Here is a 100,868-nt window from a genome sequence, read left to right as displayed (position 1 = left end):
CTTTGGCCGAATTTTGAGGTGGGAGTATTACTGCCCACGAATAGCGGGATAAATAAAAAATGTATTCAAACACATCATCGAACTTTTTACATTTCACGACTTATATACAAGCTAGAGTAGAAAAAGCATTGTATGTTTTGTGCCGCTATTCATGTTCGGTAAGACTCTAATTTCTAAAAACTAAGTAATTCCACTTTATTTTGAAAGAATTTTTTTCTTTTGAAGGAAATCTGTTTTTAAAATCGAAAATCAAAACATATTAATACGTTAAAAGACTTTTGCGTATATTTTGATGAAGAAACAATAATAGTGGTAAGACATGTTGTCAAGAGACTGATTCAGAATAAATACATAACAAAAAAATCAACTTTTAAAATCAGCTTAAATAGTAGGGGGAGAAACTAGCATGTCCAATTTAATGGTTGAAAACCAAACGCAGCAAGTAACTGTTTTTTTGGGAGAAGTAATTGAAGTGATCACAAAATATGTAAACTATCATACGTTACCTTTATTATTAGAAGAAGCACCATCGGGCGATGAACAATATTTTGCTGGATTGTTAGCTTCAATTCGGCGCTTGCTTGTATTTTGTGAAGAAGGTTTAGATGCTTGCAGCGTATTATTGAATAATACGCCGTTTCGAAAAAATGCGGCGGAACGAACGTTATATAAAATCTATCATCAAGTAATTGCAGAGTTTTTTTCACCCAAAAATGATCATTGGTATGAAAATAGTCGATCAGCTTATACAGGAAAGAATTCAATTGCGTTTCAAAAGCAACCTCCCTTTTCTATTGAACAAATGATGAAAGAACTAGAAGGGAAATTTCAAATGTTGCGTGAAGAACTAGAATACTATGAGACAGACTATCAAACGAAAATGATACAAAAATATTAATGACTGTAAGAAGCTAGGGAATTCCTAGCTTCTTTTGCTTTTCAAACCGTCATATACGCCTGTAATTATGAATACATTTAAAGAGGATATATTGATGGAGGTGTCATATGAGTCAGCAAGAAGTGTTTACTGATTACTTTCATGAAGTTGAAAATTGGTGCGAGAGTGTTCTCCACGTATTAGATAGCCGGGCAACAGAAGTATATGATGTTCATATGCTTGCATATAAAATTCAAATGCTACTAGATCGGATAAAAGAAAATGAATATGACTACGATGCTGAATTTGTTTATGAAATTAGTGATGATGTTGAACATATTCAACACTACTTACAAGAAGCGTTAATGCCTGACTCAGAAGAATACATTTTATATGAAAGAAATTATGCAGAAGCTTCTGTACCAATTGGCGGACATACCTTGCCGCCGCTTCCGTATCCGTATAATGCGCTAGAGCCTTATATCTCACGGGAAATTATGATGCTGCACCACGATAAGCACCATCGTAGTTATGTAGAAGGATTGAATAAAGCGGAGAAGATGATGGCAGAAGCAAGAAAAACAAATCAATTTGATTTAATAAAGCATTGGGAGAGAGAAGCTGCCTTCCATGGTTCAGGACATTATTTACACACTATTTTTTGGAACAATATGAAAAAAGGTGGTGGTGGTAGCCCGCACGGAGACTTATCAAGACAAATTGAAAAAGATTTTGGGAGTTATTTACGTTTTCAAAAACATTTTACAGAAGCAGCAGCGAAGGTGGAAGGTTCAGGCTGGGCCATTCTGGTTTGGGCACCTCGTTCCGGACGATTAGAAATTTTACAAAGTACACTTCATCAATTATTTACGCAGTGGGATACAATTCCCCTATTAGTACTGGATGTATGGGAGCATGCATATTATTTACAGTATCAAAACCGAAAAGAAGAATATATTAAAAATTGGTGGAATATTGTAAATTGGGGAGATGTAGAAAAAAGATTTGAAAGTGTAAAAAATTTACAGTGGATACCATATTAGACGCATCACAATGCGTCTTTTTTAGTTGTCTTTCTATATTTATCCCGCATTACTGTCCGTAAAAGCCCGATTGGTGAGGGCTAATAATCAGTGAGGGATGAAGAAAACCCCCACTGATTAAAGTTTCACTTTATGCAGTTAGTCACTCTATCAACTTCCATTCATATTTTAAAGGTCCAAGCATACACTTGTACAAAAAGTTCCAAAAAGGACGTGAATATATGCGAAGAAGATGGATCGTGATTGTACTTATTCTAATATGTGCAAGTATGTTGCCACATGATACATATGCGCAAATGAAAAATGTTAGTGCACGTAATGCTGTGTTGATGGAGCAACATTCGGGGCGTGTATTATATGGAAAGTTAGAGCATGAATCTGAAAAAATCGCAAGTATTACAAAAATTATGACGGCACTTTTAGCGGCCGAATCAGGAAAAATGAAAGAAAAGGTATCTATTAGTAATACAGCAGTTCGGGTGGAAGGTTCAGCGATTTACTTAAAACCAGGACAGAAAGTACCGTTAGAAGATTTAGTATATGGCTTAATGCTGCGCTCAGGAAATGATGCAGCTCAGGCAATTGCAGAATATGTTGGTGGAAGTATAGATGGATTCGTTTATTTAATGAATGAAAAAGCAGCACAAATTGGAATGAAGGATACACACTTTTCTAATCCACATGGTTTAGACGGAGATGGAACACATTATTCTTCAGCATATGATATGGCGTTGTTAACAAGGTATGCCATGGAAAATGAGGCATTTCGTAAAATTTTTGGAACGAAAACGTATCAGTCTAAAGTATGGGACTATCCATGGAAAAATAAACATAAGCTTGTTACTTCTATGTACGAGTATGCAACAGGAGGGAAAACTGGATTTACGAAAAAGGCAGGGCGAACACTTGTAACAACTGCATCAAAGGATGGACTAGATTTGATTGTTGTAACATTGCAAGCTTCGAGTGATTGGGATGATCATATGTACTTATTTAATGAAGGATTTAAACAATATGCAGCAACTACCGTAGTAGCGAAGGGGCCCCTTACTGAACTGCAAGACAAAAAGTATACAAATCATATATATACGAAAAATGATTTATTAGTGCCACTAACGGAAGATGAAGCTCAAAAGGTTACATTGAAAATTGAATTTGATAAATCGGCTAAGCTGATAGATGGAGAAAAAGTAGGGCGTGCCGTTGCTTATTTAAATGATGAAGAAGTTGGAGAGCGTAACCTTTTTTATAGTAAACGAAAACTTATTGTGACTACAGGTTTGTTTTGGAAAGATTTTAAAGAAGTATTTTCTCACATGTTAGGCGTGGAAATAGATGGTTAATATTATATGGGTTGCGATGGCGGTAATTGGTATTGTATATGCAATGTTTAATGGAACGATGGAAGAAGTGAATAAGGCGGTTTTCGAAGGTTCAAAAAATGCTGTAACCATTTGTATCGGACTGATTAGTGTTCTTGTTTTTTGGCTTGGTTTAATGAAAATCGCCGAGGAAGCGGGCTTGCTAAAAAAACTTGTTGCACTGTTTATGCCACTTGCAAAAAAATTATTTCCAGAAGTGCCGAAGAATCATCCTGCACTTGGTTTTATTTTATCTAATATGATGGCAAATTTTTTTGGATTAGGCAATGCAGCCACACCGCTTGGAATTAAAGCAATGGAACATTTAAAAGAGCTAAATGGAGGAAAAGACTTTGCGAGCCGCTCAATGATAACATTTCTTGCTTTAAATACATCAGCTATTACACTGATTCCCACTACAGTTATTTCAATTCGGATGACGTATCATTCTGCAAATCCAACTGAAATTGTAGGCGTAACGTTTATCGCTCAGGTTTTATCTATGATTGGAGCGATTTGGATTGACCGTTATTTTTACCGAAGAAGAAGTAGAAAGGAGAAGAAAAAATGAGCGTTGTCAATACAATTTCTTTATGGGTTATTCCATGTGTGATTGGATTTATTCTATTATATGGAACGATAAAAAAAGTGCCGACGTATGAATCATTTGTAGAAGGCGGAAAAGAAGGAATCCAAATTGCTGTATCTATTTTACCGTTTATGGTCGGTATGCTCGTGTCTATTTCAATTTTTCGAGCTTCCGGCGCGTTAGATGCAATGATACATGTAATGAAACCAATGTTAGATGCTATCCATGTGCCAGCAGAAATTGTTCCTCTTGCCCTTATTCGCCCCATTTCTGGATCAGCAGGGCTAAGTATTACGACAGATTTAATTGCCACATATGGACCAGATTCGTTTATTGGGAGACTTGCGTCTACGATGCAAGGAAGTACAGATACAACCTTTTATATTTTAACAGTTTATTTTGGAGCGGTTGGGATCCGGAAAATGGGTGATGCTTTAAAGGTAGGTTTATTTGCTGATTTAATTGGGATTGTGTGCTCAATTGTCTTTGTTTCACTCATGTTTCAGTAATAGAGGTTCATTTTTCATTCGAATTAGACTATAATACGGATACAGCCGCTATTAAGAATGTGCTTAATAGTGGCTTTTTTATGGGTTGTTTTTGACAAAATCGTGAACAATTGTTGTAAGCAAATAGTAGGAAGAAAATCTTAATAAAGAAGAAAAATGTATTTCATTCCTTTATTAGCTTATAAAGTTGACAATGTTGTTAATAGTAAGTGAGAGTAATTACTATCAAGGTTAGACAGTTGCCAAGTCCTTCTAATGAAGGTAAGATGAATTTGAGGTGAAGAAACGAAATGGAACGACTACAAAAGGTAATAGCACAAGCAGGTATTGCATCGAGAAGAAAAGCAGAAGAACTTATTCAACAAGGGAAAGTTAAGGTTAACGGAAAAGTCATGACCGAACTAGGAACGAAAGTGAGTGTGCAAGATAAAGTTGAAGTAAACAACATTCCTCTTGAAAAAGAAACACCTGCTTACTTTTTATTATATAAACCAACTGGTGTTATTTCGAGTGTAACAGATGATAAGGGAAGAAAAGTGGTGACAGATTTCTTTCCAGAAATTCCGCAGCGTCTGTTTCCAATTGGCCGATTAGACTATGATACATCTGGTTTAATATTGATGACAAATGACGGAGAGTTTGCGAACATTTTAATGCATCCAAAGTATAAGGTTGAAAAAACATACGTAGCAAAGGTAAAGGGTCCTCTAACTGGTGAAAAAATCCGAATGCTAGAAAGAGGCGTTATGCTAGAAGAAGGAAAGACGGCGCCTGCACGTGTGAAAATCCTTTCTTGGGATAAACGTAAAGAGATTGCAATTGTTCAATTGACAATTCATGAGGGTAGAAATCGCCAAGTGCGTAGAATGTTTGAAGCAGTTGGATGTAAAGTGATGAAATTAAAGCGCGAGAGCTATGGCTGCCTAGAGTTAGGGAATTTGCGCCCGGGGGATGCAAGAGAACTATCTCCTCATGAAGTAAAACAACTTCGTGCTCTTGCTTCAACAAAACCAAGATAGTACAGAATAGAAAAGCTTCTATCAGTAAAGAAACCTTTGCTGATAGAAGTGAATACATAGAAAAGTTTAGTATGTGCTAAACTTCTTTATTCAGTTAAGGAAGGAGAGACACCATGAAGAAAAATAGACTATTATTTCGCGTAATTATTTTGCTTCTATTAGGAGGGGCGTTAGGGTTTACGTTATATCAAAACTTTTTTGTTGATAAAGAGAAAGTGCAAGTAGGAAAAGAAGCACCAAACTTCGTTGCTACAGATTTAGAAGGTAAAAAGATTACGTTAAAAGAATTGAAAGGAAAAGGTGTATTTTTAAATTTCTGGGGAACATGGTGTAAACCTTGCGAGAAAGAAATGCCATATATGAATGAATTGTATCCAAAATATAAGGAAAAAGGTGTTGAAATATTGGCATTAGATGCAGACGAAACTGAACTCGCAGTGAAAAATTTTGTGAGTGGGTACGGGTTGAAATTTCCTGTAGCCGTTGATAAAGGACAAGAAATTTTAAATACATATGGTGTAGGGCCACTACCGACAACGTTTTTAATTGATAAGGATGGCAAGATTATCGAAAAAATTACAGGTACACAATCGAAAGAACAAATGGAAGAATATTTAAAGAAAATTACTCCTTAAATGAGAGGAGTATAGAAAATCTATTAGAGCTCTTCGTCAGCCGAGGTGCTGTACATGGATTTTCAGTACCTATCATGAGATTTCTGAGTATTCCGTTAATTAATCTGAAAAACAGAGATACATAGAAATAAGAAAAAAGGCGGTGGGAAATTTGGGACAAGTAAAATGTGATTGTGGTCATGTAAACCCAATCGGTACAGTTTTTTGTGAAGCTTGCGGAAAGCCTTTTGAAAATGAGCAGGATACAAAATTACTAGATATGCGATATGAAGGGAGCGCGCGGCGTTCTATTACGAAAACAAAAACAGTGGTAGATAAAATTTGGAGTTTTTTTTCTTCAGTAAAAGTTGGAATATGGCTTATTGTTATTACACTTATCGCGTCTGGGATTGGAACGATTTTTCCGCAAGAAATGTATATTCCACCAACTGTTACGCCAGGAGAATATTATGAACAGCAGTATGGTTTCCTTGGGAAATTGTATTATCAATTAGGGTTTAATAATCTATATAGTTCCTGGTGGTATATGATTTTGATAGCATCTATTGGGATTTCTCTTGTTATATGTAGTTTAGATCGTGTTGTTCCTTTATATAAAGCGCTCAAAAAACAAAGGGTAACAAGACATCCGAGTTTTTTAAAAAGACAGCGCTTATATGGAACAGCACTTGCGACAAAAGAAGAGATTGAGTGTGTGAAAGAGAACTTGAAAAAGAGAAGATATAATATTCAAGTGGAAGAGGATAATATTTTAGCAGAAAAAGGTCGTTTTTCACGCTGGGGTCCATATGTAAATCATATTGGTCTTATTATTTTCTTATTTGGAACGATGCTTCGGTTTGTCCCTGGAATGTATGTAGATGCAACGCTTTGGCTTCGTGAAGGTGAAACGAAAGAAATTCCTGGAACAGACGGAAAGTATTATTTGAAAAATGAAAAGTTTATTAAAGAAGTTTATGATAAAAGTAAAGAAAATGAAGTGTTTAATGCAGCAATTGATCGAGTTGGCAATAAGATGATTGCGAAAAACTATCAAACAAATGCTGTGTTGTATAAAGTGGTGGGGGAAAATGTTGCTGGTGAAGAGCCGAAGCTTGAGAAAGTGAAAGACTATAACATTCGAGTAAATGACCCTCTTAAATTTGATGACTATGCCCTGTACCAAGTTGATTTTAAAGAAGGAGAATTTAGTAAAATGTCTTTCTTTTTACAAAAAAAAGAGGGTGGTCAAAAATGGGGTCCGATTACAGTTGATCTAGCAAATCCAAAAGAATCATACGATTTAGGAAATGGATATTCTCTGCATTTGTTAAGTTATTTTCCTGATTTTTACTTTGATGAAAGCGGAAAGCCAAATACAAAAACGAAGCTTCCTAACAATCCTGCTTTTGTTTTTAAAATGTTTACGCCTGAAACGCCAAATGGAGAAGTAAGTTTTGTTGGAATTCAACAAAATATCGAGCCTGAAGGAAACAACTTATACAAAATGTCTTTTGCAGGTGTAGAAATGCGTAACGTGACAGCACTTACTGTTCGGAAAGATTTAACACTTTGGATGATTGCTTTAGGAGGCTTTATTTTCATGGTAGGCGTTATCCAGGGGATGTATTGGAATCATCGTCGTATTTGGGTGCAACGTGTTGAAAATGAATGGTGGATTGCGGGCCATACAAATAAAAATTGGTATGGTCTGCGAAAAGAGATTGAAAAAGTGCTAGAAGGGACAAATATTCCGCAGCCAAATGATAAAGTAAATGAGAAAAAAATTAGTTAAGGTGGGGAGAGAGTATGGTCGAAATAAGTAGTAATTTCTTATTTACTGCTTTCATATTGTATTTAGTTGCAACATTGTTCTTTGGGGGAGCGATTAAAGAAAAAGGGCGAAAGTGGGCAAACATTGGGATAACCATCACAATTTTAGGCTTTGCTGCTCAGTCAGTATATTTTGTTACGAGATGGATTGCATCAGGGCATGCACCGGTTAGTAATTTTTTTGAGTTCGGTACATTTTTCGGTATGATGATGGTCGGCGCGTTTATTATTATTTATTTTATGTATCGGACAAGTATACTTGGCTTATTTGCACTTCCAGTTGCTATTTTACTAATAGCCTATGCAAGTATGTTTCCAAGAGAAATTAATCCGCTTATTCCATCGTTAAAAAGTAACTGGCTTCATATTCATGTAACAACAGCAGCGGCTGGACAAGCTATTTTATCGATTAGTTTTATTACAGGAGTTATATATTTACTAAAAAATGTGGACCAGTCAAAAAAAAGCAAGCAAAGATTTTGGCTCGAAGCAGTTATTTTTTCGCTTGTTTGTGTAATTGGGTTTATAGTAGCGACAACTGCTTTTTCAAGTGTAAAGTATGAAGCGAAGTTCCAATGGATGAATAAAAATGAGCAACAAGCAGAGATGGTATATAATTTACCTGCTTTAGTTGGTCCTCACGAAGGAAAGTTGGTTACAGATGAAAAATTTGAGCCTGTAATAGAAACTCCGGCTATTATCAATGCGAAAAAATTAAACACTGTGATTTGGTCAGTATTTGTAGGAACGGGGCTCTATGTTCTCTTAAGATTAATTTTACGAAAACGAGTAGCGGCAGCGATTCAACCTGCACTGCGGAAAGTTGATAGTGAGTTACTTGATGAAATTGGATATCGTTCCGTTGCAATTGGATTCCCGGTCTTTACGTTAGGTGCATTAATCTTTGCGATGATATGGGCACAAATTGCATGGACGCGTTTTTGGGGATGGGATCCAAAAGAGGTTTGGGCACTTATTACTTGGCTCTTCTATGCAGCGTTTTTACATTTACGCTTATCGAAGGGGTGGCACGGTGAAAAATCTGCTTGGCTTGCAGTAATAGGCTTTGCGATTATTATGTTTAATTTTGTAGCAGTGAACTTAGTGATTGCAGGTTTGCATTCGTATGCATAACAAGTATTGGAGTTCAACGAATTCTATTGTGTAGTTCATTATTGCGGTATAAAATAGGAAGGTGACTGTCACTTTCCTATTTTAATTTTGTTAAATTCTTTTCTTTTTTGAGAAAAACATGACAAAGTATAGAGTGATTTTGTAAAATAATGTCGAGGACAAATTGTATAGTTCAGAGAAAATACATATTTTTTGAAAAAACATGAACATATTTTGTTATTTATGTGAAATATGATACAAGGGTGAACTTTCTGCTCATGGCGAGGTTTGTCTGTAGAAAATTATTTCATTTTAACGGGAAATTACGGCTAACATGTGTCCTATTAATTTAACTAATTCTCATAAGGGAAGTTTGACTGTATTGAAGAAAGGTAGGTGTGAACCGTTGTGACGTGTATGTGTACAACGGATAGCTATGGAAAATGAATTAAAGATTTTAATTGTAGATGATGAAGATCGTATTCGTCGTTTGTTAAAAATGTATTTAGAGAGAGAGCAGTACAGCATTGATGAAGCTGATAACGGAGAAACAGCTTTAGAAAAAGCTTTGCAAAATGATTATGATCTTATCCTTTTAGATATTATGATGCCTGGAATAGACGGTATTGAAGTTTGTAAAGGGATTCGTGAGAAAAAGGCAACGCCAATTATTATGCTAACGGCAAAAGGAGAAGAAATAAATAGAGTGCAAGGATTTGAAGTGGGCACAGATGATTATATCGTAAAACCGTTTAGTCCGCGTGAAGTTGTGTTGCGTGTAAAAGCTGTACTCCGTCGTTCCGTTACAACAACATTCTTTACGCAAGATACAACAACAAAAGATGTTATCGTATTCCCACACTTAACAATTGATAATGATGCACATCGTGTTACGGCAGATGGAGAAGAAGTGAATTTAACACCAAAAGAATATGAATTATTACTATTTTTAGCGAAGGCACCGGATAAAGTGTTTGACCGTGAACAATTATTAAAAGAAGTATGGCAGTATGAATTTTTCGGTGATTTACGTACGGTTGATACGCACGTAAAGCGTTTGCGTGAGAAATTAAGTAAAAAATCAGCAAATGCAGCGAAAATGATTGTAACAGTATGGGGTGTTGGTTATAAGTTTGAGGTTGTGAACGATTGATGCTTTGGAAAAGTGTTGTTGGAAAACTATGGATGACCATTTTACTCCTCGTTTCTTTCGTCTTGGGCTTTGTCGCTATTTTACTTTCTCAGTTTTTCGACAATTATTATGTGACGATGGGAGAAACGAGGCTGACAAATGTTGCAACGAGCGTTTCTGAATTAATAGAAGAGGGGGCGGATGAGAAGACGATAGAACATATCGCATATAAATTCGCTGACCCTCTTTCGCGTATTATCATTATTAAAGAGGATGATAAAGTATCTGCTTCTCCGACTCAACAAGGATTGGTAACATTAACATTAGATGATTTAAAGCATGACAAAGAGTTGCAAACTGTATTTACAGAGCGTAAAAAGGTGCAAAAAATAAAAAGCGTCCCAGATAAAAAAAACAAGAAGAATCATGAAAATGATATTATGGTCGTTGGTGTTCCGTTAAAGTCATCAAAAGATGGTGCAGTTTTTGTATACCAATCGTTACAAGTACCAAAACAGGGAATAGAAAAATCGACAGATTTTATCTTTTTATCTGCCGGGATTGCAATTATTTTAACAACATTCTTTGCGTTTTTCTTATCAACCCGGATTACAGCGCCGCTTCGTAAAATGCGTGAAGTAGCTTTTGAAGTAGCGCGTGGGAAATTTGATGCGAAGGTACCGACGGTTTCACAAGATGAAATCGGTGAATTGGCAACAGCTTTAAATCAAATGGGGAAACAATTGAAGTTTAATATGAATGCCCTGCAGCAAGAAAAAGAACAGCTTTCTAGCATTTTAAGTAGTATGGCCGATGGTGTTATTACGTTAAATCAAGAAGGAGAAGTTGTTGTAATTAATCCGCCAGCAGAGCGTTTCTTACAAGTATGGCATGAAGAAAAAGAGATAGAGGTAAGTGTAAGTTTGCCATCTGAGCTTGTTGAATTGTTCCATTCAGTTGTAGAAAGTGAACAAGAGCAAGTTGTGGAAATTAATTTAGAAAAAGGGAATTATGTTGTATTGATGACACCGCTATACAATCAGACGAAAATTCGAGGGGCTGTTGCAGTACTTCGTGATATGACAGAAGAGCGCCGTCTAGAAAAAATGCGGAAAGATTTTATTGCAAATGTCTCGCATGAATTACGTACACCGATGGTTATGCTTCAAGGATACAGTGAAGCAATTTTAGATGATATTGTTCAAACGAAAGAAGAAGTGAATGAATTTGTGCAAATCATTTATGATGAATCTGTCCGATTAGGGCGTCTTGTGAATGAGTTATTAGATTTAGCTCGAATGGAGAGCGGTCATGTAGAATTACATATATCAGAGGTAGATGTCGTTCCATTTGTTGAAAAGATTGCACGGAAGTTTCAAGGAATAGCAAAGGAAAAAGAGGTTCAATTACTCGTTGATTTTCGAACTTCCATAAAACAACATTCTTTTGATCCTGATCGAATTGAACAAGTGTTAACAAATTTAATTGATAATGCGTTGAGGCATACAAATACCGGTGGTAAAGTATCGCTTATTATTGATGAAAAAAATAACGGAATTGTATTTGAAGTTTCAGATTCTGGGGTTGGTATTCCAGAAGAGGATATTCCGTTCTTATTTGAGCGTTTTTATAAAGCAGATAAAGCTCGTACACGCGGGAAAACAGGTGGTACAGGCTTAGGGCTTGCAATTGCCAAAAACATTGTACGAGGACATGAGGGTAAAATAACAGTGTCGAGTGTGGTAGGTGAGGGTACAACATTCTCTGTATATTTACCATCAGAAGTATGATGAAAGCTTATCTTTTTGATAAGCTTTTTTTATAAAATGAAACAATGAACTGTGTAAGCTGTATTCTTTAATAAGTACCAATTGAATTTTTATTGGTAAGAATCTCTAGTCTATCTTCTTTATTTTCTCTATATCTTGGTTAGAAACAGAAATATTCGTATAGTAAAAATACAAAAGAGAAGGGAGAAAAGTATGAAGCTCTATACAAAAACAGGAGATAAGGGCAGAACAAGTCTTATTGGGGGACGCGTAGATAAGGATGATTTGCGTGTGGAGGCATACGGAACACTTGATGAGGCCAATTCGTTTATTGGGCATGCAATGACACTTTTACAAGGTGAATTGTTTCAAGATATTTATCAAGAACTTGAAAAGATTCAGCATGAGTTGTTTGATTGCGGCGGGGATTTAGCGATTGTGAAGAAAAAAATTTCGTATAAAGTAACGGAGGATATCATTACTTTTCTAGAGAAAAGGATTGATGTATATGTAAAAGAAGCACCGCTGCTGGAACGGTTTATTTTGCCAGGAGGAAGTGAAGGAGCAGCTATTATTCATATCGCTCGCACTGTTACAAGAAGAGCAGAACGGAGCATTGTTTCTTTAAAGAAACAAGATGAGATAAATGAACATGTTTTACAATACGTAAATCGATTATCGGATTATTTATTTGCAGTTGCAAGGGTTGTAAATGCTCGCTCTCATGTAAACGATGTAGAATATAAAAGAAGTGCCATCGTGTTTCGAGATGAAGTAGAAAAGAAAGAGAAATAGACTCTTTCTTTTTTTTGTATACTTTTTTCTATAATTAACCACAATAGAAAAAGTGTGATTGATTATAGAAAACGGAGGATTTACAATGAAAGCTTTAAAGAGTATATTGTTTTTCTTTTGTATTTTTTTTATCGGACAAGCAGAAAGTATTGCTGAAGAAAAACAGTGGACGTGGCCAGTAGAGGGACGGATAAGTGATTATTTTGGAACGAGAAATGGAAAGCATTTTGGCATTGATATTGCTGCACCAATAGGTACTTCAATTGTAGCTATGCATGATGGCGTTGTAACAAGATCTTATTTTTCTGATAGTTATGGTCATGTTGTATTTATTAAACATAGAGATTATGAAGCTGTATATGCACATATGAATAAACGCCTTGTGAGGGAGGGCGCAGAGATTTTGCAAGGGCAAATAATTGGACAAGTAGGGAATACAGGACATTCTAATGGAGCGCATTTACATTTAGAAACACATAAAGGGTCTTGGACAATAGCGAAAACATATGCGGTGAATCCGCTGCAAATACTTGGGGAAAAACAAAATACGGTAGCATCTGCTTCGGTGTATGTTGTACAAACAGGGGATACACTATTGAGTATTGCTAGGAAGTTTGGTACAACTGTTGGAGAATTGAAAGTGAAAAACCGCTTACAAAAAGATAACATTTATCCGTCGCAAAAATTACATATTAATTGAAAAAAGAGCTAGGAAGACTAGCTCTTTCGTTTGTTACCAGAAAATAAACAGGCAGATAAATCCGGCAATTGCTAAATAGCTATAATAATAAAATACTTTCGCCCTTGTTTTTTCTTTTGTTCTAAATAGGACAATAGTAGGTTCAATAAGGCCGATAATTAAACAAAGTAGACCGAGAAACATACAGCCAAGGGATAGTGAATACAAGGCGATTTGGACGACTTGAAATGGAACAATAAATTTTAATACAAACGCAATTAGTGCAGTGTAGCAGATTGTTCCAATATACATATTTAATGTTGTGTTGGAACGATAACCTGGCAGTTTTTTTAAAAATGGCCTAGAAACAATCTCTATTTCTAAAGGTGTATTAGTTTGAATAATTTTCTCTGCCTTCTTTCCTTGGTGAAACAAAGAAAGGATCCAATTCCGTTCCCCCTGAAAGACGAATTGGGTTTTGGTTAAATAATGATCGATTTTGACTTTTCTCCAGCTTTTCCAGGGGTGTCGTTCACAAAGCTTTAGTTTACTGTCTGAGTTTTTGTCATATTGGTATATGCTAATTCCATGTTCATCAAAGGCAGCATAATATGTATCTCTTGAGAATTTTCCTGAGTCAATAGGACAATAGAACAGTAATTCTTTTTTTAAATAAAAATATTCTTTGCGAAGATTTTTTTTCATAACTTCTTGAATTGATTGTTTTTTTTCTTTACTCATGACATTTCCTCCATTGTAAGAAAATGCTGTTTTCTTAACAATATCATATCTTACCACTTTCGCATATGAATGACTAGAGAATTGCCAACAATAAGGGGCAAACACGAAAAAATGTTCTTTTTTGTCATATTATTTACTAGTCATTAGAATGTCATGCAATTATGAAGGTTTGGTAAAAATTATATAAATAAAAATTTTAACTACTCAGTTACTTTATGAAAAACTGACAGGAAAACATTTTTTAAAATAGGCGAGAGGGACTGGCGATGCATAGGAGCGGTCATCTTTTGTTCTATGTGGAAGCGAAAGGTGCCATGCAATGTGAAGGAAAAAGGAGTATTTTCATTCACATTGTTTAAAAGTTGTTGTATAATGATGAGGAAAATAAAATATCGGTCTATCTTCGGGGCAGGGTGAAAATCCCGACCGGCGGTGATGAACACATGTATTTGTTCTAAGCCCGCGAGCCGTTAAGGCAGGATTTGGTGCGATTCCAAAGCCGACAGTACAGTCTGGATGGGAGAAGATGGAGGTTCAAGCGTTCAAAAAAGATAAGTATTTGAACGTCTGTTTGATGTGCCTGAAATTTCTCCCTTTGCGTTTTTGATGCAAAGGGTTTTTTCATGCTAGAATAAAAGGGCATAGCAGAACCTTTCCACTTTCCATGAGACGATCGATGGAAAAGGAGAGAGAAACATGAAACAACAGAAGAGTGTAGTAAAAATGATGAGTATTGCGGTGCTAAGCAGCATTGCGTATTTGTTAATGATGCTGGATTTTCCATTTCCAGGATTACCGCCGTTTTTGAAAATTGATTTTAGTGATGTCCCAGCATTAATTGTAGCAATTATTTTTGGGCCGCTTTCTGGTGTAATTGTAGAGGCGATTAAAAACGTTCTTTATTATGTCATCCATGGAAATTTAACGGGAGTGCCAGTAGGGGAAGTGGCGAATTTTATCGCTGGATGTCTTTTTATTCTTCCGGCAGCTATTTTGTTCCGTAAACATCGCACAGTTAAAAGTTTAACAACTGGACTGATGTTAGGAGCAATTTGTATGACACTGATTATGAGTGTACTAAATTATTTCATCATTTTACCAGCATACACTTGGTTCTTAGGTCAACCTGCTATGTCTAGCGGTGCAATGCGTCAAATGATTGTCGCGGCAATTTTACCGTTTAACTTAATTAAAGGAATTATTGTAACAATTGTGTTTGTTCCTTTATTTTCTCGATTAAAAGTATGGATGTTTGCAAAAATGAAAAATGCATAAATAGAAGATTTTGCATCAGTGGATATTTTTCTGCTGATGCTTTTTTATTCTGTAACAGCCTAATTGCCGACAAGTTTCTATTCGTTTAGAATGGGTATTATTTATATATAAATACAAGTTGCTTTTTTAACATATAAGTCGCTTCTATGCAGAACAAAACATGGCGCTACTTGCTTTCTCCCTTTGTTTTAAACTTTGCCCGTGGCAGGAAAAGGAACTGACCGCTTCTATGCCTGGCCAGTTGCTCTCGACCTCCCCTAAAAAAGTGGTTTTTATGTCATTTTTTCAATTTGTATTTATATAGAATAAAAAATAACCCTCATCATTTAAGGGTTATTTTTGGAGGCTATTCAAATTTTAATGCGTCACCGTCGAATGTTTCATCTGCCACTTTAATAGAATCTGTTGGACAACCTTCAAATGCATCCATCATATCATCGATTAATACATCTGGAATTTCAACGATACCTTGGTTATCGTCTAATGTTACGAATGCAATACCTTCATCATCGTAATCATAAATATCTGGTGCAGCAGCTCCGCAAGCTCCACATGCGATACAAGTATCTTTATCAACAATTGTATATTTTGCCATCTTTGAATTACCTCCTTGAGAATATGTATAAAAAACACTGATAAAAATTCTAATCTTATTGTAAAACGGTTTTTATAACTTTTCAATATAAAATTATAATGATAATGCTTATCAATTAGATCTGTCAACTAATTTCTTTAGTCATTCATGATGTTTTTTAAAATATCTAAATAAGTTGCATTTTGTTACAATGGTAGTAGAAGTAGAGTGAAAGGATGGAAGCGGCATTGCAGCTACAATATACTGTACTATACTGTTTAAAGCAATTAAAAGGTGAACGAACAGTTTCTTCCATTTATCACCTTTTAAAAGGAAAGCGTTCTTCACAAACATTTCAGGATGGGAATATGTTTCATCTTTCCTTTTTATTTGGTGTATATAAATCTTTAAGACGTCATAATTATGATAAGCAGATTGAAACATTATTAAACGCACAACTTATTACATGTGTACATGAAAATACTTACATTTTATCTGATGTAGGAGAGAAACAATTAAATGAATGGGAGAAAATATGTTACTTCCCAAAACATTTACAGGGTCTGCATTACGGTGAACTTGGAGAGAGTTTTTGGAAAAGATTATCCTTAATTATACAAACCGTATCAAATTTAAAGCAGCAAAATGTGAAATTTATTCCGATTCAACAAGATAAAGAAATCACGATTTGGGTAAAACGATTTATTATGAATTCTTCTGTTTCAAGAGAATATTTAGCGGAACAGTTATATAAAGAAATAAATGTAATATTAATGAATGTGACTTCATTAGAAGCAACTATTTTGGTGTACCGTCTCACGGGATACCATCGTATTGGTTATACAACAGACCAGCTTGGCGATATGATGAGGCAAGATACACTTCGCGTATATCTTTTGTTTTGGGGAACAATTCATTTTATCATTCAACAAGTACAACAGCAGAAACAGCAATTTCCATTGTTAACAGAAATCATTGCGTATCCAAACGAAAAAGCAGATTTATTTAGTATATCCACACAAAAAACGTATCAATTATGGAAACAAGGAAGAACTATAGATGAAATTGCGCGGATAAGGAAATTAAAGGTTGCGACAATTGAAGATCACATTGTAGAAATTGCATTACGTGAGAAAGAATTTCAGGTGGAGCATTTTATAGAAAAAGAAAAAATGAAGCAAATACAGAACATAATTGAGAAGTTACAGACACGGAAGCTGCGAATATTAAAACAAGCTGCTGGAGAGCATGTTTCCTATTTTGAGATTCGTCTTGTATTAGCTCGAATAGGGGGATTATATGAGACTTGAAGATATTTTATATCAGTGGTTTGGCTACCGAACGTTTCGATCCGGGCAAAAGGAAGTCGTTGCAGATTTATTAAAGGGAAACTCTGTTGTAGCGATGCTGCCAACTGGAGGCGGAAAATCACTTTGTTATCAGCTGCCGGGTCTTATACAAGATGGAACAGTACTGATTGTTTCACCATTATTGTCTTTAATGGAAGATCAAGTTACACAATTAAAATACATAGTGAAAAATCAAGTTATTGCTCTTAATAGCTTTCGGACAATAATAGAAAAAAAAGAAGCGATGCGGCGGTTGCATTCCTATAAATTTGTTTTTGTATCTCCTGAAATGTTGCAATCAGATGTGTTGCTAAAAGAACTAAGGGAAATCCATATTTCTTTATTTGTTGTGGATGAAGCACATTGTATTTCTCAATGGGGATATGATTTTCGAACAGATTATAAAAAGCTAGATCAAGTTATTGCATTAATGGGTAACCCGCCGGTTCTTGCTTTAACAGCTACAGCTACGAAAGAAGTATTACAAGATATTATTGAAAGCTTACATTTGAAAGATGTGAAGCAGCACTTATATTCGATTGATCGTCCTAATATTGCTATGAAAATCGAGTTTGTACAAACGATTCAAGAGAAAAAAGAAGCATTATTATCTTATGTGAAATATTTACAAGGACCTGGGATCGTTTATTGTTCAAGTCGGGCTTGGACTGAACGTCTTGCAGCATACTTAAGAGATGAAGGTATTGATGATGTTGCATATTATCACGGGGGAATGGAACATGAAGAACGGATGCTAATTCAGCAACAATTTATGAACGATCAACTGCAGATTGTTGTCTGTACAAGTGCGTTTGGTATGGGAGTAAATAAGCAAAATACACGGTATATTATCCATTTCCATTATCCAATCAATATAGAATCTTATTTACAAGAAATTGGACGAGCAGGCCGCGATGGAGAGCCGAGCATTGCTATTTTGTTATGTAGCCCGCTTGATCATGATTTGCCTCTCTCCATTATTGAAGAAGAATTACCAAATGAACAACAAATTCGTTTTTTATTTTCTTTATTGCGAGAAACAACCCTGCAAACGAAAGTGTTATCGTTAGAAGATATAGAAGAAATTTGCTATAATGCAGCGGGGTTAAATGAACAATACTGGAGATTTATTCGATATCATTTCGAAAAGATGAAAATCATACAATATAGACAATTGATGACTGAATTCTTGTCAGATGAGGCTGAGCAGAAATTAATTACAGAAGTAAGAACGCGGCTTTATAATAAATATGGTCAACTAGAAACGATGAAAGAATGGATATGGCGAACAGATTGTAAAAGAGAAGCAATTCTTTCCCAATTTGGATATGTAAAGGAAATACATCCGAAAAATTGTTGTAATTGTTGTGGGATTCATATGGAAGATTATAAAAAAAAGCAAGCGAGACAACCTGTTTTCGACTATAATTGGGAAACAGAGTTACAATTGCTCTTCGGATTTAGAGGGAAGGAATGATGGATATACGTAAGAAAAGTATTGAAGACATGAGCCCAAAAGAAATCCGACTGAATTTATATATTACACAAGCAATTGTTATATGTGTGGGAATACTATTAGCGTATACATTCTTTCCGAGTATGGATACATTTTTGAATTTATGGTCCTGGGATTTTTTATCTATTTTTTTTATAGGTGGAGGAGTAGCTTGTAGTATTGTTTTGTTGGATTATATTTCAATGAACCTTTTTCCTGAATCGTGGTTTGATGATGGTGGAATTAATGATCGCATGTTTCAAGGCATGTCTGTTTTTCAAGTGTTGGCTGTTACTGTTTTAATTGGAACAGCAGAGGAGTTTTTATTTCGTGGTGTGATACAAACATATTTTGGTTTAATTTTCGCGAGTGTGATATTTGCTGTTTTACATATTCGCTATATTACCAAGCCTTTTTTATTTTGTTTTGTATTGCTGATTAGCATCGTATTTGGTTATGTGTTTCAATATACAGGGAATTTATTAATTACAATTTTTGCGCATTTTTTAGTCGATTTCATAATGGGATTACAATTAAGAAATCAAACGAAAGATGGTGGCGACCGAGATGACGACGAGACAGACAACAGAGTTTGAGGAGAATTTAGAAGAGTCAACGCAAACAGAAAAAGAGGGTTTACCACCGCGTAGTGAAGTTCATAAAGACAAAAAAAATAAAAAATCAAAATTTAAAATAAAGCATTTTTTTGTTCGAATTTTAACAGTATTATTTATCTTGCTCCCAATTGGGATTTTATGGTATACAGAGCGTTACATTGCGGAGAAAAATGGGAAATCTAGTGCTGATTCTGAACATAGTGCATTTGAAGTTATTTTTTATGATTCAAAAAAGAAAACAAATCATGAATCAAAATCATCCTCATCAGAGACATTTCAGTTTCATACAGTAAAAAAAGGCGAAACCTTGGAAGAGGTTGCAAAGAAATATTTTCCGGACGAAGATGGAATAGCGATTATAAAGAAATACAATGAGGTAGCAGGAGAATTAGAGCCAGGACAGGTGTTGAAAATTCCGAAGAAGACAGGGCCAGAACAGAAAAAATAAAAAGAAAATTTTATCCTGCTATTTGAGGACAGTAAGCCCCCATCTCATGATTATGTAAAATTTGAAGAAGAGAGGTGGGGGCTTACTGCTCAGTCGTAACAATCTTATTTTTACAGGAAATTATTCTTCTCTCTTCATAAGTTGATGTGGTCATATTCTGTTAAGAAGAAAGATGGGGAAAGTGTATGACATGGATAGTGTTAGGTTGTTTCATTTTATGTATTGTAATTGTTTGTTTTATTATGATGTATAAAGAAGCGATGCGTGATACATTGTTAGAGCACAGCATATCATTTCCGAATTTCCCAATAAGTTTTGGAGAAGTTCGCATTTTTTTTATTTCAGATATTCACAGAAGAACGGTATCTCAATCTTTAATACAGAAAGTAAAAGGAAAAGTAGATTTTGTTATTATAGGTGGAGATCTAGCGGAACGAGGAGTACCTCTATCACGAGTGGCTGATAATATTAAACGGTTAAATGAACTTGGACAAGTATATTTTGTTTGGGGAAATAATGATTATGAAATTGATTTTCACGAATTAGACGCGTTACTTCTTCAAAATGGCGTAAAAATTTTAGATAATACAGGGACTTTATTTGAATCGGAGCTTGGAGAAAAAATATGGTTAATAGGTGTCGATGATGTAGGTTTGAAGCGTGATCGATTAGATTTAGCGTTAGCGGATTGCGAAGAAGAGGGCTTTCGTATCCTTGTGAGCCACAATCCTGATATTTTATATAAATTAAATGGAACGGAACGTATTTCTTGTATATTAAGTGGTCATACGCACGGTGGACAAATTCGGTTGTTTCATGCTACGCGTTTTTTGAAAGGTGGAATGTATGAATATCCACATACGACTTTGTTTGTAAGTAATGGTTATGGAACAACATTTGTACCACTACGGTTTCGAGCTCCTGCACAAACGCATTTGATTACATTACGAAGAGAAGAATGACGTTGTTTTTTAAGGTGGGAAGATATATGCCAAATTCAACCGGTAAATATAATATTAAAGCAATTTCCAATATGCTTGGTATCCATCCAGGAACATTGCGAGCTTGGGAAAGACGATATCAAATCATTACACCGAAACGTAATGATGCTGGACATCGTTTATATACAGAAGAACATGTTCAAATTTTTAAATGGCTTATTAATAAACTGAATCAAGGTTTTACCATTGGACAAGCAGTAAATTTATTAGAAAATAATCAATTACAAAATCACAATTTATTAGAAAAAGAATATAATAAAGTAGAACTTTTAGTAGACGATATCTTGTATTCTTTGTTAAAATTTGATGAAATACAAGCTCTCGAATTATTGAACGAGGCTTTTAGCATTTTTTCTATAGATAAAGTAATTACAGATGTGTTCATAAAACTACTGGTCAAGTTAAGAGAGCAACGCTTGAATGAAAAAATAACAAGTGCAGAGGAACAATATGCAATTGCCCTTTTACAATCACGTATGGGAGCAATTTATTATAGTATACCCACGAATACGGGAACATCGAAGGTGCTTTCTATATGCGTTCCAGGAGAATTACATGAACTCGAATTGTTTATTTTTACAACATATTTACGCCGAAAAGGCTTGCCAACAATCTATATTGGGACAGGCATAGAAGAAACCAGCATTCAGGATGTAATTACACGAGTGAATCCTAAATTTTTGTTTATTTCTTGTACAATGCAAGAAAATATAATGGCAAGTGTTCAACTTGCAAAGAGATTACATGAACAATATAAAAATCTTTCTATCGGACTTAGTGGTTTTGCTTTTAGGTTTGCTTCTAATGAAGAAAAAGAAGAGATTTGTAATTTGTTTGTTGGGGATACGCCAGAAGAATGGGATGAATGGTTAAAAATGTCAGAATAGTTGTTCGAAGAGAACCATCTATTTTCTGTTTCATATAATAAAAATTAGATACAACGGTTGCGTAAGGAGGTTACGGGATGAGGCTGGAACGTTTAAATTATAATAAAATAAAAATCTTTCTAACGTTCGATGATTTGTCAGAACGTGGGCTCACGAAGGAAGATTTATGGAAAAATGCTCCTAAAGTACAACAACTATTTCGAGATATGATGCAAGAAGCAAATAAAGAACTCGGCTTTGAAGCGGATGGTCCAATTGCAGTGGAAGTATTTTCATTACAAGCACAAGGCATGGTTGTTATTGTTACAAAAGAAAATCAAGAGTTAGATACGGAAGAAGAATTTCAAGATGAATTTATTGAAATGCAAGTTACTCTTGATGAGAGTGAACATATATTATACGAATTTACTTCATTAGACGATATAATTGCTTTAGCTGGCCGCTTATATAGTCTTGGAGTTACAGGCGGAAGGCTTTATGGGTGGCAAGATCGTTTTTATTTATGGTTAGAAGAAGAAACAGCTACGTTATTGAAAGAAGATATGATTGCCATTTTAGCAGAGTTTGGTAGTTCTTCTACAATTACAATTTATCGAATGATGGAATATGGAAAAGAGCTAATGGCGAATGAAGCAATTAAACAAATCTACAAATACTTTATCGCAAAAGAAAACCTCAGCTAAGTGATATAGTTGAGGCTTTCTTTATATAAAGTATTTAAACATTATATTATATAAAAAATATTAGCTTTTTAAGTATTTCGCTTTGCTAAAAACAACAAAAATACTATAATAACATTGAAAACGTTTACAAAAATAAAAAAGGTTTGCATATATTTGTTAGCGTTTTCTCTTGCATTCCTATTTTAAGAGTGTATACTAGGCAATGAAGGTTTACTAAACAAGTGAAATTACAGGGGGTTTACTTACTATGGTAGCCGAAAAGGGAGCTCAAACACAAACACAACAAAGAGAACAACATTTTGAACTGTTGAATTCGACGCAAATTGTTATTAAAGAAGCCTTAGAAAAATTGGGTTATCCAAACGAAGTATATGAATTACTTAAAGAACCAATTCGTATGATGACAGTGAAGATTCCAGTTCGTATGGATGATGGGACTGTTAAAATATTTACAGGATATCGTGCTCAGCATAATGATGCTGTTGGTCCGACAAAGGGTGGTATTCGTTTTCATCCGAATGTAACGGAAAATGAAGTAAAAGCACTTTCGATTTGGATGAGCTTAAAATGTGGTATTGTTGACCTACCATATGGTGGGGGTAAAGGTGGTATCATTTGTGATCCACGTGAAATGTCTTTCCGTGAGTTAGAAAGATTAAGCCGTGGCTACGTAAGAGCAATTAGTCAAATTGTAGGGCCAACAAAAGATATTCCGGCTCCAGACGTATTTACAAATTCACAAATTATGGCATGGATGATGGATGAATATAGCCGCATTGACGAATTTAATTCACCTGGATTTATTACAGGGAAGCCACTTGTTTTAGGTGGATCTCATGGTCGTGAAACAGCGACTGCAAAAGGTGTAACAATTTGTATTCGTGAGGCAGCGAAAAAGCGCAATATTGATATTAAAGGTGCGCGTGTTGTTGTACAAGGATTTGGAAATGCAGGTAGCTTCTTAGCGAAGTTTATGCATGATGCGGGAGCGAAGGTAATTGCGATTTCTGATGCTTACGGTGCACTTCATGATCCAAATGGTCTAGATATTGATTATTTATTAGACCGTCGTGATAGCTTCGGTACAGTAACGAAATTGTTTAATAATACAATTTCTAATAAAGAGTTATTAGAACTAGATTGTGATATTTTAGTACCAGCTGCCATTGAAAATCAAATTACAGAAGAAAATGCAGCAAATATTAAAGCAAAAATTGTTGTAGAAGCAGCAAACGGTCCTACAACATTAGAAGCAACGAAAATTTTAACTGAACGTGGCATTTTACTTGTTCCAGACGTATTAGCAAGTGCTGGTGGCGTAACAGTTTCTTACTTTGAGTGGGTACAAAACAACCAAGGTTACTATTGGACGGAAGAAGAAGTTGAGGCTCGTCTAGAAAAAGTAATGGTAAGCTCGTTTAATTCTATTTACGAAACAGCGCAAATTCGTAAAGTGGATATGCGTTTAGCAGCTTATATGGTTGGGGTTCGTAAAATGGCCGAAGCAAGTCGCTTCAGAGGCTGGGTATAAAGTGAAACTTTCATCAGCGGGGGGTTTCTTCATCCCCCTATCTTCTTCGATTTTCTCTCAATCTTGAGGTGGGGGTTTTACTGCCCGTTAATGTGGGATAAATCGATTGTTGATTATGAAAACCGCAATTTCCTTAAAGGAAGTTGCGGTTTTTTGTCGTAATTAGATTGCAAGGTCAAGCGGAAAATTCATTCGTTTTTCTACTTTTGTCAGTTGAAGCGATATGGAAAAGTCATGAGGGAAAGAGGGAGAAAAGTGCAAGTAGATCTAATGAAACGAGTAGTTGAATTAGAACAACGAATTATGAATTTAGAAAAGAAGTTAGAGGAAAAACAAACGGGAAAAATACCGATTCTTCAGCTGCTAGGGGAAGCGCTTGCTTCTCTGTTGTTCGGGATATGTATTATTGGTCCACTCATCACAGGTATATGCGCATTAGTTGTATTGCTTATGAGTTACCTGGATTTGTAAAAAAAATAAAAAGAACACTTGTTCTAACGGAACGTTTGTGCTATACTCTCCTTAGATAGAAAAACGGAAATAAAGTGAAAGTTCCACATGGAAAAGTTTATTGGGTATTCATTGATGGAAAACATTTGCTAATTATAAAGGGGAGATTTTAATGAAAACGACTGCACAGCAACGTTTTATGATGCCAACACATGTAATGGAGAGAGTTGGAAATTTACATCAGAAGAACGTGAAAGAGTATTCCTTCTTGCATACAGTGAATCGTTTTTTTGGTTTAGAAACGAAGCAAGATGAAATTTGGTTTTATGGTTTCTATACGGTGGCAGTAAGTGTGTTATTATTTATGGTATTTGTTTCGAATATGATGGATTTTCTGTTTTCATAATAATGTTTGCGATAGGGACACATCATCTGAATACATATAAGATTAGGAAGATTATTCTATAAGAGCGGAGATGATGTGAATGGCGAAGTTTCCTATACAGCGAAATTACATTAATTATGGAAGCTCTCGGCCGGGCATTCCACTATCGAAAGTTCGTTTTATTGTCAGTCATGACACTGGGAATCCGGGCAGTAATGCGATTGGGAATCGAGACTATTTTAACGAAGTGCAACCGAAAGCTTCAGCTCATACATTTATTGATGATACAACCATACTCGAGATTATTCCAATTAATGAGGCAGCTTACCATGTTCGGTACAATGTTCCAACAGATAATGAAATATATGGTTACAATGCTAATAGCGCAGCAATTGGCGTTGAACTTTGCTACGGTGGGAATATAAGCTTTTGGGATGCATATACACGTTTTACATGGTATCATGCCTATTTGTGTCATAATTTTGGGTTGAATCCAAGGACAGATATTGTTTCACATAAAAAGCTTGATCCTACTCGTAAAATTGATCCGGAACACGTATTAAATAATCAAGGTATACCTTTTCGACAATTTTTAGCGGACGTCTATCGCATGTACGTATCGTATAGATGACAAATATATGAAAAATGAATACAATAAAGATAGGTGCCTACTGCTGAAAGTAGGTTTTTTCTTGTTTATTTGGATAGAGAGAGTAGAAGACTAGGAGTTGAGCCTTACATGCAAAAGGAAACAGTAATTATTATCGGCGGTGGACCGTGCGGATTAGCGGCAGCGATTGCTATGCAAAATGTTGGAATGAATCCACTTGTGATTGAAAAAGGGAATATTGTTAATGCAATCTATAATTACCCAACACATCAAACGTTTTTTTCCTCTAGTGAAAAACTAGAAATTGGTGGAGTAGCCTTTATCACAGAAAACCGTAAGCCTGTTCGGAATCAAGCATTAGCATATTATCGGGAAGTAGTGAAACGGAAACATGTACGTGTGAACGCGTTTGAACGAGTGGAAGAAGTGCGGAAAGAAGAAGATATTTTCTTTGTTCAAACGTTAAAGAGTGACGGTGAGCGAGAGAAGTACAGTGCAAAATATATTGTTATCGCAACAGGATATTATGACAACCCTAATTATATGAATATTCCTGGAGAAGAGTTAGAAAAAGTAACGCATTATTTCAAAGAAGGGCATCCTTATTTTAATCGAGACGTTATCGTTGTAGGAGGAAAGAATTCAAGTATAGACGCAGCGTTAGAGCTTGTAAAGTGCGGAGCGCGTGTGACAGTTTTATATCGAGGTCAAGTATATTCTCCTAGTATTAAACCGTGGATTTTACCGGAATTTGAAGCGTTAGTACGACAAGAAACGATAAAAATGGAATTTGGTGCACATATAAAAGAAATTACAGAACATGCAGTCACATATACAGTGGGGACCAAAGAATATACGGTTTCAAATGATTTTGTCTTTGCCATGACAGGTTATCATCCAGATCATAGTTTTTTAACAGAAATGGGTGTGGAAATTGACTCTGAAACAGGAAGACCACTGTATAACGAAGAAACGATGGAAACGAATGTGGAAGGAATTTTTATCGCGGGTGTAATTGCTGCTGGTAATAATGCAAATGAAATTTTTATAGAAAATGGTCGATTTCATGGGGATGCCATTGCGCAGCTCATTGCAGCTCGAGAACAGAAACATTAGTAAGAACGGGTACAAAATGAAAAACACCTCCGTCTAATTCGTAGGCTTAAGGATTAGACGGAGGTGTTTTTTGTTACAATCAAATTTTAATGCTTAAACATAGATTGAATCTCTGCTTGTTCTTTTGTTACTTCCAGTGCAACAAGTAGCTTAATACGAGCTTTTTGAGCATTTAAACCATATGTGAAGATAATGCCCATATTTTTCAATTGTTTGCCCCCGCCTTCGTAAGAATATACATCTTGGACAATTCCGTTAAAGCAGCGAGAAACAAGAACAACTGGAATCTCTTTATCTATTAAACGTTGCAGAGCAGGAAGTGTACGCGGTGGTAAGTTTCCTTGTCCGAGTGCTTCGATAATGATTCCATCAACTGGCAATTGCTCAATTGCAGCCAATAATGTTTCATCCATACCAGCATACGCTTTTAATATGACAACATTTTTTGCAATTTGTGTGACAGCATATTTTTCATGATGCACTAATGCGTGATGGAAGACAACACCACGCTTTGTTACCATTCCAATTGGTCCGTATTGTGGACTTTGGAATGTTGCTACGTTACTTGTATGTGTTTTTGTCACATTCGTTGCACAGTGAATTTCATCGTTTAATACGACAAGAACGCCTTTTCCTTTTGCCTCTTCACTACTCGCAACTTTTACTGCTGACAAAAAGTTATATAAGCCATCCGCTCCTAACTCATTACTTGAGCGCATTGCTCCTGTAACGACAATTGGAACATCGGTTTGGACAGTTAAGTCAAGAAAATAAGCTGTTTCTTCTAGTGTGTCTGTTCCGTGTGTAATGACAACACCTTGCACGTTATCGTTTTTAACCTTCTCGTCAATCATGACTTGTAATTGCAGCATTTCATTAGGTGTCATGTGAGGAGATGGAAGATGAAAGACATCTTCAACAATTAAATCGATATCTTCTTCTAAATTTGGAATGAATTTTAAAAGTGGATTTTGCGCACCTGGTTGAACAACACCAGTTTCTTTATCTTCTTCCATCGCAATTGTTCCACCTGTGTGTAAAACAAGAATTTTTTTCAATGCCTTTACCCCTCTCCAATCAATGCAAATACATTAAGAACATAACATGATTTGATCGGATTCGACAATGAAAAAGTATAAAACTGCTAAGCGATAATCACAATGAAAATAAAGTGAAACTTCCCTCAATGGGGCTTACTGCCCATCAACAGGTGTCCGCTAGAGTGGGATGATAAAGAAAAGGAGATGTAGGTTTTGAAAAAAATCGAGAAAATTTTAATTTGGTTATTAATTGGACAATGTCTTTGTTTGTGTATTGTCCAACTACTTTTAACAGAGGAAAACATAGCAAAATATGTATCGAAAGTTGTCTATTATGAAGGAGTTACAAAAGGGGTTATAACAAATATTTTAGAGGTAAATCAATAGTTTTTTCATTTGCTTCTAAGAAAGAGTGTGCTACAATAGTTGAGGGCTTGAAACGGGGTAAAGTGAAACGGTTATTAGTGAAAAAGCTGATCGTTAATGGAACCAATCGGATTTTTACTTCCTGTTAATGTAAAAAGAAACAATGTTGAGAAAAGCAGGGAATACCTGCTTTTCCTTCTGTTCTTATAAGTGAAAAAATGGGGTGTTACAATGGAGAAACGGATTTCCATCGCAATTGATGGCCCGGCAGCTGCAGGGAAAAGCACGGTTGCTAAAATTGTTGCTAAAAAATTGTCTTATGTTTATATTGATACAGGTGCAATGTATCGTACTGTAACATATGCAGCATTAGAGCAAGGCATTGATATTGAAAATGAAGAAGAGTTAATGGGAATCATTAGGGATATAGACATTTCATTTCAGCAAGGAGAAAATGTACAGCTTGTCTTTTTAAACGAAAAAGATGTATCAGAAGTGATTCGCACACCAGAAGTAACAAATCGTGTATCGATTGTGGCGAAACATCGCCTTGTACGTGAAGAAATGGTACGTCGTCAGCAAGCTTTAGCAGAAAAGGGCGGCGTTGTTATGGACGGTCGTGATATTGGGACGCATGTAATGCCGAATGCGGAAGTGAAGATTTTTATGCTAGCTTCTGTTGAAGAGCGAGCTGACAGAAGACATTTAGAAAACACACAAAAAGGATTTCCTTCTAACTTAGAACAACTAAAAGAAGAAATTGCGCGCCGTGATAAATTAGATTCTGAACGTGAAGTGTCTCCTTTAAAAAAAGCTGAGGATGCAATTGAATTAGATACAACCTCTTTATCTATTGAAGAAGTAGTTCAAAAGATTATGGATATTGTATCGACAACGTTCGCAAAATAAAGGAAGGGGGGAAACCTCTTCCTTTATTTTTGTTTCTATGTGGTAATAAGGAAACAATTTCCTTGACAAATTCATCGATTTGTTAGAAGTTAGTAAAAGAGGGTATTTTCTAAATATTTTACATACATGCAAATGGAAGCCATTGTTTCCATTTCGTATATACATAAAGATGCTTTGCCATTTTAGTAGGGAGGTATTTCCATGGTAGAAAAAATGAATGAAGAAGTTGTAAACACAAAGGCATTACAAGTAGGTGATGTTGTTACAGGTACAGTAACTAAAGTTGAAGAAAAGCAAGTATTTGTAAATGTTGGGTACAAAACTGATGGTGTGATTCCAATTAGTGAATTGGCAAATGTTCATATTGAAAAAGCAAGCGATGTTGTAGAAGTAGAACAAACTCTTGAATTGAAAGTAATTAAATTAGAAGATAATGATTTAGTGTTGTCTAAACGTGCAGTAGATGCAGAAAAAGCATGGGAAGTATTGCAAGGGCAATTTACATCAGGTGAAGTATTTGATGTAACAATTAAAGATATCGTTAACGGAGGTCTAGTTGTTGACCTTGGTGTTCGTGGCTTTATTCCGGCTTCGCTTGTAGAGGTGCATTATGTAGAAGATTTTACTGATTATAAAGGAAAAACATTAGCAGTAAAAATTGTAGAATTAGACCGAGAGAAAAATCGTGTGATTCTTTCTCATAAGGCAGTAGTAGAGCAAGAGCTAGACAAGAAGAAAAAAGAAGCAGTTTCTTCTTTACAAGCAGGTGATGTTGTAGAGGGAACGGTTCAACGTTTAACTGACTTCGGAGCATTTGTAAATGTTGGCGGTGTAGATGGTTTAGTTCATATTTCTCAAATTTCTCATGATCGTGTAGAACAACCATCTGATGTATTAACAGAGGGACAAACTGTAAAAGTAAAGGTGTTATCTGTTGATGCTGATACGCAGCGTATTTCTTTATCTATGAAAGCGGTGCAACCAGGTCCGTGGTCGAATGTTTCAAATCAAGTAAAAGTAGGCGATTTATTAGATGGGAAAGTAAAACGCCTTGTTACTTTCGGAGCGTTCGTTGAGATTTTTCCTGGTGTAGAAGGACTTGTTCACGTGTCACAAATCGCAAACCGTCATGTGAAAAATCCGAATGAGGTATTAAACATCGGACAAGATGTGCAAGTAAAAGTATTAGAAGTTCATTTAGAAGAAAAACGCATTTCTTTAAGTATAAAAGAAGCGCTTGAAGAAAATAATGTAACAGAAGATTATAGTAAATATGAACCAACTTCTGATTCTGCAACATTCCAATTAGGTGATATTATTGGAGAGAAGTTAAAAAATTTAAAGAAATAATGAGGGATGTGTGTGGTAAGAGCAAAGCGTAAATTAGAACATATTGAGTATGCTCTTTCTACTGGACAGTCTCGTACACATGGCTTTTGTGACGTTTCTTTTGTTCATCAAAGCTTACCGAATATAAGTTACGAAAGTATATCATTTCAAATGGAAATCGGCGAACTTGTTTTAAGTTCGCCGATTTTTATCAATGCGATGACTGGTGGTGGCGGAGAGCACACACTACATATAAATAAACAACTAGCCCAAGCTGCACAGCAGTATCAACTTGCGATGGCTGTCGGTTCACAAATGGCGGCGTTAAAAGACGCTAATGAAGCAGCGTCTTTTAAAATCGTGAGAAAAGTGAATCCGAATGGAATTGTTATTGCAAACTTAGGCAGTGAAGCAACAGTAGAACAAGCGAAGCGAGCTGTTGATATGATTGAAGCAAATGCATTACAAATTCATTTGAATGTCATTCAAGAATTGACAATGCCAGAAGGCGATCGTGATTTTACTGGTGCACTAAAAAGAATTGAACAAATTGTCAAGCATTCTTTTGTTCCTGTGATTGTAAAAGAAGTTGGTTTTGGTATGAGTAAAGAGGCAGCAGAAGATTTAGCTAGTATTGGGGTTTCTATTATAGATATTGGTGGATATGGCGGTACAAACTTTGCGGCGGTTGAAAATGAAAGAAGACAGCGAGTACTTTCCTATTTCAACGAGTGGGGCATTTCGACTGCTTCTTCCTTAATTGAAGTATCCTCTACACAAAAACCTCTCTCTATTATTGCGTCAGGTGGTATTCAAACAGCACTTGATGTAGCGAAAGCATTAGCGTTAGGAGCATCAGCAACAGCATTTGCCGGCCATTTTTTACGGATTTTGATGCAAGAAGGTATCGAGAAATTAATTGAAGAAATTGAATTACTACATACAGATTTACAGTTTATTATGACGGCGCTTGGGGTACGAACAATCGCTGAGCTTAGGCAAGTACCACTTGTTATTAAAGGTGATACATACCATTGGCTTAACGAGCGCGGGATTGATACAGCTAAATATAGTAGGCGTTAAATGAAATGTATTATATAGGGAAATTTTTGATGGGGTTACTGTAAAGTGAAACTTCCATTAGTGAGGTCTTATTGAACACGAATAGCGAGATGAAAATCAACCGAATGAATCAACCATTCGGTTGATTTTTTTTGTTTATGAAATCCATACAATGAAGATGAAAGGAGCTGATGATATGGAAAAGTTAATTGAAGTAAGAAAGTTAGAAAAATGTTACGCACATTTTAAAGCATTAAATGGTATTTCATTCGATGTAAGAGAAGGGGAGATTTTATGTTTCCTTGGTCCAAATGGTGCTGGGAAAAGTACGACTATTCATATTTTGTCGACCATTTTACAGTACGACGGGGGAGAAATTTTATTTGAAGGAAAAGATGTAAAAAAACATACGCGATATGTAAAGTGCAACCTCGGTATTGTGCCGCAGGATTTAGCGATTTACGAAGAAGTATCAGCGGAACAAAATGTAGCGTTTTTTGCTGCTCTTTACGGTTTGAAAGGAACACAATTACAGAAATCTGTAGATGAAGCGTTGCAATTTGTTGGACTGCTTGATAAGAAAAATGAAAAACCGAAAACTTTTTCGGGTGGAATGAAAAGAAGGCTGAATATAGCATGTGCGATTGCGCATAAACCAAAGGTTATTATTATGGATGAACCGACAGTGGGGATTGATCCGCAATCTCGAAATCATATTTTACAGTCGATTCAACATTTACAAGAACAAGGATCTACGATTATTTATACAACCCATTATATGGAGGAAGTGGAAGAGATATCGACGAGAATTATCATTATGGATCATGGTGAAATTATTGCCGAGGGAACGAAAGAAGAACTTAAGAAGCATATTGCAGATGAAAACCGTTATTTCATAGAATGTGAACATATAACAACAGGTGTAGAAGAACGATTTTTTAAAATTGAGGGGATGAAAGAAGTAACAGTAAAAGACGGAGTAATAGAAGTTGTCGTATTGAAAGGTGTGGAAAATTTGGATAAAATTATTACGCTTCTTGTAAATGAAGGAATGAAAGTGAAAAACATTATGAGTGAAAGTGCGAGTTTAGAAACAGTATTTTTACAGTTAACAGGAAGAAAATTAAGAGATTGAAGGTGAAAATAATGAGCTTCTTTGTGTTATATAAACGCGATGTAGTCAATATTGTCATGAATCCAGTCCTTTTACTAACGAATACAATTTCTCCGATTTTATTTATATTAATTTTTGGTTATTTGAGTAATGGGAGTTACGGAGACAGTGGGATTACCTCCTATGATTATTATGGTGTTACGATTTTAATATATAGCATCTTGAATGTATCAATGACAGCTTCTAATAGTTTTATGGAGAAAAGGTTAAAAAATAGTAATTTACGAGTTATGTATAGTCCAATTCGTGTTTCTTATCTGTATTTGTCGAAAATATTGGCTACATTTACTTTTACAACTGTTTGCTATCTATTTGTTATGTATGGGGCTCATATAGGCTTGCGTGTAACGTTTGGAGGAAAGAATGTTGCTTATGTCATTATAATCGTGTTGTTATTTAATTTTTTATCAGCGGTTATCGGCGTGTTATTTTGCTGTATGTTTAAAAGTGAGGAAGTAACGAATAAAATATTAAGTTTGTTAAATAACGCTTTTGCAATTTCAGGAGGGGTTTTCTTTTCTCTTGATGGATTAGGAGATACGGTTCGGACAATATCATATATTTCACCGGTAAAGTGGGTTGTAGAATGTGTGATGAAGATCATATATGATCAAGATTTTAGCCTTTTCCTTACAACGGGCAGTGTGTTAATTTTGTTAACTTGTTTTGGGTTAGTTGGCTGTAAATTTCTATTTAAGGTGGAGGATTATGTATGAACGAGATTTTAATTGTTTTTCGTCATAATATCCGGCGAGCTATTAGTAAAAAGAATTATATACTGTTAACGATTCTTCTTACGTTTATTTCTATATCACTTGCTATATTTTTTACTTCCAAGTTTGAAATGAAGGGGAACATTGCATATGTAACAAAAGAAGGAAAGGGTCATATAAAAATAGAGGGATTTAACATTAAAAATACGAATCAAATTCCAAGTATGTCCGAATTTGTAATGAAAAAATATGATGCAGCAGTTATTCCGAAAGAAAACGGACAAATAGAAGTAAAGACACTTAAAGAAGATGATTTTAAAGAAAAAGTCGAGATGGCGTTTCAACAAAAAAGTATAGGTTCGTTTCATCAAGACAAAGTGAGAAAGGTAGGTACAAATATTTTAGGGTATCTGTGTATGTTTGTGTTATTAGAGAGTATTATGTTTATGAGTTTTTTTACAGAAGATAAGGAAAATCGTACCTTTACTCGTATTGTATCGTCTCCTATACGTATTAGTAACTATTTATTTGCGCAGTATTTGTTTACCTTTCTTATCGTATATGCTCCAACCTTTCTCATCTTAATAGTTGAAAAGGTAATGTTTCAGATGGATATAGGATTCAGTTTTTTAGAATATAGTTATCTATTGGCTATCCTTGTTATGATTGCGACATCCTTTTCTTTATTTATGAGTACGATTATAGAAACTACGGATAATACAATGATGTTATCTTCTTCCATTATTGTTTTTACTACTATTTTATCGGGGGCTTTCTTTGTTTTAAAAGACAAGAATGGGATAGTAGATTGGTTTGTACGAATCTTACCGCAAAAACAATATCTTTCGTTTATCGATGGTGTTGAAAATGGCTATAATCTAGCACAGTATGGAGGCGCAATTACGTATATAAGTTTTACTATCTTGTTATTCTTTATGCTTAGTATCATCATTTGTGAAAAAAGAGTACAGGAAGGTCGATATTGATATTTTCTATGTTAACCATATAAAATGGAAATAAAATGCATAAAGAAAATAATAAGGTGATGAAATGAAGAGAGAAGTTCAAATCATTTCTACAAAATTAATGACTCCAACGCCAAGGAAAAATTATGTACGTAGAGAAAAATCATTAAAAAAATTAGAAACATTGTGCGATTATAAACTTGTAGTTGTGAAAGGATCGGCTGGTAGTGGAAAAACGACTATATGCTCTTCTTTTGTCAAAGAAAACTCGGAGTTTGCGATTTCCTGGATTACTCTAGATAAAGAGAATAATAATGTATTTTCTTTTTGGTACTATGTGTTAGAAAGTATGCGTGTATATATTGAAGAAATAGAAGACATTATTTCTTTATTTCAGATGATTATGCATAAAGATGATATGAAACGTATTATTGTAGCTTTGATTAACCTATTAAGTACAAAAGATGATATTGCGATTATTATTGATGACTTTCACTATATAACGGATGTTGATGTTAATAAGACAATGGAATATTTTTTAAAGCATTCCTCAGAAAATGTTCGCATTGTCTTATTAACGAGAGAAGAACCTAAACTTTATGTAGGTGATTTTCTCATTTCAGGAAGATTATTAGAAATTGGAGAAGAAGAACTAAAGTTATCAGCAGACGAAGGTTTTCAGTTTATTAAACATACATTGAAGATGGATCTAAAATATGAGGTAATTCATGATATGAACATGGTGGCAGAAGGTTGGATTGGTGGTCTTCAGTTACTTGCGCTTGCACGATCTTATCATAACAATGATTGTATGCAGCATATGAAAGTGCTGAATAAATATATGATTACCTATTTATCAAAAGAGATTTTAGATGCTTTGGAAGAAGAAGAAAAAGATTTTCTCGTAAAAACATCTATTTTAAGTTATTTTAATGAGGAAATTTGTAATAAGTTATTGGAAAAACAGGGTACAAAAGAAATCATTACACGTCTATTTCAAAAACATTTATTTATAATTAATCTTGATGAAGAGCGTGGAATATATCGCTATCACGCTATTTTTCAACAGTTTTTACAACATTCTTTTGAGCAGCTAGAAATGGAGAAACAAAAGAAGTTACGTTTACGAGCTGCAGAAGTATACGAACGATGCGGTGATTTTGAGGAATGTATAAAACAATTGTTAGAGATGCAATATTATGAGGCTGCGTTAAGGAAAATTGAAATACACGGACAAAACCCGCAAGGATGGACCTATTTACGACATATTCCGTTACCGTGTATTGTGCAAAATAAAGAGATGGCGTTTCAACTCATTTTTTACCATTATTGTAATATGGAGTTTGAGCAGTGCAAAGAAATATTAAATACCGTGTACGAAGGGGGAAGTGGTCATCATCCTTGGAAGGTATTCGAATTTTGTAAGGCTTTAATTGAGGAAGGGAATTTACAATTAGATGTTTTATTTATAAGTGAAATTGAAGACATGGATATAAGTGATGTAACTAAGGCGATTATTTATGTAGAATTATCATTTTTTCTGTGGTTCCAGGAGCGAATCAAGGATGCACTATATGTGCTTGATAAAGCGTCTATACTTGAGAAGAGAATGAAAAATCTATATGTCCAAATAGGTATTTTAAGTTCTTTATGCCAGATTAAAGAGGATTTAGGAGATTTAAAAGAGTGTGAGAGGTTATATAATCAGCTTTTTCGGGTGGTTGAACAACATCCATTTTTATCAGCTCTCACAGTAACTTGTCATATTGGAATTACGGGTATTTATTTAAAACGTTTACAACTAGATAAGGCTGAAAAAGCATTACAACATGTACAAGGTGACGAAGTTGCATTAGAAAAACCTTATTTATATAATTTAATGGAACTTCAATTTCTGAAAGGTGATAAACAGCAAGCGAACGAAACAATTCGAAAGTTACAAACATTTGATGCGTATCAAAATGAGCTGTTTATATCCTCATTACTAAAATATGCGATTCATGTTGATGGAGAATATGTACAGCAATTAGATCAGTTTGTTTTGATGTACATACAAAAGAAAGAAAAAAAGAAACTACGAACTGAAGATAAATTGTTATATGCTCAGATTTTATTGCAGAAAGGACATATACAAGAATCATTACAGTTACTTGATGAAGTTGCGGAATTTACAAGAAAACATAAAATGAAAGTACTATTAATTGAAGCATTATTATTAAAAGTTCTTATCTTAGGAAATGAAATGAAAAAGCATAGGCGGGAGCTTTTAAATTTATTACGAGAAGCGGTACATTATAGTTATGAAAATCATATTTTATTACCTTACTTAAGAATAGATAAACAAATTCAAACATTGTTGATGTTATTAAAAGAAGAACGGTTGCAAGATTTAAATGAAAGAGAGAGGGAGTTCTTATACACGTTATTACAGTTAGGGGATCATGATAAAGAGAATGTTCTGTTAAGTAATAGAGAATTAGAGGTATTGAAAGTTCTAGCGACTGGGGCATCAAATAAGAAGATTGGTGAACAATTGTGCATATCTATTTCGACAGTTAAGACGCACATTATTAACATTTATTCAAAGCTTCATGTGTCTAACCGTGTTGAAGTAATAAAGAAAGCCACAGAACAAGGAATTATAAACTATATAAATTCAAATTAAAAACCTGACATAAAACCATCTTTTTTTAGGTGGGCAAGAGCATCTGGCCATGCATAGAAGCGGTCACCTTTTACTGTTTAAACAAAGTCAGAAAGCGAGTGGAAGCTCCTTTTTTTCTGCATAGCAGCAATCTATATGTCGGAAAATTAAAATGGATTCATATAGTTATTAATATGTGAAAACAAGGAAACAGCCAATGATATGTTGGCTGTTTCTTTGTTTTAATGCTGATTTTGTTTTCGTGCTTGCTCCGGTGTATCGAGTCCTGTTGCACCAGGATATTGTAATGATTGGCTGCGGTCGGATTCTACGCGCCTTGATTGTTTCAATTTCTTTTCTTGACGATCTTTACCCATGGTGTTTCCACCTCCTTAGTACAAAGTGTTGCTGTTATTTTTAAAAATATGCAGCGATAAAAGATGATTATTTTTCATAAACAATTCCCATAATGGAAATAATAGGAGGTGTTCACTTGGAAGGTGGTTATTTTTATTTTTTAGCATGGGTGAGCTGGATTGTTACGACGTTTTTTTGGAGAAAAGATACAGTTAGACTTAAGCTTAGTGCGGTCATTTTATTATTTATTATTTGTTCGCAAGCAGTAATTTCATTTACTTCTATTACAATATCGGTAAACGCCCTTTTGTTAGCGGGAATCTCATTTATTGGAATTGCGACATATTCAGTATGGAAAAAGGTCTATACTTTACTATGTGCACTTATAATCGCGATGCTATATGCAAGCTTTTCTTTAATCGAACTCTATGACCCGATTTGGATTGTTGTAGATCGTACCTGGATGTTAAGTAGTATTCTTGTTTATACATCTGTTTTATTACATAGGGACCGTCTATTACGTATATGGGGATTATATGTAGGGGCGTTGCAAGGTGAGTTGTTTGTAGCTTTTATTTTAAAGACATTCAATTTTCCTTATCAATTAGGGGATTTACAATTTTTTAATATGATTGCTGTGTCCACGATGTTCTGTAGTCTTTTATACGGAATTGGAAAAATAATGGCATACACAGAACAATTTAAGCAAAAGCAAGTGAAGGAGGGACAAGGTTAATTTATGAATTCGTATACATCAGCTATGTTGCTTGGAGTAACCGTTGGAACTGTCACACGAATTTTAATGCTTCAAACGGATACAAGGCAGTATCCAACTCGTTTACATGGAAAGATTATTCATATTGCAATGGGAATTATTGCGGCTGCTCTTGGGGCGGTAGCAATTCCAGCTATTTTGAAAAAGGATTTCTCTGCTATTACATTTCTGACATTAGCTGCATCGCAGTTTCGTGATGTGCGGAATATGGAGCGTAATACATTGCAGCAATTAGATGGGTATGAACTTGTTCCTAGGGGCAATACATATATTGAGGGAATTGCAATTGTGTTTGAGAGTCGTAATTATTTAGCAATGTTAACTTCTTTCATAGCTACTTTCGCTTATTTAGGATTTAAATCGTGGTATGCCGGTATTTTAGCTGGAATCATAAGTTTCTTTTTCGCGAAAAAGTTGATGTCTGGTAAACGGCTACGTGACCTTGTTGAAGTTGAGCATGCCTCGTTGCATTTTGAAGGAGCAGGCCTTTATGTTGATAATATTTATATTATGAATATCGGTTTACCAGTAAGGCAAAAAGAAATTATGAAGTATGGTATGGGATTTATTTTAAAACCAAAATCAATTGATGCTCGGGTAACATTAGCAAACCTTGGTCAAAGACAGGCGATTTTGCATGATGTATCTGTTGCGCTTGGTGTATATCGAGATTCTGGAACACCTGCACTTGTACCGCTTGCGAAACGTGATTTAAATGATGGAAGAATAGGTATATTTGTTTTGCCGCAAGATCAGGATGTAAATAAAGCGATTCAGGTCATTGGAAATGTTCCAACATTAGAAAGTGCGATTCATATGTCTTCTGAGGCCCCAAATGGAAGGGGAGATAAAGGGTGATATTAGAAAAATGTATTCTTGCTGTTATTACAACAATTCCGGAAAAGTTCGCTGGCGGGGCGCCGTTATTTGTATGTGAGACAGTAGATGAAATGGAATTTGTTGCTAGTAATTTAGAAGCGATTTTAGATGGAATTGCCCACCGTTTGCAAGAGAACTTATATATTATTGTGAAACATTCTTAAAATGTGTTATAATATGAGGTGTTTTGATACGAAGAGAAATATTCTGGAATGCAAATCCCTTCTTGCACAAAGAAGGGTTTTTTACATAATAACAGAAGCAAATAGAAGGGATGAAAGTATATGCCAAAACCGGTAGTGGCAATAGTAGGACGCCCAAATGTGGGGAAATCTACTATTTTCAATAGAATTGTTGGAGAAAGAGTGTCAATTGTTGAAGATATTCCTGGTGTAACAAGAGATCGTATATATAGCGCAGGAGAATGGTTAAATCATGAGTTTAACATTATTGATACAGGTGGAATTGATATTGGAGACGAGCCATTCTTGACACAAATTCGTCAACAAGCAGAAGTTGCGATTGATGAAGCCGATGTTATCATTTTTATGACAAATGGTCGCGACGGTGTGACAGCTGCGGATGAAGAAGTTGCAAAGATTTTGTATCGTTCTAAAAAGCCAGTTGTATTAGCTGTGAATAAGGTAGATAATCCAGAGATGCGCAGCGATATTTACGATTTTTATGCATTAGGATTTGGAGAGCCGTTTCCTATATCTGGAACGCACGGTTTAGGTTTAGGGGACTTATTAGACGAAGCAGCAAAACATTTCCCGCAAATTGAAGAAGAACCATACGATGATGAAACGATTAAATTCTGTTTAATTGGTCGCCCGAACGTTGGGAAATCATCAATGGTAAATGCATTGCTTGGTCAAGAACGTGTAATCGTTAGTAATGTAGCGGGTACTACACGTGATGCAGTTGATACACCGTACAGTAAAGATGGACAAGATTACGTTATCATTGATACCGCAGGAATGCGCAAAAAAGGAAAAGTATATGAAAGTACAGAAAAGTATAGTGTACTTCGAGCACTTCGAGCAATTGAACGCTCTGATGTTGTTTTAGTTGTTTTAGATGGTGAAGAAGGAATCATTGAACAAGATAAAAAAATTGCTGGATATGCCCATGATTCAGGTCGTGCTGTTATTATTGTTGTAAATAAATGGGACGCAGTTGAAAAAGATGAGAAAACGATGAAGGAATTCGAAGAGAATATTCGTGCTCATTTCCAATTTTTAGATTACGCACCAATCGTATTCTTATCTGCCAAAACGAGAAAACGTACACACACACTACTTCCTGTTATTAATGAGGTAAATGCAAGTCATAGTATTCGTGTACAAACAAATGTATTAAACGATGTAATTATGGATGCTGTTGCAATGAATCCAACACCAACGCATAATGGACAACGTTTGAAAATTTTCTATGCAACACAAGTCGCGGTGAAACCACCGACATTTGTTGTGTTCGTAAATGATCCAGAGTTACTGCACTTCTCATATGAGCGCTTCTTGAAAAATCGTCTGCGCGATGCGTTTGGTTTCGTAGGAACACCAATTAAAGTTATTGCAAGAGCACGAGACTAATGGAGAGGATGTGATTTTATGAAAAAAATCACAGTAGTAGGAGCAGGTAGCTGGGGAACGGCGTTAGCAATGGTATTAGCTGACAACGGCCATGATGTACGTCTTTGGGGGAATCGACCAGAACTTATGGATGAAATGAATGAAAAGCATGAGAATAGTCGTTATCTTCCGGGGATTACACTGCCAGCCAGCATCGTTGCTTACTCTTCTTTAGAAGAGGCATTAGTAGGGGTTGATACAGTACTTCTCGTTGTACCTACAAAGGCATATCGAGAAGTATTGCAAAATATGAAAACATTTGTTTCGCAGCCAATTACATGGATTCACGCGAGTAAAGGGATTGAACCAGGAACTTCAAAGCGTATTTCGGAAGTGATTGAAGAAGAAATTCCGGCACATCTCATTCGCGATGTGGTTGTTTTATCAGGGCCGAGTCATGCAGAAGAAGTTGGATTGCGCCAAGCTACAACAGTTACATCAGCTGCAAAGCGTATGGAAGCAGCTGAAGAGGTTCAGGACTTATTTATGAATAGCTATTTCCGTGTATATACAAACCCAGATATTATTGGAGTTGAACTTGGCGGAGCTCTAAAAAATATCATTGCCCTTGCGGCGGGTATTACTGATGGAATTGGCTTAGGAGATAATGCGAAGGCAGCCCTTATGACGCGAGGATTAACAGAAATTGCTCGTTTAGGACGTAAAATGGGTGGGAACCCATTAACGTTTGCTGGCCTGACAGGTATGGGTGACCTAATTGTAACATGTACGAGCGTTCATAGTCGAAATTGGCGTGCTGGTAACATGCTTGGTAAAGGTTGCTCGTTACAAGAAGTATTAGACAATATGGGAATGGTTGTTGAAGGCGTACGGACAACGAAAGCAGCATATGAGATGGCTAAGAAAATGGATGTCGAAATGCCGATTACAACTGTTTTATATGATGTGTTATTTAATGGAAAAAATGTAAAAGATGCTGTTGGAATGTTGATGGGACGTGTGCGTAAACACGAAGTAGAAGCGATTCCAGACTTGCTGTAAAAAAAGCTGTACAAATGTAAAAAGACATTTGTACAGCTTTTTCTTTTGGGTTTTTTCACCATTCTTTATTTTCTGCATACGATGGAGTGTAGATTACATGAGAGGGTGAACAAAGTGGATAATAATTTATTCAACAATATTGAAAAGGAATCCAAAGTAAATAAAGAAGATATTTTTAAATTAGCCTCTTCGGTTCAAAATTCAAATTTACGTGATGAAAAAGTGTTACGTCAGTTAATTCATCAGGTTGCAACAATGGCGGGAAGAGATGTATCAAAAGAAAAAGAAGAGCAAATTATAAATGCGATTATTAATAATAATATGCCAACTGACTTTAGTTCATTGAGTAAAATGTTTAAAAAATAAAGTATGAGAAACCATTGTTATATGCATTGCATACGATACTATGAAGGTATGAATATGAGCTGTTTGTGGGAGCGTTTGGTCAACCGAAGCGAAGAAGTCCCGTTTGCTTCGGTTTTTATTCGTTTCAATATAAGTGAATACGTACCGCTGAGCATTTTGAGAGTATATATATTTATTGTAACTACTCAGCTATACCTTTTAGAAAAGGGTATGATTCAAATTCGTTTTTTTGCATATAGACTGCTGTCATGCAAACAGGGCAGGAGCATGTACTTATTGTCTACTTTTGTTTTCAAACCTTGCACGTGGCAGGAAAAGGCACTACCCGCTTCTATGCATGGCTAGTCCCTCTCGCCCGTTTAAAAAATGTTTTTCTGTCGGTTTTTCATAAAGTAACTGAGTAGCTACAGAATATTTTCATTTGTTTAAATGTTATAATTTGTTAAAATAATAGGAAAATACATTAGGAGGGGGATATATGTCTGCTGGTCTTATAAAGATGTGGTTTTCTTTGGGAGCAATGGCTCTCATGTTTATTTCTGTTGCTTTCATTTTGCTAAGTCGTCATAAAATAAAGAATACATTTTTGAAAGGGTTTACAGCTTTGTTTGCGTATGCATGTATGGTTGTATCAGGATTTATTATTTTTCTTGTCGTATTTAGCGGACCAATCGAACAATAGAAACTAAAGGACGGATTTCTAATGAAGAAAATACTACTGATTTTCGCAATATGTTGCACTATTATTCTATCTGGTTGTCTATATCCGAAAGAAAAGGTGCAACAACACGTCGTACCATATGAAGACCAGTTACAAGCGGTACAAACAGCAGTTAATACATATAGAGAACAAAATGATCATATATTGCCTATTAAAACACGTGATATGATTACACCAATCTATCAAAAATATCCAATTGATTTTCAAAAGATTACCCCTAGACTGATGCAAGAACCTCCTGGAAATGCTTTTGAAAGCGGCGGCATTTATCAGTATGTATTAGTTGATGTAGAAACAAATCCAACTGTAAAATTAATTGATGTACGAACAGCGGAGCGGGTTCAAGATTTAAAGTTGAAATTACAAATCTATCGTGATGAACATCGATACCCACCATTTAAAAAAGTAATTACAGATGGTGTGTATGAGCTTGATTATAATAAAATGGGCTATAAAGAAATTCTTCAAGTGGAAAGCCCTTATTCTGGTAAAAACTTACCTTTTGTTGTTGACGAGAAAGGTGAGGTATATATTGATTATCGCATTGACTTATACGACATGTTACAAAAATATGGTAATGAAGTAAAAGAAGGAGACGATATTCGTCAGTTACTTGTAAAGCATACTCCATTTGTACCGGCGTATTCTTTGCCATATACAGTGAAGGATAAAGAACCAATTTTTTTTAAGTGATAAGTCATGAACCTTTCTTTTAGCGAATAAGTTCTAGAAGAAGGTTTTTTTACTTCTTGAAATATTTGCATCGCTAATAAAAGGTTTTTTTAAATAGTCATATGAAATTGGGACAAAATCATATACTGTATTGTCCAAACTACAAGAATAATCATGATTTATTCCCAAAAATTTTGAGGGAGGGAATCACTTGGAAAAGATTGATATTTTTAAAGATATTGCTGAGCGCACAGGCGGTGATATTTATCTCGGGGTTGTAGGGGCTGTCCGAACAGGGAAATCTACTTTTATTAAGAAATTTATGGAGCTAGTTGTCATTCCAAATATTGAAAATGATTCAGATCGCCAACGCGCACAGGATGAACTGCCGCAAAGCGCAGCAGGGCGTACAATTATGACGACAGAACCAAAGTTTGTTCCAAACCAAGCGGTTTCTATCCATGTTGATGAAGGGCTTGATGTAAATATTCGCTTAGTAGATTGTGTGGGCTATACTGTCCCAGGAGCGAAAGGGTATGAAGATGAAAATGGGCCACGCATGATAAATACACCGTGGTATGAAGAACCAATCCCGTTTCATGAAGCGGCGGAAATTGGAACGCGCAAAGTAATTCAAGAGCATTCTACAATTGGGGTAGTTATCACAACTGATGGAACAATCGGAGAAATTCCGCGCCGCGATTATATTGAAGCGGAAGGACGGGTTGTAAATGAATTAAAAGAAGTAGGAAAACCGTTTATTATGATCATTAATACAGTACAGCCGTATCATCCTGACACAGAACAACTTCGTCAAAGTTTAGTAGAAGAATATGATATCCCAGTGTTGGCAATGAGTGTAGAAGGACTAAGAGAAGGCGATGTATATAATGTATTACGTGAAGCGTTATATGAATTTCCAGTTCTTGAGGTAAATGTAAACCTTCCAAGCTGGGTAATGGTGTTACATGACAACCATTGGCTTCGTCAAAGTTATCAAGAGGCTGTTCAAGAAACGGTGAAAGATATTAAGCGCCTTCGTGATGTCGATCGCGTTGTATGGCAATTTAGTCAATATGAATTTATTGATCGTGCAAGTTTGGCAGGGATTGATATGGGGCAAGGTGTTGCAGAGATTGATTTATATGCACCAGATGAATTGTACGATCAAATTTTAAAAGAAGTGGTAGGGGTTGAAATTCGAGGTCGAGATCATTTGTTAAAACTAATGCTCGACTTCGCTCATGCGAAAATCGAATATGATCAAGTTGCGGATGCGCTGAAAATGGTAAAACAAACAGGATACGGTGTTGCAGCACCAGCCCTAGCAGATATGAGCTTAGATGAACCGGAAATTATTCGACATGGATCACGATTTGGTGTGAAATTGAAAGCTGTTGCCCCGTCAATTCATATGATTAAAGTCGATGTGGAATCAACATTTGAACCGATTATTGGAACTGAAAAGCAAAGTGAAGAGCTTGTTCGCTATTTAATGCAAGATTTTGAAGATGATCCGCTTTCTATTTGGAATTCTGATATTTTTGGGCGTTCACTTAGCTCTATCGTTCGAGAAGGAATTCAGGCGAAATTATCATTAATGCCAGAAAATGCTCGCTATAAGTTAAAAGAAACGTTAGAACGAATTATAAATGAAGGATCAGGTGGCTTAATAGCAATTATTTTATAATCGAAAGACTCCTTATTTTGGGGTCTTTTTTAATTTTTTATAGAAAAATAAAATGTCATTATCTAATATTTTATAGTCTATTGTCAAGCTTCATTAGTTTTTTGCACTTTCGTGGCAACATTTTCTTTAAAAATATTGAATTATAAAGGAGAATCGTATAATATAGGCCTAGATAATGATTTATCTACATCTTTGTAGTATAGAATTTGTAAAAATTGCCTACAAATGAAGGTAAGACTCATTTTATGATCATTATACAGTCGTATCTTTGGGAGGAGGTGAATGGCATGAACAAGACAGATTTAATCAATGCTGTTGCAGAAGCAAGTTCCCTTTCTAAAAAGGACGCAACAAAAGCAGTTGACGCTGTTTTTGATTCCATCTTAGAAGCTTTAAAGCAAGGTGATAAAGTACAACTTATCGGATTTGGTAACTTCGAAGTTCGTGAGCGTGCGGCTCGTAAAGGACGCAACCCACAAACTGGTGAGGAAATTGAAATCGCGGCAAGCAAAGTACCTGCATTCAAACCTGGTAAAGCGCTAAAAGATGCGGTTAAATAATCCTTACATATTTACGGGGAAGAAGAGTTTCCTTATTGGAAACTCTTCTTTTTGCATTTAAAAACATATATATGCTAGAATGTGTTCGTAGTATTTTTAGGTTTTATTCGGGAGGGCTAGCGGATGGCAAATGTAAACTTAGAGCAAATAGAACATGCAGTACGCCTTATTTTAGAAGCAATTGGGGACGATCCAAATCGTGAAGGCGTATTAGATACACCAAAACGTGTTGCGAAGATGTATGCAGAAGTATTTTCTGGTATGCATGAAGATCCGAAAGAACATTTACATAAAGTGTTTGGTGAAGACCATGAAGAACTTGTATTGGTAAAGGATATTCCGTTCTTTTCTATGTGTGAGCATCATCTCGTTCCGTTTTATGGCGTTGCTCACGTTGCATATATTCCACGTGGTGGAAAAGTAACTGGACTAAGTAAATTGGCACGTACAGTAGATACAGTTGCACGCAGGCCGCAATTACAAGAACGCATTACATCAACAGTAGCAGATTCTATTATGGAAGTATTAGAGCCGCATGGTGTGATGGTTGTTATAGAAGCAGAGCACATGTGTATGACAATGCGCGGTGTGAAAAAGCCTGGTGCAAAAACTGTAACAACTGCAGTGCGAGGTACGTTAGAAGCAGACGTAGCAGCACGTGCGGAAATTTTATCTTTTATTAAGACGAATTAATAGGAAAGCAGGAAACTGCTTTTCTTTTTTTATCCCGCTATTCATGGACAGTAAGACCCCCCTCTGAGGATTGAGGAAGAATCAAAGAAGGTAGATGGAAGTTTCATCTTATTTTATAACGATTTAATGTTTAAGATGAGATGAAATAAAGATCGCTTTTTTTACTTTGGTTTGTTGCGTCAAGTTTTATTTATAGAAAAATGAATGAATGTGTTATAATAGGTTTTATGAATTAGAAAACAAGGGTGATTTTTGTGGGTGAAATTTACGGAGGGTTTGCGGATATAAAGGAGCAGCTATATAAAAAACTACGCCATCCTTATTTTATAAAATATATTGAAGAACCAGTTGTTGATGAAAAAAAAATAGCGTTCTTATATTCCATTTTAAAAAGTGCAAACTTACATAAAGAACAAATTGAACATTATGCAGTTACAATTATGCTTGTACAAATCGCTTTGGACACGCATGAGAAAGTATCAAATAAAGAAGAGACCGATGAATTTCATAAGCGGCGCCAATTAACGGTATTAGCAGGTGATTATTACAGCGGGTTATATTATTATTTACTTTCAATGAATCATGATATCACATTGATTCGTGCCTTAGCAGACGGGATTAAAGAAATCAATGAGCAAAAAATTATGCTATATCAGCAAACATATGAAACGCTTGAAGAAATGTTAAAAAGTGTCGGAATGATTGAATCGGCTCTTTTACAGAAAACATGTGACCATTTTCAAGTGCCGCATGTAAAGTCTGCAATAACTAACATGTTAACAATAGATCGTTTGCAAACTGAGTATCAAATATACATAAAGAAAGAATCGTCACCTGTATTTGCTGCATTTCAAAAAATTTTGTCTCATGATGGTGAAATAAAAGTAGAAACCGTATATAACGAATTGATAAGAAAAATACGAAGTCAGGTCAATACTTTGGTGCAAAATAATACAGGAATTGAAACATTTCTTTCCACATTGAAAGAGGCCACTTGAACAATTTGAATTTACAGTTGGAAGAAGGGTAAAGCATGCAACAATCAAAAGAAGAAAGAGTACATGACGTATTTGAGAAGATATATAATAAATACGATGTAATGAATTCGGTTATTAGTTTTCAAAGACATAAAGCATGGCGCAAAGAAACAATGCGAATTATGGATGTTCAACCGGGCAGCATAGCGCTTGATGTATGTTGTGGAACGGCTGACTGGACGATTGGGCTTGCTGATGCAGTCGGTTCTAGCGGGAAGGTATATGGATTAGATTTTAGTAAAAATATGCTTTCTGTTGGAAAAGAGAAAGTGGCTGCCTTACAATTAAATCAAGTAGAATTACTTCATGGTAATGCGATGGAATTGCCATTTGAGGATAATATGTTTGATTATGTCACAATTGGATTTGGGCTCCGGAACGTACCAGATTATATGCAGGTTTTAAAGGAAATGACGCGTGTTGTAAAACCAGGTGGAAAGGTTATTTGTTTAGAAACATCTCAACCGACAATGATTGGAATTCGCCAAGGCTACTTATTATATTTTAAATTTATCATGCCGTTATTTGGAAAGTTATTTGCGAAAAGTTACAAAGAATATTCATGGCTACAAGAATCTGCAAGTACATTTCCAGGGATGAAAGAATTGGCTCGTATGTTTGAGGAAGCTGGATTAGAAAAAGTACAAGTAAAGCCGTTTACTTTTGGAGTAGCAGCAATGCATTTAGGATATAAACCGAAGTAAATAAGAAAATGTATTTTTTGATGATGGAAAGCCTTTAGCAATCGGGAGCGTATTGGAATTTTCTCCCACCCCCCTTTTTTATTTTCTGATAATTTTAAGATGGAAGTTTTATTATTGATTAGAGCGGGATAAAATAGAAAAGAAGTTTTAGGTTAAGGTGAACGATATGAAGTTACAACTTATGTATTCTTTTTTACGATCGGATATTAATAAAATTGAGAAAGAACTAAAAATAGTTGTTGCTTCTGAGCAACAATTGCTGGAAGAAGCAGCGTTGCAACTAATTGAGGCCGGTGGAAAACGAATCCGACCTGTTTTCGTTCTGCTTGCAGGGAAATTTGGCGATTATAAGCTGGATGTGATTAAGCATGTTGCGGTTGCATTAGAGCTTATCCATATGGCTTCTCTTGTGCATGATGATGTAATTGATGCCGCTCTTTTAAGAAGAGGAAGCGCGACTGTAAATGCCAATTGGGGTGATCGCATTGCAATGTATACAGGTGATTATCTATTTGCAAAGTCTCTGGAATGCATTACAAATTTAGAAAATCCAGAAGTACATAAAGCATTATCAAATACAATTCTTGAAGTGTGTAAAGGTGAAATTGAGCAAATTAAAGATAAGTATGATTTTGGGCAAAATTTACGAACATATTTACGTCGTATAAAGCGGAAAACAGCATTGTTAATTGCAGCTAGCTGTCAATTAGGTGCTCTTGCGTCTGGGTCTTGTAGGGATACTGTAAATCGGTTATTTTGGTATGGATACTTTGTAGGTATGTCATATCAAATTATTGATGATATTTTAGATTTTGTATCAACAGAAGAAAAGCTTGGAAAACCAGCAGGGGGAGATTTATTACAAGGTAATATTACACTTCCTGTTTTATACGCAATGGAAGATCAAGCACTTCGTGAGAGAATTGTTCAAGTTAACGAAAATATGTCTTCAGATGAAATGAAGAGACTTATTGAAGCGGTCAAAAATAGTGATGCAATTGATCAAGCTTTTGCATTTAGCGAGAGATATTTACATAAAGCACTAGAAGTGATTAAGCCGTTGCCTCGTGGACAGGCCAAACTAGCTTTGCAAAATGTTGCAAAATATATTGGGAAACGTAAATTTTAAATGTTTTTTGAGAAAAATAATAATCTCTCCATTTCAAAACTATTGCACAATTCTGATAAGGGTGATACTATGTGTTTGGGGATATACAATCATATACATAATGAGAAGTGGAGAGATTTATTATGGAAAAAACGTTTTTAATGGTAAAACCAGATGGTGTACAACGTGCAATCATTGGGGAGATTGTTGCTAGATTCGAAAGAAAGGGCTTTCAATTAGTCGGAGCTAAGCTAATGCAAATCACACCAGAGATTGCTGGAGAGCACTACGGTGAGCATAAAGAAAAGCCATTCTTCGGCGAATTAGTAGATTTTATTACATCTGGACCTGTTTTTGCAATGGTATGGCAAGGTGAAGGCGTTGTTGAAACAGCTCGTAATATGATGGGAAAAACAAAACCAAGTGAAGCTGCACCTGGTACAATTCGCGGGGACTTTGGACTAACTGTTGGGAAAAATATTATTCACGGTTCAGATTCTCTTGAAAGTGCAGAACGTGAAATTGGTATTTTCTTTAGAAAAGAAGAGCTAGTTGAGTATTCTAGAGTAATGAATGAGTGGATTTACTAATTATTTTTAAATAATTTGTAACCGCTTTAAAATAGTAGATATAATGGAAAAGGCGCAAGAAAGGATGGTTATATTCCTTCTTGCGCTTTTTTGTTTCATTTTGATGTTTCAACATCTTTGTCTAGCTCTGCTTTTCTTTATAATCCAGCTCCAGCGGCTAGAACAATCGGTGGCTTCGCGTCTTCCGCCGAGGCAAAAAGCGCCTCTATGTCAGAAGCTCCATCCCCCTCTTGTTCTGAGCAAGCCGCTTCCGCTTTTCTTTATAAGCCACTGCTATGCAGAATCCAATGACCGCTACGTGCTTTCTGTCTTTGTTTTAAACCTCGCATGTGGCAGGAAAAGGTCCTGACCGCTTCTATGCAAGGCCAGATGCTCTTGTCTTCCCTAAGAAGAAAGAGGGTTTTTAGGTCGTTTCTTCAATTCGTACTTATATAGTTACGAAACAATAAAGGTTATGATATAGTGTTACATAAATACTGAAGTAAAGGAGAGTAACCGATGAGATATATAACAGCTGGTGAATCTCACGGACCACAACTAACGACAATATTAGAGGGGATTCCGGCAGGTTTATCTTTAGTAGCAGATGATATTAATACGGAGTTAGAAAGAAGACAAAAAGGCTACGGTCGTGGACGCCGCATGCAAATTGAAAAAGATCAAGTTCAAATTTTAAGCGGTGTTCGTCATGGATATACAATTGGTGCACCCATTACGCTTGTTGTCGAAAATCGTGATTTTACACATTGGACAAAAATTATGGGGGCAGAGCCGTTAACAGATGAAGAACCAAAAGAAGTAAAACGGCAAATTACACGCCCTCGTCCAGGACATGCAGATCTAAACGGGGCAATTAAATATGGCCATCGTGATATGAGAAATGTATTAGAACGTTCTTCTGCTAGGGAAACGACGGTTCGAGTTGCTGCTGGAGCTGTTGCAAAGCGTATTTTAGAAGAATTGGGGATAAAAATAGCGGGACATGTTATTGAAATTGGTGGAGTAAAAGCAGAAAAACAGTCGTATTCCTCTATTGAAGAGCTACAAACAATTACAGAGGCATCTTCTGTTCGATGTTTAGATGAAGAAGCAGGAAAGAAAATGATACAGGCAATCGATAATGCGAAAACAAACGGAGATTCTATTGGAGGAATCGTTGAAGTTGTTGTCGAAGGGATGCCGATTGGTGTTGGAAGTTATGTGCATTACGATCGTAAATTGGATGCGAAACTTGCAGCGGCGATCATGAGTATTAATGCATTCAAAGGAGTGGAGATTGGAATTGGTTTTGAAGCGGCACATAAACCTGGAAGCCTTGTCCATGACGAGATTTTATGGGACAAGGACCATGGGTATACAAGACGTACAAATAACGCCGGTGGGTTAGAAGGCGGTATGACGACTGGAATGCCAGTTATTGTTCGCGGGGTTATGAAACCAATTCCAACTCTATATAAACCGCTGCAAAGTATAGATATTGATACGAAAGAAGTGTTTCAAGCAGGTATTGAGCGCTCTGATAGTTGTGCCGTGCCAGCAGCAAGTGTTGTAGCAGAAGCTGTTGTAGCTTGGGAGCTTGCTGCAGCTGTTATTGAACAATTTGGAACGGATCGCATCGATTTAATTCGTGAAAATATTAAGAAACATAACGACTATGCGAGGGAGTTTTAATGGAGACAATACAGATTCAAACAAGTTCTAAACAATACGATGTGTATGTCGGAAATGAGGCACTATCACAACTAGCAACGCTTATAGAAAATATGAAGCCAGCTATTTCAAATATTTTACTCATTTCTGATGAAACGGTAGCATCATTTCATTTAAACGAAGTAATTAATACTTTGCATGTAAAACAAGACGTATTTTCGTTCGTAGTTCCAAGTGGTGAGAAAGAAAAATCGTTTGAAAATTATTATGCTGCTCAAACGTTTGCGCTTGAAAATGGTTTGGATCGTTATTCGCTCATTCTTGCACTTGGCGGTGGAATGATTGGAGATTTAGCGGGATTTGTTGCAGCGACGTTTATGAGAGGGATTCGATTTGTCCAAATACCAACTACTTTACTTGCGCATGATAGTGCTGTTGGAGGGAAAGTGGCAATTAATCATCCGCTTGGGAAAAATATGATTGGCGCATTTCATCAACCAGAAGCCGTGATTTATCATACTCCGTTTCTAAATTCGCTGTCAGAAGAAGAATGGCGCTCTGGTTTTGCGGAGGTCATTAAACATTCACTTATTGGAGATGTAGAATTATATCATTGGCTTCGTAAAGAAGTGAAGCAGCTGACTGATTTAAGAGATGATAAATTAATTTATACACTGCAACGAGCGATTCCAGTAAAGGCAAAAATTGTTGCAGAGGATGAAACTGAAAAAGGTATTCGTGCTCACTTAAATTTTGGGCATACACTTGGACATGCACTTGAAAAAGAGATGGGATATGGAAACATAACACATGGTGATGGCGTTGCAATTGGTATGTTATTTGCTATTTTTTTAAGTGAACAAATATATGAAAAAGATCTTCAGTATAAGGAAATCAAACGTTGGTTTACGGCATATGGCTATCCAATTATGCCGAATAGACTTGATGTGAACCGTCTTATTCAAGTAATGAAACAAGATAAAAAAGCGAACGGCGGAACAATTCGTATGGTTGTTATGCAGGAGATTGGGGTAGTGGATGTCGTATCTATTTCAGATGAAACCGTCCGCACAGCTTTAGAGTCATTTCAAAGAGAGGGGGAGTCTATTTGATTCGCGCGATTCGCGGCGCAACTACAGTCAATTGTAATGAAACAGAACAAATATTGATTGCGACAGAGCGTTTAGTGAAAAAAATGGCAAGCGATAATAGAGTTTCTCCTGTTGAGATTGTATCTGTACTGATTTCAACAACAGCAGATATAAATGCATGTTTCCCAGCGGCGGCATTAAGACGTATGGAAGGCTGGGCATATGTACCGGTTATGTGCATGCAAGAAATAGAAGTACCAGATGCTCTTGAGAAATGTATTCGTGTTATGATGACGGTTATGACAAATAAACACCAGCATGAAATTCAACATGTCTATTTAGAGAAAGCGGTACGACTAAGGCCCGATTTATAAAAATGACAGGGGGAATTTGAATGAAAGTAAAAGAGCAATTATTGTCGCTTAAAGCGTATGTGCCAGGAAGAAATATTGAAGAAGTAAAGAGACAATATGGACTATCTAAAATTGTGAAACTAGCGTCAAATGAAAATCCATTTGGATGTTCACAACGTGTAGATGAAGCGTTGGCATCGTTAGCTGGGCAATATGCGCTCTATCCGGACGGCGGGGCGTATGCTCTTCGTGAAACATTGGCAGTTAATCTTCGTGTGAAAGGAGAACAAATTATATTTGGTAGTGGTTTGGATGAAGTCATTCAAATGATTAGCCGTGCTCTTTTACAAGAAGGAACAAATGTTATCATGGCAAAGCCGACCTTTTCACAGTATCGTCATCATGCCGTAATTGAAAAAGCGAAAGTACGTGAAGTCCCTTTAAAAGAAGGTACGCACGATTTAGAGGCAATGCTTGCACAAGTTGATGAGCACACACGAATTGTATGGATTTGTAACCCCAATAATCCAACCGGAACGTATGTAGCAGAAAAACAATTACTTTCATTCTTAGAGGCAGTTCCAAAAACAACACTTGTTATTATGGATGAAGCATACTATGAGTATGCTGGAGCAAAAGATTATCCGCAAACATTACCATTTCTAGATAAATATGAAAATTTGATGGTATTGCGCACATTTTCAAAAGCATACGGATTAGCGTCATTCCGCATTGGTTATGCAGTAGGAAATGAACAGTTAATACGTTCATTAGAAATTGCTAGATTACCATTTAATACGTCATCAATTGCACAAATAGTTGCGCAAGCTGCAATTGAAGATGAAGCGTTTTTACAAGAGTGTGTGAAAGTGAATAATGAGGGATTGCAGCAATATTACGATTTTTGTGAGAAGCATCAAGTATTTTATTATCCATCACAGACGAATTTTATCTTTTTAGATCTTGGTCTTCCAGGTGATGAGGTATTTGAAAGATTATTGCAAAAAGGATACATCGTTCGTTCTGGTGGCCCGCTTGGTCTACCAAATGGTATTCGTATTACAGTTGGAACGAAAGAAGAGAATGCCGAAATTATTGCAGTGCTTACTGAACTCATAGAAAAAAATGTGAGAAAAGAAGAGACATATTCATAAAAAAAGAAACGGCTCTATGAATAGGAGCCGTTTCTTTCATCTTATTTGCGAAAAGAAGAAAGAAAGAAGTACAATAAAGAGAGGATACATAGGTGAATAGTAACGAGGTGTTCGAAGTGAAACGATTAACAAAGCTTAAGAATGGATTAAACGGAACGATTTTTATTCCTGGAGATAAGTCCATTTCGCATCGTGCTGTCATGTTTGGAGCGATTGCAGAAGGAGTTACGAAGATTACAAATTTTCTTCAAGGTGAAGATTGCTTAAGTACGATTGCTTGTTTTCAAAAGTTAGGCATTACGATTGAGCAAAATGGTACCGATGTCACTGTATATGGAAAAGGATTAAAAGGATTAGTAGAACCACAGGAAGTATTAGATGTTGGAAATTCAGGAACGACGATTCGGTTAATGCTTGGTATACTCGCAAATGTACCGTTTCATTGTACAGTTATTGGAGATGCTTCAATTGGAAAACGTCCGATGAAACGTGTTACAGTCCCCCTTCGGCAAATGGGTGTTAAAATTGATGGAAGAGAAGATGGACAGTTTACACCGCTGTCGATTCGAGGCGGGGGGATAAAGGGTATACACTATTCTTCTCCTGTAGCAAGCGCGCAGGTGAAATCAGCTGTTCTTCTTGCGGGATTACAAGGGGAAGGCGTGACGACTGTGACAGAACCACTACAATCTCGTGATCATACAGAGCGTATGTTACGTGCGTTTGGTTGCGATGTTACTGTTGACAAATTAACTGTATCATTACAAGGTGGACAAAAGCTCTCTAGCACGAATATTGAGGTGCCAGGAGATATTTCTTCAGCTGCCTTTTTCTTAGCGGCAGGTACAATTGTATTAAATAGTAAAATTGTACTGAAAAATGTAGGGTTAAATCCCACAAGAACAGGGATTCTTGATGTACTATCCCAAATGGGGGCAAATTTATCAATAGATAATATCCGAAATGAGGAGTTTGAACCATGCGGTGATATTACAGTTGAAACTTCACAGCTAAGAGGGATAGAGATTGGTGGAACGCTCATCCCAAGACTCATTGATGAAATTCCAATTATAGCATTGTTAGCAACGCAAGCTGAAGGGATAACTGTAATTAAGGATGCAGAAGAATTAAAAGTAAAAGAAACGAATCGCATTGATACAGTTGTGAATGAATTGAAAAAATTAGGAGCAGATATTGAAGCGACAGAAGATGGTATGATTGTCCGTGGCAAAATGCAATTACACGGAAATGTGGTAAATAGTTATGGGGACCATCGTATTGGTATGATGTTAGGAATTGCATCGTGCATAGCAGATGGAGAAGTTATTATTGAAAATAGTGAAGCGGTAGCTGTATCATATCCAAATTTCTTTCAACAGTTACACATACTACAAAGCTAAAAGAATCTTTTCCTTTTTGAGAAGGTTCTTTTCTTCATCATGACAGTTGATTACGCAGAAGCAGTTGTTTATTATGGAATTTACATAAGTATTTATATAAAGGAGCGAGCTATGCAAAAGTTTGAACAAGCTGTTACATATATTGAAAACGGAGAAATAGAGAAAGGGTTACAATTATTAGCAGAACAAGTAAAGAAAAGTACGGATGAGGAAAAGTACGATATTGCTCGTTATTACTATACGTTAGGGTTTGTAGATCAGGCGTTAGAAATAGCAGAAGATTTACATTTGTTATATCCGGAAGAAAGTGAGTTCACGCTATTTTTAGCAGAGTTATATATTGATTTAGATAAAGAAGATGAAGCCATTGAAGTACTTCACGATATTCCAGAGAATGATGAATTATATGTGCAATCTCTATTACTTGCATCTGATTTATATCAAATGCAAGGTTTTGACGAAGTGGCAGAACAAAAATTACTAAAAGCGAAAGCGATCATGCCGGATGAGCCAGTAGTTACTTTTGGACTTGGAGAATTATATAGCAGTAAAGGTGAAGATAGTAAAGCAATTCCATATTATGAATCATTACTTCCAGAGCATAAATTAATGGGTGGTGTTGTTGTTGCGCTTCGCTTAGCTGAAAATTTAAGTGCACTTGGACAATGGGCAGAAGCGATTTCTTATTATGAGGAAGGTTTAGAAGAGCAGAAGGATATACATTCTTTATTTGGATTTGCGTTTACGCTCTATCAAGGAGAACAGTATCAAAGAGCAATTAGTGCGTGGGAAGAATTAAAAGAGCTGGATCCAGAATATGCATCTTTATACATGTATTTAGCAAAATGCTATGAAAAAGAAGGAATGTTTCAAGAAAGTTATGAAACGCTCCAAGATGGAATGAAAATTGACGAATTATCGGTACCATTTTATGTAGAGTTTGCTAACATCGCAGCGAAACTAGGTAGAAAAGATGAAGCAGAAGTTGCGCTAAAGAAAGCATTAGAGATAGATCCTGCACATTTAGGGGCCATATTGAAATATTCATACATCTTAAAAGAAGAAGAAAGATATGAAGAGATGATTGCTGTTGTAGAAAAAGCCATTGATAATGGAGAGACAGATACGCAATTACTTTGGGATATTGCTTATGCGAAAAAACAATTAGAATTGTATTCAGATGCATTAAAACATTACCAAAGTGCATATACTTCTTTTAAGAATCATCCAGACTTCTTAGAGGAATACGGCTACTTCCTGTTAGAAGAAGGGTTGCGAAAAGAGGCGAAAGAAGTATTTACACGTTTATTACAACTAGATCCAACGCAAATTCATATTGAAGAATTATTATATAATTTAGAAGATTTTTCTTAAGTTGGAAGGAAACTGAATGCTGCTTCTTGAATGTAAAAAGAAAAGAGAAGGGCAGAGGAGGGATTAAGCGCGATGAATACCCCTGTTTCTGTGAACGAAAAGAAAGATTTCGTAAAATGGTTTTTGAATAATTATCAACTGAAACAGCGAGAATGTGTTTGGATTTTAAATTATTTAATGAGTCATGATCAATTAATGGATAAGGTGCATTTTGTAGAGCATGCGAAATATTGTCCACGTGGTCTGGTAATGTCCGCAAATTGTGTGAAAGATTTACCGTTTCATTTTTATAAACAAAATGTGATGACGACTGACGCAGAAAAATCCTTTCATGATATTCGTTTAAACAGAGATGAAGATATTTATATTCAGCTTAACTTTAAGTCATCTTTTCAAAATGCAAACTATGTCGCTGTGTTAGAAGAGAATCCGTACTTACCGAAGAATATCGAGGTAAATGAAAAAGATCGTCTATTGGCAGAGCGATTTTTAGAGGAAAGTGTATATTCATTTCGGAAAGAACGACTTTTAAAATTAATTGATGAAGCACTTGATACTCAAGATGAAGAAGCATTCCGCAAGTTAACAGACGAGTTAAAACGATTATAAATTTCTTTACGAGAAGGAATATTATTAATTTTTAGATTATTTTAAAGGAAAGCCATCTTTTAAAGGTGGTTTTTCTTTTTTTACCTTTATCTGTATGATTTAATAGAAATAAAGTAGACTTTTTTGATAATCATTTAGAGCAATTAAGTTTCTATAGACAAGTAGCATGAGGGAGTCATATTGTTTGTTAGAAGAGAAGTAAGAGAAAAAGGGGGATATTAATTGTGAAATGGGCTGTAGCAGATGTAGAACAGTATGAAAAAACAAGAGAATACATTGATACAGGAATTATACCACTTCTTTCAGTTTCGTTTGAAAAAGGGATGAAGACAGCTGCTGGAGAAGGAGAATTTATTTCTACTTTAACTAGAGAACTAGAGAGGGAGTATAAAGGTAGGGTATTCTTATTACCATCATTTACGTATGTAGAAGGTGCCCATGTAAGCGAGCGCCAACGTCTATGTGATTGGACAAACTATTTAAAAGAGCACGGCTTGCGGCATATTGCGCTACTTACGAGTGATTTTTCTTGGAAGGAAATTGAATACGAGTTACCAGAACAATTATTTTGTTTACCAGCACTCCCGTTAGACCAGCTTAGTGATCAAGCGAAAAGAGAAATAATTTATGCACAAATAAAAAATATTATGGAAATATTGACTGAAAAATGGGAAAATAAATAATTAATAGAAGGTTTTAATAATTGGGATTAGTATGATATTGACCAATGTAGTAGGGTATTATATCATGATAGTGTCCTAGTCTTTATCTTTTATTTCAATTTTTCACGGGGGACAATTTCTGATAGAGGGGGGAAATTTTCGTGAGTGAGAGAGAACATAGGGTGTCAAGAAGACAGTTTTTAAACTACACTCTTACAGGTGTAGGAGGATTTATGGCGGCAGGGATTTTAATGCCAATGACGCGTTTTGCGCTTGACCCAGTTCTAAGGAAAGAAGCAGGGGGGGAGATGGTTGCGGTCGCGCAAGTGAAAGATATTACGACTGAACCGAAACGCTTCGATTTTAAAGTGAAACAAGTTGACGGTTGGTATAAATCTGAAGAACCAAAGTCAGCGTGGGTACACAAGGATGAAAGCGGAGACATTGTGGCATTCTCTCCAATTTGTAAGCATTTAGGATGTACAGTGAACTGGAACTCGGACAAGGCACATCCAAATCAATTTTATTGCCCATGTCATGGGGGGCGTTATACGAAAGATGGGAAGAACATAAAGGGAACACCACCGCTTGCGCCGCTTGATGTGTATCAAGCAAAGGTGAAAGATGGAACGCTTTATTTAGGTAAAGCGAAGCCACAAGGGGGGACGAAGTAGATGTTAAATAAAATTTATGATTGGGTAGATGAACGGCTTGATATTACGCCTCTGTGGCGCGATATTGCAGACCATGAAGTGCCGGAACATGTGAACCCAGCTCATCACTTTTCTGCCTTTGTTTACTGTTTTGGAGGGCTTACATTTTTTGTAACTGTTATTCAAATTTTATCAGGAATGTTTTTAACAATGTATTATGTACCAGATATAAAAAATGCGTGGGAATCTGTCTATTACTTACAAAATGAAGTGGCATATGGACAAATTGTTCGCGGTATGCATCACTGGGGAGCAAGTCTCGTTATCGTGATGATGTTTTTACATACACTTCGAGTTTTCTTTCAAGGTGCTTATAAAAAGCCTCGTGAATTAAACTGGATTGTCGGCGTTCTTATTTTCTTTGTTATGTTAGGATTAGGTTTTACAGGATATTTATTACCATGGGATATGAAGGCATTATTTGCAACAAAAGTAGGGATTCAAATTGCAGAACAAACACCACTTATTGGCCCTTATGTAAAAACGTTGCTTGCCGGCCACTCCGAAATTGTCGGTGCCCAAACATTAACTCGCTTCTTTGCTATTCACGTATTCTTCTTGCCAGCTGCACTTCTCGGATTGATGGCAGTTCACTTCATCATGATTCGCAAACAAGGTATTTCTGGTCCACTATAAGATTATTAGATTTAAAAGTGAGAACTTAATTAAAGGAGGGAGACTATGCATCGCGGCAAAGGGATGAAGTTTGTCGGAGATTCGCGAGTACCTGCTGTTAGAAAACCGAATATTCCGAAAGATTATTCAGAATATCCAGGGAAAACAGAAGCATTTTGGCCAAACTTTTTATTAAAAGAGTGGATGGTTGGTGCCGTCTTTTTAATTGGCTATCTTTGTTTGACCGTAGCGCATCCATCGCCATTAGAAAGAATTGCAGATCCTACAGATACAGGATATATACCACTTCCAGACTGGTATTTCTTATTTCTGTATCAATTGTTAAAGTATTCTTATGCATCTGGTCCATATACGATTATTGGTGCATTTATTATGCCAGGCATCGCATTTGGCGCATTATTACTTGCTCCATTTCTTGATCGGGGGCCAGAACGCGGGCCATTTAAACGTCCAGTTGCAACAGGATTTATGTTGTTAGCGTTAGCATCTATCGTTTTCCTAACGTGGGAATCTGTTGCTACGCATGACTGGGCAGCAGCGAAAAAGCAAGGAGCAATTGTAAAAACTGTACAAGTTGATAAAAATGATGACGGTTATAAGGTTATGCAAAAAAATACATGTTTAACATGTCACGGTGAAAACTTGCAAGGGGGAGCAGCTGCACCAGCATTGCAAAATTTAACATTAAAACCAGAAGAAATTGCAAAAATTGCAAAAGATGGAAAGGGTGCAATGCCAAAAGGTATTTTTAAAGGAACGGATGAAGAGTTAAAGAAATTATCGGAATTTATCGAGAAATACAATAAAAAATAAGGTGAAACTTCCATCAGTGGGGGCATACTGCCCGCGAATAGCGGGATCAATGAAAGCTGACTACAACTTTGTAGTCAGTTTTTCTATTTTAGGCAGGGAATTTGCTATAATAAAGTAAAACTTTTATCAGTGTGGGCTAATTCCCCGCCAAAAGCAATGGGGTGTAATCAAATGCATTCGTGCTACGGTTCATGCATCACAGTGATGTTTATTTTGGAAAGGTGAGGTAGTTCTATTTTGGCATATACATATTTATTATTAAGACAACGTTCCTTTCTATGGATTTTGTTCATTATTAATATTTTAGGAACAATTTATGGGTATATTTGGTATGGGAATCAATTAAAAGAAACACCAGCTATTTTTTTGCTGTTTGTTCCAGATAGTCCAACAGCAAGTTTGTTTTTTGTTTTTGTATTAATTGCGTTTATACAAAAGAAAAATTGGGGTTTAATGGAAGCGTTAGCAGTTGTCACATTAGTCAAATACGGGATTTGGGCTGTTTTCGTAAATGTATTAACTCTTATTGTAACGGGATATATTGGAATAGAAGGATATACACTTATTGTTTTTCACATGGCAATGGCTGTACAAGGGCTTTTATACGCACCATTTTATCGGATGAAATATTGGCATTTTATCATTGCAGTTATTTGGACATTGCATAATGATATTATTGATTATGTGTGGGGACAAATGCCAAAATATAGTGTTATGTATATGTATGACCGCCAAATTGGCTATTTTACATTTTGGCTTAGTATCGTTGTTTTGGCTACTACATATTATTTTTGTCTAAGGGAGAAAAGATTAACGCTTTCTTTATAAAATGAAACTTCGGACAGTGTAAGTCTAGATTAAATAAAAAATAGGGAATGGGGCAAAGGGATGAATTCACATAGCGTATATTCGAAAATTTGGAATGGGGTCTTATTATGTATTGTGCCTTTTTGTATTGCTTTTAGTATCTTCTCAATCGCAGTTATGTGTGTTGTATATGGGAAAGGGATTTATTACGTAGAGATTGACATGTTAAATATACCGCAAATGGCAAGTATGACAAAAGAAGCAATTATTCAAAATTATGATGCGCTTATTGCTTATTTTTCTCCTTTTTATAATAAACCATTACATTTTCCAACTTTAGAAATGTCTGAGAAGGGAAGAATTCATTTTGTTGATGTGAAAAATATTCTTGTTGCAATTCAATATGCTATGTATATGGGTATTTGTATATCTTGTATTGGGGGAGTTTATCTAATACGAAAACAAAAGGAAAAGTTTTTGTTCTATGCAGCGATTCATACAATTGTCTTCCCGATCGTACTCATACTCCCAATTTCAATCAATTTTGAAAAGAGTTTTGTATTTTTTCATGAACTTCTTTTTCAAAACGATTATTGGTTGTTTGATCCAGAGACTGATCCAATTATTCGTATGTTGCCAGAACAATTCTTTATGCATGCAGCATGTATCATTTTATTACTAATTTTATTTGGGAGTGCTTGTTGTTATAGTTTATATCGTTTTTTTATGAAAAAGAGAGGAGTGTATACAGGAATTCGCAACGCCACAACGGAAAAGTAAACGTTCACTTTAATTGGGAGCGGTTCAAGGTCTATTCTTGTCCACTAGTTCATATATTGTACTAGAAGCTATAGGGGGGACAAGAATGAAAAAAGTATTAGCTGGAATTATAGCGTTTATGTTTATATTGTTTCCTATTCGGATATATGCAGCTACCTGGAATGAGCTAACTGGGTTGTTAGATGACTCGCTCCAATTTGTAAAACAAGAAGAGTATGACAAAGCGACGCAACTATTAACGCACTTTTCTCAGCAATTTTTAACCGATGATCAAAAAAAGAAAATAGTACCTGAACATATTCGGGTGATTTCCCTTGCTTATGATAAAGCAATGCAATCATTAGAAAGACAAGGGATTCATAAACAAATAAAAATAGATGATGTGCTTGCACTTCGTCTTGTGTTAGATGCAGAAGTGTCGAAATATCAGCCGCTTTGGATGGAAAGAGAAGAAAATGTAATGAGTGCATTTGGAAAAGTTGAAAATGCACTGCAAAAGGAAGAACATAATCGTTTTCAACAAGTATTAAACGTATTTTTGCATGAATTTGATATTATTTATCCAAGTTTAATGATTGATTTGCCAGAAGAAGAGTTGCAACGTGTGAATTCGCATTTGTCGTATTTAGATGAATTTCGTTATATGATGATCCAAAATAAGAGCGGACAAACACAAGTGAAAATTATAAAAGATGATTTGAAAAAAATTTTTCATACAGCGAAAAAGGATGAAGTCGATTCTTCACTCATATGGTTTATGATTGTAACTGGTGGAATTATTATTTTTACATTAACGTATGTTGGCTGGAGAAAATATAAAGGAGAAAAAGAGAAACAAAAAAGTACGTTGCATTCCAAAAATAGATAAGGTTGTTTTTCAAATGAGGTGAAAGATAGAAACGATGTTGTAAGGTTTCTTTGTTGACAATATTATGTGAAGAAAATAGAATGGTTATTACTATATAACAAAAATGTATGGGAGGTTCATGATGGGTTTCTACTTAATTTACTTTGCTATCATCATGATCATACCGATGTATGCACAGTCTAGAGTACGCAGCGCATATAGTAAATACTCACAAGTGTATTCAACTTCTGGTATGACAGGAGCAGAAGTGGCTCGTAAGATTTTAGATGAGAATGGTTTGTACAATGTAGCGGTAGAAGAAACACCAGGACATTTATCTGACCATTATGACCCAAGATCGAAAACAGTTCGTTTATCAACAGATAACTATTATGGTCATTCTGTAGCAGGGACAGCAGTAGCTGCACATGAAGTTGGGCATGCAATTCAAGATGCAAAAGATTATAACTTTATGCGTTTCCGTCATTCTTTTGTTCCTGTTGCAAATTTTGGTTCAAACATGTCATGGGTTTTCATTATGATTGGTATGTTTGCGCATATGGCAAACTTATTGTTCTTAGGAATTATCCTGATGGCAGCAGGTGTGTTATTCCAACTTATTACATTACCGGTTGAATTTGATGCATCAAAACGGGCAATGAAGCAAATTGAAACACTTGGTATTGTATCAACGGATGAATATGGACAAGCTCGTAAAGTATTAAATGCAGCAGCACTTACGTATGTCGCAGCAGCGGCCGTAGCAGTATTTGAATTGCTTCGTCTTGTATTAATATATACAGGAATGCAACGTAATGATGATTAAAGACTATCGATTTTGATAGTCTTTTTTCTTTTGTATTTTTGTTTTTATGATAATAATAAGAGATGCTACTATAAATATGTAATGTAAAGGGAGAAGAAATTTGTCTATTTTAAATTGGTGTAAGAAGAATAGGGTTTCAATCAAAGTAAAATATGCAAGGGGTGATAAACATGAAATATCCAGAGCAATTAGTGGAGCAAGTGAGAGAGCGAATGTCTCCCTATCCTGTTGAAGGTTTTGTATATGGACAAGGGCCACAACATCCAAAAATGATGCTAGTAGGAGAAGCGCCAGGGGAAACAGAAATTCATAACGGGATACCTTTTAGCGGAAGAGCTGGTAAGCAACTTATGGATTTTCTAAAGCGAATTAGTATAACGAGAGAAGAAGTATACATTACGAGTGTAGTGCGTAGTCGACCGTATAAATGGGGCGAGAAACGAGAACGGAACGGAGAAATCGTAAAGCGGAAATACAACCGTACGCCAAATCAGCAGGAAATACTTGCTCACGCTCCCATTTTAGATTACGAAATTGAGCATATTCAAGTGCCTATTATTGTTACACTAGGAAACATTGCCCTCAAACGTTTAGTTGGTTCCGACAAAAAGGTGTCAGAGATGCATGGCCAATTGTGTACGCAACCTGTTCGCCGACTAGGAAATCCTAATAGCACAACCTATACTTGGACAGAGAAAGCTTATACAATTTTCCCCACATTCCATCCGGCTTCAATTTTTTATAATCGCAGTTTATTGGAATTGATTTATGAGGATTTAGAAAAATTGAGGGAGCATATTTAATTAAATGTTTTAGCATCTAAGTCGCTGCTATGTAAATACAACAAGCCCGCTACTTGCTTTCTCGCTTTGTTTGAAACGTCGCATGCGGCCAAAAAAAGTCCTGACCGCTTCTATGGGCGGCCAGAGACTCTCGTCCACCATAAAAAAGAAAGTTTTTTTATGTGTTTTTTAATGACTCGTATAGTTAATTGTGTAACGGATTTTTGTTCTCATCAAGCGTAAATCCTTCCCCAACAACATCATGCACATCACTGACAGCAACGAAAGCGTGAGGATCAACAGATGTAATAATGCTTTTCAGTTTTACAATTTCATTTTTTGCAACCACGCAATATAAAACGTGTCGTTCCGTTTTTGTGTATGTGCCGATTCCTTTTAAGAAAGTTGCTCCGCGGTCCATCTCTGATAAAATTTTTTCGGCAATTTCATCATTTTTCTCAGATATAATTGTTGCTCCTTTTGCAGCGTAGGCCCCTTCTTGCATAAAATCAATAACTTTTGCCCCGATAAAGACAGCAACTAATGTATACATTCCTTGTCGGTATGATAAATATGTGAGGATTGATAAGATAATGACAACAGCATCAAACATAAACATCGTTTTTCCCATACTCCAGCCGATATATTTATGAGCTAATCGTGCAATAATATCAACACCGCCAGTTGTGCCGCCATACTTGAAAATTATTCCTAATCCAACTCCGATAAATAAACCAGCAAACAAAGCGGCAAGTGTCATATCGTTTTGTAAGTTTAAATGTAAATTAAACACATCATAACGCTGAAACACCCAAAGAAATAATGAAACACTAAATGTTCCAATTAATGTATAAAAAAATGTCGTACGACCAAGCATTTTCCAACCGATAAAAAAGATTGGTATATTTAAGAGTAAGTTTGTATAGGAAGGATCCAGTGAAAATAGAAAGTAAAGCAGCAATGTAATTCCAGTAAAACCGCCTTCTGCTAGATGGTTTTCAATATTAATATTAACGATGCCAAATGAGAAAATAGCGGAACCAACTAGAATGAAAAGAATGTTTTGGATTTTTAAATTTAGTTTCATACAAATCCCCCTAGTATGTAGTGATAATCTTAGCTTGTTCTTATGGATAGTATACGTAATATATAGAAAAATTGGCAAGGAAACTTCATATATATAAATACAAATTGAAGACCTGACATAAAATCCTTTTCTTTTAGATGGACGAGAGCATCTGACCATGGGTAGATGCGGTCAGTTCCTATTTCTGCCACATGCGATGTTTAAACAAAGAGAGGAAGAAAGTAGCAGGTTACTTTTTGCTTAGCATGGCGGCGACTTGTGTGCCCAAAATCCAATTTGGATTTATATATATTGAGCATGGAGAAAGAGGAGGTTGTTCTTTTTAAAATCATAAGGAAATTTGTATCCTCAAAAACGTGATAAATAAGCGATAACATTTGTCAAATCGCTATGAATTGGCTAACATGATAATTGAAGGATTTGAGGTGAATAACATGGAACAAAAAACGATGAAAGATATGCAAAAGGAAGTAGATGCATATATTGGTCAATTTAAAGAAGGATACTTTAGTCCGCTTGCGATGCTAGCTCGTTTGACAGAAGAGATGGGAGAGCTTGCGAGGGAAATTAATCATTATTATGGTGAAAAACCAAAGAAAAGCACAGAAAAAGAGCGCACGATTGAAGAAGAGCTTGGCGATGTGTTATTTGTGATGATCTGTATGGCAAATAGCTTAAACATTGATTTAGAAACGGCTCATAATATAGTTATGGAAAAATTTAATACGCGTGATAAAGATCGCTGGACACGTAAAGATGAGGGAGAGACAGAATAATGAAAGAAATTAAAGTGATTATTGCAGGACCGAGAGGGCGTATGGGTCAAGAGGCTGTACTTCTTATGGAAAGAACACCGCATTTCAATTTAGTTGCTGCTGTTGATTATAAACATGGTGGAAAGAAAGTTTCTGACATTGCTGGATTACCTAACATAGATGCTCCAATTTATGCAGATTTACATACTTGTTTAGATGAAGTAGAAGCAGATGTTTTACTAGATTTAACAACACCAGAAATCGGGAAAAAACATGTAACACTTGCGGTAGAGCGAGGGATTCGTTCAGTAATCGGAACAACAGGTTTTACAGAAGAAGAATTGCAACAATTAACAGAAACAGCAAAAGAAAAACAAGTTGGTACAATCATTGCACCAAACTTTGCGGTTGGCGCAGTTTTAATGATGAAGTTTTCACAACTGGCAGCGAAGTATTTTCAAGATGTTGAAATTATTGAATTACATCACGATCAAAAGTTAGATGCTCCGTCTGGTACAGCTGTGAAAACGGCGGATTTAATTCGTCAAAATCGTGAATCAAAACAACAAGGGCATCCGGATGAAACGGAACAATTAGAAGGTGCACGCGGTGCAAATGTCGATGGCATTCATATTCATAGTGTACGTTTACCAGGATTAATTGCACATCAAGAAGTACTATTTGGCGGAGATGGACAAATGTTAACAATTCGTCACGATTCCTTTAACCGTGCATCATTTATGTCAGGAGTAAAACTTTCTATTGAAACAGTGATGAATTTAGATCATCTTGTATATGGCTTAGAAAATATTATTGACTAAAGGGGAAAATGAAGATGAAGATTGCCTTAATTGCCCATGATAAAAAGAAAAATGATATGGTCTCGTTTGCGTATGCATACCAGCCTATTTTAGAAAAGCATATGTTGTTTGCAACAGGAACGACAGGTCTTCGAATTATGGAGGCAACAGGTATGTCTGTGACAAGATATCAATCTGGTCCGCTTGGTGGAGATCAAGAAATTGGTGCAATGATTGCAAAAAATGATTTAGACATGGTGATCTTCTTCCGTGATCCGTTGACATCACAGCCACATGAACCTGATGTGAATGCACTTCTTCGTTTATGTGATGTGTATTCCATTCCACTTGCAACGAATATGGCAAGTGCGGAGCTTTTAATGCATGCATTAGAGCGCGGTGATTTAGATTATCGAAAGCTACGAAAACGAGGGGAATAACATGAGCGGATTACATATTTTAGCTTTCGGCGCCCATGCCGATGATGTTGAAATCGGTATGGCGGGTACAATTGCAAAATATACGAAACAAGGATATAAAGTAGGGATTTGTGATTTAACAGAGGCAAATCTTTCTTCCAATGGAACGGTGGAACTGAGAAAACAGGAAGCGATGAAAGCAGCTCGCACACTTGGTGTACAGGAACGTTTGAACTTAGCGATACCAGACCGAGGTCTTTATATGAAGGAAGAGTATATTCAAGAGATTGTAAAGATCGTCCGTACATATAAACCGCAGCTTGTCTTCGTACCATTTTATGAAGATCGGCATCCAGATCATGCAAACTGTGCAAAACTTGTAGAAGAAGCTATATTTTCAGCAGGAATTCGTAAATATATGCCGGAATTTCCTGCACATCGGATACAATCACTTTATTTCTACATGATTAATGGTTTTCATAAACCGGATTTTTGTATTGATATCAGTTCTTATATTTCTAATAAGATTGCTGCGCTAGAAGCGTATGAAAGTCAGTTTACAAAAGGACCAGACGGTGTGATTACTCCGTTGACGGAAGGATATGTAGAGACAGTTGTAGCACGGGAGAAAATGTTTGGAAAAGAAGTTGGCGTGAAGTATGCAGAAGGGTTTATGAGCAAAAAATCAATTCTATTAGATGAAGATTTAATAGGGGGAGAAAAATGAAATTAAAAATAGGGATTACTTGTTATCCTTCTGTTGGCGGTTCTGGCGTGGTTGGGACGGAATTAGGGAAATTATTAGCGGAGCGCGGACATGAAATTCATTTTATTACATCAGGATTGCCATTTCGTTTAAATAAAGTGTATCCGAATATTTATTTTCATGAAGTGACAGTGAATCAATATTCTGTTTTTCAATACCCTCCGTATGACTTAGCGTTAGCGAGTAAAATGGCAGAAGTAGCGCAGAGAGAAAAGTTAGATATATTGCATGTACATTACGCAATTCCACATGCGATTTGTGCATATTTGGCGAAGCAAATGATTGGAGAGAACGTTAAAATTGTCACGACATTGCATGGAACAGACATTACCATATTAGGATCTGATCCTTCTCTCAATAATTTAATTCGTTTTGGCATTGAACAATCGGATGTTGTGACGGCTGTATCACATTCACTTATTGAAGAAACGTATGATTTAATAAGAACACAAAAAGAAATTCAAACAGTTTATAATTTTATTGACGAGCGTGTGTATTTTCAGCGAGATATGTCACAGTTACGAAAAGAATATGGTATACAAGAAGACGAAAAAGTATTAATTCATATTTCGAACTTTCGTAAGGTAAAGCGTGTTCATGATGTCGTAAAATCATTTGCGCTCATTGTAAAACAAGTAAAGGCGAAATTATTACTTGTTGGTGATGGTCCTGAGTTTTGTACGATTGTTCAGCTTGTGAAGCATTTAGGAATTGAGGACAGGGTCTTATTTCTAGGAAAACAAGATAATGTAGCAGAACTCCTGGCAATGAGCGAACTAATGCTGCTGTTGTCTGAAAAAGAGAGTTTTGGACTCGTATTACTGGAAGCAATGGCGTGCGGTGTCCCTTGTATTGGTACACGTACTGGGGGAATCCCTGAAGTCATTCAGCATGGAGAAACGGGATACATATGTGAAGTAGGAGATGCAGAAGGTGTCGCACAACAAGCACTATTACTTCTTCAAGACGATGCATTACATAGTAAAATGGCGCAGCGTTCTATGCAAGTAGTGAACGAACAATTTAGCTCAGAAGAGATAGTTTCACAATATGAAACAATTTATTATGACATACTAAGGGATGACAAACATGGAACGATTTAAACGAGCGGCTTCAGTTATTAAGACGTTAACAGAGAACGGCTTTGAAGCATATTTTGTAGGTGGGAGCGTGCGCGATTATATCATTGGTAGAACAATTGGAGATATGGATATTGCGACATCTGCTTTGCCAAAAGATGTAATGCGTCTATTTCCGCGGCACGTTCCTGTTGGAATTGAACACGGAACGGTTATTGTTTTACATGAAGATATTCCATATGAAGTAACAACGTTTCGAACAGAAGGTGACTATGAAGATTTTCGGCGTCCGACGAGCGTACAATTTGTTCGCTCGTTGGATGAAGATTTGCAACGCCGGGATTTTACAATAAATGCAATTGCGATGAAAGAAACGGGAGAAATAGTTGATTTATTTGGCGGACAAGAAGCAATTGTTAAGAAGGAAATTGCAACTGTTGGAAACCCAGTCGACCGCTTTCAAGAGGATGCCCTTCGAATGATGCGCGGTATTCGCTTTGTTAGTACACTAGGTTTTACCTTAGAAGAAGGAACGAAACAAGCCATTATAGAATATGGACATTTACTAGAACATATCGCAATTGAAAGAATTGTAGTTGAGTTTGAAAAGTTACTTGTTGGTACACATTGTGCAAAAGCACTTCAGTTATTGGTAGAAACGAAATTATATGAGCATTTACCTTATTTACAAATGTGCGGGGAGTATATTGCAAAAGCAGCAGAGTTTGATTGGGACTTTTTCAAAAGCGATATTGAGTCGTGGGCGTTCTTTTTATATTGTATGAGAGAAGAGCATCCATCTGTTTTTTTACGACAATGGAAATTCTCGAATAAAAAAATAAAAGAGATTGTATCCGTTTTATTATATGTAAAAGCACGAGAAAAACAAGAGTGGGATGCGCTTTTATTATATAAAGCGGGGAAAGACATTGCTGTTATGGCAGAGCGTGTATATGAAGGAATTATGAATACATATTTAATTTCGAATGCCAGTCATGTAGAGAAGATATATGATGATTTACCAATTTTTAATCGTCAAGAGTTGCGAGTTAGTGGTAACGATTTATTATCGTGGTCAAAGGAACAGGCAGGACCATGGGTTGCAAATGCATTGCAAAAAATTGAAGAAGAAGTCGTATACGGACGATTAAAAAATGAGAAAGAGTGTATAAAGGAGTGGCTGCATACATGCAATCTGCTATAAGAAAACAGTTATTGCAAATCTTTTCTGAAGCTAAAGGCGAATTTCTATCGGGACAAACGATTAGTGAGAAGCTTGGATGCTCAAGAACAGCTGTGTGGAAACATATGGAGGTCCTTAGAGAAGAAGGATATGAACTAGAGGCTGTACGACGCTTAGGTTATCGCATTGCAAGTAAACCAGATAAAGTAACGGCAAATGAAATTCAGCTTGGTTTACAAACAGAGTTTTTAGGCCGAACGGTATACTTTGAAGAATCGGTAACATCTACACAGCAAATTGCAGCTCGTCTTGCTTATGAAGGAGCGGCTGAAGGAGCCGTTGTTGTTGCTGAAGAGCAAACAGCTGGTCGTGGCCGATTAAGCAGAAAGTGGTACTCGCCAAAAGGGACAGGAGTATGGATGAGCATTATTTTGCGCCCGGCAATTCCGATTCATCAAGCACCGCAATTAACATTGCTAGCTGCTGTTAGCGTAGCGCAGGCCATTGAAAAATGCACAAATCTTTCCGTTGGCATTAAATGGCCGAATGATATTTTAATTAATGGGAAGAAAGTAGTTGGCATTTTAACAGAAATGCAAGCAGATCCTGATAAAATTAATGCTGTTATTATTGGAATTGGCATTAATGTGAATCAAAAGCAAGAACATTTTGCTGAGGATATCCAGCACATAGCTACTTCTTTAGCAATTGAGTCAGGAAAAGCAATTGTACGAGCTGAGCTGATGCAGCAAATTTTCTTGCAGATGGAAAAGCTATATAAAGAATATTTAGAACGCGGTTTTTCAGTGATTAAGCTTCTTTGGGAAAGTTACGCTGTGAGTATTGGAAAAGAAATTACAGCGCGGACGATGACAAATACAATCACGGGAATTGCAAAAGGAATTACAGTTGATGGTGTCCTTATACTTGAAGATCATGACGGGGTTGTACATCATATTCATTCCGCTGATATTGAAGTAAAGTGAAACTGGATTAAGGGGAGGACGAGGGTGTCTGGCCGCGCATAGAAGCGGTTAGGGCCCTATTCTGTCACAGGCTAAAACAAAGTCTCATTTCTTAATGGAATCGTATTAATATATAGCCCTTTGCTAAAAAAGCGAAGGGCTTTTGTATATGGAAAATGATTTTCTTTTTTAGAAAAGTATAGCAATTATGTTTTGCTATTTGTTATAATAAGGGCGAATATGGGCAGTATCAATTGGAACTGCACCGCTATGTGGAAAAATCAAAATAAACATGTGGTTCTGCCTTGATCCAAAATAGGACTGGGACAGAGGGATGAATATTGCCGAATGATACTACCCTTCTGCCTTTTTACGGTCAGAAGGGTTTTTTTATATGTTTTTTCATCCGGCCATCTCCTCTCTCCAGATAAAGGAGGAGAAATTCGTGAAAACTGTGACGGATTTTTTGAAAATGAAAGAACAAAATGAGCCGATTGCGATGGTAACTGCGTATGATTATCCATCCGCAAAGTTTGCTGAAGAAGCAGAAGTTGATATGATTTTAGTTGGAGACTCGCTTGGAATGGTTGTCCTCGGCTATGATTCAACAATTCCTGTAACAGTTGATGATATGATTCATCATACAAAAGCAGTGCGCCGTGGTGCGAAAAATACATTCGTTGTAACGGATATGCCATTTATGTCTTATCACGTTTCAATACAAGAAACGATGCATAACGCACGCCGCATTATTCAAGAAAGCGGTGCGCATGCTGTAAAAGTTGAAGGAGCAGATGAAGTTGTATCAATCATACGTTTCCTGACGAACGCAGGTGTTCCAGTTGTAGCTCATTTAGGGTTGACTCCGCAATCTGTTGGTGTGTTAGGTGGCTACAAAGTGCAAGGGAAAGATGCAGAAAGTGCGAGACAATTGCTTGAAGATGCGAAAAAGTGCCAAGAGGCAGGAGCAATTGCACTTGTATTAGAGTGTGTACCAATGCAATTGGCGGAACTTGTAACAAATCAATTATTGATTCCGACTATTGGTATTGGCGCTGGGAACCAAACAGATGGTCAAGTTCTTGTCTATCACGATCTGATTACGTATGGTGTAGATCGTGTTCCGAAATTTGTGAAGCAATATACGTCTGTACAAGAAGAAATTGTAAGAGGAATTGGACAATATGTTCATGAAGTGAAGCTAAGACAATTTCCAGAGAAAGTACATTCATTTACGATGAAAGAAGAAGAATGCTTAGCGTTATACGGAGGAAAACAGTAATGAATATTATTACAACAGTGCAAGAGATGCAGCAAATTGCGAGTGAGCTTCGTGCAAGCGGAAAAAAGGTTGGCTTCGTTCCAACGATGGGGTATTTGCATGAAGGTCATTTGACGTTACTGAGACAAGCGAAAAAAGAAAATGATATTGTCATGTTAAGTATATTTGTAAATCCATTGCAATTTGGGCCGAATGAAGATTTAGACCGTTATCCACGTGATATTGAGCGTGATGAGCGTCTAGCGCGTGAAGTAGAAGTGGATTATTTATTTTATCCAAGTGTCGAAGAAATGTATCCAGGAGAGCGAACAACGAATATTGACGTGATAAAGCGCACGAATGTTTTATGCGGAAAGCAGCGACCTGGTCATTTTGAAGGTGTTGTAACGGTACTGATGAAACTTTTCAATATTACAATGCCAAATCGTGCGTATTTTGGAATGAAAGATGCACAACAAGTAGCGGTTATAGAGGGATTTGTTAGTGATTATAATTTCCCTGTTACAATTGTACCAGTTGATATTGTAAGGGAAGAGGACGGATTAGCACGCAGTTCCCGTAACGTTTACTTATCTGAAAGAGAACGCCAAGAAGCACCGCATTTATATAAAAGTTTATGTATGGCAAAAGAGCAAATTGTTAAAGGCGAACGTAGTCCAGAAAAGATTACGAACTTTATTAAAGAATATATTGAAACGAACACAAATGGTGTTGTCGACTATGCTAATTTATATGCATATCCACACTTAACGCAAGTTGAACAAATAAACGGCCAAATCATTCTTGCAATTGCTGTGAAGTTTGAAAATGCACGACTAATTGATAATATTACACTTACGGTTCAATAAGGGGGAGCAACTATGTTTCGCACAATGATGAGAGCGAAGTTACATCGTGGTACAGTAACAGAAGCAAATTTAAATTATGTAGGAAGTATAACAATTGATGAAGATTTAATGGATGCAGTCGGTATTGTGGAAAATGAGAAAGTACAAATTGTGAACAATAATAATGGTGCACGTTTAGAAACATATGTTATAAAAGGAGAACGCGGTACAGGGGTCATTTGTTTAAATGGAGCAGCTGCCCGCCTTGTTCAACCAGGAGATAAAGTTATTATTATTTGTTACGGACTCGTTTCAGAAGAGAAAGTATTAACACATATTCCAAAAATTGCTGTATTAGATGATAATAATCAAATTGTGGAAATGCTTGGAGCGGAAAAAGCAGGCACAATTTTATAATGGATAAGAAAAGCTATCTCTGAAAAAAGGGATAGCTTTTCTTATGATAAAGTAAAATTATTTCATTTTTTGTATCTATTCATTAAGATGAAGGAAAACGTGGTATAGTAACACTATAGAAATTTTTGTTGTGCAAAGGTTAGAAATTGAGGTGTCATAGATGAGTAAGCGTTACGTCGTAGTCGATATAGAAACGACAGGGAATGCCTGGAAAGATGGGAAAGATAAAATTACTCAAATTGCAGCAGTTGTTGTAGAGGATGGAGAAATCCTTGAAATTTTCTCTTCTTTTGTAAACCCCGAACGGGACATTCCACCATTTATTACTGAATTGACGGGGATTGATGAAACACTTGTGAAACAAGCTCCGTTATTCCGAGATGTGGCGCCGATGATTATTGAACTATTACAAGGTGCGTACTTCGTTGCGCATAACGTTCATTTTGATTGGAATTTTTTGAAAGAAGAATTACGGCAAGCTGGATTCTCAGAAGTACCATGTTCGAAAATTGATACAGTTGAATTGGCGCATATTTTATTGCCGACAGCTGATAGTTATAAATTACGTGATTTAGCTAAAAGATATGGTTTTGACCATGATCAGCCCCATCGTGCTGATAGTGATGCAATGGTGACAGCAGAGATATTTTTGCAATTACTTTCTAGAATGGAAAGTTTGCCTCTTGTTACATTGCAATCACTATATGAGTTAAGTGATATGTTTCAAAGTAATATTGGAGAGATTATGTCTACATGTATTTTAAACAAAATGATGCATGGAACAGATGATGAGAAAGAATATGATATTTACCGAAATATTGCTTTAGGTAAACGTAATTATACATTGCAGATTGAAGAGGGTTCTCCTACTGATTTTTCTTCTTTTTTAACAGAAACGATGCAGCGTTTAAAGGAAGTAATGCCGTCTTTTGAAGAAAGAGAAGGGCAGCAAATGATGATAAATGAAGTTTACGAAGCGCTTCGAGATTCCCGTTTTTCCTTAATTGAAGCGGGGACAGGTACAGGGAAAACATTAGCATATTTACTCCCTAGCATTTTTTATGCGAAAGAAAAAGAACAACCGGTCGTTATTAGCACACAAACTGTGCAGCTGCAGCAACAAATTTTAGCAAAAGAAATCCCACTGCTGAAAGCAATACTTCCATTCCCGTTTGAAGTAGCAATGTTAAAAGGGAGAAAACATTATTTGTGTTTACATAAATTTGAGCATGCATTGGGAGAAATTGAAAACAATTATGATAATGCATTAACGAAAGCGAAAATTTTAGTATGGCTTCTTGATACAGAATCAGGAGATCGTGATGAGTTGAATATTCCAGCTGGCGGGAAGCTATTGTGGGAGCGAATTTGCAGTGATACTCATAGTCCGAGTAGGATGAAAAGCACTTGGTTTAGTCGCTGCTTTTATCAACGTGCAAAAAACAAAGCATTATTTGCAGATGTTGTAGTTACAAATCACACTTTATTATTTCAAGATTTTGTAAGTGGGGAACCATTGCTTGCTTCATGTGAACATATTATTTTTGATGAAGCTCACCATCTTGAAGAAACGGCAAGTAGAGCGCTAGGAGAGCAATTTTCTTGTATGTATTTTCAACTTGTATTATCTCGGTTTGGTACGCTAGAAACATCTAATGTGCTTAATAAAGTGTATGATATGATGAAGCAATCACAAATTGCTACACGTTCTACTTTTCAAACGATTAGCTATATGCTGAAGGAAATAAAATTTGATGCAGATGAATTATTTCAAATGCTACGCACGTTTATATTTCAAAAAACAAAGCAGGAGCACGTAGTTGGAAATATACCGCTTATTTATCGTTATGATGTCAAGAACGAAAGAGGTAAGCTTTGGCGTAGTATTGTGGAATTAACGGATCGTTTCGTCCACCAGTTAGGGCAAGCCCTTACACTATTAGAAAAACAATGTGAAATATTGCAAAAGCAAAGTGAATGGGAACTGCATGTGGTTACGGGAGAGTTTGTGCATCTTACTGAAGTTCTTTCTAAAATGACCCAATCTTTACGGATGCTTATTTTAGAAGAGACGAGTCATGTGACATGGATGGAGACTGAAACGAAAGGAACCATCCATTCAACGATTTTATACGCGCAGCCAGTTCATATTAGTGATTTATTTGCTGATCAATTTTTGGCACGTAAACGAAGTGTAATTTTCACCTCAGCCACTTTAACAGTAAATGATACGTTTGATTATATAGAAGAGGAGCTTGGTTTAGAGGACTTTACACCAAATACAGTAACCATTCCATCGCCATTTCTTTATGAAGAGAAAGTAAAGTTAATGGTTTCAACAGATGTTCCGCATATTAAACATGTCAGTGAAAAAGAGTATGTAAGAGCGGTTTCTAAGCATATTAGAAAAATTGCGAAAGCTACCAATGGTCGAATGCTTATTTTATTTACATCATACGAAATGTTAAAAGAAGTATATGGGGTATTAAAGAAGGAAGATGAGTTAGAAGAATTTCTGTTATTAACACAAAGTGTTCATAACCGTAGTCGCACTAGAATGATTCGAAAGTTTCAAGAGTTTGAAAAGGCCATTTTATTAGGAACGAGCAGTTTTTGGGAAGGGATTGACATACCAGGAGAAGCGTTAAGTTGTCTTGTTATTGTGCGTCTTCCATTCACATCACCGCATCAGCCGATGATGCAAGCGAAAGGTGAACGATTAAAAGAAAAGGGAGAAGACCCATTTACACAGCTTGCTCTGCCGCAAGCAATCCTTCGTTTTAAACAAGGATTTGGACGTCTTATTCGTACAACGGCGGATACAGGAACAGTGTTTGTGTTAGATCGTCGTCTTACTACATCTTTTTACGGAAGAAGATTTCTTCAATCGCTTCCAAGTGTCCCACTATATGAAGGACCATTAGACGATTTAATAAAAAAAATAAAATAAAATAAAAGTTAACGCCTGAAGCACATTTGCTTCAGGCGTAACATGTGGGTAGGAGGAATTTTTATTTTTTCTTACATAAAATATAGAAATACATTGGTTTTCGTCTTCAAACCTTTTTTTGAAGAACATGTCCTGCTATAATAGATGGGTGATGAAGCAGGGGGTAGAAAGAATGTACCCTTATTGTAACCCCAATGCGTTCTTTTATAATTAGAAATTTTGTGTAACGGAGGAGTTTTCATGGAGAAGAAAATTGAAGTATTATCAACGACGCGTCTGGCATACACGTCTGATTTATATAAGGTTGTTGATAGTTTAAATCGCACATTAAAAGAAAAAGATCTGATGTTCGGATTAGCATTAGATGAAAATGAAAAAGAGACAGCAATTTTTACGATTTACAGAACGTAGTGATACAATGAAAAAGTGGATCTTGACAATTTTTATTGTAATCGTTGCAGTTGTTTTATACGGGGGCCACATTTATAATACAACTCTGGAAAAAAAAGTCCCAAAAGAATCGAAAACAGTTGAGATTGCAAAGGAAAAAGCAAAACTCACAAACGTAACAAAAGTCGATTATTATAACGGACAAACTCCATATGAAGTTGTACAAGGTGTGAATGAAAAAGGAGAACAATATATCGTTTGGGTGCCTGAGAAAAAAGGAGATATTTTGGTGCAAAAGGCGAGCGAAGGTATCTCTGAAAAGCAAGCATTGCAAATTGTTGCGAAAGAACGAGAACCAAAACAATTTGTGAAGGCAAAATTAGGCGCTGAAAACAATGTTCCATTATGGGAAGTTACATATATTGATGATGAAAATCGTTATACTTATTATTATCTTGCTTTTCAAGATGGTAAGTTTTTGAAACGATATAGTATTGAAAAATAAGTGCAGGGGGAACTTAGGATGAAATTAGCGAAGCGAGTAGCTGCTCTAACACCATCTTCAACGTTAGAAATTACAGCAAAGGCACAAGCGTTAAAAGCAGAAGGACATGATGTGATTGGCCTAGGAGCAGGAGAGCCTGATTTTAATACACCAGAGCATATTATAGAGGCTGCATATAAAGCAATGCTAGAAGGTCATACAAAATATACACCAACAGGTGGATTAGCTGCGCTAAAACAAGAAATTATGAAAAAATTTGAGCGTGATCAAGGTTTATCTTATGAGCCATCACAAATTATTGTATGTAACGGTGCAAAGCACGCTCTATATACATTGTTTCAAGTATTACTTGATGAAGGTGACGAAGTTATCATTCCAACTCCGTATTGGGTAAGCTATCCAGAACAAGTGAAGCTTGCAGGCGGAGAGCCAGTATATGTAGATGGTTTGGAAGAAAATCATTACAAAATTACAGCGGAGCAATTACATCAAGTCATTACAGAGAAAACGAAAGCTGTCATTATTAACTCACCTAGTAATCCAACAGGGATGATTTATAGTAAAGAAGAGCTGCAGCAGCTTGGGCAAGTATGTTTAGAGCATGACATTTTAATCGTTTCTGATGAAATTTATGAGAAATTAATTTATGGCGGGGCAGAGTATACATCAATTGCTGAACTTTCTCACGAATTACAAGAACAAACGCTTATTATTAATGGTGTATCAAAATCGTATTCGATGACAGGATGGCGCATTGGCTATGCAGCAGGTAATAAAGAGCTCATTAAGGCGATGACAAACTTAGCGAGTCACAGTACGTCAAACCCTACTTCAATTGCACAGTACGGAACGATTGCTGCTTATGCTGGAGATCAACAGCCTGTAGAAATCATGCGCAGAGCATTTGAAGAGCGACTAAATATCGTATACGATAAGTTAATTCAAATTCCTGGGTTCTCTTGTATTAAACCGCAAGGAGCGTTCTATTTGTTTCCAAATGTAAAAGAAGCAGTCGCATTAGCTGGTTATGAAACGGTTGATGAATGGGCAAAAGCATTATTAGAAGAAGAAAAGGTTGCCCTTGTTCCAGGAACAGGATTTGGAGCACCGAACAATGTTCGTTTATCGTATGCGACTTCACTTGAACAGTTAGAGAAAGCGTTAGAACGTATTCATAGATTTATGAAGAACAAAATGGAACGCTAAGTAAAGTTCTTTCATTCTTACTTCTACAAACTGTGTATTAGACGTTTCAAATGATACCTCCCTATATGAAAGGGAGGTTTTTTTGCCGAATTGTGCCAAAAAGAAAAATGAAAAGGTGTGTTATACTAGAAAGCGAGGTGTTTGAGTATGAAGAAGAAAATCATGTTAGAGTGGTTTGAACAAGGTAGTATTGCGATTCCAAAATTATTAATGATGCATTACAAAAAACTTGGTTTAAATGAAATTGAGTTTATGGTACTGCTGCATGTACACACATTTTTAGAATCAGGAAACTCTTTCCCGACACCAGGAGAAATTGCAGAGCGGATGACGATTACACAAACAAAGTGTATGGAGATTATTCAGACGTTAATTCAAAAAGGTTTTTTAGCTTTAGAAGGAGGCCGTAAACCCGCGGCAATGATTTGTGAAAGTTACTCATTACAGCCTCTTTGGGAAAAAATATTACATTTTTTAATGAGTGAAAACATTGAAGAGGAAGAGCGAGAACAAAAGCAATTACAAATAAATTTATATACAGTATTTGAGCATGAATTTGGCAGACCTTTATCTCCATTTGAATGTGAGACGTTAGCGATGTGGCAAGATCAAGATCATCACGATCCACTTTTAATTCAAACGGCTCTTCGTGAAGCTGTTATGAGCGGGAAATTAAATTTCCGTTATATTGATCGTATTTTATTTGACTGGAAGAAGAACGGAATTAAAACGGTGGATCAAGCACAAAATCAAGGCCGGAAATTTAGAGAAGGTCAACAGCGGAATCAGCAAGTAACACGCCAGGAAACGAAGTATACTGGAAAAGTACCATTTTATAACTGGTTAGAGCAGTAATGGTAGGAGGAAATAATGCTAAACAAAACACAAATTAGACACTGTCTCGATGTAATGGGAGAGATGTATCCCGAAGCACATTGTGAGCTGAATCATGACAACGCATTTGAACTTGTTATTGCGGTTGCATTGTCTGCACAGTGCACAGATGTTCTTGTCAATAAAGTAACAAAAAGTTTATTTCAGAAATATAAAACACCAGAAGATTATTTAAAGGTGTCTTTAGAAGAATTGCAGCAAGATATTCGTTCTATTGGTTTGTACAGAAATAAGGCGAAAAATATTCAAAAGCTATGTCGTATGCTTATTGATGAATATGATAGAGAAGTGCCGCAAGACCGGGATGAATTAACGAATTTGCCAGGTGTAGGGCGAAAAACAGCAAACGTTGTTGTCTCTGTTGCATTTGGTATTCCAGCAATTGCAGTTGACACGCACGTAGAGCGCGTTAGTAAACGACTTGCCTTATGTAAATGGAAAGATTCTGTATTAGAAGTAGAAAAGACGTTAATGAAGAAAGTACCGATAGAAGAGTGGGGAGTAACACATCATCGCATGATATTCTTTGGGCGTTATCACTGTAAGGCGCAGCGTCCGCAGTGTAAAGAATGTCAGCTATTAGAGATATGCCGTGAAGGAAAGAAGCGCATGAAGGAGAAGGAAAAGAAATGAAGCAAGTACTTGAAATACCGAATGACTTTCGGTGCTCTCCTTTCTTTGAAGGCGAGATTGTCATCGAATACAATGCAGAGAAATCATTTGGAGAGCTTTTAGAGGAGACGTGTTTTTTCTTCGATATTGAGCAAGGGTATAAGCCATGGAATGAGATAGAGATGAGCATTCCTACTGTATTAGGCTTATGGAAAGAGAAAAAAGAAGAGATTTCTATGTTATTTCGAAATCGAAACAAAAAAGAAGCGAAAGATCCGATGGTGCGGTTTGCAGGACATCTTTTATCTATTTTACATTGGATGAACGGGATACCTGTTACAAGTTTACAAAATATGAGCGAACAAATTGAAAGGCTAGAGAAAAAGCCAGTTAACTTTTTGGAACGTTATTCATTCATTATGAATAAGCCAGATCATTATCATTCTTTTATTCAGCTTATACAGCTGTATGAAGAAGTGGAAAAGTTATATGTAAAAGCCCTGATTATGCAAAAGAAGCCATCTTCCTGTTAGGAAGATGGCTTCTTTTTTCACTATCGTAATTATTGATTCGGTTTATTTGGTTCTGTTGGTGTGGTTGGTGTGGTAGTTCCGTTATTAGGCTTTTGTTTATCTTCTTCAGCCTTTTTCTTAGCGTCATCTTCAGCTTTTTTCTTAGCTGCGTCATCTTCAGCTTTTTTCTTAGCTGCGTCATCTTCAGCTTTTTTCTTAGCGTCATCTTCAGCTTTTTTCTTAGCGTCATCTTCAGCTTTTTTCTTAGCTGCGTCTTCCTCAGCTTTTTTCTTCGTATCATCGCCGCCAGGTACTACATATGTTATTGTTACTGGGTCACTAGCACCACCAGTCTTTTTCGCAACAAGAGAGATAGTATAAGTAACACCAGGTTTGACACCGCTAATTGATGCGCTTGTACCACTTATTTTTGGACTGCCGCTAGACCCGTCACTACCTTTATAGCTTAGTGAATAAGATACGTCTGAATCGGATGAAGCAGACCAACTTAATGATATAGTCTGTGATGCCGCATCATATGATGGAGTGATTCCAGTTGGTCCATCTACACTGATTTTTGGAACATCATCTTTTTTCGCACCTTTAACATAAAGTTCGCTACCGATGCGTTCTACACTACTTGGCATTTCAAAGCGAGCTGTATCGCTTCCAAATTCACTCATCATCGCTTTAAACATACGCTGTGCGATAGATGAGGTATTTTTGTCAATATATCCTTCACTTTGTTTATTATATCCTGTCCATACAGCCATTGTATATTGTGGTGTAAAACCTGCAAACCAACTATCAGGACTTGCCGAAGCAGGGAAATCATAATCACGTAATTGTTTAGCATCATAGTTTGTTGTTCCTGTTTTACCAGCAACGTCTAATGAAGGGATATTTGCCGCTTTACCAGTACCAGTACTAGATTTTACAACACTACGCATCATATCAGTAACCATGTATGCTGTAGAATCTTTCATTACTCGTTTTCCTTTTGGTGTAAAGTTTACTTCTTTCCCATCAGGATAGACAACTTTTGTAACGAAATGTGGTTTATGATATACACCACCACTGCCGTAAGCTGCGTATGCTCCTGCAACTGTTAGAGGAGAAGAATCATTACTACCAATTGCTGTTGATTCTACTGCGCCTTTTGGAAATGTAAAGCCAAGTCCTTCAGCGAAAGCTTGTGCTTTATCTCGTCCGACTTCATTCGCAAGTTTTACAGCTGGAACGTTTCGTGATTGCGCTAATGCTTCACGCATAGACATTATACCTTTATGACCGTTGTCAAAATTTCGAACCTCTCGTTTTCGATCGGTTTCATAATAGTACGTTGAGTCATCAACTTGATGATACGTAGACCATTGTTTGTGTTCAATAGCAGGGCCGTAGTCAAAGACTGGTTTCATTGTTGAACCAACTTGGCGCTGCATGTCAATAGCCATGTTTTGCCCTTTAAATGTTGCTTTATTTTCACCGCGTCCGCTTCCGAGTGCACGAACTTCACCTGTTTCCGTATCCATAAATACGAATGCACCTTGGAATTTTTCATCCGGGTAGTTAATGATTTCTTCTGTGTTCAACATTTTATCCGCATAGTCTTGAGCTTTTGTATCTAATGTTAGATAAATATTAAGACCATCAGAACCAATGTTTACATCTTTATCTGCTGCCTCAAGTTCTTTTACGGCACCATCTATAAATGCTGGATATGGCATTTGCGTTGCTTCTTGAGCTGGTTTAAGACCGTCTGTTACTGGAATTTTCTTGGCATCGTCCATCTCTTGCTTTGTAATATAGCCATGTCTGTTCATTAAGTATAATACTGTGTCGCGTCGTTCAGTGGCAGCTTTCACATTTTCTTGCTTTGTAGGATCAAATTTACTAGGACCTTGTGGTAATCCTGCAAGCAGCGCTGCTTCATTTAATTTTAAATCTTTTAATTCTTTGCCATAATAATTTTGTGCAGCAGTTGCAATTCCGTATGAGCGGTTACCTAAGTTAATTTTGTTTAAGTACATTTCTAGAATTTCATGTTTTGAATATTGCTGCTCTAGTTTGTAAGATAAATACCATTCTTGTACTTTACGTTTCGTTGTTTTTTGCATCGTCAAGAAATAGTTTTTAATAACTTGCTGTGTAATGGTACTACCGCCTTGAGAACCAAAACCGCTTGTTACGTTTTCGAAGATGGCTTTCGTCGTACGCTTAAAATCAATCCCATTGTGCTCATAAAAGCGTGAATCTTCTGTAGCTATAAAGGCATTTTCTACTACTTTTGGAATTTGATCATATGTGATCTTCGTTCGTTTCTCAGCGCCGTATTCATAGAGGAATTTTCCATCTTTATCATAAAATTTTGTTGATAATGGGACTTCAAGCTTTGCTTTATCTAGTTTTGGAGCATCTTTTACCATAACAAAGAAAGCGGAAACCCCAGCTACTAGTGTCACAATGCCGATTAATAAGCAGGCAATTAGAAATTTACGTAGAAAAGAACCTTTTTTCTTAGGTTTCTTTTTTTTAGGATGTTCTTGCTTCTGTTTTTTTACTTGTTTTCGTTCTTCACGAGAACGATAATTTTCTGACATTATACTTTCTCCTACCTTTCATTTTCTCCCCAAAAGTCGAAAAATGAGCCTTATTGTTGACTCTATCACGAAAAATAAAGTGTGTCTAGTGTGTGAATATAATCAATACGGGGATGATATCCGCATTGTAATAAGTACCCACATTCTTCTATTTCTTCTTTTGTAATGGATTTACGTCCACCATCTTCTTGTCGATTCCAAAATGTAATGATATGTTTCGCTTCCAATAAATAAAATTGATCGTAAAGAGTAAATTTAATAATAACAAATGCAATCCCGTTATGAGCTAATACTTCCTTCATATGATTGATTTGATGAAGATGGAAGTTTTGCAAAGGAAAGCTCGTTTTATTTCGCGTTTCTTTCGCTTCGAAATCAATGTACTTGCCTTTGTATACACCGTTGTAATCAGTTGTAGAAGGTTGCTTAAAGTACGCTTCTTTAATTACGGCAGCGCTTCGTTTTGGATAATCGACCTTTACGATTTGAAGAGGTGTCGGCTTTTTATGCACACAAGCAATATTGTGAGTTAAATAGTATTGATTTGTTTCATTCAACTCCTCTTCAAGGGACATCCCCCTGTTACTATAAGTGTGTTTTCTTATAGGTGATAGGTAATGGGTTGGTTGAGTCTGAGTATACTTTCTTCCGTTTGGATAACGAATGGTCATAATTTGTCCACTCCAAATTGCATAGAATTACTTACAAAGGTGATTATATCAAAAAAAATAAAAAATAGGCTATTTTTTTGGAGAGATAGGAGGTGAAAGCATTGTGTTTACACAAAGTGAATATGAAAAAATAAGACAAAAAAGAAAGATATATTCTTATACGAATGAAGAAAAAGAGGTTGTAAATTATATTCAGCAACAAACGAGACTTGCGAATGTTGACAACATTTCGCGTACACATGCTTACAAAGAATATTATGAGCGTAATAAAGAAATTCGTTGGTCATTTTTAGCTAGTATGGTATCTCGAAATGCAGGCTGGAATATGACAGATTTAGAAGGAAAATATTATCCAAAGGTTTTATCTAAGGAGATACGGAAACAGCTATTTCATACGTATGAACGTGCAAATTGGCTAATTTTTTTAGATGCATATCCACAGCTGTTATTGTACGAATATAGTAAACGAATGAAAAAGTCATTATTCCATTTATTACAAATGTTTTCCGTATCAGTATTTATGGAAGGGGAATGGTCTCGTTTTTGGGAGCAAAAAAAAGAAGAAAGACTTATGACAGCTCTTATTATTAATGAACAATGCACAATTCAAGAACCTGTAATTGAGCATCCTTTTTATCAAAAGCATATTTTTCAAACATTAATGTTTAAATTTCAAGAGTTATTTCATTTTAGTGCGGTAATATTTCCGACAATAGCGGGGAATTTATATGGTTTTTCTGTCCATCAATTTGAAATATTAACAAAGAGAATTGAATTAGGAAAACAATTAGCATGGTTGTTGTTCCATCCAACTTATAAGGAGTTATTTTATACATTTTCTTCTCAAACAGTTCACACGGGATCCAGATTCGATTATGAACAATATTTGAATTTATCTAAAGAACAAGATACGCCACAGCTTCGTGATGTATTTTCTGTTGTTTCCCATCACCGTAAGGCAGAGAGAGATTGGTTTCAGCCAGGAGTGGACGTAGAAGAGCTGTTTTTATTTGAAGAGCCGAAAGGGGAGGTTGAAATGACAGATTGGTTTTTGCAAAAACAGAAGCAATTGCATTTCTTTGCTTCATTAAATAACCTCTTTTAGCATGGGGTATTGAGAGCGCAGAATGTTTGTATTTCAATAAAGTAAGGCGTTTCATATTTATGATATAATAAAAAAATCCCGCTTTGTGGAAAGCGGGATTTAAACTACCTGTAAGAGCCCGATTGGTTCAACTAACCATCAGTGAGAAAAACGCTCACTGATAGAAGTTTCACTTTACCCCGCTCAAACGGTTGGTAAGAAGTTTGGGCAGGAAGGGAAACAAACCATCCGTAAGAGCCCGATTGGTTCAACTAACCATCAGTGAGAAAAACGCTCACTGATAGAAGTTTCACTTTATGTCGCAGGAAAATTTGGTCCATCTAATTTCGGATTTCCTGTTTCTGGTTTGTTTTGCTTGCTTTGTGGTTGTTTTTTCTTGTTTTCATTTTTGTTTTTAGCCAATGTCGACACCTCCCTTTCGTATTGTTGCCACTTTCATAAACTTCATACAAAAAATCACTTTCTTTGCCGAATTACAACTAGTTTTGTCAAGCATGCAGGAGTAAAAATAGAGCTGGCGAATTAACATGACAAAGAAAAAGCAAAGAGGGAGGCATGTTGAAGATGAAAATGGTTCAGAAAGAAGATGTAATGAAAAAGATGGATCAAATGTTAAATACTCTTGATTTGCTTGAAATGAACGTGTCGCTGATGGTTGATCATACGCTTAAGGATAAAAGAGAATTTGTAGTCAATAAAGTAGAGGTAATGGAAATGCATATGAAGCATATGGAAACGAAATTATTGAATCATGAAGAGAAAGGTAACTGGGTACAAACGTTTCAAATAGTAGCCGTTAGTATATAAGTAGGTGGGAATAGTGGAATATATAACATTGATTGAATTAACAAAAAAACTAATTGAGTATAACAATGAAACAATTATAAAAAAAAGAGAAAGTGAAGAATGTGAATTTGACTTTTATCATGATATAAAGCCGTTTGTATCTGTAGTGGATCAAAACTTAGAAGAGTGGAAACAATTCGCTTTGGATTGGTTGCAGCGTACAAAGCCTAAATATATACATGTACAGCAAATTGAACAAGTATGTACAAATTTACAAAATAATTCTTTGCAGTGCTTTGCGAAGAAAATAAATGGAAAACGCTTTTTTGAAACGCATCAAGCAATTCATTATTCGTTACAAAATATTTTAGAACAATGTAAGTAAAAAGAGGGGAAAGTCCCCTCTTATTTTTATGCTTCAGTTATAATATCTTTTTCTGTTTCGTAAGTTGGTTTTGTAGCCCCTATTGTTTCTAATTCACGTATTACACTTCTATACTCTAATAAACAAATTTTCCCTTGTAGATAGTAATGTCTTGCGAAATCAAGTAATTCATTTAAATCCTCAGGTTCATACCCCTTTTTTACGACAAATTCTTGTTTTAAGTCCCCTAACATCATGTTGATTCCTCCCCATAAGAATCTTTTCTATTTAATGGTAGCATACAAACGCTTACTTTTTTATTTTTCGAAAATTTAAATTTCTTCAAAATTAAGGTTTGTATTACGGTATCACGCTAGTTTAGAAAGTAGGAATCTTGTTTCGAATTTTTTGTAAAAGGAAATAGAGTTAGAAGGTAACTGGTGATATATGTCCGGATGGTGAAGTTTTCTCATCGGTAGATAAAGTGAGACTTCCATCGGTGGTGGGGAGTTCTTCATCTCCCCACCTATCTTCCTTTAGAAAAGCGGAAGCGGCTCGCCGAGAATCGCAGGATAAACCACTTCCTATCCAATTTTTAACTTGCAGGACAATTACACATTTTCTTTTTGATTTCATATTCTAACTATATAGAAAACCGTTAGAGGAGGGAGAATTCATGTTTCAACATTCTAACATGTATCAGAGTGAACAAGACCCATATTTACGTTATAATATGTATCCTTTTACGCCTTACTATATGAATTACAATAATTATTTTCAACCTTTTCAACTTCCACACATGAATCAGCCAACGTTTTATCCACCGAAACAACCTACTCAATCTTCTTTTTATCCACATACGCCATATCCAATGATGAATAAACAAAACTACACAAAGCAACAGCCAGGTCAATTTTCTAGTTTTATGTCACAGTTTAAAACAACTGACGGAAATTATGACATTAATAAAATGATGGGTACTGCAGGTCAAATGATGAATGCAATGAATCAAATTACCGGTATTGTCAAACAAGTAGGTGGATTTTTTATCAAATGAAATTAATCTTTTATAGATGCTTTTCCATGAAAGGTTAGTTGAAGAAATTGAAATCATTCGGGTAGTTTTGTTAGGTAATTTATATAGGAAGAGACGTGTAAAAATATATATATAAATTATAATATTTTGATATAAAAGGACTAATAAATACCCAAATTTTGCATGTGAAATATCATAAAAAAGAGTTGTTCGGACCTCCTATCCATTTTACAATGACAGTAGCATTAAAAATATTGTATATGGAGAGGACGAATGTGAAGAAAGTCATTTTACTTTTGTTTTTTGTCATGATTACATTGACAATTTTTATTTTCACAAACTTTAAACAATTTTTATAGACAAATTTCCGATATAGAAATAGGTGTTTGTAACAAACGGCTTTTACCCTTTTCACATATTGTAAAATGAAAGGTCATTTTCAATTTGTGAGAGGAGAGAAAGACTATGTATCATTGTAATCCTTGTTTTGGGGGACTACCAACTACAACAACATGTCCAATTGTACATCCGACAAAATGTTGTGAAACACACACATTTGCAAAAACGGTGGTACCTCATATTCATCCAACGCATATGAAACACGTTCACCACCAAGTAGTACAGGCGCAGCATTATTTCCCACAAACAAATTCTAACGTGAATGTTATCCAACCTGCTCCACCAACAGTTGTTGGAGGATTCGGAGGCCCTGGTCCTGGAGTTGGAGGATTTGGCGGTCCTGGTCCTGGAGTTGGAGGATTTGGCGGCCCTGGTCCTGGAGTTGGAGGATTTGGCGGTCCTGGTCCTGGAGTTGGGGGATTCGGCGGATGTGCCCCATGTGGTCAAGTATCACCATTTGGACCGAATGTGAGCCCGCAAGCTGTGTCACCAGCAGCTAACATGGGTCCAAATGTAGGTGGCATGTTTAAAAAGTAAGTGCTATGCTAGAACTAGCAATTTGCTAGTTCTTTTTTTGAGACGAAAAGGGGCGTTTTGTATTGAAAGTTGTAGCTGTTACAGGATATAAACCATTTGAACTGGGGCTTTTTTCAAATGAACATCCTGGTGTAGAGTACATAAAAAAAGCGGTGCGCAAAAGACTACTTTCTATGTTGGAAGAAGGGTTAGAATGGGTAATTATTAGTGGGCAATTAGGAGTGGAGCTATGGACAGCTGAAGTAGTATTTGATTTGCAATTAGATTATCCAAACTTAAGGTTAGCTGTATTTACCCCCTTTTTAGAACAGGAAGAAAATTGGAAAGAAAACAATAGGGAGTATTATGAATTCATTCTTTCGCAAGCGGATCATGTAGATAGCATAACAAAGCGAAAATATGAAAGCCCGGAGCAATTCCGTTTAAAGAATCAATTTTTAATTGAAAAAAGTGATGTTCTGCTTGCTATGTATGATGAAGAAAAACCAGGAAGCCCTAAATATATGGTGGAAGTAGGAAGAAAAAAAGCAGAAACTCAAAATTATCCATGTTATTTCATACTTTTTTCTGATTTACAAGATATAATAGAAGAAGAGCAGTGGAATAAAGATATATGATTGACAAAATGAGCTGTTTCTGAAAAAATTTAAGTAATGAAAGTTTTGGTAAAGACTTGAGGTGGAATGAATGATTTCTGATAAAATTAAGTTAACAGCAAAAGATATTTTAGAAAAAGAGTTTAAAATGGGAATGCGAGGATATCAACAAGAAGAAGTTGATAAGTTTTTAGACTTAATTATTAAGGACTATGAGGCATTTCATAAGGAAGTTGAGCAATTAAAGCAGCAGAATGCACGTTTAAAACAAGAATTGGAAGAACAAAAACAAAAAGCGTTGAGTGTACAAGTACAACCAACACCATCTCCAATTTCTACTCCACAACCAGTATATAACAATACAAATACAGACATTTTAAAACGTCTTTCGAATTTGGAGAAAGCTGTATTTGGAAGTAAATTATACGAGTAATGGAAGAGAATAAATAAGTTCGCAGTATTTTCCGGATAAAAAACATTGCAAAATATTTATGTTTCCACTATACTAATTCATGTCATAACGTTTGGGTAATCGCTGCAACGCTTTGTTGTAGAGGAAAGTCCATGCTCGCACGACCTGAGATGGTCGTAGTGTTCGTGCCTAGCGAAGTCATAAGCTAGGGTAATTTGGCGTAAAGCTGGATTAACGGCAGGGAAAAAACCTAAGTCCATCTGGATATGGTTTGACTACCTTTAAAGTGCCACAGTGACGAAGTCCCGGAAGAAATGACGGGAGTGGAACGAGGTAAACCCCACGAGCGAGAAACCCAAATATTGGTAGGGGAACTTTTCCTAAGGAAATGAACGATGGGAAAGGACAGATGCAATTGCTCTGTAGATAGATGATTGCCACCGGAGTACGAGGCGTGGGCCGTTTGCAGTACAAAGGTACAGAACATGGCTTACAGAACGTTATGAACCAATCATGAATTTGTTCAGCTCTCCTTCGTAAGAGGAGGGCTTTTTATTTGTATGAAGTTTTGGAATGTGAGTTAAAATGGTAAAGAAAGTTTTGTAAACTTAATAAAATTGGCAACTACTCAGTCACCCTATGAAAGAACGACAGAAAAGCATTTTTTTAATGGTCGAGAGGGACTGGCTATGTATAGGAACGGTCAGGGCCTTTTCCTACCACGCGCGAATTTTTAAAATAAAGAAAATGTAGCAAGATGTAGGTTCATTTTTATCTTCATGGCAGCAATCTATATGCAGAAATGAATATGTACTAAAATTGAATTAAATGAATATGTCATGAATTTAACGAATCAGCAAGGGAAAATGTATTGCTGATCCGTGTTAAATTATACATTATGAGGAGAATGAAGATGGGAAAAGTTACTTTAATTGCAACTGCTGCAATGGGAATTGAAGCGCTTGTTGCAAGGGAAGTTCGCAATCTCGGTTATGAATGCCAGGTAGATAATGGAAAAGTAACGTTTGAAGCGGACGAAAAAGCGATTTGTCGCAGTAATTTATGGCTCCGCACAGCGGATCGTGTGAAGATTAAAGTTGGTGAATTTAAGGCAACAACATTTGATGAATTATTTGAAAAAACAAAGGCACTAAATTGGGGAGATTATATTCCAGAAAACGGAGAATTCCCCGTTATCGGTAAATCAATCAAATCTACATTGTTTAGTGTGCCGGATTGTCAAAGTATCGTAAAAAAAGCTGTCGTGGAAAAATTGAAAAGTACATATAGACGTACAACATGGTTTGAAGAAAATGGTCCGCTTTTTCGTATTGAGGTTGCACTATTAAAAGATGTAGCAACGTTGACAATTGATGCAAGTGGTGTTGGACTTCATAAGCGTGGATACCGCGTTGGACAAGGAGATGCACCGTTAAAAGAAACGCTGGCAGCTTCGTTAATTACGCTAACAAACTGGAAGCCGGATCGTCCATTTGTAGATCCATTTTGCGGTTCAGGTACAATTCCAATGGAAGCAGCGTTAATTGGTCAAAATATTGCTCCAGGCTTTAACCGTGACTTTGCTTCTGATGGATGGGACTGGGTTGGTAAAGAAAACTGGCGTATTGCTCGTGAAGAAGTAGAGGATTTGGCAAACTACGACCAACCACTGCAAATTATCGGATCAGATATTGATCATCGTATGGTACAAGTTGCTCAGGATAACGCTGATGAAGTAGGACTTGGTGATCTTATTACATTCAAGCAAATGCAAGTAAAAGATTTTGGGTCAAAAGAGGAATATGGTTACGTTGTGACGAATCCTCCATACGGAGAACGTTTAAGTGAAAAGCCTCTTGTTGAAAAAATGTATGCTGAGATGGGACAGGCATTCCGCCCGCTAGATACTTGGTCTTTATATGTATTAACAAGTCATCCTGAGTTTGAGAAGTGGTATGGCAAAGATGCATCGAAGAAACGAAAGTTATTTAATGGATTTATTCGCACTGATTACTACCAGTATTTTGGTAAACGCCCGCCGCGCGATTAGTATAAAACTCTTTTAGAACGCATATACTTGCTATTATGCGATAGTCTAAAGGAGGAAGCGCTAATGGATGGTTTGCAATTTTCCATTATTCAAAAGGCTATTCATCGAACTTATGATGAATTAGAAAAAGAAGTAAACCTTCACGGCGTAGCCGATTATGAGTTAACAAGAGCGCGTGAAGAGTATTTATCGGCTTTATCACATGAAACTTTAATTGATAAACGATATTTAAAATCATTGATAGAGTAGAAAAGTTTTCCTGCATTCAGGAAAACTTTTTTCGCTCAATTTTTATCCCAATATTCGTGGGCAGTAATACTCACACCTTAAGATTGAGAGAGAAGCAGAGAAGATTGGTGGGGGATAACCGCCCGTAAAAGCCCGATTGGTGAGGGCTAACCATCAGTGAGAAAAACGTTCACTGATGGAAGTTTCACTTTATGGAAACAACAAGAAAACAGCAACTGCTCTTTTTATGAGTAGTTGCTCTGTCTTTTTATATAGAAATTGAGTAGTTGGAGGAATAGCATGTTTACGAAGCAAAAGCTGCCATTTGAAGTGGGGAAACAAGATAATTTTTTCGACAAGTTAAATGAATGGATTGGAGACGTTTTTTACGACGTTTTACCAGAAAAGGGATTTGAAGAGCGCGATGAGCAAATTTTTATGGCGTTTCAATTAGAACGAGCGTTTCAAGAGAAAAAAGTAATGTTTGCTGAAGCGGGTGTTGGGACAGGAAAAACGATTGTATACTTGCTATATGCTATTTGTTATGCGCGCTATACAGGAAAGCCAGCTGTTATTGCTTGTGCAGACGAAACATTAATTGAACAGCTAGTAAAAGAAGAAGGCGACATTGCGAAATTATCAGAAGCATTAGGATTATCGGTTGATGTGCGTCTAGCTAAATCAATGGATAACTATTTATGTTTACGTAAGCTTGAAGATGTAATGAGTGGACGAGCTCCAGAAGTGATTGAAGATTTATATTATGAATTGCCGCAATTCGTATTTGATCATGGAACGATGCAAAATTTTACTCATTACGGTGATCGAAAAGAGTTTCCGTTATTAAACGATAAAGAATGGTCTAAAGTATCGTGGGATTATTTCCAAGATTGTTTTACATGTGAGTCCCGTCATCGCTGCGGACAAACATTATCTCGTGAACATTATCGTAAAGCAGCAGATTTAATTATTTGTTCGCAAGATTTCTATATGGATCATATTTGGACATATGAAGCACGTAAGCGTGAAGGACAAATGCCATTGTTACCAGAAAGTAGCTGTGTTGTCTTTGATGAAGGTCATCTTGTGGAGTATGCAGCGCAAAAAGCACTTACGTATCGTTTAAAACAAACAATGATGGAACAACTTTTAACACGATTACTGCAAAATGATATTCGTGAAGAGTTTGCTCATTTAGTAGAAGAAACAATTTGGCAAACAGAGCAGTTTTTTGAAGCGCTAAAAGAAAGTAAAAAAGAAGTTGCCGGTTCTGATCGTTTAGAAATTCAATTAACGGAAAAAATCACAAAAGAAGCAAAAAGCTTATATACAAAAATATCTGAAGTCGGCGACGCATTAGTTTTTGAAAGTGAAATGTACACAGTAAACACATATGATTTAAATATTGTTGATGAGCATTTAGATGTATTAGAGCATTCGTTACGTTTGTTTATGCATGAGAAAAATGTAATTACGTGGGGAGAAGAAAGCGATGGCGACTTTACGCTTGTGATTATGCCTCGTGCTGTAGAGGAAGTATTGCAAGAAAAAGTATTCTCCAAAAAAATTCCGTATATCTTCTCATCTGCAACATTATCAGAAAATAATTCATTTGCGTTTACTGCAAATAGTTTAGGGGTAAAAGATTATTTATCATTCTCAGTTGCTTCACCGTTTGATTATGAAGAACAAATGAAAGTGTACTTACCGTCGTATACGAAGGAAAATGAATGGGAACGAAAATGTCAGTATACACTTGAGAACATTCAAAAAACTAATGGACGCACGCTTGTATTATTCCGTACAACACAAGAGCTTGCGGCATTCAAAGAATATGTGAATAAAGAGCAAATGTCTGTTCAGTTCTTATATGAAGGAGACCAAGAAATTAGTCAGCTTGTTTCTCGTTTCCAAAATGAAGAGGAGACGGTGCTTTGTGCGGTTCATTTATGGGAAGGTTTAGATATTCCAGGCTCATCCTTATCTCATGTCATTATTTGGTCGCTTCCATTCCCTCCAAATGATCCTGTATTTGAAGCGAAGCGTAAGCACGTAAATGAGCCATTCTGGGATGTTGATGTACCGTATATGATTTTACGTCTTCGTCAAGGAATTGGTCGATTAATTCGTACGAGTGAAGATGAAGGGTATATTTCGTTATTCCTATCAGAAGATGAAAATGAAAAAGTAGTAGATGCTGTGAAAAAAGTACTTCCAGTAGAAGCTACAGTGTTATAGAGTGACATCTTTCTCTTTCTAACCGGAAAAAGCTTGGCGGTTGCCAAGCTTTTTTTCTGTTAGAAAAGGAATTTATTTGTTTATGTCGAAATAAGGGTGAGGTAGAAAAAGGAGGTTTTTATAATATGACGATTGCTACATATGAAGTAGAAAAAGAATTTTTAGCATATGTGAAAAAGATAGAAAATTATGGGGAAGCATTAAGCCTAATATTTTGGGATTTACGAACAGGGGCACCGAAGAGAGGTGTCGATCAGCGTTCTGAAGTAATTGGGATGCTTTCATCAGAGGTATTTTCATTATCGACTTCTGATGAGATGGGAAAATATTTAAAAGAATTAGAACAGCTAATTGTAGATAATAAAATTTCTGAAACAACGAAGAAAATTGTAGAAGAGTGCCGTAAAGAGTATGATCGAAATAAAAAAATTCCACAAGCCGAGTATGAAGAGTTTGTCAAATTACAAGCAAAATCGGAAAGTATTTGGGGAGAAGCTCGTGAAAAATCTGATTTTGAAATGTTTCGACCATACTTAGAAAAAATTGTTGAATATAAGAAGAAATTTATTACATATTGGGGTTATGAAACTTATAAATATAATACGCTTTTAGATATGTATGAGCCAGGTATTACGGTAGAAGTGTTAGATCATGTATTTGGACAACTACGTGAGCGTATTGTTCCGCTTGTAAAAGAAATTTCCAAGTCCGATAAAGAATTAAAAACAAATGCTTTATTTGAACATTTTTCAAAAGAACAACAAAAGAATTTCACTTTAGAGTTACTAAAACAATTAAATTATAATTTCGAGGCCGGTCGTCTAGATGAAACGATACATCCTTTTGAAATTACATTAAATAGAGGGGATGTTCGCATTACGACTCGTTATGATGAGAATGACTTCCGCATGGCAGTTTTCGGAACAATTCATGAATGTGGACATGCTGTATATGAACAAAATATTTCAGAAGAATTAGAAGGAACACCGCTTTGCAGTGGTACATCAATGGGAATTCACGAATCACAATCACTATTCTTTGAAAACTTTATTGGACGTAATAAATCATTTTGGAAGAAAAATTATGATGTATTGAAACAATTTAGTGATGGACAATTTGAAAACGTATCTGTAAATGAATTCTATGATGCGATTAATGAATCAAAGCCTTCCTTTATACGTATCGAGGCAGATGAACTTACATATCCGCTTCATGTCATGGTTCGTTATGAACTGGAGAAAGAATTATTTGATGGGACATTAGAAGTGAAAGACTTGCCGGCAGCATGGAATGATAAAATGGAAAGTTATTTAGGTATACGTCCAGAAACGGATGCACAGGGTGTACTGCAAGATGTACATTGGTCAGATGGATCATTTGGCTACTTCCCATCTTATGCACTTGGCTATATGTATGCAGCGCAATTTAAACATAAGATGCTAGAAGAGATTCCGAACTTCGATGCATTACTAGAGGAAGGAAACGTGACACCAATTCGTGAATGGTTAACAAAAAACATTCACCAATATGGAAAAACGAAAAAGCCTTTAGAAATTTTACATGATGTAACGCGTGAAGGATTAAATGCGAACTATTTAGCAGATTATTTAGAGGCGAAGTATAAAGAGATTTATGAATTATAAAAAGGAAAAGGAGCTGCTTCGTTGCAGCTCCTTTTTGTAAATTAGGGGGATAAACAGTGGGGTATATCTTTAAAGTGATGACACAAGAAGAAGCGAGGGAAATCGCATATAACTGGCATTATGAAGGGAAGTATTCTTTTTATGATATGGAAGCAGACATGGAAGATTTAGAAGAGTTTTTAAACGATGAAATGAGAGGAGACAATACATTTGTAGTTCAGGAAAATGATAGGGTCGTGGGTTTTTTTAGTTTTCATAAAATAGATAATCAAACTGTTGATATTGGATTAGGGATGAGACCTGATATAACAGGAAATGGTCTTGGATTAAAATTTGTAAAGGCTGGGTTAGCCTTTAGTAAAAAGAAGTATCATCCTAAATATATGACGCTATCAGTCGTGACATTTAATAAAAGGGCGATTAAAGTATATAAGAAAGCGGGATTTGAAGCAGTTGGTACATTTGTTCAAGAGACAAATGGGAGTCGCTTTGAGTTTTTTAAAATGATGTATTCGATGTAAGTCTGCATAAATTAAATAGTTGAATATAAATCCAAATTAAAAACCTGACATAAAACCCGTTTCTTTTTAGATGGACGAGAGCGTCTGGCCATAAGTAGAAGCGGTCAGTGCTTTTTCTCCTATCACATGCAAGGTTTAAAACAAAAGGAGAAAGCAAGTAGCAATCATGTTGTATTATGCACAGCACCGACTGTTCTAGCCGCTGGAGCTAGACATAGATGTTGAAAAAATGATTATTATGAAATGAAAAGGATTACAAAAATCGAACGAAGTTGATTGAGGAATGATTTTTGTACGTGTTTTTTAAAGAGGATGCTTTTCAAAGTAAAAAAAGTACGTTATAATCCTTCTATAAAATAAATAAGTTAGCAACACTCATATAATCGCAGGGATATGGCCTGCAAGTTTCTACCGAGGTACCGTAAATGCTTCGACTATGAGTGAGGACGAATATATTGCTATAGTTGCATTCTTTTTTGCGAGGCTCCAAAAGCACGTCTCTCACTTGTATTGGGTGAAGGCTGCTTTTGGAGTTTTTTATTTGCATAAGAGGAGGAACAAACTATGAAATTATTAGAAGAGAAAATTATGCGTGAAGGAAAGGTATTGTCAGATGATGTGTTAAAAGTAGATGCGTTTTTAAATCATCAAATTGATCCAGTGCTTATGCAAGAAATCGGAAAAGAGTTTGCAAAGCGTTTTCAAGACGATAAGATTACAAAAATCGTGACGATTGAGTCTTCAGGAATTGCTCCAGCTGTGATGGCTGCGTTGCAATTTGGTGTAACAGTTGTGTTTGCAAGAAAGCGTAAATCGTTAACACTGCAAGATAATATGTATACTGCAAAAGTATATTCTTATACAAAGCAAGAAACGAACGAAATTTCTATATCGAAACAATATATACATGAAGACGATCGTGTTCTTATTATTGATGACTTTTTAGCAAATGGTCAGGCAGCACTTGGCTTAATGAATTTAGTAGAACAAGCTGGAGCAACGGTAGCAGGTATCGGAATTGTAATTGAAAAAGCATTTCAAGATGGAGGAAGTAAATTACGTGAGAGCGGTGTTCATGTAGAGTCGCTTGCGGAAATTGCATCCCTTGATAACGGGACAGTTCGTTTTGTGGAACGCGCGGTAGTGGAGGTAGAATGATGAATCAACATCCTCTTAAAATTGCGTCTCTTGGTATTCAACATATGCTGGCGATGTATGCCGGGGCAATTATCGTTCCGCTTATTGTTGGCGGTGGACTTGGATTGAATCAGCGTGAGCTTACGTATTTAGTATCAATTGATTTATTAATGTGCGGCATTGCGACGATTTTACAAGCGTTAACAAATCGTTTCTTCGGCATTGGACTTCCAGTAGTGTTAGGCTGCACTTTCACGGCAGTTGGACCAATGATTGCAATTGGTAAGCAGTACGGGGTATCTGCTGTGTACGGCTCTATTATTGCAGCAGGACTTTTCGTTGTGTTATTTGCTCGTGTGTTTGGAAAACTTGTAAAACTGTTTCCACCAGTTGTTACCGGTTCGGTTGTAACTGTTATTGGAGTTACATTAGTTCCAGTTGCGATTAACGATATGGCTGGCGGTGTAGGAAGTAAAGACTTCGGTAGTGTATCTAATTTAGCATTAGCATTCGGAGTATTGTTATGTATTATCATCATGTACCGTTTTTTTGATGGTTTCATTCGTTCTATTTCTATCTTATTAGGATTATTATTTGGTACAGCAATTGCTGCGTTTATGGGAAAGGTAAGCCTACAAGCTGTAGCACAAGCAGATTGGTTTCATGGCGTGCAGCCATTTTACTTCGGTACACCGACATTTGAATTAACGCCGGTCATTACAATGATTCTCGTTGCTTGCGTAGGAATTGTTGAAGCAACAGGTGTATATTTTGCGCTTTCTGATATTTGTAACAAAGAAATTGGTGAAAAAGAATTAGCGAAGGGCTACCGTGCAGAAGGGATTGCAATGGTGTTAGGTGGTATTTTTAACGCATTTCCGTACACGACATATTCACAAAATGTAGGTCTTGTGCAACTAACTGGTGTACGCAATCGTGTTGTCATTTACACATGCGGCGGTATGCTGATTGTCCTTGGATTTATTCCAAAGATTGCAGCAGTAACAACAATTATTCCAAAGCCAGTACTAGGCGGTGCGATGCTCGCGATGTTTGGAATGGTTATGGCTTATGGCATTAAAATGTTAAGCAGCGTAAACTTTGCGAAACAAGAAAATTTATTAATTGTTGCATGCTCTGTTGGAATGGGGCTTGGTGTAACAGTTGTGCCGACGTTATTCTCACAGCTTCCGGAGAGCGTTCGTATTTTAACGGATAACGGAATTGTATTAGGAAGTGCATCAGCAGTCCTTTTAAATATTGTGTTTCATATGATTCCGCAAAGGCAGACGAAAGTAAAAGAAGAGCCGATTTCAATACAAAGTACGGTTTCAGAAGCATAATAGAAAGCAGTATCTCAAGATGAGATACTGCTTTGTTTTTTTAGTGGCATACTTTTTCCATATGTGCCAAGACGCCAAATATATTCAAGCGGTCCGTATTGATAACGAGAGAGCCACCAGCGGCTAATAAAGATTTGAATGATATAAAAGCCAATGCAAAAAAGTATACCGCCCCATAGCGGAAATGTGATATTTACTTTAAATAGTAATCCAAATACGAATAACGTGACGATCGTTTGCGAGATATAGTTTGTTAATGCCATACGGCCAACATATTGGAAAGGGCGGAATACTTTTTGCCATTTCGCATGCTGCAAGAGGCGCATAAGTGTAAAAATATAAAAAATGAAGAGTGTCTTTCCACTTAGTGTAATAAAGGAAATCATTGAAAATGGTACGTATAGATCGTGCGTATTAAAGTAGGTAATAATAATTCCCCATGTTGGCAAAGTAGCAAGGACGGTAATAATTTGCCATTTCTTTAGCTTTGCATCAATCTCGTTTACGCGGCGAAACATTTCTTTTTTTCCGGCATATAGGCCGAGTAAAAAGAGACCAACTGTTTCTGGTAGCATAATAAGAGAACCACTAATTTCTTCTGAGTAAAAAGTAGTAAAGCGATTTTGAACTTGCAAGCTCCAATCTAGCAAAGGAACGACAGGAGCAGAAAGGGCGCCAAGTGTCTCAGGGGGAGTGAACAAGATTGCTAAATTCATAAGCAACACAAAAAGTTCCCAAATACTTAACAAAACAAGCGACCAAATTAATAAAGTTTTTGGCTGTCTTTTATAAAATAATAGCAGTACGAATCCACTTATTGCGTAATTATGTAATATGTCGCCGTCCCAAAGTAGTACATAATGTAAAAATCCGAATAAAAATAAAATAAGTAGTCTTCGTATAAATAATAATTTTGGATGATTTGTTTTTTCTTCAGCGCGTTTCATAAAAATATAAAAACCTAGACCAAACAAAAAGGAAAAAATGGTGTAAAACTTTGTTTGGACAAACAGATCATAAAATAATCGAATGTAACGATCAAATCCTTCGTAAACAGTCGTTAAATCTCGAGAATCTACTCCAGCTAACATAGGCCAATTTACAAGGAAAATCCCAAAGATGGCAATCCCCCTTATAATATCAATAGAATGAATTCTTTCGTTTTGTGAAATGCTGTTCATATTTCATCCCCTTATATATTTTTCTTTAAGTATACATTAAAAAACGATAGGAAAATATAACCATTTAAATTTTCCTCTCGTTCCTAACTTACATATAAATCCAACTTGACTTTCCAACACACAAGTCACCGCCATGCCATGCCAAGCAAAAAGTACACAGCTACTTTCTTCCTATCTTTGTTTGAACATCGCATGTGGAAAAAAGGTCCTGCCCTCTACTACGCATGGCCAGACGCTCTCGCCCACATAAAAGAAAAGGGTTTTTATGGTCGTTTTTTAATTTGGATATATATAAATACAAGTTGATTTTTTAACATATAAGTCGCTGCTATGCAGAACAAAACATGGCCGCTACTTGCTTTCTACCTTTGTTTTAAACTTTGCACGTGGCAGGAAAAGGACCTGACCGCTTCTATGCATGGCCAGTTGCTCTGGTCTCTTTCCCTAAAAAAAGTGATTTTTATGTCATTTTTTCAATTTGTATTTATACATTTCCAAATTTTTGACCTGTTAACAATTCGCCTGTGAGTTATAATAAGAGTGCACAACAATCAACAACTCCTTTAAAACAGACAGTAAGAAAGCTCTCCGAAAGGGAGCTTTCTTTTTGGATTATATATTGATAATCATTCTCTTTAATGATACAATATGTTTAAAATTGATAATCATTATCAAAAGATAAGGTGTGATAAATATGGTATATGCATTTTTAGGAGGAACAATTGTTTTATATGCAGTTTTAACAAAGCATGTGTTACATCGAGTAGGAGAAACTAAATAATGAACTATACTACATAGAAATCCTTTTCATCTTCACGGAGAATGAAAAGGATTTTTTTATTTTTTTACTGTGAACATGCTGAAAATTTAGTAATATAAAAGATGGATACATCATGGAATAAAGGGGCACGAAGGGATGACAAACACATTGCAAACAAACAGTTTACAAAAGCTCGTTTGTTTTTATGAAGAATGGCAGAAAAAAGGAGATGTAGAACAGAGTGAGAAGTTGCTTGAACTTGTACGTAAGTATAAAGAGGAGCAACTAATGATTGCATTTTGCGGGCATTTCTCTGCTGGAAAATCAACAATGATGAACTATTTATTTAAAAATCAATTGTTGCCAACAAGTCCGATTCCAACGAGCGCGAATGTTGTAAAGATAGAAAAAGGACAGAATCGCGTTGTCGTTATTTTAAAGTCAGGACAGAAATACGAGTATGACGGTATGTATACAGCAGAAGAATTAAAGGAGCTTTGCAAAAATGGTGATGAAGTGATTGGTATTCATATTTATCGCAATGATGCACCGCTTCCAGATGATGTTGTTCTTGTTGACACGCCGGGTATTGATTCAACTGATGATGCCCATCAACTTGCAACAGAATCG

Annotated in this window: 106 protein-coding genes, 1 other RNA gene and 2 riboswitches (1 of these 109 only partly in view); of the genes, 98 read left to right on the top strand and 9 right to left on the bottom strand. The window is 36.1% G+C overall.

Going from position 1 to position 100,868, the window contains the following annotated elements; genetic code table 11:
- Positions 1-406: 406 nt before the first annotated feature.
- From H280_RS0103105 to H280_RS0103045, 13 genes are all read left to right on the top strand, one after another.
- Positions 407-898, top strand: a complete 492-nt coding sequence (locus tag H280_RS0103105) for a DUF3907 family protein (protein ID WP_020059653.1) — start codon at positions 407-409, stop codon at positions 896-898.
- Positions 899-1,005: 107 nt separating this feature from the next.
- Positions 1,006-1,920, top strand: a complete 915-nt coding sequence (locus H280_RS0103100) for a superoxide dismutase (RefSeq protein WP_020059652.1) — start codon at positions 1,006-1,008, stop codon at positions 1,918-1,920.
- A gap of 221 nt (positions 1,921-2,141) precedes the next feature.
- Positions 2,142-3,263, top strand: a complete 1,122-nt coding sequence (locus H280_RS0103095) for a D-alanyl-D-alanine carboxypeptidase family protein (protein WP_020059651.1) — start codon at positions 2,142-2,144, stop codon at positions 3,261-3,263.
- On the top strand, positions 3,256-3,852 hold the full coding sequence (locus tag H280_RS0103090) for a nucleoside recognition domain-containing protein (protein ID WP_020059650.1): 597 nt from the start codon (positions 3,256-3,258) through the stop codon (positions 3,850-3,852). The genes H280_RS0103095 and H280_RS0103090 overlap by 8 nt, the downstream gene beginning before the upstream one ends.
- Positions 3,849-4,379, top strand: coding sequence for a spore maturation protein SpmB (gene spmB, locus H280_RS0103085; RefSeq protein WP_020059649.1), 531 nt, complete (start codon positions 3,849-3,851; stop codon positions 4,377-4,379). Before H280_RS0103090 ends, spmB begins: the two co-directional genes overlap by 4 nt.
- Before the next feature lie 290 nt (positions 4,380-4,669).
- Entirely contained in the window at positions 4,670-5,398 is a 729-nt protein-coding gene (rluB, locus tag H280_RS0103080; protein WP_020059648.1) for a 23S rRNA pseudouridine(2605) synthase RluB, read from the top strand.
- Between the two features lie 113 nt (positions 5,399-5,511).
- Positions 5,512-6,033 carry a thiol-disulfide oxidoreductase ResA gene (resA, locus tag H280_RS0103075; protein ID WP_020059647.1) on the top strand — a complete coding sequence of 174 codons (522 nt, stop codon included), beginning with the start codon at positions 5,512-5,514 and terminating at the stop codon, positions 6,031-6,033.
- Between the two features lie 151 nt (positions 6,034-6,184).
- A complete protein-coding gene (resB, locus tag H280_RS0103070; RefSeq protein WP_020059646.1) occupies positions 6,185-7,807 on the top strand; it encodes a cytochrome c biogenesis protein ResB in 1,623 nt (540 codons plus the stop codon).
- A gap of 14 nt (positions 7,808-7,821) precedes the next feature.
- Positions 7,822-8,979 (top strand): c-type cytochrome biogenesis protein CcsB, encoded by a 1,158-nt coding sequence (gene ccsB / locus H280_RS0103065; RefSeq protein WP_020059645.1) that lies wholly within the window; start codon positions 7,822-7,824, stop codon positions 8,977-8,979.
- A 415-nt stretch (positions 8,980-9,394) separates the two neighbouring features.
- Complete coding sequence (locus H280_RS0103060) at positions 9,395-10,111, top strand: response regulator transcription factor (protein ID WP_020059644.1); 717 nt, start codon at positions 9,395-9,397, stop codon at positions 10,109-10,111.
- A 32-nt stretch (positions 10,112-10,143) separates the two neighbouring features.
- Positions 10,144-11,880, top strand: coding sequence for an ATP-binding protein (locus tag H280_RS0103055; RefSeq protein WP_034303273.1), 1,737 nt, complete (start codon positions 10,144-10,146; stop codon positions 11,878-11,880).
- A 192-nt stretch (positions 11,881-12,072) separates the two neighbouring features.
- The gene (locus H280_RS0103050) at positions 12,073-12,654 is read left to right on the top strand and encodes a cob(I)yrinic acid a,c-diamide adenosyltransferase (RefSeq protein ID WP_020059642.1); all 582 of its coding nucleotides are present in this window, start codon (positions 12,073-12,075) and stop codon (positions 12,652-12,654) included.
- Positions 12,655-12,739: 85 nt separating this feature from the next.
- On the top strand, positions 12,740-13,354 hold the full coding sequence (locus tag H280_RS0103045) for a peptidoglycan DD-metalloendopeptidase family protein (RefSeq protein WP_020059641.1): 615 nt from the start codon (positions 12,740-12,742) through the stop codon (positions 13,352-13,354).
- A gap of 33 nt (positions 13,355-13,387) precedes the next feature.
- Here H280_RS0103045 and H280_RS0103040 read toward each other — a convergent pair whose 3' ends face one another.
- Positions 13,388-14,074 (bottom strand): hypothetical protein, encoded by a 687-nt coding sequence (locus tag H280_RS0103040; protein WP_020059640.1) that lies wholly within the window; start codon positions 14,072-14,074, stop codon positions 13,388-13,390.
- A gap of 395 nt (positions 14,075-14,469) precedes the next feature.
- A riboswitch (FMN riboswitch) is annotated at positions 14,470-14,606 on the top strand.
- Between the two features lie 164 nt (positions 14,607-14,770).
- Between H280_RS0103040 and H280_RS0103035 the strand changes: the two genes are divergently transcribed.
- On the top strand, positions 14,771-15,349 hold the full coding sequence (locus tag H280_RS0103035) for an ECF transporter S component (protein WP_020059639.1): 579 nt from the start codon (positions 14,771-14,773) through the stop codon (positions 15,347-15,349).
- Positions 15,350-15,695: 346 nt separating this feature from the next.
- Here the strand turns inward: H280_RS0103035 and H280_RS0103030 are convergent, their stop codons facing one another.
- Positions 15,696-15,944, bottom strand: coding sequence for a ferredoxin (locus H280_RS0103030; protein ID WP_020059638.1), 249 nt, complete (start codon positions 15,942-15,944; stop codon positions 15,696-15,698).
- Positions 15,945-16,159: 215 nt separating this feature from the next.
- On the opposite strand from H280_RS0103030, the gene H280_RS0103025 reads away from it, so the two are divergent.
- The 12 genes from H280_RS0103025 (at position 16,160) to H280_RS0102970 (ending at position 26,495) form a co-directional block, all read left to right on the top strand.
- On the top strand, positions 16,160-17,233 hold the full coding sequence (locus H280_RS0103025) for a helix-turn-helix domain-containing protein (RefSeq protein ID WP_020059637.1): 1,074 nt from the start codon (positions 16,160-16,162) through the stop codon (positions 17,231-17,233).
- Positions 17,223-18,749, top strand: coding sequence for a RecQ family ATP-dependent DNA helicase (locus tag H280_RS0103020; protein ID WP_020059636.1), 1,527 nt, complete (start codon positions 17,223-17,225; stop codon positions 18,747-18,749). Before H280_RS0103025 ends, H280_RS0103020 begins: the two co-directional genes overlap by 11 nt.
- A complete protein-coding gene (locus tag H280_RS0103015; RefSeq protein WP_020059635.1) occupies positions 18,749-19,363 on the top strand; it encodes a CPBP family intramembrane glutamic endopeptidase in 615 nt (204 codons plus the stop codon). Before H280_RS0103020 ends, H280_RS0103015 begins: the two co-directional genes overlap by 1 nt.
- Positions 19,335-19,832 (top strand): LysM peptidoglycan-binding domain-containing protein, encoded by a 498-nt coding sequence (locus H280_RS0103010; protein WP_020059634.1) that lies wholly within the window; start codon positions 19,335-19,337, stop codon positions 19,830-19,832. Before H280_RS0103015 ends, H280_RS0103010 begins: the two co-directional genes overlap by 29 nt.
- Before the next feature lie 185 nt (positions 19,833-20,017).
- Positions 20,018-20,794, top strand: coding sequence for a metallophosphoesterase (locus H280_RS0103005; protein WP_020059633.1), 777 nt, complete (start codon positions 20,018-20,020; stop codon positions 20,792-20,794).
- 26 nt (positions 20,795-20,820) lie between these two features.
- A complete protein-coding gene (locus H280_RS0103000) occupies positions 20,821-21,720 on the top strand; it encodes a MerR family transcriptional regulator (protein WP_020059632.1) in 900 nt (299 codons plus the stop codon).
- A gap of 77 nt (positions 21,721-21,797) precedes the next feature.
- Positions 21,798-22,403: a genetic competence negative regulator gene (locus tag H280_RS0102995; protein ID WP_020059631.1), complete on the top strand. Its 606-nt coding sequence runs from the start codon at positions 21,798-21,800 to the stop codon at positions 22,401-22,403.
- A gap of 247 nt (positions 22,404-22,650) precedes the next feature.
- Positions 22,651-23,934 carry an NAD-specific glutamate dehydrogenase gene (gene gudB, locus H280_RS0102990; protein ID WP_020059630.1) on the top strand — a complete coding sequence of 428 codons (1,284 nt, stop codon included), beginning with the start codon at positions 22,651-22,653 and terminating at the stop codon, positions 23,932-23,934.
- 255 nt (positions 23,935-24,189) lie between these two features.
- Entirely contained in the window at positions 24,190-24,405 is a 216-nt protein-coding gene (locus H280_RS0102985) for a hypothetical protein (RefSeq protein ID WP_020059629.1), read from the top strand.
- Positions 24,406-24,556: 151 nt separating this feature from the next.
- Positions 24,557-24,790 (top strand): DUF3961 domain-containing protein, encoded by a 234-nt coding sequence (locus tag H280_RS0102980; RefSeq protein WP_020059628.1) that lies wholly within the window; start codon positions 24,557-24,559, stop codon positions 24,788-24,790.
- A 79-nt stretch (positions 24,791-24,869) separates the two neighbouring features.
- The gene (locus H280_RS0102975; RefSeq protein ID WP_020059627.1) at positions 24,870-25,400 is read left to right on the top strand and encodes a peptidoglycan recognition protein family protein; all 531 of its coding nucleotides are present in this window, start codon (positions 24,870-24,872) and stop codon (positions 25,398-25,400) included.
- Positions 25,401-25,508: 108 nt separating this feature from the next.
- Positions 25,509-26,495 (top strand): YpdA family putative bacillithiol disulfide reductase, encoded by a 987-nt coding sequence (locus H280_RS0102970; RefSeq protein WP_020059626.1) that lies wholly within the window; start codon positions 25,509-25,511, stop codon positions 26,493-26,495.
- Positions 26,496-26,581: 86 nt separating this feature from the next.
- Here the strand turns inward: H280_RS0102970 and H280_RS0102965 are convergent, their stop codons facing one another.
- Entirely contained in the window at positions 26,582-27,553 is a 972-nt protein-coding gene (locus tag H280_RS0102965) for an asparaginase (RefSeq protein ID WP_020059625.1), read from the bottom strand.
- A gap of 195 nt (positions 27,554-27,748) precedes the next feature.
- Between H280_RS0102965 and H280_RS26015 the strand changes: the two genes are divergently transcribed.
- The 8 genes from H280_RS26015 (at position 27,749) to H280_RS26695 (ending at position 36,718) form a co-directional block, all read left to right on the top strand.
- A complete protein-coding gene (locus H280_RS26015) occupies positions 27,749-27,922 on the top strand; it encodes a DUF5359 family protein (protein WP_020059624.1) in 174 nt (57 codons plus the stop codon).
- 210 nt (positions 27,923-28,132) lie between these two features.
- Positions 28,133-28,810, top strand: coding sequence for a (d)CMP kinase (gene cmk, locus H280_RS0102955; RefSeq protein ID WP_020059623.1), 678 nt, complete (start codon positions 28,133-28,135; stop codon positions 28,808-28,810).
- 201 nt (positions 28,811-29,011) lie between these two features.
- Positions 29,012-30,160: a 30S ribosomal protein S1 gene (gene rpsA / locus H280_RS0102950; RefSeq protein WP_020059622.1), complete on the top strand. Its 1,149-nt coding sequence runs from the start codon at positions 29,012-29,014 to the stop codon at positions 30,158-30,160.
- Between the two features lie 12 nt (positions 30,161-30,172).
- Entirely contained in the window at positions 30,173-31,222 is a 1,050-nt protein-coding gene (gene fni / locus H280_RS0102945) for a type 2 isopentenyl-diphosphate Delta-isomerase (RefSeq protein WP_020059621.1), read from the top strand.
- Positions 31,223-31,397: 175 nt separating this feature from the next.
- A complete protein-coding gene (locus H280_RS0102940) occupies positions 31,398-32,336 on the top strand; it encodes an ABC transporter ATP-binding protein (protein ID WP_020059620.1) in 939 nt (312 codons plus the stop codon).
- An 11-nt stretch (positions 32,337-32,347) separates the two neighbouring features.
- Positions 32,348-33,091 (top strand): ABC transporter permease, encoded by a 744-nt coding sequence (locus tag H280_RS0102935; RefSeq protein WP_020059619.1) that lies wholly within the window; start codon positions 32,348-32,350, stop codon positions 33,089-33,091.
- Positions 33,088-34,074 (top strand): ABC transporter permease, encoded by a 987-nt coding sequence (locus H280_RS0102930; RefSeq protein ID WP_020059618.1) that lies wholly within the window; start codon positions 33,088-33,090, stop codon positions 34,072-34,074. The genes H280_RS0102935 and H280_RS0102930 overlap by 4 nt, the downstream gene beginning before the upstream one ends.
- A 64-nt stretch (positions 34,075-34,138) precedes the next feature.
- On the top strand, positions 34,139-36,718 hold the full coding sequence (locus H280_RS26695; RefSeq protein WP_020059617.1) for a LuxR C-terminal-related transcriptional regulator: 2,580 nt from the start codon (positions 34,139-34,141) through the stop codon (positions 36,716-36,718).
- A 221-nt stretch (positions 36,719-36,939) separates the two neighbouring features.
- Here the strand turns inward: H280_RS26695 and H280_RS24630 are convergent, their stop codons facing one another.
- The gene (locus H280_RS24630) at positions 36,940-37,074 is read right to left on the bottom strand and encodes a YpzI family protein (protein ID WP_020059616.1); all 135 of its coding nucleotides are present in this window, start codon (positions 37,072-37,074) and stop codon (positions 36,940-36,942) included.
- A 116-nt stretch (positions 37,075-37,190) separates the two neighbouring features.
- Here H280_RS24630 and H280_RS0102915 point away from each other — a divergent pair, with 116 nt between their 5' ends.
- From H280_RS0102915 to H280_RS0102765, 31 genes are all read left to right on the top strand, one after another.
- Positions 37,191-37,790, top strand: a complete 600-nt coding sequence (locus tag H280_RS0102915; protein WP_020059615.1) for a YphA family membrane protein — start codon at positions 37,191-37,193, stop codon at positions 37,788-37,790.
- 3 nt (positions 37,791-37,793) lie between these two features.
- Entirely contained in the window at positions 37,794-38,687 is an 894-nt protein-coding gene (locus H280_RS0102910) for a YIEGIA family protein (RefSeq protein WP_020059614.1), read from the top strand.
- Entirely contained in the window at positions 38,684-38,872 is a 189-nt protein-coding gene (locus tag H280_RS0102905) for a capping complex subunit for YIEGIA (RefSeq protein WP_020059613.1), read from the top strand. The genes H280_RS0102910 and H280_RS0102905 overlap by 4 nt, the downstream gene beginning before the upstream one ends.
- 120 nt (positions 38,873-38,992) lie before the next feature.
- On the top strand, positions 38,993-40,303 hold the full coding sequence (gene der, locus H280_RS0102900) for a ribosome biogenesis GTPase Der (RefSeq protein WP_020059612.1): 1,311 nt from the start codon (positions 38,993-38,995) through the stop codon (positions 40,301-40,303).
- Positions 40,304-40,321: 18 nt separating this feature from the next.
- Positions 40,322-41,344: an NAD(P)H-dependent glycerol-3-phosphate dehydrogenase gene (locus H280_RS0102895; protein ID WP_020059611.1), complete on the top strand. Its 1,023-nt coding sequence runs from the start codon at positions 40,322-40,324 to the stop codon at positions 41,342-41,344.
- A 114-nt stretch (positions 41,345-41,458) separates the two neighbouring features.
- Entirely contained in the window at positions 41,459-41,710 is a 252-nt protein-coding gene (locus H280_RS0102890; RefSeq protein WP_020059610.1) for a stage VI sporulation protein F, read from the top strand.
- 478 nt (positions 41,711-42,188) lie between these two features.
- Positions 42,189-42,392, top strand: coding sequence for a DUF2768 domain-containing protein (locus H280_RS0102885; protein WP_020059609.1), 204 nt, complete (start codon positions 42,189-42,191; stop codon positions 42,390-42,392).
- A 21-nt stretch (positions 42,393-42,413) separates the two neighbouring features.
- Positions 42,414-43,124, top strand: coding sequence for a hypothetical protein (locus H280_RS26010; RefSeq protein ID WP_020059608.1), 711 nt, complete (start codon positions 42,414-42,416; stop codon positions 43,122-43,124).
- A 190-nt stretch (positions 43,125-43,314) separates the two neighbouring features.
- On the top strand, positions 43,315-44,793 hold the full coding sequence (gene spoIVA, locus H280_RS0102875) for a stage IV sporulation protein A (protein WP_020059607.1): 1,479 nt from the start codon (positions 43,315-43,317) through the stop codon (positions 44,791-44,793).
- A 287-nt stretch (positions 44,794-45,080) separates the two neighbouring features.
- Positions 45,081-45,353 carry an HU family DNA-binding protein gene (locus H280_RS0102870; protein ID WP_001043860.1) on the top strand — a complete coding sequence of 91 codons (273 nt, stop codon included), beginning with the start codon at positions 45,081-45,083 and terminating at the stop codon, positions 45,351-45,353.
- A 123-nt stretch (positions 45,354-45,476) separates the two neighbouring features.
- Complete coding sequence (gene folE, locus H280_RS0102865; protein WP_020059606.1) at positions 45,477-46,046, top strand: GTP cyclohydrolase I FolE; 570 nt, start codon at positions 45,477-45,479, stop codon at positions 46,044-46,046.
- 254 nt (positions 46,047-46,300) lie between these two features.
- Positions 46,301-47,044 carry a heptaprenyl diphosphate synthase component 1 gene (locus tag H280_RS0102860; protein ID WP_020059605.1) on the top strand — a complete coding sequence of 248 codons (744 nt, stop codon included), beginning with the start codon at positions 46,301-46,303 and terminating at the stop codon, positions 47,042-47,044.
- A 35-nt stretch (positions 47,045-47,079) separates the two neighbouring features.
- Positions 47,080-47,787, top strand: a complete 708-nt coding sequence (locus H280_RS0102855) for a demethylmenaquinone methyltransferase (protein ID WP_020059604.1) — start codon at positions 47,080-47,082, stop codon at positions 47,785-47,787.
- Between the two features lie 166 nt (positions 47,788-47,953).
- Positions 47,954-48,916: a heptaprenyl diphosphate synthase component II gene (hepT, locus tag H280_RS0102850; protein ID WP_020059603.1), complete on the top strand. Its 963-nt coding sequence runs from the start codon at positions 47,954-47,956 to the stop codon at positions 48,914-48,916.
- Positions 48,917-49,038: 122 nt separating this feature from the next.
- Positions 49,039-49,485 carry a nucleoside-diphosphate kinase gene (gene ndk / locus H280_RS0102845; RefSeq protein ID WP_020059602.1) on the top strand — a complete coding sequence of 149 codons (447 nt, stop codon included), beginning with the start codon at positions 49,039-49,041 and terminating at the stop codon, positions 49,483-49,485.
- Positions 49,486-49,983: 498 nt separating this feature from the next.
- Positions 49,984-51,156, top strand: coding sequence for a chorismate synthase (gene aroC / locus H280_RS0102840; RefSeq protein ID WP_020059601.1), 1,173 nt, complete (start codon positions 49,984-49,986; stop codon positions 51,154-51,156).
- Entirely contained in the window at positions 51,156-52,247 is a 1,092-nt protein-coding gene (gene aroB / locus H280_RS0102835; protein WP_020059600.1) for a 3-dehydroquinate synthase, read from the top strand. The genes aroC and aroB overlap by 1 nt, the downstream gene beginning before the upstream one ends.
- Positions 52,244-52,600 carry a chorismate mutase gene (gene aroH / locus H280_RS0102830; RefSeq protein ID WP_020059599.1) on the top strand — a complete coding sequence of 119 codons (357 nt, stop codon included), beginning with the start codon at positions 52,244-52,246 and terminating at the stop codon, positions 52,598-52,600. Before aroB ends, aroH begins: the two co-directional genes overlap by 4 nt.
- Before the next feature lie 20 nt (positions 52,601-52,620).
- The gene (gene hisC, locus H280_RS0102825) at positions 52,621-53,733 is read left to right on the top strand and encodes a histidinol-phosphate transaminase (RefSeq protein WP_020059598.1); all 1,113 of its coding nucleotides are present in this window, start codon (positions 52,621-52,623) and stop codon (positions 53,731-53,733) included.
- A 116-nt stretch (positions 53,734-53,849) separates the two neighbouring features.
- The gene (aroA, locus tag H280_RS0102820) at positions 53,850-55,133 is read left to right on the top strand and encodes a 3-phosphoshikimate 1-carboxyvinyltransferase (RefSeq protein WP_028411080.1); all 1,284 of its coding nucleotides are present in this window, start codon (positions 53,850-53,852) and stop codon (positions 55,131-55,133) included.
- A 111-nt stretch (positions 55,134-55,244) separates the two neighbouring features.
- A complete protein-coding gene (locus tag H280_RS0102815) occupies positions 55,245-56,507 on the top strand; it encodes a tetratricopeptide repeat protein (protein ID WP_028411079.1) in 1,263 nt (420 codons plus the stop codon).
- Between the two features lie 72 nt (positions 56,508-56,579).
- Positions 56,580-57,116, top strand: a complete 537-nt coding sequence (locus H280_RS0102810; protein ID WP_020059595.1) for a ReoY family proteolytic degradation factor — start codon at positions 56,580-56,582, stop codon at positions 57,114-57,116.
- 224 nt (positions 57,117-57,340) lie between these two features.
- Positions 57,341-57,799 carry a YpiF family protein gene (locus tag H280_RS0102805; RefSeq protein ID WP_020059594.1) on the top strand — a complete coding sequence of 153 codons (459 nt, stop codon included), beginning with the start codon at positions 57,341-57,343 and terminating at the stop codon, positions 57,797-57,799.
- A gap of 140 nt (positions 57,800-57,939) precedes the next feature.
- A complete protein-coding gene (locus H280_RS0102800; protein WP_028411078.1) occupies positions 57,940-58,452 on the top strand; it encodes a ubiquinol-cytochrome c reductase iron-sulfur subunit in 513 nt (170 codons plus the stop codon).
- Positions 58,453-59,127, top strand: coding sequence for a menaquinol-cytochrome c reductase cytochrome b subunit (qcrB, locus tag H280_RS0102795; RefSeq protein ID WP_020059592.1), 675 nt, complete (start codon positions 58,453-58,455; stop codon positions 59,125-59,127). It abuts the gene before it with no gap.
- Positions 59,128-59,172: 45 nt separating this feature from the next.
- Positions 59,173-59,940: a menaquinol-cytochrome c reductase cytochrome b/c subunit gene (locus H280_RS0102790; protein ID WP_020059591.1), complete on the top strand. Its 768-nt coding sequence runs from the start codon at positions 59,173-59,175 to the stop codon at positions 59,938-59,940.
- Positions 59,941-60,177: 237 nt separating this feature from the next.
- Positions 60,178-60,768 (top strand): DUF1405 domain-containing protein, encoded by a 591-nt coding sequence (locus tag H280_RS0102785; RefSeq protein ID WP_020059590.1) that lies wholly within the window; start codon positions 60,178-60,180, stop codon positions 60,766-60,768.
- A gap of 60 nt (positions 60,769-60,828) precedes the next feature.
- Complete coding sequence (locus tag H280_RS0102780) at positions 60,829-61,527, top strand: TIGR01906 family membrane protein (RefSeq protein ID WP_020059589.1); 699 nt, start codon at positions 60,829-60,831, stop codon at positions 61,525-61,527.
- An 85-nt stretch (positions 61,528-61,612) separates the two neighbouring features.
- On the top strand, positions 61,613-62,395 hold the full coding sequence (ypjB, locus tag H280_RS0102775; protein ID WP_020059588.1) for a sporulation protein YpjB: 783 nt from the start codon (positions 61,613-61,615) through the stop codon (positions 62,393-62,395).
- 121 nt (positions 62,396-62,516) lie between these two features.
- Positions 62,517-63,200 carry a zinc metallopeptidase gene (locus H280_RS0102770; RefSeq protein ID WP_020059587.1) on the top strand — a complete coding sequence of 228 codons (684 nt, stop codon included), beginning with the start codon at positions 62,517-62,519 and terminating at the stop codon, positions 63,198-63,200.
- Between the two features lie 170 nt (positions 63,201-63,370).
- Complete coding sequence (locus H280_RS0102765) at positions 63,371-64,003, top strand: uracil-DNA glycosylase family protein (RefSeq protein ID WP_020059586.1); 633 nt, start codon at positions 63,371-63,373, stop codon at positions 64,001-64,003.
- A gap of 184 nt (positions 64,004-64,187) precedes the next feature.
- On the opposite strand, the gene H280_RS0102760 is transcribed toward H280_RS0102765, so the two are convergent.
- A complete protein-coding gene (locus H280_RS0102760; protein ID WP_020059585.1) occupies positions 64,188-65,069 on the bottom strand; it encodes a YitT family protein in 882 nt (293 codons plus the stop codon).
- Between the two features lie 434 nt (positions 65,070-65,503).
- Between H280_RS0102760 and H280_RS0102755 the strand changes: the two genes are divergently transcribed.
- The 17 genes from H280_RS0102755 to H280_RS0102675 all read left to right on the top strand — a co-directional run bounded on the left by H280_RS0102755 (position 65,504) and on the right by H280_RS0102675 (position 80,652).
- Positions 65,504-65,845, top strand: coding sequence for a nucleotide pyrophosphohydrolase (locus tag H280_RS0102755; RefSeq protein ID WP_020059584.1), 342 nt, complete (start codon positions 65,504-65,506; stop codon positions 65,843-65,845).
- The gene (gene dapB, locus H280_RS0102750) at positions 65,845-66,645 is read left to right on the top strand and encodes a 4-hydroxy-tetrahydrodipicolinate reductase (protein WP_020059583.1); all 801 of its coding nucleotides are present in this window, start codon (positions 65,845-65,847) and stop codon (positions 66,643-66,645) included. The genes H280_RS0102755 and dapB overlap by 1 nt, the downstream gene beginning before the upstream one ends.
- A gap of 14 nt (positions 66,646-66,659) precedes the next feature.
- Positions 66,660-67,064 carry a methylglyoxal synthase gene (gene mgsA / locus H280_RS0102745; RefSeq protein WP_020059582.1) on the top strand — a complete coding sequence of 135 codons (405 nt, stop codon included), beginning with the start codon at positions 66,660-66,662 and terminating at the stop codon, positions 67,062-67,064.
- Between the two features lies 1 nt (position 67,065).
- Entirely contained in the window at positions 67,066-67,770 is a 705-nt protein-coding gene (gene bshB1, locus H280_RS0102740; protein ID WP_020059581.1) for a bacillithiol biosynthesis deacetylase BshB1, read from the top strand.
- Positions 67,767-68,912: an N-acetyl-alpha-D-glucosaminyl L-malate synthase BshA gene (gene bshA / locus H280_RS0102735; RefSeq protein ID WP_020059580.1), complete on the top strand. Its 1,146-nt coding sequence runs from the start codon at positions 67,767-67,769 to the stop codon at positions 68,910-68,912. Before bshB1 ends, bshA begins: the two co-directional genes overlap by 4 nt.
- Positions 68,899-70,092 (top strand): CCA tRNA nucleotidyltransferase, encoded by a 1,194-nt coding sequence (locus tag H280_RS0102730; protein WP_020059579.1) that lies wholly within the window; start codon positions 68,899-68,901, stop codon positions 70,090-70,092. Before bshA ends, H280_RS0102730 begins: the two co-directional genes overlap by 14 nt.
- Entirely contained in the window at positions 70,077-71,057 is a 981-nt protein-coding gene (locus tag H280_RS0102725) for a biotin--[acetyl-CoA-carboxylase] ligase (RefSeq protein ID WP_020059578.1), read from the top strand. Before H280_RS0102730 ends, H280_RS0102725 begins: the two co-directional genes overlap by 16 nt.
- Before the next feature lie 424 nt (positions 71,058-71,481).
- The gene (gene panB / locus H280_RS0102720) at positions 71,482-72,318 is read left to right on the top strand and encodes a 3-methyl-2-oxobutanoate hydroxymethyltransferase (protein WP_020059577.1); all 837 of its coding nucleotides are present in this window, start codon (positions 71,482-71,484) and stop codon (positions 72,316-72,318) included.
- Positions 72,318-73,166 carry a pantoate--beta-alanine ligase gene (gene panC, locus H280_RS0102715; protein ID WP_020059576.1) on the top strand — a complete coding sequence of 283 codons (849 nt, stop codon included), beginning with the start codon at positions 72,318-72,320 and terminating at the stop codon, positions 73,164-73,166. Before panB ends, panC begins: the two co-directional genes overlap by 1 nt.
- A 12-nt stretch (positions 73,167-73,178) precedes the next feature.
- Positions 73,179-73,562, top strand: a complete 384-nt coding sequence (panD, locus tag H280_RS0102710; protein ID WP_020059575.1) for an aspartate 1-decarboxylase — start codon at positions 73,179-73,181, stop codon at positions 73,560-73,562.
- A gap of 160 nt (positions 73,563-73,722) precedes the next feature.
- Positions 73,723-76,512 carry an ATP-dependent DNA helicase DinG gene (gene dinG, locus H280_RS0102705; RefSeq protein WP_020059574.1) on the top strand — a complete coding sequence of 930 codons (2,790 nt, stop codon included), beginning with the start codon at positions 73,723-73,725 and terminating at the stop codon, positions 76,510-76,512.
- 240 nt (positions 76,513-76,752) lie between these two features.
- A complete protein-coding gene (locus H280_RS24625) occupies positions 76,753-76,923 on the top strand; it encodes a YpmA family protein (protein ID WP_020059573.1) in 171 nt (56 codons plus the stop codon).
- A gap of 7 nt (positions 76,924-76,930) precedes the next feature.
- On the top strand, positions 76,931-77,407 hold the full coding sequence (locus H280_RS0102695; RefSeq protein ID WP_020059572.1) for a cell wall elongation regulator TseB-like domain-containing protein: 477 nt from the start codon (positions 76,931-76,933) through the stop codon (positions 77,405-77,407).
- An 18-nt stretch (positions 77,408-77,425) separates the two neighbouring features.
- Positions 77,426-78,613 (top strand): pyridoxal phosphate-dependent aminotransferase, encoded by a 1,188-nt coding sequence (locus H280_RS0102690; RefSeq protein ID WP_020059571.1) that lies wholly within the window; start codon positions 77,426-77,428, stop codon positions 78,611-78,613.
- Positions 78,614-78,760: 147 nt separating this feature from the next.
- Entirely contained in the window at positions 78,761-79,468 is a 708-nt protein-coding gene (gene dnaD / locus H280_RS0102685; protein WP_020059570.1) for a DNA replication protein DnaD, read from the top strand.
- 15 nt (positions 79,469-79,483) lie between these two features.
- A complete protein-coding gene (gene nth / locus H280_RS0102680; RefSeq protein ID WP_020059569.1) occupies positions 79,484-80,140 on the top strand; it encodes an endonuclease III in 657 nt (218 codons plus the stop codon).
- Positions 80,137-80,652, top strand: coding sequence for a YpoC family protein (locus H280_RS0102675; protein ID WP_020059568.1), 516 nt, complete (start codon positions 80,137-80,139; stop codon positions 80,650-80,652). Before nth ends, H280_RS0102675 begins: the two co-directional genes overlap by 4 nt.
- A 29-nt stretch (positions 80,653-80,681) precedes the next feature.
- On the opposite strand, the gene H280_RS0102670 is transcribed toward H280_RS0102675, so the two are convergent.
- Positions 80,682-83,231, bottom strand: coding sequence for a penicillin-binding protein 1A (locus tag H280_RS0102670; protein ID WP_020059567.1), 2,550 nt, complete (start codon positions 83,229-83,231; stop codon positions 80,682-80,684).
- Positions 83,232-83,296: 65 nt separating this feature from the next.
- Positions 83,297-83,902 (bottom strand): Holliday junction resolvase RecU, encoded by a 606-nt coding sequence (gene recU / locus H280_RS0102665; protein WP_028411075.1) that lies wholly within the window; start codon positions 83,900-83,902, stop codon positions 83,297-83,299.
- 103 nt (positions 83,903-84,005) lie between these two features.
- Between recU and H280_RS0102660 the strand changes: the two genes are divergently transcribed.
- From H280_RS0102660 to H280_RS0102645, 3 genes are all read left to right on the top strand, one after another.
- The gene (locus H280_RS0102660) at positions 84,006-85,007 is read left to right on the top strand and encodes a DUF2515 domain-containing protein (RefSeq protein WP_020059565.1); all 1,002 of its coding nucleotides are present in this window, start codon (positions 84,006-84,008) and stop codon (positions 85,005-85,007) included.
- Positions 85,008-85,571: 564 nt separating this feature from the next.
- On the top strand, positions 85,572-85,814 hold the full coding sequence (locus tag H280_RS0102650) for a hypothetical protein (RefSeq protein WP_020059563.1): 243 nt from the start codon (positions 85,572-85,574) through the stop codon (positions 85,812-85,814).
- A 13-nt stretch (positions 85,815-85,827) separates the two neighbouring features.
- On the top strand, positions 85,828-86,178 hold the full coding sequence (locus H280_RS0102645) for a YppE family protein (protein WP_020059562.1): 351 nt from the start codon (positions 85,828-85,830) through the stop codon (positions 86,176-86,178).
- A gap of 26 nt (positions 86,179-86,204) precedes the next feature.
- Here H280_RS0102645 and H280_RS0102640 read toward each other — a convergent pair whose 3' ends face one another.
- Entirely contained in the window at positions 86,205-86,414 is a 210-nt protein-coding gene (locus tag H280_RS0102640; protein WP_020059561.1) for a YppF family protein, read from the bottom strand.
- A 419-nt stretch (positions 86,415-86,833) separates the two neighbouring features.
- Between H280_RS0102640 and H280_RS0102635 the strand changes: the two genes are divergently transcribed.
- From H280_RS0102635 to pbuX, 12 genes are all read left to right on the top strand, one after another.
- Positions 86,834-87,214 carry a YppG family protein gene (locus H280_RS0102635; protein WP_020059560.1) on the top strand — a complete coding sequence of 127 codons (381 nt, stop codon included), beginning with the start codon at positions 86,834-86,836 and terminating at the stop codon, positions 87,212-87,214.
- A 444-nt stretch (positions 87,215-87,658) separates the two neighbouring features.
- On the top strand, positions 87,659-88,129 hold the full coding sequence (locus H280_RS0102630; protein WP_020059559.1) for a CotD family spore coat protein: 471 nt from the start codon (positions 87,659-87,661) through the stop codon (positions 88,127-88,129).
- Between the two features lie 62 nt (positions 88,130-88,191).
- Positions 88,192-88,746, top strand: a complete 555-nt coding sequence (locus H280_RS0102625) for a DUF1273 domain-containing protein (RefSeq protein ID WP_020059558.1) — start codon at positions 88,192-88,194, stop codon at positions 88,744-88,746.
- 70 nt (positions 88,747-88,816) lie between these two features.
- A complete protein-coding gene (gpsB, locus tag H280_RS0102620; RefSeq protein WP_020059557.1) occupies positions 88,817-89,158 on the top strand; it encodes a cell division regulator GpsB in 342 nt (113 codons plus the stop codon).
- 87 nt (positions 89,159-89,245) lie between these two features.
- An RNA gene (gene rnpB, locus H280_RS24620) (RNase P RNA component class B) lies at positions 89,246-89,635 on the top strand.
- Positions 89,636-90,050: 415 nt separating this feature from the next.
- Positions 90,051-91,187 carry a THUMP domain-containing class I SAM-dependent RNA methyltransferase gene (locus tag H280_RS0102615; RefSeq protein ID WP_020059556.1) on the top strand — a complete coding sequence of 379 codons (1,137 nt, stop codon included), beginning with the start codon at positions 90,051-90,053 and terminating at the stop codon, positions 91,185-91,187.
- Between the two features lie 63 nt (positions 91,188-91,250).
- Positions 91,251-91,436: a DUF3921 family protein gene (locus tag H280_RS0102610; protein WP_020059555.1), complete on the top strand. Its 186-nt coding sequence runs from the start codon at positions 91,251-91,253 to the stop codon at positions 91,434-91,436.
- A 279-nt stretch (positions 91,437-91,715) separates the two neighbouring features.
- Positions 91,716-93,653, top strand: coding sequence for an ATP-dependent DNA helicase (locus H280_RS0102605; RefSeq protein ID WP_020059554.1), 1,938 nt, complete (start codon positions 91,716-91,718; stop codon positions 93,651-93,653).
- A gap of 125 nt (positions 93,654-93,778) precedes the next feature.
- Positions 93,779-95,296, top strand: a complete 1,518-nt coding sequence (locus tag H280_RS0102600) for a carboxypeptidase M32 (protein ID WP_020059553.1) — start codon at positions 93,779-93,781, stop codon at positions 95,294-95,296.
- Between the two features lie 56 nt (positions 95,297-95,352).
- Complete coding sequence (locus H280_RS0102595; RefSeq protein WP_020059552.1) at positions 95,353-95,817, top strand: GNAT family N-acetyltransferase; 465 nt, start codon at positions 95,353-95,355, stop codon at positions 95,815-95,817.
- 355 nt (positions 95,818-96,172) lie between these two features.
- A riboswitch (purine riboswitch) is annotated at positions 96,173-96,274 on the top strand.
- Between the two features lie 107 nt (positions 96,275-96,381).
- Positions 96,382-96,975 carry a xanthine phosphoribosyltransferase gene (locus H280_RS0102590; protein WP_020059551.1) on the top strand — a complete coding sequence of 198 codons (594 nt, stop codon included), beginning with the start codon at positions 96,382-96,384 and terminating at the stop codon, positions 96,973-96,975.
- Complete coding sequence (gene pbuX / locus H280_RS0102585) at positions 96,975-98,297, top strand: xanthine permease PbuX (RefSeq protein WP_020059550.1); 1,323 nt, start codon at positions 96,975-96,977, stop codon at positions 98,295-98,297. The genes H280_RS0102590 and pbuX overlap by 1 nt, the downstream gene beginning before the upstream one ends.
- 14 nt (positions 98,298-98,311) lie before the next feature.
- Here the strand turns inward: pbuX and H280_RS0102580 are convergent, their stop codons facing one another.
- Positions 98,312-99,478 (bottom strand): DUF418 domain-containing protein, encoded by a 1,167-nt coding sequence (locus H280_RS0102580; protein WP_020059549.1) that lies wholly within the window; start codon positions 99,476-99,478, stop codon positions 98,312-98,314.
- Positions 99,479-100,394: 916 nt separating this feature from the next.
- Between H280_RS0102580 and H280_RS0102570 the strand changes: the two genes are divergently transcribed.
- Positions 100,395-100,868, top strand: the 5' portion of a protein-coding gene (locus H280_RS0102570; RefSeq protein WP_020059548.1) for a dynamin family protein. Its footprint extends 3,189 nt past the window's final position; only the first 474 of its 3,663 coding nucleotides appear in the window; it begins with the start codon at positions 100,395-100,397; its stop codon lies beyond the right edge, outside the window.

The organism is Bacillus sp. 123MFChir2 (genome assembly GCF_000383235.1).
GTDB lineage: Bacteria > Bacillota > Bacilli > Bacillales > Bacillaceae_G > Bacillus_A.
This window is presented reverse-complemented; position numbering and strand designations above follow the sequence as displayed.

Coding starts and splice junctions, on each gene's coding strand:
- H280_RS0103105 (WP_020059653.1), top strand. CDS start 407: ATGTCCAATTTAATGGTTGAAAACCAAACGCAGCAAGTAACTGTTTTT.
- H280_RS0103100 (WP_020059652.1), top strand. CDS start 1,006: ATGAGTCAGCAAGAAGTGTTTACTGATTACTTTCATGAAGTTGAAAAT.
- H280_RS0103095 (WP_020059651.1), top strand. CDS start 2,142: ATGCGAAGAAGATGGATCGTGATTGTACTTATTCTAATATGTGCAAGT.
- H280_RS0103090 (WP_020059650.1), top strand. CDS start 3,256: ATGGTTAATATTATATGGGTTGCGATGGCGGTAATTGGTATTGTATAT.
- spmB (WP_020059649.1), top strand. CDS start 3,849: ATGAGCGTTGTCAATACAATTTCTTTATGGGTTATTCCATGTGTGATT.
- rluB (WP_020059648.1), top strand. CDS start 4,670: ATGGAACGACTACAAAAGGTAATAGCACAAGCAGGTATTGCATCGAGA.
- resA (WP_020059647.1), top strand. CDS start 5,512: ATGAAGAAAAATAGACTATTATTTCGCGTAATTATTTTGCTTCTATTA.
- ccsB (WP_020059645.1), top strand. CDS start 7,822: ATGGTCGAAATAAGTAGTAATTTCTTATTTACTGCTTTCATATTGTAT.
- H280_RS0103060 (WP_020059644.1), top strand. CDS start 9,395: ATGGAAAATGAATTAAAGATTTTAATTGTAGATGATGAAGATCGTATT.
- H280_RS0103055 (WP_034303273.1), top strand. CDS start 10,144: ATGACCATTTTACTCCTCGTTTCTTTCGTCTTGGGCTTTGTCGCTATT.
- H280_RS0103050 (WP_020059642.1), top strand. CDS start 12,073: ATGAAGCTCTATACAAAAACAGGAGATAAGGGCAGAACAAGTCTTATT.
- H280_RS0103045 (WP_020059641.1), top strand. CDS start 12,740: ATGAAAGCTTTAAAGAGTATATTGTTTTTCTTTTGTATTTTTTTTATC.
- H280_RS0103040 (WP_020059640.1), bottom strand. CDS start 14,074: ATGAGTAAAGAAAAAAAACAATCAATTCAAGAAGTTATGAAAAAAAAT.
- H280_RS0103035 (WP_020059639.1), top strand. CDS start 14,771: ATGAAACAACAGAAGAGTGTAGTAAAAATGATGAGTATTGCGGTGCTA.
- H280_RS0103030 (WP_020059638.1), bottom strand. CDS start 15,944: ATGGCAAAATATACAATTGTTGATAAAGATACTTGTATCGCATGTGGA.
- H280_RS0103025 (WP_020059637.1), top strand. CDS start 16,160: ATGGAAGCGGCATTGCAGCTACAATATACTGTACTATACTGTTTAAAG.
- H280_RS0103020 (WP_020059636.1), top strand. CDS start 17,223: ATGAGACTTGAAGATATTTTATATCAGTGGTTTGGCTACCGAACGTTT.
- H280_RS0103015 (WP_020059635.1), top strand. CDS start 18,749: ATGGATATACGTAAGAAAAGTATTGAAGACATGAGCCCAAAAGAAATC.
- H280_RS0103010 (WP_020059634.1), top strand. CDS start 19,335: ATGACGACGAGACAGACAACAGAGTTTGAGGAGAATTTAGAAGAGTCA.
- H280_RS0103005 (WP_020059633.1), top strand. CDS start 20,018: ATGACATGGATAGTGTTAGGTTGTTTCATTTTATGTATTGTAATTGTT.
- H280_RS0103000 (WP_020059632.1), top strand. CDS start 20,821: ATGCCAAATTCAACCGGTAAATATAATATTAAAGCAATTTCCAATATG.
- H280_RS0102995 (WP_020059631.1), top strand. CDS start 21,798: ATGAGGCTGGAACGTTTAAATTATAATAAAATAAAAATCTTTCTAACG.
- gudB (WP_020059630.1), top strand. CDS start 22,651: ATGGTAGCCGAAAAGGGAGCTCAAACACAAACACAACAAAGAGAACAA.
- H280_RS0102980 (WP_020059628.1), top strand. CDS start 24,557: ATGAAAACGACTGCACAGCAACGTTTTATGATGCCAACACATGTAATG.
- H280_RS0102975 (WP_020059627.1), top strand. CDS start 24,870: ATGGCGAAGTTTCCTATACAGCGAAATTACATTAATTATGGAAGCTCT.
- H280_RS0102970 (WP_020059626.1), top strand. CDS start 25,509: ATGCAAAAGGAAACAGTAATTATTATCGGCGGTGGACCGTGCGGATTA.
- cmk (WP_020059623.1), top strand. CDS start 28,133: ATGGAGAAACGGATTTCCATCGCAATTGATGGCCCGGCAGCTGCAGGG.
- rpsA (WP_020059622.1), top strand. CDS start 29,012: ATGGTAGAAAAAATGAATGAAGAAGTTGTAAACACAAAGGCATTACAA.
- H280_RS0102940 (WP_020059620.1), top strand. CDS start 31,398: ATGGAAAAGTTAATTGAAGTAAGAAAGTTAGAAAAATGTTACGCACAT.
- H280_RS0102935 (WP_020059619.1), top strand. CDS start 32,348: ATGAGCTTCTTTGTGTTATATAAACGCGATGTAGTCAATATTGTCATG.
- H280_RS0102930 (WP_020059618.1), top strand. CDS start 33,088: ATGAACGAGATTTTAATTGTTTTTCGTCATAATATCCGGCGAGCTATT.
- H280_RS26695 (WP_020059617.1), top strand. CDS start 34,139: ATGAAGAGAGAAGTTCAAATCATTTCTACAAAATTAATGACTCCAACG.
- H280_RS24630 (WP_020059616.1), bottom strand. CDS start 37,074: ATGGGTAAAGATCGTCAAGAAAAGAAATTGAAACAATCAAGGCGCGTA.
- H280_RS0102910 (WP_020059614.1), top strand. CDS start 37,794: ATGAATTCGTATACATCAGCTATGTTGCTTGGAGTAACCGTTGGAACT.
- der (WP_020059612.1), top strand. CDS start 38,993: ATGCCAAAACCGGTAGTGGCAATAGTAGGACGCCCAAATGTGGGGAAA.
- H280_RS0102895 (WP_020059611.1), top strand. CDS start 40,322: ATGAAAAAAATCACAGTAGTAGGAGCAGGTAGCTGGGGAACGGCGTTA.
- H280_RS0102885 (WP_020059609.1), top strand. CDS start 42,189: ATGTCTGCTGGTCTTATAAAGATGTGGTTTTCTTTGGGAGCAATGGCT.
- H280_RS26010 (WP_020059608.1), top strand. CDS start 42,414: ATGAAGAAAATACTACTGATTTTCGCAATATGTTGCACTATTATTCTA.
- H280_RS0102870 (WP_001043860.1), top strand. CDS start 45,081: ATGAACAAGACAGATTTAATCAATGCTGTTGCAGAAGCAAGTTCCCTT.
- folE (WP_020059606.1), top strand. CDS start 45,477: ATGGCAAATGTAAACTTAGAGCAAATAGAACATGCAGTACGCCTTATT.
- H280_RS0102855 (WP_020059604.1), top strand. CDS start 47,080: ATGCAACAATCAAAAGAAGAAAGAGTACATGACGTATTTGAGAAGATA.
- hepT (WP_020059603.1), top strand. CDS start 47,954: ATGAAGTTACAACTTATGTATTCTTTTTTACGATCGGATATTAATAAA.
- ndk (WP_020059602.1), top strand. CDS start 49,039: ATGGAAAAAACGTTTTTAATGGTAAAACCAGATGGTGTACAACGTGCA.
- aroC (WP_020059601.1), top strand. CDS start 49,984: ATGAGATATATAACAGCTGGTGAATCTCACGGACCACAACTAACGACA.
- aroB (WP_020059600.1), top strand. CDS start 51,156: ATGGAGACAATACAGATTCAAACAAGTTCTAAACAATACGATGTGTAT.
- hisC (WP_020059598.1), top strand. CDS start 52,621: ATGAAAGTAAAAGAGCAATTATTGTCGCTTAAAGCGTATGTGCCAGGA.
- H280_RS0102815 (WP_028411079.1), top strand. CDS start 55,245: ATGCAAAAGTTTGAACAAGCTGTTACATATATTGAAAACGGAGAAATA.
- H280_RS0102810 (WP_020059595.1), top strand. CDS start 56,580: ATGAATACCCCTGTTTCTGTGAACGAAAAGAAAGATTTCGTAAAATGG.
- qcrB (WP_020059592.1), top strand. CDS start 58,453: ATGTTAAATAAAATTTATGATTGGGTAGATGAACGGCTTGATATTACG.
- H280_RS0102790 (WP_020059591.1), top strand. CDS start 59,173: ATGCATCGCGGCAAAGGGATGAAGTTTGTCGGAGATTCGCGAGTACCT.
- H280_RS0102780 (WP_020059589.1), top strand. CDS start 60,829: ATGAATTCACATAGCGTATATTCGAAAATTTGGAATGGGGTCTTATTA.
- ypjB (WP_020059588.1), top strand. CDS start 61,613: ATGAAAAAAGTATTAGCTGGAATTATAGCGTTTATGTTTATATTGTTT.
- H280_RS0102770 (WP_020059587.1), top strand. CDS start 62,517: ATGGGTTTCTACTTAATTTACTTTGCTATCATCATGATCATACCGATG.
- H280_RS0102765 (WP_020059586.1), top strand. CDS start 63,371: ATGAAATATCCAGAGCAATTAGTGGAGCAAGTGAGAGAGCGAATGTCT.
- H280_RS0102760 (WP_020059585.1), bottom strand. CDS start 65,069: ATGAAACTAAATTTAAAAATCCAAAACATTCTTTTCATTCTAGTTGGT.
- H280_RS0102755 (WP_020059584.1), top strand. CDS start 65,504: ATGGAACAAAAAACGATGAAAGATATGCAAAAGGAAGTAGATGCATAT.
- dapB (WP_020059583.1), top strand. CDS start 65,845: ATGAAAGAAATTAAAGTGATTATTGCAGGACCGAGAGGGCGTATGGGT.
- mgsA (WP_020059582.1), top strand. CDS start 66,660: ATGAAGATTGCCTTAATTGCCCATGATAAAAAGAAAAATGATATGGTC.
- bshB1 (WP_020059581.1), top strand. CDS start 67,066: ATGAGCGGATTACATATTTTAGCTTTCGGCGCCCATGCCGATGATGTT.
- bshA (WP_020059580.1), top strand. CDS start 67,767: ATGAAATTAAAAATAGGGATTACTTGTTATCCTTCTGTTGGCGGTTCT.
- H280_RS0102730 (WP_020059579.1), top strand. CDS start 68,899: ATGGAACGATTTAAACGAGCGGCTTCAGTTATTAAGACGTTAACAGAG.
- H280_RS0102725 (WP_020059578.1), top strand. CDS start 70,077: ATGCAATCTGCTATAAGAAAACAGTTATTGCAAATCTTTTCTGAAGCT.
- panC (WP_020059576.1), top strand. CDS start 72,318: ATGAATATTATTACAACAGTGCAAGAGATGCAGCAAATTGCGAGTGAG.
- panD (WP_020059575.1), top strand. CDS start 73,179: ATGTTTCGCACAATGATGAGAGCGAAGTTACATCGTGGTACAGTAACA.
- dinG (WP_020059574.1), top strand. CDS start 73,723: ATGAGTAAGCGTTACGTCGTAGTCGATATAGAAACGACAGGGAATGCC.
- H280_RS24625 (WP_020059573.1), top strand. CDS start 76,753: ATGGAGAAGAAAATTGAAGTATTATCAACGACGCGTCTGGCATACACG.
- H280_RS0102695 (WP_020059572.1), top strand. CDS start 76,931: ATGAAAAAGTGGATCTTGACAATTTTTATTGTAATCGTTGCAGTTGTT.
- H280_RS0102690 (WP_020059571.1), top strand. CDS start 77,426: ATGAAATTAGCGAAGCGAGTAGCTGCTCTAACACCATCTTCAACGTTA.
- dnaD (WP_020059570.1), top strand. CDS start 78,761: ATGAAGAAGAAAATCATGTTAGAGTGGTTTGAACAAGGTAGTATTGCG.
- nth (WP_020059569.1), top strand. CDS start 79,484: ATGCTAAACAAAACACAAATTAGACACTGTCTCGATGTAATGGGAGAG.
- H280_RS0102675 (WP_020059568.1), top strand. CDS start 80,137: ATGAAGCAAGTACTTGAAATACCGAATGACTTTCGGTGCTCTCCTTTC.
- H280_RS0102670 (WP_020059567.1), bottom strand. CDS start 83,231: ATGTCAGAAAATTATCGTTCTCGTGAAGAACGAAAACAAGTAAAAAAA.
- recU (WP_028411075.1), bottom strand. CDS start 83,902: ATGACCATTCGTTATCCAAACGGAAGAAAGTATACTCAGACTCAACCA.
- H280_RS0102650 (WP_020059563.1), top strand. CDS start 85,572: ATGAAAATGGTTCAGAAAGAAGATGTAATGAAAAAGATGGATCAAATG.
- H280_RS0102640 (WP_020059561.1), bottom strand. CDS start 86,414: ATGATGTTAGGGGACTTAAAACAAGAATTTGTCGTAAAAAAGGGGTAT.
- H280_RS0102635 (WP_020059560.1), top strand. CDS start 86,834: ATGTTTCAACATTCTAACATGTATCAGAGTGAACAAGACCCATATTTA.
- H280_RS0102630 (WP_020059559.1), top strand. CDS start 87,659: ATGTATCATTGTAATCCTTGTTTTGGGGGACTACCAACTACAACAACA.
- gpsB (WP_020059557.1), top strand. CDS start 88,817: ATGATTTCTGATAAAATTAAGTTAACAGCAAAAGATATTTTAGAAAAA.
- H280_RS0102615 (WP_020059556.1), top strand. CDS start 90,051: ATGGGAAAAGTTACTTTAATTGCAACTGCTGCAATGGGAATTGAAGCG.
- H280_RS0102610 (WP_020059555.1), top strand. CDS start 91,251: ATGGATGGTTTGCAATTTTCCATTATTCAAAAGGCTATTCATCGAACT.
- H280_RS0102605 (WP_020059554.1), top strand. CDS start 91,716: ATGTTTACGAAGCAAAAGCTGCCATTTGAAGTGGGGAAACAAGATAAT.
- H280_RS0102600 (WP_020059553.1), top strand. CDS start 93,779: ATGACGATTGCTACATATGAAGTAGAAAAAGAATTTTTAGCATATGTG.
- H280_RS0102590 (WP_020059551.1), top strand. CDS start 96,382: ATGAAATTATTAGAAGAGAAAATTATGCGTGAAGGAAAGGTATTGTCA.
- pbuX (WP_020059550.1), top strand. CDS start 96,975: ATGAATCAACATCCTCTTAAAATTGCGTCTCTTGGTATTCAACATATG.
- H280_RS0102580 (WP_020059549.1), bottom strand. CDS start 99,478: ATGAACAGCATTTCACAAAACGAAAGAATTCATTCTATTGATATTATA.